This is a genomic window from Methylobacterium organophilum, assembly GCF_022179465.1.
Taxonomy (GTDB): domain Bacteria; phylum Pseudomonadota; class Alphaproteobacteria; order Rhizobiales; family Beijerinckiaceae; genus Methylobacterium; species Methylobacterium organophilum.
In genome coordinates this window covers 281,345-392,263 of the sequence record NZ_BPQV01000001.1, presented here as the reverse complement: position 1 = coordinate 392,263, position 110,919 = coordinate 281,345, and the positions used below count along the sequence as shown (strand labels likewise).

103 protein-coding genes, 1 tRNA gene and 1 riboswitch (2 of these 105 only partly in view) are annotated in these 110,919 nt (G+C 70.1%); of the genes, 64 read left to right on the top strand and 40 right to left on the bottom strand.

Features of this window, described 5'->3' with window-relative positions; translation table 11 throughout:
- Positions 1-602, top strand: the 3' end of a protein-coding gene (locus tag MFF21_RS01760) for a M16 family metallopeptidase (protein WP_238309460.1). The gene continues 682 nt to the left of window position 1, outside the view; only the last 602 of its 1,284 coding nucleotides appear in the window; its start codon lies off the left edge, out of view; the stop codon is at positions 600-602.
- Positions 603-624: 22 nt separating this feature from the next.
- Here MFF21_RS01760 and MFF21_RS01755 read toward each other — a convergent pair whose 3' ends face one another.
- On the bottom strand, positions 625-1,623 hold the full coding sequence (locus MFF21_RS01755; protein WP_238309459.1) for a LacI family DNA-binding transcriptional regulator: 999 nt from the start codon (positions 1,621-1,623) through the stop codon (positions 625-627).
- Positions 1,624-1,788: 165 nt separating this feature from the next.
- Between MFF21_RS01755 and ptsP the strand changes: the two genes are divergently transcribed.
- From ptsP to MFF21_RS01730, 5 genes are all read left to right on the top strand, one after another.
- Positions 1,789-4,344 (top strand): phosphoenolpyruvate--protein phosphotransferase, encoded by a 2,556-nt coding sequence (gene ptsP, locus MFF21_RS01750; RefSeq protein ID WP_238309458.1) that lies wholly within the window; start codon positions 1,789-1,791, stop codon positions 4,342-4,344.
- A complete protein-coding gene (gene pfkB, locus MFF21_RS01745; RefSeq protein WP_238309457.1) occupies positions 4,341-5,291 on the top strand; it encodes a 1-phosphofructokinase in 951 nt (316 codons plus the stop codon). The genes ptsP and pfkB overlap by 4 nt, the downstream gene beginning before the upstream one ends.
- Before the next feature lie 89 nt (positions 5,292-5,380).
- Complete coding sequence (locus MFF21_RS01740) at positions 5,381-7,099, top strand: fructose-specific PTS transporter subunit EIIC (protein ID WP_238309456.1); 1,719 nt, start codon at positions 5,381-5,383, stop codon at positions 7,097-7,099.
- A gap of 149 nt (positions 7,100-7,248) precedes the next feature.
- A complete protein-coding gene (locus MFF21_RS01735) occupies positions 7,249-8,751 on the top strand; it encodes a carbohydrate porin (RefSeq protein WP_238309455.1) in 1,503 nt (500 codons plus the stop codon).
- Between the two features lie 294 nt (positions 8,752-9,045).
- On the top strand, positions 9,046-11,274 hold the full coding sequence (locus MFF21_RS01730; RefSeq protein ID WP_238309454.1) for a TonB-dependent siderophore receptor: 2,229 nt from the start codon (positions 9,046-9,048) through the stop codon (positions 11,272-11,274).
- A gap of 40 nt (positions 11,275-11,314) precedes the next feature.
- Here the strand turns inward: MFF21_RS01730 and MFF21_RS01725 are convergent, their stop codons facing one another.
- Positions 11,315-12,058, bottom strand: a complete 744-nt coding sequence (locus MFF21_RS01725; protein ID WP_238309453.1) for a TerC family protein — start codon at positions 12,056-12,058, stop codon at positions 11,315-11,317.
- A 20-nt stretch (positions 12,059-12,078) separates the two neighbouring features.
- The gene (locus MFF21_RS01720; RefSeq protein ID WP_238309452.1) at positions 12,079-13,002 is read right to left on the bottom strand and encodes a lipid kinase; all 924 of its coding nucleotides are present in this window, start codon (positions 13,000-13,002) and stop codon (positions 12,079-12,081) included.
- A gap of 323 nt (positions 13,003-13,325) precedes the next feature.
- On the opposite strand from MFF21_RS01720, the gene MFF21_RS01715 reads away from it, so the two are divergent.
- From MFF21_RS01715 to MFF21_RS01670, 10 genes are all read left to right on the top strand, one after another.
- On the top strand, positions 13,326-14,141 hold the full coding sequence (locus tag MFF21_RS01715) for a hypothetical protein (RefSeq protein ID WP_238309451.1): 816 nt from the start codon (positions 13,326-13,328) through the stop codon (positions 14,139-14,141).
- Between the two features lie 20 nt (positions 14,142-14,161).
- Entirely contained in the window at positions 14,162-15,577 is a 1,416-nt protein-coding gene (locus MFF21_RS01710) for a hypothetical protein (RefSeq protein ID WP_238309450.1), read from the top strand.
- 118 nt (positions 15,578-15,695) lie between these two features.
- Positions 15,696-16,322 (top strand): ribonuclease D, encoded by a 627-nt coding sequence (locus MFF21_RS01705; RefSeq protein WP_238309449.1) that lies wholly within the window; start codon positions 15,696-15,698, stop codon positions 16,320-16,322.
- Between the two features lie 221 nt (positions 16,323-16,543).
- Positions 16,544-17,263 carry a lipopolysaccharide-assembly, LptC-related protein gene (locus tag MFF21_RS01700; protein WP_238309644.1) on the top strand — a complete coding sequence of 240 codons (720 nt, stop codon included), beginning with the start codon at positions 16,544-16,546 and terminating at the stop codon, positions 17,261-17,263.
- Positions 17,260-18,072, top strand: coding sequence for an LptA/OstA family protein (locus MFF21_RS01695; RefSeq protein WP_238309448.1), 813 nt, complete (start codon positions 17,260-17,262; stop codon positions 18,070-18,072). The genes MFF21_RS01700 and MFF21_RS01695 overlap by 4 nt, the downstream gene beginning before the upstream one ends.
- A gap of 71 nt (positions 18,073-18,143) precedes the next feature.
- Positions 18,144-18,974, top strand: a complete 831-nt coding sequence (gene lptB / locus MFF21_RS01690) for an LPS export ABC transporter ATP-binding protein (RefSeq protein WP_238309447.1) — start codon at positions 18,144-18,146, stop codon at positions 18,972-18,974.
- Between the two features lie 339 nt (positions 18,975-19,313).
- Positions 19,314-20,855: an RNA polymerase factor sigma-54 gene (gene rpoN, locus MFF21_RS01685; RefSeq protein WP_238309446.1), complete on the top strand. Its 1,542-nt coding sequence runs from the start codon at positions 19,314-19,316 to the stop codon at positions 20,853-20,855.
- A gap of 109 nt (positions 20,856-20,964) precedes the next feature.
- Positions 20,965-21,564 carry a ribosome hibernation-promoting factor, HPF/YfiA family gene (hpf, locus tag MFF21_RS01680; RefSeq protein WP_238309445.1) on the top strand — a complete coding sequence of 200 codons (600 nt, stop codon included), beginning with the start codon at positions 20,965-20,967 and terminating at the stop codon, positions 21,562-21,564.
- A 166-nt stretch (positions 21,565-21,730) separates the two neighbouring features.
- On the top strand, positions 21,731-22,198 hold the full coding sequence (gene ptsN, locus MFF21_RS01675; protein ID WP_238309444.1) for a PTS IIA-like nitrogen regulatory protein PtsN: 468 nt from the start codon (positions 21,731-21,733) through the stop codon (positions 22,196-22,198).
- 17 nt (positions 22,199-22,215) lie between these two features.
- The gene (locus MFF21_RS01670) at positions 22,216-22,539 is read left to right on the top strand and encodes a hypothetical protein (protein WP_238309443.1); all 324 of its coding nucleotides are present in this window, start codon (positions 22,216-22,218) and stop codon (positions 22,537-22,539) included.
- 52 nt (positions 22,540-22,591) lie between these two features.
- Here the strand turns inward: MFF21_RS01670 and MFF21_RS01665 are convergent, their stop codons facing one another.
- Positions 22,592-23,362 (bottom strand): Crp/Fnr family transcriptional regulator, encoded by a 771-nt coding sequence (locus MFF21_RS01665; RefSeq protein WP_238309442.1) that lies wholly within the window; start codon positions 23,360-23,362, stop codon positions 22,592-22,594.
- Between the two features lie 669 nt (positions 23,363-24,031).
- Between MFF21_RS01665 and MFF21_RS01660 the strand changes: the two genes are divergently transcribed.
- Together MFF21_RS01660 and MFF21_RS24085 are read left to right on the top strand one after the other, a co-directional pair.
- A complete protein-coding gene (locus MFF21_RS01660) occupies positions 24,032-24,730 on the top strand; it encodes a Crp/Fnr family transcriptional regulator (RefSeq protein WP_238309643.1) in 699 nt (232 codons plus the stop codon).
- Entirely contained in the window at positions 24,658-24,921 is a 264-nt protein-coding gene (locus MFF21_RS24085; RefSeq protein WP_373324897.1) for a DUF6894 family protein, read from the top strand. The genes MFF21_RS01660 and MFF21_RS24085 overlap by 73 nt, the downstream gene beginning before the upstream one ends.
- A gap of 21 nt (positions 24,922-24,942) precedes the next feature.
- Here MFF21_RS24085 and MFF21_RS01655 read toward each other — a convergent pair whose 3' ends face one another.
- Both MFF21_RS01655 and MFF21_RS01650 read right to left on the bottom strand, forming a co-directional pair.
- Complete coding sequence (locus MFF21_RS01655) at positions 24,943-25,548, bottom strand: Crp/Fnr family transcriptional regulator (RefSeq protein ID WP_373324896.1); 606 nt, start codon at positions 25,546-25,548, stop codon at positions 24,943-24,945.
- Positions 25,549-25,994: 446 nt separating this feature from the next.
- Positions 25,995-28,949, bottom strand: coding sequence for a Hint domain-containing protein (locus tag MFF21_RS01650; RefSeq protein WP_238309440.1), 2,955 nt, complete (start codon positions 28,947-28,949; stop codon positions 25,995-25,997).
- 592 nt (positions 28,950-29,541) lie between these two features.
- Here MFF21_RS01650 and MFF21_RS01645 point away from each other — a divergent pair.
- On the top strand, positions 29,542-31,680 hold the full coding sequence (locus MFF21_RS01645) for a TonB-dependent receptor (protein ID WP_373324880.1): 2,139 nt from the start codon (positions 29,542-29,544) through the stop codon (positions 31,678-31,680).
- Positions 31,681-31,699: 19 nt separating this feature from the next.
- Here the strand turns inward: MFF21_RS01645 and MFF21_RS01640 are convergent, their stop codons facing one another.
- Positions 31,700-32,911 carry a penicillin-binding protein activator gene (locus tag MFF21_RS01640; protein ID WP_238309439.1) on the bottom strand — a complete coding sequence of 404 codons (1,212 nt, stop codon included), beginning with the start codon at positions 32,909-32,911 and terminating at the stop codon, positions 31,700-31,702.
- A 125-nt stretch (positions 32,912-33,036) separates the two neighbouring features.
- Between MFF21_RS01640 and rsmI the strand changes: the two genes are divergently transcribed.
- Together rsmI and MFF21_RS01630 are read left to right on the top strand one after the other, a co-directional pair.
- Positions 33,037-33,960: a 16S rRNA (cytidine(1402)-2'-O)-methyltransferase gene (gene rsmI / locus MFF21_RS01635; RefSeq protein ID WP_238309438.1), complete on the top strand. Its 924-nt coding sequence runs from the start codon at positions 33,037-33,039 to the stop codon at positions 33,958-33,960.
- Positions 33,947-34,333, top strand: a complete 387-nt coding sequence (locus MFF21_RS01630; protein WP_238309437.1) for a YraN family protein — start codon at positions 33,947-33,949, stop codon at positions 34,331-34,333. Before rsmI ends, MFF21_RS01630 begins: the two co-directional genes overlap by 14 nt.
- Before the next feature lie 39 nt (positions 34,334-34,372).
- On the opposite strand, the gene MFF21_RS01625 is transcribed toward MFF21_RS01630, so the two are convergent.
- Positions 34,373-34,597, bottom strand: a complete 225-nt coding sequence (locus tag MFF21_RS01625; protein WP_238309436.1) for a hypothetical protein — start codon at positions 34,595-34,597, stop codon at positions 34,373-34,375.
- Between the two features lie 471 nt (positions 34,598-35,068).
- Here MFF21_RS01625 and MFF21_RS01620 point away from each other — a divergent pair, with 471 nt between their 5' ends.
- Entirely contained in the window at positions 35,069-36,124 is a 1,056-nt protein-coding gene (locus tag MFF21_RS01620) for a glycosyltransferase family 61 protein (RefSeq protein WP_238309435.1), read from the top strand.
- A 222-nt stretch (positions 36,125-36,346) separates the two neighbouring features.
- On the top strand, positions 36,347-37,291 hold the full coding sequence (rocF, locus tag MFF21_RS01615; RefSeq protein ID WP_238309434.1) for an arginase: 945 nt from the start codon (positions 36,347-36,349) through the stop codon (positions 37,289-37,291).
- Between the two features lie 29 nt (positions 37,292-37,320).
- Here the strand turns inward: rocF and MFF21_RS01610 are convergent, their stop codons facing one another.
- From MFF21_RS01610 to MFF21_RS01595, 4 genes are all read right to left on the bottom strand, one after another.
- Positions 37,321-39,480 carry a TonB-dependent receptor gene (locus tag MFF21_RS01610; protein ID WP_238309433.1) on the bottom strand — a complete coding sequence of 720 codons (2,160 nt, stop codon included), beginning with the start codon at positions 39,478-39,480 and terminating at the stop codon, positions 37,321-37,323.
- A gap of 394 nt (positions 39,481-39,874) precedes the next feature.
- A complete protein-coding gene (locus tag MFF21_RS01605; protein WP_238309432.1) occupies positions 39,875-40,939 on the bottom strand; it encodes a L,D-transpeptidase family protein in 1,065 nt (354 codons plus the stop codon).
- A gap of 195 nt (positions 40,940-41,134) precedes the next feature.
- Positions 41,135-42,118, bottom strand: coding sequence for an extensin-like domain-containing protein (locus MFF21_RS01600; protein WP_238309431.1), 984 nt, complete (start codon positions 42,116-42,118; stop codon positions 41,135-41,137).
- A 201-nt stretch (positions 42,119-42,319) separates the two neighbouring features.
- On the bottom strand, positions 42,320-42,469 hold the full coding sequence (locus MFF21_RS01595) for a hypothetical protein (protein ID WP_238309430.1): 150 nt from the start codon (positions 42,467-42,469) through the stop codon (positions 42,320-42,322).
- A gap of 291 nt (positions 42,470-42,760) precedes the next feature.
- On the opposite strand from MFF21_RS01595, the gene mnmG reads away from it, so the two are divergent.
- The 4 genes from mnmG (at position 42,761) to MFF21_RS01575 (ending at position 47,089) form a co-directional block, all read left to right on the top strand.
- The gene (gene mnmG / locus MFF21_RS01590; protein ID WP_238309429.1) at positions 42,761-44,635 is read left to right on the top strand and encodes a tRNA uridine-5-carboxymethylaminomethyl(34) synthesis enzyme MnmG; all 1,875 of its coding nucleotides are present in this window, start codon (positions 42,761-42,763) and stop codon (positions 44,633-44,635) included.
- Between the two features lie 28 nt (positions 44,636-44,663).
- Complete coding sequence (gene rsmG, locus MFF21_RS01585) at positions 44,664-45,299, top strand: 16S rRNA (guanine(527)-N(7))-methyltransferase RsmG (protein ID WP_238309428.1); 636 nt, start codon at positions 44,664-44,666, stop codon at positions 45,297-45,299.
- Positions 45,296-46,126: a ParA family protein gene (locus tag MFF21_RS01580; protein ID WP_238309427.1), complete on the top strand. Its 831-nt coding sequence runs from the start codon at positions 45,296-45,298 to the stop codon at positions 46,124-46,126. Before rsmG ends, MFF21_RS01580 begins: the two co-directional genes overlap by 4 nt.
- A 72-nt stretch (positions 46,127-46,198) precedes the next feature.
- Positions 46,199-47,089, top strand: a complete 891-nt coding sequence (locus MFF21_RS01575; protein WP_238309426.1) for a ParB/RepB/Spo0J family partition protein — start codon at positions 46,199-46,201, stop codon at positions 47,087-47,089.
- A 29-nt stretch (positions 47,090-47,118) separates the two neighbouring features.
- Here MFF21_RS01575 and holA read toward each other — a convergent pair whose 3' ends face one another.
- The 3 genes from holA to leuS form a co-directional block, all read right to left on the bottom strand.
- A complete protein-coding gene (gene holA / locus MFF21_RS01570; RefSeq protein ID WP_238309425.1) occupies positions 47,119-48,147 on the bottom strand; it encodes a DNA polymerase III subunit delta in 1,029 nt (342 codons plus the stop codon).
- Between the two features lie 10 nt (positions 48,148-48,157).
- The gene (gene lptE, locus MFF21_RS01565; RefSeq protein ID WP_238309639.1) at positions 48,158-48,706 is read right to left on the bottom strand and encodes an LPS assembly lipoprotein LptE; all 549 of its coding nucleotides are present in this window, start codon (positions 48,704-48,706) and stop codon (positions 48,158-48,160) included.
- A gap of 133 nt (positions 48,707-48,839) precedes the next feature.
- Positions 48,840-51,437: a leucine--tRNA ligase gene (leuS, locus tag MFF21_RS01560; protein ID WP_238309424.1), complete on the bottom strand. Its 2,598-nt coding sequence runs from the start codon at positions 51,435-51,437 to the stop codon at positions 48,840-48,842.
- 288 nt (positions 51,438-51,725) lie between these two features.
- On the opposite strand from leuS, the gene MFF21_RS01555 reads away from it, so the two are divergent.
- Complete coding sequence (locus MFF21_RS01555) at positions 51,726-52,442, top strand: YggS family pyridoxal phosphate-dependent enzyme (RefSeq protein ID WP_238309423.1); 717 nt, start codon at positions 51,726-51,728, stop codon at positions 52,440-52,442.
- A gap of 12 nt (positions 52,443-52,454) precedes the next feature.
- Here MFF21_RS01555 and MFF21_RS01550 read toward each other — a convergent pair whose 3' ends face one another.
- A complete protein-coding gene (locus tag MFF21_RS01550; RefSeq protein ID WP_238309422.1) occupies positions 52,455-52,991 on the bottom strand; it encodes a L,D-transpeptidase family protein in 537 nt (178 codons plus the stop codon).
- Between the two features lie 253 nt (positions 52,992-53,244).
- Between MFF21_RS01550 and MFF21_RS01545 the strand changes: the two genes are divergently transcribed.
- The 5 genes from MFF21_RS01545 (at position 53,245) to MFF21_RS01525 (ending at position 57,268) form a co-directional block, all read left to right on the top strand.
- Positions 53,245-53,931, top strand: coding sequence for a response regulator transcription factor (locus MFF21_RS01545; RefSeq protein ID WP_238309421.1), 687 nt, complete (start codon positions 53,245-53,247; stop codon positions 53,929-53,931).
- 90 nt (positions 53,932-54,021) lie between these two features.
- Positions 54,022-54,477 (top strand): Crp/Fnr family transcriptional regulator, encoded by a 456-nt coding sequence (locus MFF21_RS01540; RefSeq protein ID WP_238309420.1) that lies wholly within the window; start codon positions 54,022-54,024, stop codon positions 54,475-54,477.
- Positions 54,478-54,604: 127 nt separating this feature from the next.
- Positions 54,605-55,447 carry a 2,3,4,5-tetrahydropyridine-2,6-dicarboxylate N-succinyltransferase gene (gene dapD, locus MFF21_RS01535; RefSeq protein WP_238309419.1) on the top strand — a complete coding sequence of 281 codons (843 nt, stop codon included), beginning with the start codon at positions 54,605-54,607 and terminating at the stop codon, positions 55,445-55,447.
- A gap of 17 nt (positions 55,448-55,464) precedes the next feature.
- On the top strand, positions 55,465-56,346 hold the full coding sequence (locus MFF21_RS01530; RefSeq protein WP_238309418.1) for an alpha/beta fold hydrolase: 882 nt from the start codon (positions 55,465-55,467) through the stop codon (positions 56,344-56,346).
- 91 nt (positions 56,347-56,437) lie between these two features.
- Positions 56,438-57,268: an acid phosphatase gene (locus tag MFF21_RS01525; protein ID WP_238309417.1), complete on the top strand. Its 831-nt coding sequence runs from the start codon at positions 56,438-56,440 to the stop codon at positions 57,266-57,268.
- A gap of 102 nt (positions 57,269-57,370) precedes the next feature.
- Here the strand turns inward: MFF21_RS01525 and MFF21_RS01520 are convergent, their stop codons facing one another.
- Both MFF21_RS01520 and MFF21_RS01515 read right to left on the bottom strand, forming a co-directional pair.
- The gene (locus MFF21_RS01520) at positions 57,371-57,949 is read right to left on the bottom strand and encodes a type 1 glutamine amidotransferase domain-containing protein (RefSeq protein ID WP_238309416.1); all 579 of its coding nucleotides are present in this window, start codon (positions 57,947-57,949) and stop codon (positions 57,371-57,373) included.
- A 109-nt stretch (positions 57,950-58,058) separates the two neighbouring features.
- Positions 58,059-59,465 carry a leucyl aminopeptidase family protein gene (locus MFF21_RS01515; protein WP_238309415.1) on the bottom strand — a complete coding sequence of 469 codons (1,407 nt, stop codon included), beginning with the start codon at positions 59,463-59,465 and terminating at the stop codon, positions 58,059-58,061.
- 222 nt (positions 59,466-59,687) lie between these two features.
- Between MFF21_RS01515 and MFF21_RS01510 the strand changes: the two genes are divergently transcribed.
- Positions 59,688-60,533 (top strand): tetratricopeptide repeat protein, encoded by an 846-nt coding sequence (locus tag MFF21_RS01510; RefSeq protein ID WP_238309638.1) that lies wholly within the window; start codon positions 59,688-59,690, stop codon positions 60,531-60,533.
- Between the two features lie 165 nt (positions 60,534-60,698).
- Here MFF21_RS01510 and MFF21_RS01505 read toward each other — a convergent pair whose 3' ends face one another.
- From MFF21_RS01505 to MFF21_RS01460, 10 genes are all read right to left on the bottom strand, one after another.
- Positions 60,699-61,670: a type II secretion system F family protein gene (locus MFF21_RS01505; RefSeq protein ID WP_238309414.1), complete on the bottom strand. Its 972-nt coding sequence runs from the start codon at positions 61,668-61,670 to the stop codon at positions 60,699-60,701.
- A gap of 88 nt (positions 61,671-61,758) precedes the next feature.
- Positions 61,759-62,727 carry a type II secretion system F family protein gene (locus MFF21_RS01500; RefSeq protein ID WP_238309413.1) on the bottom strand — a complete coding sequence of 323 codons (969 nt, stop codon included), beginning with the start codon at positions 62,725-62,727 and terminating at the stop codon, positions 61,759-61,761.
- On the bottom strand, positions 62,724-64,172 hold the full coding sequence (locus tag MFF21_RS01495) for a TadA family conjugal transfer-associated ATPase (protein WP_238309412.1): 1,449 nt from the start codon (positions 64,170-64,172) through the stop codon (positions 62,724-62,726). The genes MFF21_RS01500 and MFF21_RS01495 overlap by 4 nt, the downstream gene beginning before the upstream one ends.
- Before the next feature lie 38 nt (positions 64,173-64,210).
- Positions 64,211-65,452, bottom strand: a complete 1,242-nt coding sequence (locus MFF21_RS01490) for a CpaE/TadZ family protein (RefSeq protein ID WP_238309411.1) — start codon at positions 65,450-65,452, stop codon at positions 64,211-64,213.
- 115 nt (positions 65,453-65,567) lie between these two features.
- Positions 65,568-66,302: a CpaD family pilus assembly protein gene (locus tag MFF21_RS01485; RefSeq protein WP_238309410.1), complete on the bottom strand. Its 735-nt coding sequence runs from the start codon at positions 66,300-66,302 to the stop codon at positions 65,568-65,570.
- Positions 66,303-66,365: 63 nt separating this feature from the next.
- The gene (locus MFF21_RS01480; protein WP_238309409.1) at positions 66,366-67,877 is read right to left on the bottom strand and encodes a type II and III secretion system protein family protein; all 1,512 of its coding nucleotides are present in this window, start codon (positions 67,875-67,877) and stop codon (positions 66,366-66,368) included.
- An 11-nt stretch (positions 67,878-67,888) separates the two neighbouring features.
- The gene (gene cpaB / locus MFF21_RS01475; RefSeq protein ID WP_238309408.1) at positions 67,889-68,674 is read right to left on the bottom strand and encodes a Flp pilus assembly protein CpaB; all 786 of its coding nucleotides are present in this window, start codon (positions 68,672-68,674) and stop codon (positions 67,889-67,891) included.
- A gap of 353 nt (positions 68,675-69,027) precedes the next feature.
- On the bottom strand, positions 69,028-69,534 hold the full coding sequence (locus MFF21_RS01470; protein ID WP_238309407.1) for an A24 family peptidase: 507 nt from the start codon (positions 69,532-69,534) through the stop codon (positions 69,028-69,030).
- Between the two features lie 233 nt (positions 69,535-69,767).
- Positions 69,768-69,941, bottom strand: coding sequence for a Flp family type IVb pilin (locus MFF21_RS01465; protein WP_238309406.1), 174 nt, complete (start codon positions 69,939-69,941; stop codon positions 69,768-69,770).
- 535 nt (positions 69,942-70,476) lie between these two features.
- Positions 70,477-70,647: a Flp family type IVb pilin gene (locus tag MFF21_RS01460; RefSeq protein WP_238309405.1), complete on the bottom strand. Its 171-nt coding sequence runs from the start codon at positions 70,645-70,647 to the stop codon at positions 70,477-70,479.
- 530 nt (positions 70,648-71,177) lie between these two features.
- On the opposite strand from MFF21_RS01460, the gene MFF21_RS01455 reads away from it, so the two are divergent.
- From MFF21_RS01455 to MFF21_RS01440, 4 genes are all read left to right on the top strand, one after another.
- Positions 71,178-71,669, top strand: coding sequence for a pilus assembly protein N-terminal domain-containing protein (locus MFF21_RS01455; protein WP_238309404.1), 492 nt, complete (start codon positions 71,178-71,180; stop codon positions 71,667-71,669).
- A gap of 288 nt (positions 71,670-71,957) precedes the next feature.
- A complete protein-coding gene (locus tag MFF21_RS01450) occupies positions 71,958-72,590 on the top strand; it encodes a TadE/TadG family type IV pilus assembly protein (protein ID WP_238309403.1) in 633 nt (210 codons plus the stop codon).
- Complete coding sequence (locus tag MFF21_RS01445; protein WP_238309402.1) at positions 72,587-73,201, top strand: TadE/TadG family type IV pilus assembly protein; 615 nt, start codon at positions 72,587-72,589, stop codon at positions 73,199-73,201. The genes MFF21_RS01450 and MFF21_RS01445 overlap by 4 nt, the downstream gene beginning before the upstream one ends.
- Positions 73,202-73,244: 43 nt before the next feature.
- Positions 73,245-74,543, top strand: a complete 1,299-nt coding sequence (locus MFF21_RS01440; RefSeq protein WP_238309401.1) for a TadE/TadG family type IV pilus assembly protein — start codon at positions 73,245-73,247, stop codon at positions 74,541-74,543.
- 7 nt (positions 74,544-74,550) lie between these two features.
- Here the strand turns inward: MFF21_RS01440 and MFF21_RS01435 are convergent, their stop codons facing one another.
- Both MFF21_RS01435 and MFF21_RS01430 read right to left on the bottom strand, forming a co-directional pair.
- Positions 74,551-76,053 carry a phosphomannomutase/phosphoglucomutase gene (locus MFF21_RS01435; RefSeq protein ID WP_238309400.1) on the bottom strand — a complete coding sequence of 501 codons (1,503 nt, stop codon included), beginning with the start codon at positions 76,051-76,053 and terminating at the stop codon, positions 74,551-74,553.
- Between the two features lie 153 nt (positions 76,054-76,206).
- On the bottom strand, positions 76,207-76,464 hold the full coding sequence (locus MFF21_RS01430; protein ID WP_238309399.1) for a hypothetical protein: 258 nt from the start codon (positions 76,462-76,464) through the stop codon (positions 76,207-76,209).
- Positions 76,465-76,883: 419 nt separating this feature from the next.
- Between MFF21_RS01430 and MFF21_RS01425 the strand changes: the two genes are divergently transcribed.
- The 3 genes from MFF21_RS01425 (at position 76,884) to MFF21_RS01415 (ending at position 79,113) form a co-directional block, all read left to right on the top strand.
- The gene (locus tag MFF21_RS01425; RefSeq protein ID WP_238309398.1) at positions 76,884-77,570 is read left to right on the top strand and encodes a 50S ribosomal protein L25/general stress protein Ctc; all 687 of its coding nucleotides are present in this window, start codon (positions 76,884-76,886) and stop codon (positions 77,568-77,570) included.
- A gap of 114 nt (positions 77,571-77,684) precedes the next feature.
- Positions 77,685-78,290: an aminoacyl-tRNA hydrolase gene (gene pth / locus MFF21_RS01420; RefSeq protein ID WP_238309397.1), complete on the top strand. Its 606-nt coding sequence runs from the start codon at positions 77,685-77,687 to the stop codon at positions 78,288-78,290.
- Positions 78,291-78,351: 61 nt separating this feature from the next.
- Positions 78,352-79,113 carry an SURF1 family protein gene (locus MFF21_RS01415; protein ID WP_238309396.1) on the top strand — a complete coding sequence of 254 codons (762 nt, stop codon included), beginning with the start codon at positions 78,352-78,354 and terminating at the stop codon, positions 79,111-79,113.
- Positions 79,114-79,152: 39 nt separating this feature from the next.
- Here the strand turns inward: MFF21_RS01415 and hemA are convergent, their stop codons facing one another.
- Entirely contained in the window at positions 79,153-80,484 is a 1,332-nt protein-coding gene (gene hemA / locus MFF21_RS01410) for a 5-aminolevulinate synthase (RefSeq protein WP_283206500.1), read from the bottom strand.
- Between the two features lie 298 nt (positions 80,485-80,782).
- Between hemA and MFF21_RS01405 the strand changes: the two genes are divergently transcribed.
- Positions 80,783-80,956: a hypothetical protein gene (locus MFF21_RS01405; protein WP_238309395.1), complete on the top strand. Its 174-nt coding sequence runs from the start codon at positions 80,783-80,785 to the stop codon at positions 80,954-80,956.
- Between the two features lie 130 nt (positions 80,957-81,086).
- Positions 81,087-82,376, top strand: coding sequence for a UDP-N-acetylglucosamine 1-carboxyvinyltransferase (gene murA, locus MFF21_RS01400; RefSeq protein WP_238309394.1), 1,290 nt, complete (start codon positions 81,087-81,089; stop codon positions 82,374-82,376).
- A 57-nt stretch (positions 82,377-82,433) separates the two neighbouring features.
- On the opposite strand, the gene MFF21_RS01395 is transcribed toward murA, so the two are convergent.
- Positions 82,434-82,724: a hypothetical protein gene (locus tag MFF21_RS01395; protein WP_238309393.1), complete on the bottom strand. Its 291-nt coding sequence runs from the start codon at positions 82,722-82,724 to the stop codon at positions 82,434-82,436.
- Between the two features lie 244 nt (positions 82,725-82,968).
- Between MFF21_RS01395 and MFF21_RS01390 the strand changes: the two genes are divergently transcribed.
- The 4 genes from MFF21_RS01390 (at position 82,969) to MFF21_RS01375 (ending at position 85,884) form a co-directional block, all read left to right on the top strand.
- The gene (locus tag MFF21_RS01390) at positions 82,969-83,448 is read left to right on the top strand and encodes a DUF2948 family protein (RefSeq protein ID WP_238309636.1); all 480 of its coding nucleotides are present in this window, start codon (positions 82,969-82,971) and stop codon (positions 83,446-83,448) included.
- A gap of 34 nt (positions 83,449-83,482) precedes the next feature.
- The gene (gene hisD, locus MFF21_RS01385) at positions 83,483-84,778 is read left to right on the top strand and encodes a histidinol dehydrogenase (protein ID WP_238309392.1); all 1,296 of its coding nucleotides are present in this window, start codon (positions 83,483-83,485) and stop codon (positions 84,776-84,778) included.
- Between the two features lie 65 nt (positions 84,779-84,843).
- The gene (locus tag MFF21_RS01380) at positions 84,844-85,350 is read left to right on the top strand and encodes a UPF0262 family protein (protein ID WP_238309391.1); all 507 of its coding nucleotides are present in this window, start codon (positions 84,844-84,846) and stop codon (positions 85,348-85,350) included.
- Between the two features lie 60 nt (positions 85,351-85,410).
- Positions 85,411-85,884 (top strand): arsenate-mycothiol transferase ArsC, encoded by a 474-nt coding sequence (locus MFF21_RS01375; RefSeq protein WP_238309390.1) that lies wholly within the window; start codon positions 85,411-85,413, stop codon positions 85,882-85,884.
- On the opposite strand, the gene MFF21_RS01370 is transcribed toward MFF21_RS01375, so the two are convergent.
- A complete protein-coding gene (locus MFF21_RS01370) occupies positions 85,874-86,731 on the bottom strand; it encodes a C40 family peptidase (protein ID WP_238309389.1) in 858 nt (285 codons plus the stop codon). The two genes, MFF21_RS01375 and MFF21_RS01370, sit on opposite strands and share 11 nt — an antisense overlap.
- Positions 86,732-86,918: 187 nt before the next feature.
- Between MFF21_RS01370 and MFF21_RS01365 the strand changes: the two genes are divergently transcribed.
- Positions 86,919-87,257 (top strand): hypothetical protein, encoded by a 339-nt coding sequence (locus MFF21_RS01365; protein ID WP_373324879.1) that lies wholly within the window; start codon positions 86,919-86,921, stop codon positions 87,255-87,257.
- A 6-nt stretch (positions 87,258-87,263) separates the two neighbouring features.
- Here MFF21_RS01365 and MFF21_RS01360 read toward each other — a convergent pair whose 3' ends face one another.
- Together MFF21_RS01360 and MFF21_RS01355 are read right to left on the bottom strand one after the other, a co-directional pair.
- Positions 87,264-87,950 carry an SDR family oxidoreductase gene (locus MFF21_RS01360; RefSeq protein WP_238309387.1) on the bottom strand — a complete coding sequence of 229 codons (687 nt, stop codon included), beginning with the start codon at positions 87,948-87,950 and terminating at the stop codon, positions 87,264-87,266.
- Positions 87,951-88,102: 152 nt separating this feature from the next.
- Positions 88,103-88,819 (bottom strand): MgtC/SapB family protein, encoded by a 717-nt coding sequence (locus MFF21_RS01355; protein ID WP_238309386.1) that lies wholly within the window; start codon positions 88,817-88,819, stop codon positions 88,103-88,105.
- A gap of 235 nt (positions 88,820-89,054) precedes the next feature.
- Between MFF21_RS01355 and MFF21_RS01350 the strand changes: the two genes are divergently transcribed.
- The 8 genes from MFF21_RS01350 (at position 89,055) to MFF21_RS01315 (ending at position 96,857) form a co-directional block, all read left to right on the top strand.
- Entirely contained in the window at positions 89,055-90,053 is a 999-nt protein-coding gene (locus MFF21_RS01350; RefSeq protein ID WP_373324895.1) for an AAA family ATPase, read from the top strand.
- A gap of 14 nt (positions 90,054-90,067) precedes the next feature.
- The gene (locus MFF21_RS01345; protein WP_238309385.1) at positions 90,068-90,994 is read left to right on the top strand and encodes a DUF58 domain-containing protein; all 927 of its coding nucleotides are present in this window, start codon (positions 90,068-90,070) and stop codon (positions 90,992-90,994) included.
- 39 nt (positions 90,995-91,033) lie between these two features.
- Complete coding sequence (locus MFF21_RS01340; protein ID WP_238309384.1) at positions 91,034-91,489, top strand: DUF4381 domain-containing protein; 456 nt, start codon at positions 91,034-91,036, stop codon at positions 91,487-91,489.
- A gap of 4 nt (positions 91,490-91,493) precedes the next feature.
- Positions 91,494-92,516, top strand: a complete 1,023-nt coding sequence (locus MFF21_RS01335; protein ID WP_373324878.1) for a VWA domain-containing protein — start codon at positions 91,494-91,496, stop codon at positions 92,514-92,516.
- Positions 92,517-92,523: 7 nt separating this feature from the next.
- Positions 92,524-93,450, top strand: a complete 927-nt coding sequence (locus MFF21_RS01330; protein WP_238309383.1) for a vWA domain-containing protein — start codon at positions 92,524-92,526, stop codon at positions 93,448-93,450.
- A gap of 10 nt (positions 93,451-93,460) precedes the next feature.
- A complete protein-coding gene (locus MFF21_RS01325) occupies positions 93,461-94,390 on the top strand; it encodes a tetratricopeptide repeat protein (protein ID WP_238309633.1) in 930 nt (309 codons plus the stop codon).
- The gene (locus tag MFF21_RS01320) at positions 94,384-95,658 is read left to right on the top strand and encodes a hypothetical protein (protein ID WP_238309382.1); all 1,275 of its coding nucleotides are present in this window, start codon (positions 94,384-94,386) and stop codon (positions 95,656-95,658) included. The genes MFF21_RS01325 and MFF21_RS01320 overlap by 7 nt, the downstream gene beginning before the upstream one ends.
- 110 nt (positions 95,659-95,768) lie before the next feature.
- Entirely contained in the window at positions 95,769-96,857 is a 1,089-nt protein-coding gene (locus tag MFF21_RS01315; protein ID WP_238309381.1) for a catalase family protein, read from the top strand.
- Here MFF21_RS01315 and MFF21_RS01310 read toward each other — a convergent pair.
- The gene (locus MFF21_RS01310; RefSeq protein ID WP_238309380.1) at positions 96,854-98,026 is read right to left on the bottom strand and encodes an aminotransferase class I/II-fold pyridoxal phosphate-dependent enzyme; all 1,173 of its coding nucleotides are present in this window, start codon (positions 98,024-98,026) and stop codon (positions 96,854-96,856) included. The two genes, MFF21_RS01315 and MFF21_RS01310, sit on opposite strands and share 4 nt — an antisense overlap.
- A gap of 185 nt (positions 98,027-98,211) precedes the next feature.
- Positions 98,212-98,310, top strand: a riboswitch (glycine riboswitch).
- A gap of 148 nt (positions 98,311-98,458) precedes the next feature.
- Here MFF21_RS01310 and gcvT point away from each other — a divergent pair.
- From gcvT to MFF21_RS01285, 5 genes are all read left to right on the top strand, one after another.
- Positions 98,459-99,634, top strand: a complete 1,176-nt coding sequence (gcvT, locus tag MFF21_RS01305; RefSeq protein ID WP_283206499.1) for a glycine cleavage system aminomethyltransferase GcvT — start codon at positions 98,459-98,461, stop codon at positions 99,632-99,634.
- A gap of 27 nt (positions 99,635-99,661) precedes the next feature.
- Entirely contained in the window at positions 99,662-100,024 is a 363-nt protein-coding gene (gene gcvH / locus MFF21_RS01300; protein WP_238309379.1) for a glycine cleavage system protein GcvH, read from the top strand.
- 64 nt (positions 100,025-100,088) lie between these two features.
- Positions 100,089-102,935 (top strand): aminomethyl-transferring glycine dehydrogenase, encoded by a 2,847-nt coding sequence (gene gcvP, locus MFF21_RS01295; protein ID WP_238309378.1) that lies wholly within the window; start codon positions 100,089-100,091, stop codon positions 102,933-102,935.
- Between the two features lie 56 nt (positions 102,936-102,991).
- A complete protein-coding gene (locus tag MFF21_RS01290) occupies positions 102,992-104,245 on the top strand; it encodes an adenosylmethionine--8-amino-7-oxononanoate transaminase (protein ID WP_238309377.1) in 1,254 nt (417 codons plus the stop codon).
- 132 nt (positions 104,246-104,377) lie between these two features.
- Positions 104,378-104,770, top strand: a complete 393-nt coding sequence (locus MFF21_RS01285; protein ID WP_238309376.1) for a response regulator — start codon at positions 104,378-104,380, stop codon at positions 104,768-104,770.
- Positions 104,771-104,779: 9 nt separating this feature from the next.
- Here MFF21_RS01285 and MFF21_RS01280 read toward each other — a convergent pair whose 3' ends face one another.
- Entirely contained in the window at positions 104,780-106,915 is a 2,136-nt protein-coding gene (locus MFF21_RS01280) for a glycosyltransferase family 2 protein (RefSeq protein WP_238309375.1), read from the bottom strand.
- Positions 106,916-107,106: 191 nt separating this feature from the next.
- On the opposite strand from MFF21_RS01280, the gene MFF21_RS01275 reads away from it, so the two are divergent.
- Entirely contained in the window at positions 107,107-107,778 is a 672-nt protein-coding gene (locus MFF21_RS01275; RefSeq protein ID WP_373324876.1) for a MarR family winged helix-turn-helix transcriptional regulator, read from the top strand.
- Between the two features lie 204 nt (positions 107,779-107,982).
- On the opposite strand, the gene MFF21_RS01270 is transcribed toward MFF21_RS01275, so the two are convergent.
- A tRNA-His gene (locus MFF21_RS01270) sits at positions 107,983-108,059 on the bottom strand.
- Positions 108,060-108,258: 199 nt separating this feature from the next.
- Between MFF21_RS01270 and MFF21_RS01265 the strand changes: the two genes are divergently transcribed.
- Positions 108,259-108,978: a cytochrome c biogenesis CcdA family protein gene (locus tag MFF21_RS01265; RefSeq protein WP_238309374.1), complete on the top strand. Its 720-nt coding sequence runs from the start codon at positions 108,259-108,261 to the stop codon at positions 108,976-108,978.
- Positions 108,979-108,986: 8 nt separating this feature from the next.
- Here the strand turns inward: MFF21_RS01265 and MFF21_RS01260 are convergent, their stop codons facing one another.
- Positions 108,987-109,622 carry a DUF4194 domain-containing protein gene (locus MFF21_RS01260; protein WP_238309373.1) on the bottom strand — a complete coding sequence of 212 codons (636 nt, stop codon included), beginning with the start codon at positions 109,620-109,622 and terminating at the stop codon, positions 108,987-108,989.
- A 123-nt stretch (positions 109,623-109,745) separates the two neighbouring features.
- On the opposite strand from MFF21_RS01260, the gene MFF21_RS01255 reads away from it, so the two are divergent.
- Entirely contained in the window at positions 109,746-110,036 is a 291-nt protein-coding gene (locus tag MFF21_RS01255; protein ID WP_238309372.1) for a hypothetical protein, read from the top strand.
- Here MFF21_RS01255 and MFF21_RS01250 read toward each other — a convergent pair.
- Positions 109,985-110,919, bottom strand: partial view of a Wadjet anti-phage system protein JetA family protein gene (locus tag MFF21_RS01250; protein WP_238309371.1) — the 3' portion only. The gene runs 481 nt beyond the window's last position; 935 of the gene's 1,416 nt are visible here — the last part of the coding sequence; the start codon falls outside the window, past its right edge — the gene reads right to left on this strand; the stop codon is at positions 109,985-109,987. The genes MFF21_RS01255 and MFF21_RS01250 overlap by 52 nt on opposite strands.

Genomic DNA, 110,919 nt, shown 5'->3' with positions numbered 1-110,919 from the left:
CGCTGGACCCGGTGCCGCCGACCCATATCCACGAGCGCGGCCGGCGCATCGTGGTCGATCTCGACGTGCCGCAATCGGTGATCCGCTTCGGTCTCTCCGGCGTGGCCTGGCGCGATCCCGACTTCATCCCGGCCTACGTGCTCAACCACATCCTGGGCGGCGGCGCCTTCACCTCGCGCCTGTTCCAGGAGGTGCGCGAGAAGCGCGGCCTCGCCTATTCGGTCGGCACCTCGCTCACCAGCCACCGGGCCGTGGCGATGACCTGGGGCTACACCGCCACCAAGAACGAGCGCGTGGTCGAGGCCCTCGACGTGATCGGTGACGAGATCCATCGCCTCATCACGGAAGGTCCCTCCGACGACGAGCTGCAGAAGGCCAAGGACTACCTGACCGGCTCCTACGCCCTCGGCTTCGACACCTCGACCAAGATCGCCAACCAGCTCGTGCAGATCGCCTTCGAGGGCCTCGGCATGGACTACATCGCCCGGCGCAACGACATGGTCGCCAACGTGACCCAGGCCGATATCCGCCGGGCCGGGGCGCGCACCCTCGGCGACGGCAAGATGCTCGTGGTCGCCGCCGGCCGCCCGACCGGGCTCTGAGACGCGTCGCGGCGGGGAGGGCTCAGCCCTCCCTGCGGCGGGAGGAGCCCCGGATCACCGGGCGCCCGCTCAGCACGACCTTGCGCACCGACTGGGTCGGGGATTTCAGCCGGTCGAACAGCAGGGCCATCGCTTGGCTGCCGATCTCGGCGACCGGCTGCTCAATCACGGTGAGCCCGGGCTCGATCAGATCGGTCCAGGGCTCGTTGTCGAAGCCCGCGAGCGCCACGTCGCCGGGCACGGCGAGGCCGAGCCCCCGCACCGCCCGCAAGGCGCCCATCAGGATCAGGCCGTTCGAGAGGAGCAGCGCGTCGGGGCGCGACGCCCCCGCCGCTTCGGGCGCGAGCCAGTCGCGGATCGCCGCTTCCGCCGCGACCGCATTGGGGGCCACGATGCGTGATGCGGGCCGCAGGCCGTGCCGGGCCATGGCCGCCTCGTAGCCCATCCGCCGCTCCTGGGCGGTCGAGCTCGTGGCACCGAACAGGCCGGCGATCTGCCGGTAGCCCTCCTCGGCGAGGTGGTCGACGAGGGCGGCGCTCGCCGCGGCATTGTCGAGCACCACGCTGTCATGGGCCCCCGGCGGCCCGGCGCGGTCGATGAACACGACCGGGACGTCGAGCCCCTGCTTCATCGAATCGGCGGTCGCCCGGGTGGGGGCGAAGATCACCCCGCTGACCCGCTCCTCCTCCATCAGCCGCAGATACATCCGCTCCCGCTCGGGATCCTCGTCGGTGTTGCAGAGGATCACCCGCATCCCGGCGGCATAGGCCGCGTCCTCCACGGCCCGGCTGACCGCGGTGAAGAACGGGTTGCGGATATCGGCGACGATCAGGCCGACGGTCCGGGTCGATTGCGAGCGCAGGCGGCGGGCCGAGAGATTCGGCCGGTAGCCGGTCGCCCGCACCGCCTCCTCGACCTGCTGGCGCAGGCTCTCGCTCACCGGGCCGTTGCCGAGGGCGCGGGAGACCGTCGCCGTGGAGACGCCCGCCGCACGGGCCACGTCGCGGATACCGACGGTCATGCTCTGGGAAACGTTTTCACTTGCATGACAGGTGTTCTGCCACCGCATCGCGCCTTAAAGCAAGCTGTCCGAGTGTTCTCTTTTGCACTATTTCGCCGGCAGCGATTGACATAGGCAATGAAAACGTTTTCAGTCGCCACAATAAGATCCAGGGAGGAGCACGCCATGCTCGCACCGACCCCTTCGCACCTGTCTCCCCGGCTGCTCGTCAGGCTCGGCGCGGCCCCCGCTGGCAAGGAGGCCGCGATCCGCGAGGCGGCGCAGCTTCTCGTGGCCGCGGGCTGTATCGACCCCGCCTACGAGGCGAGCATGCTGCGACGCGAGGCGGTGGCGAACACCTATCTCGGCCACGGCGTCGTCATCCCCCATGGCATGGTCGACGACCGGCATCAGGTCCGCGAGAGCGGTCTCGCCGTGCTCCAGATTCCCGGCGGCATCGAATGGCATGACGGCCAGACGGCCCATCTCGTCGTGGCCATCGCCGCTCAGTCCGACACGCACATCACCGTGCTGCGCCGCCTCACCCGCCTGATTCAGGACGAGGCGCGCCTCTCGGCCCTGCGCAGCACGACCCACAAGGAGGATATCGCCGCGGCCCTCACCGAGGATGCCGCGGCGCCCGGCGCCTCCGGACCCGCTGCGGATTTGCGGCAGCGGTTCGAGTGGGTGGTGGATTACCCGACCGGCCTGCATGCGCGCCCGGCCTCGCAATGGGTCGAGGCGGCGCGCGCCTGCGGCGCCCGCATCCAGGTCCGCCACGGCTCCGAGGCGGCCGACGCGAAGAACCTGATCGCCCTGCTTCAGCTCGGCCTGCGCTGCGGCGACGAGGTGACGATCTCCGCCGAGGGCGACGACGAGGCCGGAGCGCTCGCCCGGATCTGCTCCGTGGTGACGGGTCTCTCCGCCGGGGAGAAGGCGGCCGCCCGGGCCGCGGCCGAGGCGGCGGAGAAGGCCGCCGGCCCCGTGGCCGGCTGGAACCCCGCCGAACGGCCGCAGGTGATCGCGGGCCTCGGCGCCAGCCCCGGCCTCAGCATCGGCCCGATCCACGTGCTCGCCACCGCCGAGCTGGTGGTGCCGGACGAGCCCGAGCCGCTGACCCGCGGCGGTGACCGCCTGCACGCGGCCCTCGAGACCACGGCCGGCCAGCTCCGGGCGCTGGCCGACGACACCGAGCGCCGCCTCGGCAAGGCCGATGCCGGCATCTTCAAGGCGCAAGGGGAGCTCATCGCCGATACCGACCTGATCACCCTGGCCTGCCAGCTCATGGTCGAGGGCCACGGCGTCGCCTATGCCTGGAACCAGGCGGTGGAGCGGATGGCCGGGCAGCTCTCCGCCCTGGGCAACCCGGTGCTCGCCGCCCGCGCGGCGGATCTGCGCGATGTCGGCCGCCGGGTGCTCGCCCAGATCGACCCCTCGCTCAAGAGCGGCCACGACCTGCCCGACGTGCCCTGCATCCTGGTCGCCCCGGACCTCGCCCCCTCCGACACCGCCGGGCTCGACCCGGCCCGGGTGATCGGCCTCGCCACCGCCCAGGGCGGCCCGACCTCGCACACCGCGATCCTGGCGCGCACCCTCGGCATCCCGGCCCTCGTCGCCGGCGGCCCGGGCCTGCTTGCGCTGCCGAACCATGCCACCGCGATCCTCGACGGCACCACCGGCCGGCTCTACCTCGATCCGAGCGAGGCCGACCTCGCCTCCGCCCGCGCCTGGAGCGCGAAGCAGCGCGAGCAGGCCGAAGCCGAGGCCCGCGAGCGGGCCCTGCCCGCCATCACCGGCGACGGCCACCGCGTCGCCATCGGCGCCAACGTCAACAATCCCGAGCAGGTGCCGCTCGCCCTCGACCGGGGGGCGGAGGGCGTCGGGCTGATGCGCACCGAGTTCCTGTTCCTGGAGCGGGGCGACACTCCCTCCGAGGACGACCAGTACGAGACCTATTCGGCCATGCTGAAGGCCCTCGGCGGCCGCCCCCTGATCGTGCGCACCCTCGATATCGGCGGCGACAAGCAGGTCGCCCACCTGCATCTGCCCCGGGAGGAGAACCCCTTCCTCGGCGTGCGCGGCGCCCGCCTGCTCCTGCGCCGCCCCGACCTGATGGAGCCGCAGCTGCGCGCCCTCTACCGCGCCGCCCGGGACCACGTCCCCGCCGGTGCACCCGGGGGCAAGGACGCGCCCCTCTCCCTCATGATGCCGATGATCACCTCGGTGCCCGAGGTGGTGCGCCTGCGCGCCGTCTGCGAGGGCATCCGCCGGGAGATCGGAGCGCCGGAGGTGCCGCTCGGCATCATGATCGAGGTGCCGGCCGCCGCGATCCAGGCCGATGCGCTCGCCCGCCACTGCGACTTCTTCTCGATCGGCACCAACGACCTCACGCAATACGCCCTCGCCATCGACCGCCAGAACACCGAGCTCGCCGCGGAGGCCGACAGCCTGCATCCGGCGGTGCTGCGGCTCATCCGCATGACCTGCGAGGGCGCCGCCCGGCACGGCCGCTTCGTCGGCGTCTGCGGCGGCATCGCCGGCGACCCGTTCGGCGCCTGCCTGCTCGCGGGGCTCGGCGTCGACGAGCTCTCGATGACGCCCCGGGACCTGCCCGGCGTGAAGGCGCGGCTGCGCGCTTCCGCAATGGCCGAGCTCAGGGCGCTGGCCGCCCGCGCCTGCGCGCAGGAGGACGCCGCCGCCGTCCGCGCCCTCGACACCGCCAGCCAGGGAGCCGGAGCATGAGTGCCGTCGTCACCGTCACTCTCAACCCGGCGATCGACCAGACCGTCACCCTCGACGCCCTGAAGCCCGGCGGCGTGCACCGCGCCCGCGCGGTCTGGGCCGATGCCGGCGGCAAGGGCGTGAACGTCGCCTGCTGCCTGGCCGATTGGGGCCTGCCCGTCGTCGCCACCGGCGTGCTCGGCCAGGGCAACGCCGCCCCCTTCGAGCAGCTTCTCGCCGCCAAGGGCATCGACGACCGCTTCGTCTGGATCCCGGGGGAGACCCGGACCAACCTGAAGATCCTCGATGCCGCCACCGGCGAAACCACGGACGTGAACCTGCCCGGGCTCGATGTCGGGGCGAGCACCTTCGAGACGGTGCGCGCCGTGCTCGGCGACCTCGCCGGGGACGGTTGCCTCGTCGTGCTCGCCGGCAGCCTGCCGCGGGCGCTCCCGCCGGACGTCTATGCCCGGCTCGGGCGCGAGCTGAAGGCGCGGGGCGCCCGCGTCGTCCTCGACGCCTCGGGGCCGCCTTTGGCCGCGGCGCTTGCCGCCGGGCCGGAGGCCCTGCCCTACGCGATCAAGCCGAACCGGCACGAGCTCGAGGAATGGGCCGGCCGGTCCCTGACCGACCCGTCTCAGCTCCTGGAGGCGGCCCAGAGGCTTCAGGGAAGCGGCATCCCCCTGGTGGTGGTCTCCCTCGGGGCGGAGGGGGCGCTGTTCGTCGCCGCCGAGGGTGCGCTTCGGGCGCTGCCGCCGCCGACCCGGGTGTCGAGCACCGTCGGGGCGGGCGACGCCCTGGTCGCCGGCCTGGTCGCCGGCCTGCATGACGGCCTCGCCTTGCCCGACCTCGCCCGGCGCGCCCTGGCCTTCGCCGCGGGCAAGCTCAGCCGCACCGGTGCGAACCTGCCGGGGCGCGACGCGGTGGAAGCGCTCGCGCGGGACATCCGGGTGGAGTGGCAGGGCTAGGCCCCGCGGTGAACCCTCTCCCTCTGCCGGGGAGGGTTCACCGCCCGCTCAACCAAAACGACGCGCGCATTCAGGATCGGGAGGAGACCATGGCACAATTGCTGGCGGTCGTGGGGGGAGGCGATCTCTCCACCCATGCCGTGCTCGCCGTCGAGGCCCTGCGCAAGGCGGCCAGCCGGCGCAACCAGCCGATCGCCCTGGAGTTGCGGGGCGCCGGCACAAGCGGCAATCCCCTGTCCGACTCCGCGATCCGCTCGGCGGAGGCGGTGCTCCTCGTCGGTTCCGGCGACCTCGGCGAGAGCCGCTTCGGGGCCCTTCGTCGGGCCAAGGTCGCCATCGAGGACGTGCTCACCGACGTGAACGCGGTGATCGACCGGGTGACGGGCGGGGCCGGCGAGGCCCCGGCCCAGGCCGCGGCCGCCGCGAAAAAAATCGTCGCGGTCACCTCCTGTCCCACTGGCATCGCCCACACCTTCATGGCCGCCGAGGGCATCCAGGCCGCGGCCAAGGCGCTCGGCCATGACGTGCGGGTCGAGACGCAGGGCTCGGTGGGAGCCCGCGATCCCCTCACCGCCCCGGAGATCGCGGCGGCCGACATCGTCATCATCGCCGCCGACAAGGGCGTCGACCGGGCCCGTTTCGCCGGCAAGCGCGTCTATGCCACCAACACCAAGGCCGCGATCCGCGACGGCAAGGGCCTGATCGCCACGGCCCTTGCCGAGGGTCAGCTCCAACCGGCGGGCGGGGCCGAGGCGGCCGCCGAGGGCGTCGCCCGGCCGGCGGCGGCGGAGAAGCAGGCCGGCGCCTACAAGCACCTGATGACCGGGGTGTCCTTCATGCTGCCCTTCGTGGTGGCGGGCGGCCTGCTCATCGCGCTGGCCTTCGCCTTCGGCGGCATCGACGCGATGAAGCCGGAGCATGCCGGGACCCTGGGCTATGCCCTTGGCCAGATCGGCGCCAAGGCCGCCTTCGCCCTGATCGTCCCGGCGCTGGCCGGCTACATCGCCTATTCCATCGCCGACCGGCCCGGCATCGCGCCGGGGATGATCGGCGGCATGCTCGCCGCCAACCTGCAGGCGGGCTTCCTCGGCGGCATCGCCGCCGGCTTCATCGCCGGCTACACGACCGCCTTCCTCAACCGGCACATCCGCCTGCACAAGAACCTGGAGGGGCTGAAGCCGGTCCTGATCCTGCCCCTGCTCGCCACCACGATCACCGGCCTGCTGATGGTCTACGTGGTCGGCGTGCCGGTGGCGGCCGTGCTCGCCGCCCTCACCGGCTGGCTCAAGGGGATGCAGGGGGCGAGCGCCCTGGTGCTCGGCCTGATCCTCGGCGGGATGATGGCCGTCGACATGGGGGGCCCGATCAACAAGGCGGCCTATGCCTCGGCGGCCGCCCTCCTCTCCTCCGGCGTCGACGCGCCCATGGCGGCGGTGATGCTCGGCGGCATGACGCCGCCCCTCGGCATCGCACTGGCCACCCGCCTGTTCCCGGGCCGCTTCACGGCGCCCGAACGCGAGGCCGGCGGCGCCGCGGCGGTGCTCGGCGCTGCCTTCATCACGGAGGGCGCGATCCCCTTCGCCGCCGCCGATCCCCTGCGGGTGATCCCCTCCATGGTCGCCGGCTCCGGCATTGCCGGTGCCCTCGCCCTGAGCCTCGGCGTCGAGCTGAAGGTGCCCCATGGCGGCCTGTTCGTGCTGCCGATCCCGAATGCGGTCACCAACGTCACCGGCGCGCTAATCGCCCTGGTCGTCGGCACCCTGGTCACGGCGCTCCTCGTCGGCCTCCTCAAGAAGAAGGCAGCCTGAGGACTCCGCGAGACGGGTTCCGACCAGTCTTCCGGACTATCATCGGCCCGGAATACGGTCGAAATGCAATCAAAGGTAGAAATATTCTCGAACTGACGCGTGGCAGACCGGCGCGAGACCGGCCCATGCGGGACGAAGGGGGACGATCCATGAAGGGGCATTGGTTGGTCGTGGCCGCGCTCGGCCTCGGCGCGGCGGGGCCGGGATCCGTGGCCGAGGCGCAGGAGACGCCGGCGGCGGCCGGGACGGGCATCGGCGTTCCCGCCACGGTGCAACGGCCGGCGCTCCGCCGGGCCGGCGTCCGGGGGACGCGCCGCCCGCGGGATGGCCAGGGTTTCGCAGGGGCCAGCACGGCGGCGGGCGCTGCCGACGCCCTCGGCCAGACCGCGACGCCGCCGGCCGTGCCGCCGGGCACCCTCGACCTCGGCAACGGGCTCTCCTTCCTCCTGAACTATACCGGCCAGGGGGCGATCAACCCGATCGGCGGCCTCCGCCAGGGCTCGGCCTGGGCGGGCCAGGTCTTCTTCGGCATCGACGGCGACCTGAACCGGCTCGCCGGGATCGAGGGCGGCTCGTTCCACATCGCGGTCACGAACCGCCACGGCCGCAGCCTCGCGGACGATTCCATCGGCAACAACACCTCGGTGCAGGAGATCTATGGCGGCGGCCAGACCACCCGGCTGACGCTGTTCTCCTACCAGCAGAAGCTGTTCGACAACCGCCTCGACATCGAGTTCGGCCGGCTGGTGGCCAATATCGCCTTCCTGAACTCGCCGATCTACTGCAATTTCCAGACGAATTCCGCCTGCGGCAACCCGACCTTCGTCTTCAAGACCTCGAACTTCACCTTCTGGCCGGTCTCGAGCTGGGGGGCGCATGCCAAGGCTTGGCTCACCGACAAGGTGTTCTTCCATGTCGGCGCCTATGAGGTGAACCCGCTCCACCAGCAGCCGGGGGATAACGGCCTCGATTTCTCGACCAAGGGGGCGACCGGCGCCATCGTGCCCTTCGAGCTCGGCTACTCGACGACCTTCGCCAACGACGCGCTGCCGCGCAATTACGGCATCGGCGGCTGGGTCGATGCCTCGGATTATGCGGATCCCGTCCGCGACATCACCGGCAACCGCGCCGTGCTGACCGGCCTGCCGCTCGCCACGCGCTTCGGCCGCTCCGGGATCTACGCCCGCTTCGACCAGATGGTCTGGCGGCCCGATCCCAACGGCGTGCAGGGCCTGACCCTGTTCGGCGTCGCCATGGCCGGCACCTCCGGCCGGCTGAACGAGGATTACTTCCTGGAGATCGGCGCCCTGCAGACCGGCACCTTCACCGGCCGGCCCTACGACACGGTCGGCTTCGTCATCAACACGCAGAAATTCAGCCCGCTGGCGCTCTCCAACATCGAGGCGGCCCAGGCCGCGATCGGCCTTACCCGCTCGATCCCGACCCAGCAGATCATGATGGAAGTCAACTACGGCATCCAGGTCACGCCCGCGATCCGGCTGACGCCGAACCTGCAATACATCATCAACCCCGACCAGACCCGCTTCCCGTTCTATCCGAAGAACATCCCCGACACGCTGGTGGTCGGCGCAAAGCTCTCGGTGGATCTGTTCACCCTCGCGGGGCTCGCCAAGGGGCCGGGCAGCCTGTGAGGGGCCGGGCGGCGCGCGCCAGAAGAATGGAGGGAGGGGGCATGGGCCTCCCCTCCCTCCTTTAGCGTCGGCCGCCTGTTGCCGGAACACAACGACGATCATCTTCGCACGGGCGCGCTTGACTGGTCCGACTCTAAAGAGGGGCGTAACATCCTGAGCGGGCAAGGCTAAATCCGCCGCAATGTCAGTTTGTAATTAGTCTAAGTATTTGAATTATATCGTCATTTTTCTTGCGGAGGGGGCGCTGCCCGGACATCGTCCGGCCAGCCCCTTAATCTGAAGCAAGAGTTCCGCATGCCGTCGCGCATCCGTCCCGCCGCCCCTCGTCCCCTCGCGACGCTCCTCCTCCTCGGCACGGCCCTGACCAGCCCCGCCCTCGCCCAGCAGGCGACGACGCTGGAGACGATCTCCGTGGAGGGCAGCCGGACGCAGGGGACGGCGCAGGGCTCCGGCAACGTGGCGGCCCCGGTCGACGGTTCCGCGACGAGTGGCGGCGGCGGCGGCCCAAGCGGGATCGTCGGCTACACCGCCCGCATCAGCCCGACCGCGACCAAGACCAACACGCCGCTGATCGAAGTGCCGCAATCGGTCTCCGTCGTGACTCGCGAGCAGTTGAACGACCGGAACGTACAGACGCTCAGCGAGGCGCTCGCCTACACGCCCGGCGCGGCCGTCAACATCGCCGGCTACGACCCGCGCTTCGATTCGATCTCGATCCGCGGCTTCGACGTCACCTACAACGGCATCTTCCGTGACGGCCTGCGCCAGGTGGGGGCGAACCTGACTTTGCCGCGGATCGAGCCCTACGGCCTCGAATCCGTGACCATCCTGCGTGGGCCTGCGGCTGGTCTCTACGGCCTGGGTTCACCGGGCGGCATCCTCGACGTGACGACGAAGCGGCCGGTCTTTACCCAATTCGGCGAGATGATCCTGCAGGCGGGCAACTACGACCGCTATCAGGGCAATTTCGATTTCGGCGGCCCGGTCCAAGGTAGCGACGGCACGCTCGCCTACCGTCTCACCGGCGTCGCCCGCCAGTCGGACACGTTCCTGCCCGGTGCCAAGGACGACCGCGTGAACATCGCGCCGGCCTTCACCTGGAAGCCCTCGGCCGACACGACCTTCACCTTCCTCAGCGAGTACCAGACCTCGACGGTGCCGGGCACGGCCTTCTTTTACAACGATCCCGGCTTCCGGGTGAGCCGGTTCTACAGTGGCGATGCAGCCTTCAACGACGTGAAGCAGGAGCAGTACCGGATCGGCTATGCCTTCGAGCACAAATTCACGCCGGACCTGATCTTCCGGCAGAACTTCCGGCACTACGGCACGTTCGTCGATTTCAAGTATACCTCGATCGATTCGATCAACGATGCACGCACGATCGGAACCCGCTCCGTTGGCCGGCTGCGGGAGGCGCTGCGGCAGACGACCCTCGACAATCAGATCGAGGGCCATTTCGACACGGGCCCGATCCAGCATGTCGCTGTCGCAGGGCTCGACTACACCCACTACAGCTTCGGTACGCGGTCCGGATTCGGTCCCGCTCCGGATCTTGATCTCGTCAATCTGAACTACGGGCGGCAGTTCATCGCCTCGCCCCTGCTCGGCGATACCTCCCGGCAGGTACAGGACCAAATTGGTGTCTACCTGCAGGACCAGATGAAGTTCGATCGCTTCATCTTGACGCTGACAGGCCGCCACGATTGGGTCAACCAGGACAGCCTCGATGCCACGGGCGCGCGCACGGGCAGCCAGAACGACAGCGCCTTCACCGGGCGCGTCGGCCTCGGCTACGTACTGGCGCCCGGGCTGGTGCCTTATGCGAGCTATGCGACGACCTTCACGCCGCAGCCCGGCGTCAACATCGTTACGAACCAACCCTTTAAGCCTGCGACCGGCGACCAGATCGAGGCCGGCGTGAAGTACCAGATCCCGGGCACGAACATCACGGCCGCGGTCGCCGGCTTCGACATCCGGCAATCCAGCCTGTTGCGTACGGATCCGACCAACGTCGTCAATACCGTGGCGACCGGCGAGGTCAGTTCCCGCGGCTTCGAGATGGAGATGATCGCGAATTTCGCGCCCGGCACCAACCTGACGCTGTCCTACACGCATCTCAACTTTCAATTCGTCAATCAGACGGCCTACGACCCCAATCGCGGCGGCTATTACTCGGTCGACGGAAACCAGCTTTCCGGCATTCCGGGCGACACCTTCACGGCCTTCGCTACCTACCTGTTCCCGCCCTCCTCGCCCCTCGCCGGCCTGACCATCGGTGGCGGCACGCGGTTCACGACGAACAGCTTCGCGGACGACTTCAACACGGTCCGCAATCCGACCGTGACCCTGTTCGACGCCCTCGTCTCCTATGACTTCGCGGCCATCGACCCGAGCTACAAGGGCTGGCGCGCGCAGATCAACGGCTACAACATCCTCGACCGAAACTACACGAACTGTCAGACGGGCTATTGCTACCGCGGCGCTCCCGCGACGGTGATCGGCAGCCTGATTTTCCGCTGGTAAGCACCGCCGGGCGCCTCCTTTCGGAAGCGCCCCGCCCCACTCAGGCGTCCCCCGCCGCGCCCTTCTTCCTGCGGCGGCGGGCCAGCATGTTGAGGGCTTCCACGCCCGCCGAGAAGGCCATGGCGGTGTAGACGTAGCCCTTGGGCACGTGGGCGCCGAAGCCCTCGGCGATCAGCGTCATGCCGATCATGATGAGGAAGCCCAGCGCCAGCATCACCACCGTGGGGTTGGCCGCGATGAAGCGCGAGAGCGGATCGGCGGCGACGAGCATCACGGTCACGGCGGCCACCACGGCGATCACCATGATCGGCACGTGCTCGGTCATGCCCACCGCCGTGATGATCGAGTCGATCGAGAAGACGAGGTCCAGAACCAGGATCTGGCCGATCGCCGCCGCGAAGCCGAGCGGGGCGCCCTTCTCCCCGCTCTCGCCCCCGTCCGGGTCGACGCTGTGATGGATCTCCTTGGTCGCCTTCCAGAGCAGGAACAGGCCGCCGGCGATCAGGATCGCGTCGCGCCAGGAGAAGCTCTTGCCGAGGATCGCGAAGACCGGCTCGGTCAGATGGACGATCCAGGCCACCGTGCCGAGCAGGGCGAGGCGCAGGATCAGGGCGAGGCCGATGCCGGTGCGCCGCGCCGTGGCCTGCTGGGCCTGCGGCAGCTTGTTGGTCAGGATCGAGATGAAGATCAGGTTGTCGATGCCGAGCACCACCTCCATCACCATCAGGGTGGCGAGCGCCGCCCAGGCGGCGGGGTCGGCGGCGAGCTGAAGGAGGCTGTCCACGGGCAGGCTCGTCTCTCGGGTCAGAAGGGAAGCGGGAAGCGGCTTTCGGGCGGGCGCGTGCCGTGCTCGGGCGCGAAGATGCGCACCGCCCTCGGCACCACCTTGAAATGGGCCGGCGTCTGCGTGGTCAGCTCTCCGTCGGTGTTCACCGGCCGCGGCTTGCGGGTGGTGAGCCGGATCTCCGTGGTGCGGAAGGCGCGCACATCCGCCGCCTCGCCCTGTGTGCCCCGCCGCAGGGCCGGAAGCAGGGCGAGCAGCCGCCACCAATGGGCGACCTCCAGGCTGTAGAAATCCAGCTTGCCGTCGTCGACGGTCGCGCTCTCCGAGACCGTCATGCCGCCGCCGTAATGGCGCCCGTTGCCGACCGAGGCCTGGATGGTCACCACCTTCTCGGTCTGGCCGTCATGCTCGATCGTCACCGTGAAGGGGCGGGCGCGGCGGAGCAGGCGGAAGGCGGCGATGGCGTAACCGACCGTGCCCCATTTCTTCTTGGCATCCGCCGTCAGCTCGCCGGCGAGATCCGCCGAGAAGCCGATGCTCGCCACGTTGAAGTAGTAATGCCCGTTGACCCAGCCGAGATCGACGGGCTTCGGATCGTTCGTGACGATCGTCCGCGCGGCCGCGACCGGGTCGAGGGGGATCTGGAGCGAGCGGGCGAGATCGTTGGCGGTGCCGAGGGGCAGGATGCCGAGGGGCAGGCCGCTCGCGACGAGGGCCGGCGCGGCATGGTTCATGGTGCCGTCGCCGCCGCCGAGGACGACGAGGTCGCAGGCGCGGGCATGGCGCTCGATCAGCGCCACGCAATCGTCGGGCTCGGGCTCGATCGGGGTGATGCCGCCCGCGCGGAGCGCGGCGCGGATCTCGTCCAAGGGCGCGGCGCCGTTGCGCGCCTTCGGGTTGACGATCAGGAGGGCGCGCCGCTCGGGCAGCGAAGAGGCGGTCAAAGGGCCGCTCGCATCAGGGGTCGCGCCGCGTCTGCGCTGGCTCCAACGGGGATCCGACATCACGGCCGACGCCTCGACCGCCAGAGGGGCCCGGACCCGGGGCACGCTCAAGGTGGGCTCTTCGGGGCCGAGGGCAAGGGCAAACGGCGCGGTTTTGCCATGATTCACATGGGGCACGGGGGCCTACACCCTCAGCTTGCCGAGGCTCGCGCTCCCGTGGCATGCCCGGGCCACGCCGCGCGGGTTCCCGGGCGGGGTGGAACCGTGCGGGCGCCCGGGGGCGTTTGTCTCGCGTTCCCTTATCGCTGCGATCGGATGACGTCATGCGCCGCCTAGCCGGGTATTCCCATCTCGTCCTCCTCGCCGTCCTCGGCGGCGCCCTGCCGGCCGTGGCGCAGCAGGCCGGAGGCTGGGTCGACCCCCCGGCCAAGCCGGCGCCCGGGAAGGCGACGCCCGCGGAGGCGCCGAAGGCCGCGGCGGAGAAGACCGAGGGGACGCGCAGCCCCGCGGTGCGCACCGAGAGGCCCGCCGCCCACACCACTCCCGCCCGGCGCGCGGCCGAGGCGGCCCCCCCCGAGGGGCACCGGGGCCGGCTGCGCTTCTCCCGGCGCGACCGGGGCGAGGCGCATCGGCGCATGGCGCCCCCGCTGGTCGTCCCCGTCCCCGTGCCCGCGGAGGCGCCGGCCTCCGATCCGCGCTTCGCGGATTGGGCGGTCACCACGCAGCAGGTCGCGACGGATTACCTGCGCACCGTTTCCTCCGGCAACGACACCTTCGTCGGCGCCGCCCCGCGCTTCTACGCGCCGCAGGTCCGCTTCCACGGCCGCACCATGACCCTCGCGGCGATCATGGCCGAGAAGCGCCGCTTCGGCCGGCGCTGGCCCGAGCGGCGCTACGAGCCGCAGGAGCGCGCCATGCGCACCGCCTGCCACGCAGCCTCCGCCACCTGCATCGTGCGCGTGCCGGTCGAATTCACCGCATCGAACCCTGCCCGGGGCGCCCGCTCCAGCGGCGTGGCCGAGCTCACGCTCACCGTCAGCTTCGCCGAGGGCCGGCCGCTGATCGTCGGCGAGTCGAGCCGCGTGCTGCGCCGCTACGGCCCGACCCTGAGCGGACTCGCCCCGGGACGCGGCGCCTGAGAACGGATCCGGACGCGGCGATGACGAGTGCTGGCGCCTCCACAGTCTTCCTGCCCACGGCGGACGAGGAGGCGCGCCTGCGCGGCCTGATCCTGGCCGAGCTCGATCGCCAGCGCGCTCATCCCCTCGCCCGCCAGACCCTGGCCCTGATGGTCGAGGCCGCGACGGAGCCGACCGAGGAGGCGCCGGGCTACCGGGTCGTCGACCGGCACGGCGCGCCGCGGATGCGCCCCGTGCCGGCGGCGGACCCGTTTCAGGAAAAGAAGAGCCGGAAGAAGGCCGGGCCGGCGCCTGCGGTGCCGGCCGAGCCCGTCCCCTTCACCCTCGAGGATCTCGTTGCGGAGCTGCGGGCGCGCCATCCGGCGCTGTTCGCACCGATCCCGGAGCCCGCGCCCGAGCCGGTCGAGCCGCCCCGGGACCCTCTCGCCGAGGTGAAGGCCGCGAGCGCCCGGTTCGTCGAGACCCAATCCGCCCTGGCGCGCTCCTTCGCGAACCGCTCTGCGGAACGGGGCCGGGCGATGGCCAGCGCGGCGAGCGGGGCCTTCGAGGGTTGGCGCGCGCGGCGTGACCGCCGCCTCGCCCCCTCCCCGCCGTATCCCGTTCCCGCCCCCGCCGAAGAGGCCCCGCCGGTCGCCTCCGCCGCGGCGGCGCAGGGGCTCGAAGGCCCGCCTCCGTTTTCGCCTCCGCCGCAGGGCGATCGGCCCGGCCTCGGAGCGGCCGGCCTGACGCGCCTGCGCCGCCTGGGCGCCGATGCCGGCGACCGGCTGCGCGAGGGGCGCCACCGGCTGCTCGATCGCGCGCAGGGATTCGGCTGGCGCGACCAGGGCGACGGCGCGCGCCGGAGCCGCACGCTGCTCGCGGGGTTCGCCGGCCTCACGGCCCTGGCGGTGGTCGCGGCGGTGCTGGTCTCGGGGGGCGACGAAGAGGAGGCGACGGCACCGAAGCCGCAGGCCTCGACGGAGGCGCCGCGGCCGGCCAAGGCGCCTGCTCCGCCTCCTTCCCAGGCCCCTGCCCAGGCCCCTTCCCAGGCCAAGCCCCCTTCCCAGGCCAAGGCTCCCCCGGCGGATACCGAGGAGCAGCCGCCCGAGGGCGAGGAGCTGCCCGCCCCGTCCCGCAACCCCAACGAGCTGCGCGGCCCGGCGGAGGTGATCGACACCGCGACCCTGCGGGTGGCGGGCAAGGTCGTCCACCTGTTCGGCGTCGAGTGGGTCCGCGGCGGCCAGGCCGAGGAGCTGACCAAATATCTGGCGGGCCGCGAGGTCACCTGCCTGCCCGCCCCGGGCAGCAGCGCCCATACCTGTACGGTGGAGAGCCGCGACCTTTCCGAGGTGGTGCTGTTCAATGGCGGCGGCCGTGCCTCCTCGGAGGCCACGCCGGAGCTGATCGCGGCGGAGGACCACGCCCGCAGCGAGCGCCTCGGCGTCTGGAAACGCTAGGGGACGAGGGCGCGGGGCGCTGTCCGCGCGTCGGCCTTGCCGTCGGACGCCTTTCCCTCCGGGCTTCCGGATGCTAGGCGCCGAATCGTCTCCCCGGAACGATCGCAGACCCGACACGATGTCCGCAGCGCCGACCATCCGCTTCCACCGCGGCGATCTCCCCGCGAGCTTCGAGCCCGGAAGCGCGATCGCGGTCGATACCGAGACGCTCGGGCTCAATCCCCTGCGCGACCGTCTGTGCGTGGTGCAGATCTCCAAGGGCGACAACAGCGCCGACGTGGTGCAGATCGTGCCCGGCGGCCCCGTGCCGGAGGTGCTCAAGGGCGTGCTGGCCGATCCGGGCGTGCAGAAGATCTTCCATTTCGCCCGCTTCGACCTCGCGGTGCTGTTCCACGCCCTCGGGGTGATGCCGGGGCCGGTCTACTGCACCAAGATCGCCTCGAAGCTCGCCCGCACCTATACCGACCGGCACGGCCTGAAGGACGTGGTGCGCGAGATGGTCGGCGTCGATCTCTCCAAGCAGCAGCAATCCTCGGATTGGGGCGCGGACACCCTGAGCCAGGCCCAGCTCGACTACGCGGCTTCCGACGTGCTGCATCTCCACGCCGCCCGCGACCGGCTCGACACCATGCTCGCCCGGGAGGGCCGCACCGAGCTCGCCCGGTCCTGTTTCGACTTCCTGCCGACCCGGGCCAAGCTCGACCTCGCCGGCTGGTCGGAGAGCGACATCTTCGCGCATGCCTGAGGCGGTGTGCTTGACCGCGCAGAAATCCGGTTTTCGGGGATCGCCTCCAAGATGACGGTGCATTGCGCGTGTGGACGCGCACATGCGGGCCGTTGATCAATTCTTTGCCGCAAGGTCATAACTTCGCCACCGCACGCACGCATCCGCCTCGAGGCGCGGTGCCGCCCCCGACCTGTCGGGACACGGCAACGGTGACGCGCGCAGGCACCATCGGGGTCCGAATGCAGGCGGCCGATCCTCTCGACATGGATAGCGACCTCATCGCGCTCGCCGCGAACGAGAACGCACGCCGCCGTCGCGCCCATAGGCAGGCGCGCCGCCACAGCATGCGCGTGCGCGCCCTGCGCTTCGTGATCCCGGTCGCCGCCGGAATCGCCGTGCTCGGGCTCGGCGCCGTGGTGGCCTATCGCGCCCTGGCCCCTTCGCTGCCCAACGTCACCCTCGGGCCGGTCAGCGTCACCGGCACCAAGGTGACCATGGAGAATCCGCGCCTGTCGGGCTTCCGCAAGGGCGACCGCGGCTACGAGGTCACCGCCACCGCCGCTCTGCAGGATGTGCGCAAGCCCGCCCTCATCGAGCTGCAGACCATGAAGGGCCATCTCGCCACCGACGACAAGGGCGGCCTGGCCTATCTCGAGGCGAAGAACGGCCTGTTCGATTCGGCCCGCGAATCGCTCACCCTCGACCACGACATCCGGCTCTGGACGGACAAGGGCGAGGAGATCCGGCTGAATTCCGCCGCCGTCGACTTCAAGGCCGGCACGGTGAAATCGTCCGAGCCCGTGGCCGTCACGGTGCCGAGCGGGCGCATCGACGCCGACACCCTCGACGTGGTCGACAACGGCAAGGTGATCTCCTTCGTCGGCAACGTGCACGCGGTCTTCCACGGCACCGACAAGGCCGACCGCAAACCCGCCGCCATGGCGGAGGCCCAGCCGTGACGCGCCTGCCCCTCCGTCTGCTCCTTGCCGGGCTCGCGCTGTCGCTCGCTGCCGCGCCTGCGGCGGTGCAGGCCCAGTCGGATGCCAAGAAGTCCGGGCTCGGCGCCTTCGGCGCCGGCGGCAAGGAGCCGATCAAGATCGACGCCGACCGGCTCGACGTGTTCGACCGGGAGAGCAAGGCGATCTTCGCCGGCAACGTCGTCGCCGTGCAGGGCGACAGCACCATCCGCTGCTCGGCCATGACCGTGTTCTACAAGCGCGGCAAAGAGGGCGGCAAGGACGCGTCGAAGGACGCTGCCAAGGATAAGGATGCGGCCGCCGGGGAGAGCGCCTCCTCCGGCGAAAGCGCCGCCGCCATGGCCGAGAACGGCATCCGCAAGGTCGAATGCGCCGGGCCGGTCACCGTGGTGCAGAAGGACCAGGTCGCCACCGGCGACAACGCCGTGTTCGACCAGACCGCCAGGCGCATCGTGCTCACCGGCAACGTCGTGCTGAGCCAGTGCCAGAACGTCACCCGCGGCTCGCGCCTCGTTTACGACATGAATACCGGCCGCGCGAACATGGACCCGGTGGCCGGCGGGCGCGTCTCGGCGATGTTCGTGCCCGGGCAGAAGGACGATGCCAAGGGCGGCGCCAAGGGCTGCCCGCCCCCGCCGGGCACGGCCAAGGCCGCCCCGAAGCCGGCGGAGGGGGCCAAGTCCGCCGAAGTGGCAAAGTCCGCCGAAGCGCCCAAATCCGCCGAGGGCGCGAAGCCCACCGAGGCCGCGGGCCGGAACCCCGGCGGCAAGACGCGGGCGCAGGCGAATTGACTGAGGCGATCGCGACAGGCTGGGCCGCTCCGTCCTGGCGGACGGGGTCGGCCCCGGCGGCCGGTGCCGCCATGGCGGTGGCCGCGCGCTCCCGCGCGCCCTCCTTCCTGCGCCGCCTCCTCGGCCGCAAGGCGGCCGCCCGAAGCGCGGAAGCCGCCGCCGAGGCCTTCGAGGGCGGCCCCGGCATCCTGGCCGTGCGCGGCCTGCGCAAGAGCTACGGGGCGCGCACCGTGGTGCACGAGGCGGGCCTGACGGTGCGCACCGGCGAGGCCGTGGGCCTGCTCGGCCCGAACGGGGCGGGCAAGACCACGATCTTCTACATGATCACCGGCCTCGTCACCGCCGACCGCGGCACGATCAGCCTGGACGGCATGGAGATCACCCGGCTGCCGATGTACCAGCGCGCGCGCCTCGGCATCGGCTACCTGCCGCAGGAGGCCTCGATCTTCCGGGGCCTGTCCGTCGAGGACAATATCCGCGCGGTGCTCGAGGTGGCCGAGCCCGACCGCAAGCTGCGGGAGCGCAAGCTCGATTCCCTGCTGGAGGAGTTCGACATCGCGCGCCTGCGCAAGTCGCCCTCGATCGCCCTGTCCGGCGGCGAGCGCCGGCGCTGCGAGATCGCCCGGGCGCTCGCCTCCTCGCCGACCTTCATCCTGCTCGACGAGCCCTTCGCCGGCATCGACCCCATCGCGGTGGGCGACATCCAGGATCTCGTGAAGCATCTGAAGCGCCGCAACATCGGCGTGCTCATCACCGACCACAACGTGCGCGAGACGCTGGGCCTGATCGACCGCGCCTATATCGCCCATTCCGGCCGCATCCTCACCGAGGGCACCCCCGACGAGATCGTCGCCAACGAGGATGCCCGCCGGCTCTATCTCGGCGAGGATTTCCGGCTCTGAGCATGCGTCGCGCCGGGGTCTCGAATGGGGCTGCGCGTGCCGAGCCGTAAGGCCGCGGTAACCTCCCCTGAGCCACGCAGGCGGCCGCTGCGCGCGTCGCAGAAGCGCGCAAGGTTTTCTTAGAGCGCGAATCGGACAGTCCCGCTCCGCAAGGGTCACCTGTGTCGGCACGGTCGCGATGCACGGGATTCGGGGCGGCAGCCCCAAAGGCGCTTTGACCTGTGCCGCGGTTGGGGCTAAGTCTTAAACAGGTCAAAAAAGCAAGAAACGTGCCGCTAACGGGGCCCGAGCTGCGGCCGGGTCCGCTCTCACCTTGTCGATCGGGAATCGGGCTTCGCGATGAGTCTGCTGCAACGGCTGGAAATGCGCCAGGGCCAGGCCCTGGTGATGACGCCGCAGCTCCTGCAGGCCATCAAGCTCCTGCAGCTCTCCCAGCTCGATCTCGTCGCCTACGTCGATGCCGAGCTGGAGCGCAATCCCCTGCTCGAGCGGATCGAGGGAGAGGGCGGCGAACGCGAGGCGCCCGAGGCCGCCGGCGAGGCCGATCGCGGCTTCGACGGCGACGGGGATGGGGGCGAGGCCGAGTCCTGGCTCGCCAACGACATGGCCCCCGACCGCACGGAGATCGAGAGCCGCCTCGATACCCGCCTCGACAACGTCTTCGCCGACGAGAACCCGATGCCGCGGGAGAGCGGGGCCGGCGACATGCTGTCCCTGACGCCCGCGCCCTACGGCAATACCGGCGGCAGCTTCGACGGCGAGCTTCCCGATTTCGAGGCGACGCTGACGGCGGAGACGTCGTTGCGCGATCACCTCGCCGCACAGCTCGACATCGCCACCGCTCATCCCGGCGACCGGCTGATCGGCAGCTTCCTGATCGATTCCGTCGACGAGGCCGGCTACCTGCGCGAGACGGTCGAGGGCGTGGCCGAGCGCCTCGGGGCGAAGCTCGACGACGTCGCCCGGGTGCTGAAACTCGTCCAGACTTTCGACCCGCCGGGGGTCGCCGCCCGCGACCTCGCCGAATGCCTCGCCATCCAGCTGCGGGAGCAGAACCGCTTCGATCCCGCCATGGAGGCCCTCGTCTCGCGCCTCGATCTCGTCGCCAAGCGCGATCTCGCCGCCCTGCGTCGGCTCTGCGGGGTGGACGACGAGGATCTGGTGGAGATGCTCGCCGAGATTCGCCGGCTCGATCCCAAGCCCGGCCGGGCCTTCGGAACCCATCCCGTCGAAGTGCTGGTGCCGGACGTGTTCGTGCGCGCCGCCCCGGACGGGTCCTGGCTGGTGGAGCTGAACGCGGAGGCGCTGCCCCGGGTGCTGGTCAACCAGAGCTACTATGCCCGTGTCTCCAAGGGTGCGGTGGCCGAGGGCGACAAGGCCTTCCTGTCCGAGTGCCTGCAGACGGCGAACTGGCTCACCCGCTCCCTCGAGCAGCGGGCGCGCACCATCCTGAAGGTGGCGACCGAGATCGTGCGCCAGCAGGACGGCTTCTTCCTGCACGGCGTCACCCATCTGCGCCCGCTCAACCTGAAGACCGTGGCCGAGGCGATCGGCATGCACGAGTCCACGGTTTCCCGTGTGACCTCCAACAAGTCGATCGGCACCAGCCGCGGCACCCTGGAGATGAAATACTTCTTCACCGCGGCCATTCCCGGCGCGGCCGGCGGGGCGGCCCATTCCTCGGAGGCCGTGCGCCACCGCATCAAGCAGCTCGTCGATGCGGAGGCCTCCGACGTGCTCTCCGACGATGCGCTGGTGCAGCGCCTGCGCGACGAGGGCATCGACATCGCCCGGCGCACCGTCGCCAAGTACCGCGAATCCCTGCGCATCCCCTCCTCGATCGAGCGGCGGCGGGAGAGGGTCGCTCAGTCCGCCCGCTAACACTTTGGCCCTGTTGGCTTCGAACCGGCATTTCGGATGCCGGCATCGCGTTGACTTGGATCGGCCCCCTTCCTAGTTCTGGGCGTCCCGGAAAAGATCGGAGACGTCGATGGCTGGTTTGCGGGTCACGGGGCATGGCCTGGATCTCGGCGAAGCATTGCGAGGGCGGGTGCAGGACCGGATGTCCGCAACCCTCGGCAAATATCTCGACAGCCACATGAGCGGCTCCTGCACGGGGCATGTGACCCTGCGCAGGGACGGCACCGCCTACCGCACGGATTGCGTGGTACACCTCGCCTCCGGCCTGACGCTGGAGGCCTCGGCGGCCGCGCACGACCCCCATGCGAGCTTCGAGCAGACCGCCGACCGCCTGGAGAAGCGCCTGAGGCGCTACAAGCACCGCCTCAAGGACCACAACGCGCAGAGCCACAACGGGGCCGACGTAGAAGCGGCCTACGCCGTCTTCGCCCCGATCGACGAGGAGGGGGAGGACGAGTCCGGCGCCGACGGCGAGGCCGAGCATCCGCCGGTCGTGGCCGAGTCGACCCGGACCCTGCGCCGGCAATCGGTCAGCGAGGCGGTCACCGCCCTCGACCTGACCGGTGCTCCGGTCGTCGTCTTCGTCCACGCTGGCACCGGCCGCGTGAACGTCGTATATCGGCGCAGCGACGGCGCGATCGGTTGGGTCGACCCTCCCGAGCGGGCCTGAGCCCGGCCCGGAGGCGGGCTCGGCCTCGGCTGGCAGGACTCTTGCGGGCTCGATGGCCTGTCGGAGAGCGGTCGGAGACGCGCTTTTGACGGATAGGCCGGGGCGACCACCCGGTTGTAGTGTACGGCATCCGCCTGGGGTGCCGACGAGGGGCGAAGCGTCCTCCATGCCGATCTTGGAATTCCTTCAGCCGGATGCCGTGATCCCGAACCTGCGGGCGCGGACCAAGAAGCAGGTGCTTCAGGATCTGAGCGCCCAGGCCGCCCAGCGGCTGCCCGAGCTCGACGAGCGCGAGGTGTTCGAGACGCTGCTCCAGCGCGAGCGGCTGGGCTCGACGGGGATCGGCGACGGCGTCGCGATCCCGCACGGCAAGCTCGCCAAGCTCAACCGGATGTTCGGGATGGTGGCGCGCCTCGACCGGCCCGTGGATTTCGAGGCCCTCGACGCCCAGCCGGTGGATGTCGCCTTCCTCCTGCTCGCGCCCGAGAGCGCGGGGGCCGACCATCTCAAGGCCCTGGCCCAGGTGGCCCGGGTGCTGCGCGAGCCGGGCATGCTGCAACGGATCCGCAATGCGCGGGACGAGAGCGCCCTGTTCGCGCTCCTGACCCACAACGCCGCGTCCCAGGCGGCGTGAGGGACGCTCCCTTGCGCGTGCGCGCCCTGCTTCCGGTCATCGCTCTGCTCGCAGCCGGCCCGGTCCTCTCTCCGGCCCGGGCCCAGGACGCCGTCTGCGCCCGGGACGTGCTGGTGGCGAACTCGATGCAGCGCCAGGCGATCGAGCAGCTGGAGACGGCGGGCGAGGATGAGGCCTCCCGCTGCCGGGTCTGGCGCCGGCACATCGACACGATGCGGCGGATCGCCGGCGTCTATGGCCGTTGCCTGTCGGGCCCCGAGCGGCGCGACCGCCTCGGTCAGGTCCAGGGCTCGGAGCAGGAATTCGCCGGCCTGATCCGGATGCGCTGCAAGGGGCTCTGAAGGAAGCGCCCTCCTCCGGCCGCCTGCGCGGGCCTGAGCATCGGAGGGCCGATCAGACGTTCGGGAGCGGGGGGCGCCTGTGGCCGTTCAGGGCCTCCAGGCCGGCCCGGTCGAGGATGCGCAGGCGGCCGCCCTTCAACTCCATCGTGCCTGAGCGGCGCAGCTCCTGCAGCGTGCGGTTGACGTGGACGCTGCTCGTGCCGATGCACTCGGCGAGATCCATCTGCGTCAGCGGCAGCGGGCAATCGCTCGGGCCGGAAAGACCCACGGCGTGCAGCCGGTCGAGGATCTCGCACAGCACCCGCGTCAGCCGCTCCGTGGCCCGGCAGATGCCGAGGGCGGCCAGCCAGTTGCGGCTTCGCGCTTCCGCTTCGAGCTTGGCCAGCCGGAAGGCCTGCGTGACGGCGGGATGGGTTGCGATCAGCCCCTCGAGCTTGGTCCGCGGCACGCGGGCCACCTGGCAGGGCGACAGGGCCGCGATGCCGTGATCCCACTGCGTCAGGTGGCCCAGATCGGTGTCGCAGAGGTCGCCCGGCAGCAGCAGGGCCAGGATCTGGCGCGCGCCGGCGGCATTCTCGACATAGCGGCAGGCGATCCCCTCCAGCACGAGGAAGGCGCTATCCGTCGCCTCGCCCTCGTGGACGAGATCCATATGGGCCGGCACGTAGGTCTCCCGCCGCGCGAGCTGGGACAGGGCCGTCCGGTCGTCGGGGGAAAGGGGGACGAAGCCGGCGAGCCGGGCGACGAGGACTTCTCCCGCGCTGTCGGGCGAGGGGGCTGTTCCGTTGCGGGGGCGGGCGAGGGGAGCCTGGAGGCCGGTCAATGCTCGGTCCCCAGCCGTTCCGCAGGGCGCATGGTCCGCGAGGCGGCCGCCGGGTTTCCGTGGGACGACGTGGGTGCATGACTCACGACAGAGGCCTCCCTCGATGCCGTCTCCGCCCGGTTGTCCCGCTCTCCCGGCTCGACGGCCCGGCGCGATGAGATCCGATCGTTGCCCAAGCATCGAAAAGATCCAACCCGATCCTGCGATCGAGCGTGATCAGAAAAACAACCGGCCGGGTCCGATTTCTCCAGAAAAATCTCGGACGCGCCGAGGAGCCCGTGGCGATGAGGCCCGGATCCCGCAGGAAATATCCTTAACCCAGGGTTTTATCATCTTAAATATAGGTTGTATCTTGGGTCTGAAACCGTACTTTGTTTTCTCGCCCCCTCGGTATGAGATCGTACGCTGGTCGTTTTTCGCCTGATCGTCCTTAAGTAAGGGGAGCGGTCCCGACGTCGCACAGGCGCCGCGTCCGAAATTCGCGATGCTTGGCAAGAGGTTTGCCTCGATAGGCGAGAGGCCGGCCCGGGCTGGATGGCTCGGGCGGGCGAGCCGGGGCGTCGCCGCTGCTGCACAACCTGTGCGGGAAATTCTCGAAGAGGGAGTGGAGCCGTGTCCCAGCTTCACCACGACATTGTCCGCAACCGGCTGCTCGCGGCCTTGACGCCGATGGAGTTCGAGCGCCTCGCGCCGAGTCTCGAACGAGTGTCCATGAGCATGCGGCAGCCGCTCGTCATGGCCCGCGAGCCGATCACCCATGGCTATTTTCCGGAGGACGGGCTCGTCTCGCTGATCTGCGACACGGTGGAAGGCCGCGTCGAGATCGGCCTCGTGGGCTATGAAGGCTTCGTCGGCACGCCGCTCGTGCTGGGCACCGGGCGCACGCCGCACAACGCGATGGTGCAGGCGGAGGGGTCGATGCTCCGCATCGAGGCCTCCGACCTGCAGGCGGCCCTCGAGGCCAGCCCGGCACTGCGGGGCGTCCTGGGGCGTTATGTCCAGAGCCTGATCGTACAGGTCGGAGAGACCGTTTACGCCAACGCGGACTGCACCATCGAGATCCGCCTCGCCCGTTGGATCCTCATGACGCAGGATCGCCTGCGCAGGAACGAGCTGCCCCTCACGCACGATTTCATGGCGCTCATGCTCGGCGTGCGCCGTCCCGGCGTCACGACCGCGATGCATGTTCTGGAAGGGCGCCGGATGATTCAGGCCAGGCGCGGGCGCGTCATCGTGCTCGACCGCGATCAACTGAAGGACCTCGCCCGCGACACCTACGGGACGGCCGAGGCGGAATACGAGCGGTTGCTCGGGGAGGCGGAACCCTGCCGCGCTACTTCCTCAACACACGTCGCCGCGGCGTCCTGATCCGCGACGAGGAAGGCGACGAGCTCCCCGATCTCGACGCGGCGCGCGGACTTGCCCTCGCGATCCTGCGCGAGATGCTGCGCCTGCCCCATGTCTACGGGGCGCCGCGCAAATGGCGGCACGACGTGTTCGTGATCACCGACGAGGCCGGCACGGCCCTCGCGGAGGTTCCCTGCGACACGCTGCTGTGATCCGAGCGGCCGCCGGTCCCCTCAGCCCCGCAGGGACCCGATCAAGCGCTCGTACTCGCTCTCCGCCGGCCCGTAGGCCTCGCCGGCGGCCTTGATCAGCCGGGCCCGGTTGAGCACGATGATGCGCCCGCGCTTGGCCTGGATCAGGCCCGCGCCCTCCAGCATCTGCAGGGCCACCGTGACGGTCGGCCGGCGCACGCCCAGCATCATCGACAAGAGTTCGTGGGTGATCGAGAGGACCTCGCCGTCCTGGCGGTCGTGATACATCACGAGCCAGCGTGCCAGGCGCTCCTCGACCGGCGCGCTGGCATTGGCCAGGGCCGTCTGGGCGATCTGGACCAGGAAGGTCTGCGCGTAGCGCAGCAGCAGCGCGCGCAGGGTTGGGCTGGCCTCGATCGCCCGTTTGAGGAGGTCGGTCCGGATCCGCTGACCGCCGCCCCCGACCTGCATGAAGATCTGGTGCGGGATGCGGTCGCTGCCCAGCGCGAGGGCCGCGCTGCCGAAGCCGTCCCGCCCGAACAGACCGATCTCGATCCGGCTGCCCTCCCGCGAGGCCGCGATCACGGAGCACAGGCCGGTTTCGGGAAAATGCGCGTGGAGGATCGGCTGGTCCGGCTCGACGAGCACAGTCCCCAAGGGCGCGTTGAACGGCTCAAGATGTGGTTCGAGAAGCGCGAGGTCGTCCTTTGAGAGAAGGGCGAGCAGGCGGTTCTGGCAGGACGAAGAAGCAGGCAAGACACAGATCGGCAGCTGGGCAAACGTTTGCGCGTGCCGAATAAACGATTGGTCGACAAAGGCGATTAGATTGTGATCGATCTCGGAGAACGGTCCGAAAGCAGACAGTATTTGCTCTGTCTGGATCAACATAGGATAGTGTCGACAACCGGACAATAAGCCATACAACCTTTGTTTTGTACGGTGCGTGACGAAGCGGTTGTGACGAGCTGCTTCGCGGAGTGCTTCTCCAAGGGGCTTGCGTCACGCGCGGCGCGGATGGGAATGGACGCCGCCGTCCCCTCGCAGCCGTTGTCAGGGAGGGACGGACGGGCCGAGACTCGGGGGACGAGGCCGGGCTATGCGCCGCGCCAGCTCTCCGGGGCGACCCACCCGCAATGCCCGGTGAGCTCCGCCGCGAAGACCGCGCCGAGGCGTGCCCGCTCGGCCTCGACCAGGGGGCCGTCCACGGCGACCGGCCGGCAGCGGCCGTTCCAGCCCGGGGGCACGAAGTCCGGGTTGTGCAGGGCGTGGTCGCTGCCTTCCGTGAAGAAGAGACGGTTGCCCCCGTCGAGATAGCTCTCCGCCGGCAGCCCTTCCGCGAGCAGGATGTCGTGGGCGTCGAGCTCCACGTGCCAGTAGGTGACGCGGGGCGCAGCCAGGCGGGCGATGCTGGTGCCGTTGATCAGGCACATGATCGGCACCAGCACGCCGCCCTCATTGTCCGCATCCGCCCCGACGAGGACCGGATGGCCGGGCGAGAGGAACAGCGCCCGCGCCGGCAGGGGCCGGCCCTCCGCATCCCGGCCGAAGGCGCCCTTACGGATGCGGATCGGCTGCTGGTCGTGGTGCAGGGGCTCGCCCGCGCCGTCGAGATCCCGGTGGCCGATCCAGATGATCGGCCGCAGGCCCCCCGAGGCGGTCACCGCCTGGTCGCCGACCCGCAGCGCTTCCACCGGCACCGCGCCGCGCCGGGTCTGGATCCGGGTGCCGGTGGTGAAGCAGACCGTGATCAGGGTGCCGCCATTGCCGTCGCTGCGCGTGGTGAAGGCGGTCGAGGCCGCGCCCGAGAAGCGGTAGCTCTGGGTGATCGCATTGCCGCCGCTCGTGCCCGCCACCGTCAGCAGGCTGCTGCTGGCGTTGAAGCTGACGCGCGCATCCGTGAGCCCGGCGAGGTCGAGCTCGGAGCCGGTGCCGAAATTGGCGATGGTGTTGGCGAAGGTGACGGCGTTCGGCTGCGCGGCCGCCGTCAGCGTCAACCGGGCGGTCGCCTCGCCTGTCAGCGTGGGGAAGGCGATCGCGCCGGTGCCGGCCGCGCCGGCCGCCGCGAGGGTGAGGTTGCCGGACTGGATCGTGGTGCCGCCGCTGTAGCTGTTGGCGCCGCTGAGCGTCAGCGCCCCGCTTCCCGCCTGCACCAGGCTGCCCTGCCCCGAGATCGTGTCCGCCATGGCGAGGTCGCCGCGATGGGCGAAGGTCAGCGTCCCGGCATTCGCGACCGTCCCGGCGAGGCTGCCCCCCGCACCCACCGTGAGCCCCGCATGGGCGTCGATGGCGATGCCGGCGCCGTAGGCCTGCATGTCCTGGATCGTCCAGGAGCCGCCCTGGACCGCGAGCTTCTCGACATTCACCACGTTGGCGAGGGTGCCGGTGGTCGCGCCCGAATTGGCGCCCAGGGAGCCGGACCCGCTCGCGGCCGTGGCTGGGCGGTCGTCGAGGCGCAGGTTGAGCGTGTCGGTGCCCGCACCCCCGTCGATCCGTCCGCTGACGGAGGAGCCCGTATAGAGGTTCAGGGTGTCGTCGCCGCCTTCCAGGTTGATCGCGCGGCCCGTATTGCCGGTGATCGTGCCGTAGTTGCTGAGGGTGTCGCTGCCCTCGCCGGTCTGGATCGCCGAACCGTCGCCCCGGATGAAGCGTGCCGAGCCCGCATCCGCGGTGGTGTAGCCGGTGCCGTCCAGGGTGCCGACGGTGCCCGGATCCGCGCTTCCGTCCTGGCGCAGGACCGTGCCGGTCGGGATCGTGCCGTTGCCGGTGATCGTGCCGGCATTGACGATCGTGTCGTTGTCGATGGCCGCGTTGCCGGTCTTGTTCTCCAGGCGGATCGCGTAGCCGTTCTCGCCGGAGATCTGGCCGCTCGCGCCGTTGACGATCGAGGTCGCCGCTACGCCGCTGCGGCTGCCGTCGGTGTTCGAGTCGTTGTTGACGACGATGCCGTAGGCCGCGCCGCGGATCGTGCCGTCGTTGGTGATGACGCCGCCGCCGATCGAGATGCCTTCGCTGTTGTTGAGGCGGCCGTTGCTGTCGTAGCCGCCCGCGCCCGTGCCCTCGATCACGCTGCCGGCATTGTTGGTGATGGTGGCGCCCCCATCGACGTCGACGCCGTCTCCGTCCCCGTCCACGGTCCGGTAGCCCGCTCGGTCATAGGCCGGCGCGTAGGCGCCGCGGATCAGGCCCGAATTCGTCACCGTGACCGTGTTGGCCGCCGCACCCGTGGTGTCCGAGCCGACGCCCGAGCCGTTGCGCCCGATGATCTGGCCCCCGGCGACGTTGTTGACGACGAGGCCGGTGACGTTGGTCTGGCCCACATCGACGCCGTGCTGGGAGCCGGTGATGGTGCCGTAATTGTCGATCCGGTCGCTGGTCGCCCCGTTCTGGTTGATGCGCACGCCGCGGGAGACGTCGTAGGTCTGCGCCGTCGAGGTGTTGCCCGTCTGGTTGAAGCTGTTGTTCGTCGACGAGTCGTTGACCGGGCCGTTGCCGTTGATGGTGCCGTAATTGACGAGCGTCTGGTGCGAGCCGAGGCGGATCGCGTCGCCGCTGTCGCTGCGGATCAGGGCGGCGGTGTTGTCGGCCGCGCCGTTGGTGATGACGCCGCCGCTCGTGAAATCCGTGGCCGGGGCGTTCGCGGCGCCGGTGACGGCGTTGAAGTTCAGGGCGAAGCCCGTGCCCGGATTGGAGCCGCCGACCGTGGGCGTTCCCATCGAGCTCGCGGAGATGATCTGGCCACCATTGGCGACGTCGAACCGGCCGGTGGCGGATTGCGCCTGCACGGCATCGCCGTTGAGGGACTGGACGCGGCCGTTCGTGCCGACGACCAGCCGGCCCGACACGATGTTGGCCCGGATGGCGCGCGCGCCGGAAGCGGTGTCGTTGAGCGTGCCCTCGATGTCGATCGTGGTGGTGCCGGACGAGACATTGGCCTGGATGCCGATGCCCGAGGTCTGGGTGCGGGTCTCGCCGGCATTCAGGGTGTAGGTGTCGGGCGTCGTGATCGAGTAGGTGCTCGATTGCGAGCCGGAGGGGATCGTCTGCGCCATAGATCTCGGGATCCTTCGAAGCGGCCTGCCGCCGCGCCGCGGGCGCGCCGGAGCTGCGGCGGTACCGGACGCGGCGCCGGGTCCCGGCTCGCGGGGATCGGGGGCAGCCGCTCGAAGCGCGCAGGCCGTCCCGCGTTAACCATCTCGTGTAACGGGGATGCGAAGGGCTTTTTCGCCTGCCCTGTGGCGCGTCGGCCACGGTGTCGAGCCCGGCCCATCGGGTGGGACGACGGTGATCGGCGGCGCTCCCCTTCCTTTGCCGGACGCTCCCCGGGCAAACGGCCTGTCGCCCGGCCGCCTTCTCCGCTGGGGCCGGGCGATCCCACGAGAACCGCGACACGCGTCGGAGGCACGGCGAGCAGCCCGGGTGTCACGGGTCGCCGATGTCTTGCATGAACCGTAAGTTGCGCATCCTCAAGTATAGCAATATCCGATAGAAAATTCCGATAAATCCGACAAATACATAAGAATTTGAAGAATTATAATTTGCAACTGCAATAATGTTTCGATATTTGTCGGTTTTTTATTGAGATAAGATCTTCGAATTGGCTAAGGCGGACCCGGTTCCGACACGAGCGGAGGCTCCGTATCCATGTTGTCCGTCTCCGGTTTGAGGGTTTTCGCCGGCACGTCGCTGGTCGTCATGGCCGGTGCCGCGGCCGCTCAGGATGCGCCGGTGCAACTCGACGAGATCGCGGTGGCGGGCAAGGCCGGGCCGCGCGGCGTCATGCCGGCCTATGCCGGCGGCCAGGTCGCGGAGGGTGGGCGTCTCGGCCTGCTCGGCAACACCGAGACGAAAACGTCTCCCTTCAGCGTCACGAGCTACACGGACAGGTTCATCCGCGACCGGCAGGCGCGCACCGCCTCCGAGGCCCTGATCCTCGACCCCTCCGTGCGCGCCACGCAGACGACGGGGGCGCCGTTCGACTCGTTCTACATCCGCGGTTTCCCCATCAACGAGGGGACCAGCGGCGAGATCGCCTTCGACGGCCTCTACGGCATCGCGCCGAGTTTCCGCATCTTCACGGACTATGCCGAGCGTATCGAGGTGCTGAAGGGGCCCTCCGCCGCGCTCTCGGGGGTCTCGCCCAATGGCGGCGTCGGCGGCGTCATCAACATCGTCCCCAAGCGCGCGGGCGAGGACCTGACCCGTCTCACCCTCGATTACGGCTCGGTCGCGCGCGGCGGCGGCCAGCTGGACATCGCGCGGCGCTACGGCCCGAATCGGGAATGGGGCGTCCGCTTCGTCGGCAGCCCGCGGGGCGGCGCCGCCCCGTTCGACCGGCAATCCGAGACCACGGCCGTCGGGGCGCTCGCCCTCGACTACCAGGGCGAGCGGTTCCGGGCCTGGCTCTACATGCTCGCCCAGACCGATCGCTTCACCGCGCCGCTGCGCCCGTTCCTCCTCAAGGCCGGTGTGCCCGTCCCGAAGGCCCCCGACGGCCGCCTGAACCTGACGCAGCCGTGGGAATACGCGCATGTCGACGATCGCGGCGGTCTGCTGCGCACCGAATACGATCTCACCGATCAGGTCACGCTCTTCGCCGATGCCGGCGGCTCCCAGACCGGTGTCGAGCGCTACTTCGCCTCGGCCCCGACCATCCTCAACGCGCGCGGGGACACGACCACGACCCCGCAATATTACGGCATGAGCATCGACCGCTCCACGTATGACGGCGGCCTGCGCGCCCGGTTCGACACCGGCTTCGTCCGCCACGCCGTCGCGGTGCAGGCCTCGGTCTATAACGAGGACATCGCCCGGCGCCTGTCGGCCGGACGGGGCAGCTACCTGTCGAATCTCTACGCGCCGGTCCTCGTCCCCCTCATCGCCCCGACGGTGGTCGAATCGCGCCCGCGCCTGTCCGACAGCACGTTGAGCGCGATCGCGGTCGCCGACACCCTGTCGGTCTTCGACGAGCGCATCCTCCTGACCCTGGGCCTGCGCCAGCAGCGCATTGAGGCCCATAACTACGTCTCGAATGTCGGCACGCTGGCCTCGTCCTACGACAAGGGCGCGACGAGCCCCCTCGTCGGCCTGGTGGTGCGCCCCTGGGACCACGTCTCGTTCTACGGCAACTACATCGAGGGCCTGAGCCGCGGCGACGTGGCCCCCCTCGCGGCGACCAATTCCGGGGAGGTGCTCGCCCCCTATGTCGCGCATCAGGTCGAGGCGGGCGTGAAGCTGGATTTCGGGACGCTGGGGGCGAGCTTCGGCGCCTTCCAGATCACCCGGCCGATCGGCGAGCTCAGCCCGGCGCGGCGCTTCGCCCAGACCGGCGAGCAGTGCGTCGGCGGCCTCGAGTTCACTCTCTACGGCGAGGTCACGCCCGGCCTGCGGGCCCTCGGCGGCGTCACGCTCCTCGACGGCGTCCTCACCCGGACGGCGGTGGCCGCCAATATCGGCCACACGCCGATCGGGGTGCCGGGCGTGCAGCTCAATCTCGGCGTCGAGTGGGATCTACCCTGGCTGCCCGGCCTCACCCTCAACGGGGCCGTCCTCCACACGGGGCGGCAGTTCGTCGACGCCGCGAACACCCAGGCGCTGCCGGACTGGACGCGCCTCGATCTCGGCCTGCGCTACGCGACCCTGATCGGGGGGTGCTGGGCGACCTTCCGCGCCGACGTGCTGAACGCGACCGGGGTGAATTACTGGACCGGCGTCGCCTCCTTCGGCACCTTCTTCCAGGGGGCGCCGCGCACCTATCTGCTGTCGATGTCGGTCGATCTGTGACGGTCGTGGCGGGGCGGCGTCAGATCCCCGAGGGCCCGAGCGCCTTCGGGGCGGGGCTCACCACCACCGCCGCGCCGTTGCGGATCTCGTAGACGGCGAGCGCCCGGTCGCTGGTGCCCTCCGGGCGGAAGCGGAAGGTGCCGTCGAGGCCGGCGAAGCCCGCCGGAATCGTCAGCGTGGTGTCGGCGAAGCGCTGCGAGCCGTATTGCCGGGTCAGGGCCGCGGCCAGGGAGACGGCGTCGTAGCCGAGGGAGGCGACCCGCGGCGGCACGCTGCCGAAGCGGGCCTGGTAGCGCTGGGCGAAGCTCGCGAAGCCGGCCCCGTCGGGGGCGGCGAACCAGCCGCCCTGGAAGGCCGGCAGGGCGGTGACCCGCGGGTCGTTCCACAGGGCGGTGCCGATCGGGCGGACCCGGGCGGGCGAGAAGCCGGCCTTGGTCAGGGCCGGCCCGACCGCGGACAGGCCCGTCGGCGTGTCCGGCAGGAACAGGGCGTCGGCCTGCGCCCCCGGCCCCGCGATCATCGGCCGGAGCCGGGCGATGGCCGGGCCGGGATCGGCGGCCGGGTAGCGCTCCAGGGCGACGAGGCGGGCGCCGCGCCGGGCCACCGCCTCCCGGAACTGTGCCTCGACCGCGTTGCCGTAGGTCGAATCGGGGATGAGGGCCGCGAAGGAGCGGCGCCCGCCCGCCGTCGCCTCGTCGACGACGCGGTCGACCTCGGACTGGGGCAGGAAGCTGATCAGGTAGACGCCCTTGGCGGCGACGCTCGAATCCGTGGAGAAGGCCACGATCGGCTTGCCCGCCCCCCGCGCCGCGCCGGCCGCCGCCTGGACATTGGCCGCGAAGAGCGGCCCGAGCAGGATCTCGGCCCCCTCCCCCAGGGCGGCCTGCGCCGCCTCGCGGGCGCCCTCCGGCGCGCCGCGGTCGTCCTTCACCAGGATCTGCAGGTCGGGCTTCTGGAAATCCTCGTAGGCGAGCTCGGCCGCATTGCGCAGGGCCGTGCCGATGGCGGAGCCCGGGCCGGTGAGGGGCGCGATCAGCGCGACCTTGACCGAGCCCGTGCCGATCCGGCCCGCAGCGACCGCCGCGGGGGCGGCCTCCGCCGCCGGAGGCGCCACGGCCTGCCGGCGTGGCGCCGGCGAGCCGTCGCTCATGCAGCCGCCGAGGCCCGCCGGGAGCAGGCCCGTCAGGAGCAGGGCGACGCTGCTCGCCGCCCGGAGCCGCCGCAACGCCATCGCCAAGCCCTCCCCCGAGCCTTCCCGAAGCGGGCCCAGGTTGGGTGTGCGCCTGCGAAAAGTAAATGTGAGGGGGGCCCGGATTGCGGTCCGCAAGGGTCGGTTGCCGTGGCATTGTCGTTGCGATGACACAGCGAATCGACAAGCCGCCCGCCAGCTTCACCGCCTTCGGGCTCGCCGCCGAGGCCCAGCCGCTGGCGCCGGGCCTCTATGTCGTGGCGACGCCGATCGGCAACCTGAAGGACGTGACCTTCCGGGCGCTCGCCACCCTCGCCGCGGCCGATGCCGTGCTCGCGGAGGACACGCGGGTCACCCGAACCCTACTGATGCATTACGGCATCACCACGCCGCTGGTGGCCTATCACGAGCATTCCAACGCCGCGATCCGCGAGCGGATGGTGCTGCGCCTGAAGGCGGGGGAGGCCCTGGCTCTGGTCTCGGATGCGGGCACGCCGCTGGTCTCGGATCCCGGTTTCAAGCTCGTCCAGGCGGCGATCGAGGCCGGTATCCCGGTCACGCCCATTCCCGGCCCCTCCGCGGTGATGACCGCCATCGTCGCCGCCGGCCTGCCCACCGACCGCTTCTTCTTCGAGGGCTTCCTGCCGCAGAAATCCGGCGCCCGGCGCAACCGCCTGGAGGCGCTCGGCGGCATTCCCGGCACCCTCGTCCTGTTCGAATCCCCCAATCGTCTGCCGGACATGCTGGCCGATGCCGCCGCGGTTCTCGGCGAGAACCGCCCCGCCGCCGTCGCCCGGGAGCTGACCAAACTCTACGAGACGATCCGGCGCGGCAGCCTCGGGCAGCTCGCCGCGACCTTCGCCGAGGAAGGGGCGCCTAAGGGCGAGGTCGTGGTGGTGATCGGCGCGGCGGTCGAGGAGGCGCGCTCCGCCGAGGCGGATCCCGATCTCGATGCGCGCCTGAAGGCGGCGCTCGCCCGCCACTCGATCAAGGATGCGGCGGCGCTGGTCGCCGACGAGACCGGCCAGCCCAAGCGGCAGGTCTATGCCCGCGCCCTGGCCCTGACGCGCGAGACCGATGACGCCGGCTGAGACGCGCCTGCGCGCCCGGCAGGCGGCCTATCGGCGCGGCCTGTCCAGCGAGGTCCTGGCCCTCGCGCTCCTCATGCTGAAGGGCTACCGGCCGCTGGCCCGGCGCTTCTCCGCGGCGGGCGGCGAGATCGATCTCGTCATGCGGCGGGGCCGGGTGATCGTCTTCGTGGAGGTGAAGGCCCGCGGCCGTCTGGCGGAGGCGCATGTCGCCATCGATGGGCGCAAGCAGGCCCGGTTCTCCCGCGCGGTGCGGGCCTGGCTGAGCCGGCACCCGCCTCCGCCACAGGCCACGCTGCGGGCGGATGCGGTCCTGCTGGCGCGGGGGCACTGGCCGCGCCACCTGCCGGACGCGTTCCCGCTCCAGGGCTTCTGAGGCGCTCCCCGCCGCGCCCTCGCGCGGGGCCGGAATGGCTCAGGAGGCGGGGGCGTCCCGCTCCAGGCGGCGCTTCAGGCGGGTGGCGCCGTAGATCGCGGCCAGTCGCTGGCGCGCCGCATGGACGGGCGGCGCATCGCGCTCGGCCCGGGCGGCGGCGATCACCAGCAGCGTCGCGGCGATCGAATGCTGCAGGCGCCCCTGTGCATGGGCCTGGTCGAGATGATCGGCGTCGCGCGCCGATCGCGGATCCGTCTTCGGCATGTTCGGCTTCAGCCCCTGTGCTCGGAGACGGGCCCGATCGCCACGCGACCGGGAGCGCCCCAAGTCCTGATGTGCCGCGCTTCTTTCCGCCGGAGCCGCATCCGCTTCGGCGACGAGCGCTCTGAATGCCGCCGTCCTTCCGGACGGGCGGCGTCGCCACGCTCGGGGAGACGATTGTCGGCATCAAGGCAGCTTGGCCGTAGGCCGGGCGCGGCGTGGTTCCGGCTGCCATCCCGTTCCGGAGCGCGCTCCGCTGAAGGGATGTCGGTTCGGCGAAAGGGAGCCCGTCGAAACCAGGGCCTGGAGCCGTGCCCGATTGCAACGCGATCGGGCACGGCTTTAGAACCGGAGCCGCGCCGGCCGGAGCGCGACCTCGGGGCTTCGCGGAGCCGGAGAGCGCCCTTCCTGCGGGTTCCCTGCTCTTGAAGACGTGTCGTGCAAGTGCCTCGATCCACTGACAGCAAAGTCGATTTGATTGCCCAGATCGAGTCTCCCGAATTCCCCGTCCAGTATCCGCATGTCGTCAACCGGCACTTGCTCGACCCATCGGCGCAGTCGGCCATGGAATATTCCTGGAGCAGGAAGCTCTTCGAAACGCACCCGATCCGGATCTTCAAGCTCCGCAACGTCTTCGTGGCAGGCGAGGGGATCGTCTTCGACCGGTCGGGCCGTCACGACCCGCAATTCATCACGCAGCAGGCGAACGACCACATCGCGCGTGCCCAGTCCGAGGTTCTGCAGGCGATCTCGGACAACCATTTCCAGGTCAAAACCGATCCCTGCGTGCTGTGCGTCAAGCCGGGATGGCAGAATTACGGGCACTGGCTGATGGAGATGCTGCCGGTCGCCAATATCGTCAACAGGGTCGTCGACTCGTCGCGGCTGAAGTTCCTCGTCTCGGGCGGATACCCCGAGGCGATGAAGAGGGTCGTCCGGCAGAGCCTCGACCTCTGCGCGGTGCCGGAGCCGAACATCGAGATCTACGGGCACGTTCCGACGTTCTTCGAGACCTTGTACTGCGTCCAGGGGCTGACGATGCACGGCATCTACATGTCGCCCCTCGTGTTCAACGCCATCGACAAGCTGTCCGAGCCGGCGCGGCCGACACCCTCCCGCAGGCTCTACATCAAGCGGGGAGAGGGCCTCAGCCGAAGCATCGTGAATGCGGGCGCCTTCGAGAAGCGGCTGCTTGCGCAGGGTTTTTCGGTGATCGAGCCGGAAAAGCTCGATTTCGCCGAGCAGATCGCGCAGTTCAAAGGAGCGGAGAGCATCGTCGGCATCGCCGGTGCGGGCATGACCAACATCGCCTTCTCCGGCTCGAACGCGAATGTCGTGATTCTCTATCCGCAATCGATGCCGGACACGTTCTTCTTCTTCATCGCCACGCACCGGCACCTCAACCTGACGGATGTCCGCTGTCAGGAGGTCGACAACTCCCTGACGCACAATTCCTGGGATCGGAAGATCACCCTCTCCGAGGGCGACATCGACGCCATCATCGCCCGGGCGCTCGACGGGAAGGCCTGACGCCTGCCCGCGAAAGCGGGTGTACCGGCCCTCACCCCGAGACCCACCGGGCCGCCGCCGCGTTGTGCACCGGGGCGGCTGCGAGATCGCCGCGTAACATGCCTCCGATAGGTAGGGCGTGCCGGGCGCCGGCACCCCCGCCGCGGCACGGATCGGCCGGGCCGGATGCCCGCCGAGCGGCGGGGGCATCGACGGGGCAATCGACGGGGAGAGAGCGTCGGCATGAGCGGGACGGAAGGACGCGTCGAGATCATCGGGGCCCCGATCGAGATCGGGACCAGCGAGCCGGGCGCCCTGATGGGGCCGGCGGCCCTGCGCACCGCCGGCCTGGTGCGCACCCTGACGGAGCTGGATTTCGCCGTCACCGATCGCGGGGACGTCGCCCCCGAAGGCCCGCCCGACCTACGCGGGCTCCCCGCCGTGCGGGCCTGGACGCGGGCGATCGCCGCGGCGGTCGGCGACGCGCTCGACCGGGGCGCTCTGCCGCTGGTGGCGGGCGGCGATCACAGCCTCTCGCTCGGCTCCCTCGACGGGGTGCTGCGCCATATCGGCGGGGCGCGGCCGGTCTTCGTGCTCTGGCTCGACGCGCATGCGGATTTCAACACGCCCGAGACCTCGCCCTCGGGCAACGCCCACGGCATGCCGCTCGCCGCGCTCTGCGGGGAGCTCGGCTTCGAGGAGATGTTCGCGGACGGCGAGCGGCCCATGCTCGACCCGTCCCACATCCATCTCTTCGGCCTGCGCTCGATCGATCCCGGTGAACGGGCGCTGGTGCGGGCCCGCCGCGTCGACGTGACCGACATGCGCATGATCGACGAGTTCGGAGTGGTCGCCCCGCTGCGCCGCATCCTCGACCGGGTCGCTGCGGCCGGAGGACACCTGCATGTCAGCTTCGACGTGGATTTCCTCGATCCCGCCATCGCACCGGGCGTCGGCACCACCGTGCCGGGCGGAGCGACCTTCCGCGAGGCGCATCTCATCATGGAGATGCTGCACGATTCCGGGCTGGTCGGCTCCCTCGACGTGGTCGAGCTCAACCCCTTCCTCGACGAGCGGGGACGCAGCGCCAAGGTGCTGGTGGAACTCGTGGCGAGCCTGTTCGGCCGCTGCATCATCGACCGGCCCGCCGGGGCGGCCTCGATCGAGGTCGCCCCGGAGGATCGCTGACGGGTCCCGCGGGTCCGGGACCCGGCTCTTCAGAAGCGGACGATCACCTGGGCCCGGATCGTGCGCGGGGCGCCGGGCGTGATCTGGTTGTTGTTCGTCGCGGTGTAGATGTAGTTGCGGTCGAAGATGTTTTCGATGTTGATCTGCGCCCGCGCCCAGTCGTTGATCTTATAGAACAGCCCCAGGTCGAAGCGCGAGTAGCTCGGCAGCCTGACTGCGTTGTCGGAGCTCGCGAAGGTGTGGCTCTGGTAGAGATAGCCGACGCCGATCGCGAATTCGCGCGTCACGTCGAACTTGTTCCACAGGGACACGGCGTTGAACGGCACGAGGCCGACCGTGTTGCCCGCGACGACGGTGGCCGAGGTGGCACTCTCGATCCGGGCATCGGTGAAGCTGTAGCCGCCGGCCACCTGCCACCAATCCGTGACGTAGCCGTTGGCGCCGATCTCGACGCCCTTGGCGTTCGTCCGGCCCGACAGCAGGAAGAAGCCCGCATTGTTCGGATCCGGCAGGCGCTGGTTGGTCCGGTCGAGGTCGTAGGCGGCGGCGGTGAGCTGGAAGTCCGGCGTGACGTCGTACTTCACGCCGACCTCCTTGTTCTCGAAGCCTTCCGGTCGGGCGAAGGCGAGGCCCGCGGAGAAGACACCGATCTGGTCGCCCGCGCTCGGCAGGTAGGAGACGCTGTAGCTGCCGTAGAAGGCGAGGTTCGGCAGGGGCTTCAGGACGATGCCGGCCCGGGGCGAGACGAGGTCGTCGATCCGCGCCGTCTGCTCGCCCGTGTTCTGGTTGCGCGAGGCGAAGTCGAAATGGTCGTAGCGCAGGCCGCCGAGGACCTGCAGCCAGTCGGTCACCTCGATCTGGTCCTGCGCGTAGACCGCGGCGAGGCCGAGATCGTAGCGCGCATTCGCGTCCGACGTGCCGTTGTTGCGGAAGGTCACCGGGACGCGGCTGACCGGGGAGAGCGGGTTCACGACGAGGCTGGTCGCGACGTTGTTGAAGTAGCCCGTCTGCCGGAAGGCGGTCCCCTCCTGGTAGCCGAGCTCGAAGCCGGCGAGCAGGGTGTGCTTCATGCCCGCGATCACCGTCTTGTAGACGAAGTCGTTCTGGCTGAAGTAGTTCGTCCGGTTGGTGTCGTTGCGGTAGGCCCCGAGCGGCACCGCGGTGCCGGCCGCGTTGACGGCGCCGCCCGGATAGACGTTCCGGTAGAACTTCTCGTAATCGGCGAAGCGCAGCTGGCTGTGCATCTCCACGCCCGAGTCGAACCGGTGATCGAGGGCGACGGTGGCGATGTGGGCGTCGACCTGCGCCCGGTTCACGTCCGGATTGCCGAAGAAGGTCGCCCGGTTGCGGCGGTAATCGTAGGCGCGGCCGAACCGGGAGGGGATGCCCCGATCCGTGAGCCGGTCGTCGTGGAAATACTCGTAGGAGACCTTCAGCGTGGTGGCCGGATCGATGAGGAAGGTCATCGTCGGGTTGACGCCGTAGCGGGTCAGGTCGCCGAACTGGCGGTAGGTGCCGGATTGCTCGGCCATGCCATTCAGGCGGAAGAAGGCGGTGTCGCTCACGCGGTCGCCCACGTCGACGGCGACGCGCTTGGCGTCGAACTGGCCGCCCCCGGCCACGATCTCGCGCACCCGCAGCCCGTCGGCTTCCTTGAGCACGCGGTTGATGACGCCGCCGCCGCCGCCGCGGCCGAAGATCAGGGAATCGGGTCCCTTCAGCACCTCGACGCGCTCGACGTTGTAGAGGTCGCGGTAATACTGGACGTCGTCGCGGATGCCGTTGACGAAGAAGTCGGCATTCGTGCTCTGCCCGCGGATGACCACCTGGTCGCGGTTGCCCTCGCCCTGCGAGGGCAGCACGCCCGGCACGTAGCGCAGCTGGTCGGTCAGGTTCTGGAAGTTCTGGTCGCGGATCTGCTGCTGCGGGATGATGGTGACCGCCTGGGGCGTGTCGATCAGCGGCGTGTCGGTCTTGGTGGCGCTGCGCGTCGCCTTGGTGAGATAGCCGACCGTGACGCCGCCGCGCGGGCCCGGAACGCCGGGGCCGCCGCCGACGACGCTCAGTTCGTCGAGGGTGGTGGTCGTCGCCCCGTCGAGGACGGGGGGCGGTGCCGCCTCGGCCCCGGCGGCGAGGAGAGGCGTCGCCAGCAGGGCGGCCGCCATGGCGCGAGGAGTGATCTGACCCATTGGAGAAAGCCCACCGTCTTCTTGTGTTGCGTCCGGCGGGTCGTGGGGCGCGACGGATCCGGCAGCCTGCACCGCCTTGACGGAAGACGGTCGCGCCGAAGGCGCGGTGCCGGCCGTGGATCCCGGATGTCGCGGCCGGCTGTTGCGGCTCGCTGAACGATGTCGCGACTATTCCGAGTGGATTGATCTTCTCAAGGATTGTTTCTTAGAGATTTCTAATCTTGTCTGGAATTGATCTAATACGGATTCCAGCCTTGGCCGTAAGCGGTTGAATGCGCACGAATAAGATTTGCGCAATCATAGGTTGTTTAATCCTGGCCGTCTCTCGATGGCGGGTGATCTGTTGCGGTAATGTCACGAACGGCGGGGCCGGGATGCGCCCCGCCCCGCGGCCTCAATCCCGGAAGCTGACCTTCGCGCCCCGTTCGACATGGGCGGCGAGGCTGCGCGCATCCCAGTTCGTCAGCCGGATGCAGCCATGCGATTCCGTCTTGCCGATCTTTTCCGGCTCCGGCGTACCGTGGATGCCGTAGGAGGGGATCGCGAGGTCGATCCAGACGAGGCCGACCGGGTTGTTCGGTCCCGGCTCGATCGAGAAGCGGTGCCGGGCTTTCACCCCGGCGAAACGGTAGCGCGGGTTGTAGGTGTACCAGGGGTCGAAGGCGACGCCCTTCACCTTGGTGTCGCCGCTCGGTGCGGGTTTCTCGGCGCTGCCGATCGAGGCCGGCACGTCGGAGACGAGGGCGCCGTCCTCCCCGAAGGCGCGCACGCGCCGCGCGCCCTTGTCGACCTCGATCCGGGTCACCTTCGGCGCCTGCGGCCGGGGCTCGATCTTGCCCTGGCCCATCGGCGTCACGCCCGCGACGAGGAGCACCGTCCCGGCCTTGTCGAGGGGCTTGCCCGGGTTCATCGCCGAGAGGAGGTCGCGCTGCATGTGGTAGCGCTCGGCGAGCATCTCGCGGGGATTGGTGTAGCGCAGGGGGCCGATCTCGGCCTGTTCCTCCAGCCGGCGCGGCACGGAGGCGAGGAACGGCCCCTTCACCTCCGCCTCGCCGAGGGTGATCTCGGCGGTGACGGGCTGCGCCCCCTGGGCGAGCCTGTCGAACAGCGCCTGGTCGAGGGTCTCACGCGCGGGAAGCCCCTGGGCGGCGGCATAGGCCCGCAAGGCCCCCCGGAGGTTGTCGCCATCGCGCCCGTCGATGGCACCCGGCGAGAAGCCGGCGCGGTCGAGCAGCACCTGCACCTTGATGAGGAGAGGATCGGGGCTGGGCTTTGCCGCCTCGGCCTTCCGGCCGGGCTTCTTCGGCCGTGACGTATCCTGCGCCTTGCCGGCCGGCGCCGCGACGAAGGTCGCGGTCTCGATGGCTTCGCGGGTCAACGGCGGGGCGGCCGGTTCCGCCCCGGCCGCGGCGGGCGCGAGCACCACGACCGCCCAAGCCGCGAACCGGATCCGCCCCATCGCCCGCCCCTTCCGCTCACGCGCTCCGGATCGACAAGCTGCGGCCACGCCTCCCCGTTCCGGAGGCGGCGGCGCTGCGTCACCGGAACGCGCCGGATTTCGCCTTTGCTCGTGTTTTCGGGGACGGCTTGGGGGCGAGGGACACCCGGCACGACCGGAGCGATCCTCCGTAAGCCGGTCGGCCCACCCGAAACCTCACTCGCAGAGCCGGTGGCCGGCATTGCGCTCGCGTTCGTCGAGATGGAGGTGGTTGGCGTGGGCGGCGTCCGAGCCCGGGCCGAGCACGGTGCGGAAGAAGGCGCAGGCCTTGCCGCGCACGCTCGTCACGAAGGCGGCCTCCGGCGTCCCCTCCGGCAGCCCGGTGACCTTGATCGGCGGATGCTTGGCGAAGCCGAAGCCCATCACGTCGACCGCGTTGGCGAAGGCGTGCTCGCTGAGCTTGGCGTCGATGTCGTGGTTCTGGCCGCGGCAGAGATAGGAGCCCCCGAGGGAGAGCGTCGTCGGGGGCTCGGAGAGCTGCGTCTCGGCGGCGACCGTGACCTCGCTCGCCCAGCGGGCCAGGGCCTCGGCCGCGCGGCAGGACAGAATCGCCGCCGGCTCCAGGGCGATCGCGTCCCCGAGGCGCGTCACCCGCAGGGGCTGGGGCACGCTGCATTGCCCCTCGGTGATCGCCGGCAGCGCCTCGTAGCGCACGCCGAGCCGGTCGAGCCGGCGCCGGCAGGCGGTGTCGTCCGGCGCGGCGACCTTCAGGGCGAGGGCGGCCTCCCCCGAGAGCTCGGGCGGCCGGGCCGGTGGTGCCGGCGCGTCCGTGGGGGGCGGTAGGGCTGGCGGTGCCGCGGGTTGCACCGGGGGCGTCAGCGCCGCTGGCCGCTCCGGCGGCAACGGTGGGGTCTCCGTCGGGCCGGTGGCCTTCGGCGTGGCGAGTTCGGCGGGCCGGGGGGGCGGCTGCGGTGGCCCCTGCCCTTCGGAGGACGGCGCCTTGTCCTGCGCCGGCGCCGCGAGGACCGAGCCCAGGAAGGCGAGGCCGGCGAGCCCGAGGCGTCCGCGCCCTCCCCGCGCCGAGACCGCGCTGCGGAGCCGGGCCGTCGCAGGCCGCGCGTGCGTGGTGAGATCGTCTCCGCCCGGATCCCCCCGAGACGGGCTCGACCCACGGGTAACCCGCACCGGAACGCGTAGCATCGCAAGACCCGCCTATCGACGGTTGCGATTAGTCGGAGACGGGGAGAGACCTGCAAGGGCGGCCAGGACACGCGCCCCGATTTCCGTGTGGCCGGATCCCGTCGCGGTTGCGCGCGCGAGGGCTCGCACGGTGCCGCAGATCGCGGCGAGTGGCGCGAAAACAGGCCGCCGCGCGGGAGGCGGGGTGCCGTGCCCCTTCGATCAGTACCGGGTCAGGAACAGGCCGGCCAGCAGGAAGCAGAAGCCCCCCAGCGCCAGCACGCCTTCCTTTCGCTGCGTGCGATCGTAGAAATGCGCCAGCGCGCCACCGCCGCACAGAGCCGCGCCCAAGCCGATTGCCATTGCGCCCATCGAACCTGTCTCCCCGTCGAGACATCGCCGTTGCCGGCCGAAGCATCCCGACGCCGTTGTCGCGATGCGAGGGCAGGTGACCGCGTGGTATCGCCGGATGACTTCGATTCGCCGTTGCGCCGGTGATTCGAGGGCTGCCGGACGACGCAGACCAATTCTGCTCCTTCGCGATTACCTAAGCAATCCCGGTGCCACGATTTCGGCGTAGTCGTTAATCCCTAGAGCCTTCGAAAGGCGGCAGTGGCGGCGAGGTCCGTTGACCCTCGGCGGTCCGCCTGGATATGCACCGGCATGCACGAAGAAATTTCCGGCTTCGACGTCGTGGTCGTCGGCGGCGGTCACGCGGGCGTCGAAGCCGCGGCGGCCTCCGCCCGCACGGGCGCGCGCACGGCCCTGGTGACGCACCGGGCGGCGACGGTCGGCGCGATGTCCTGCAACCCGGCGATCGGTGGCCTCGGCAAGGGGCATCTCGTCCGCGAGGTCGATGCCCTCGACGGCCTGATGGGGCGGGTGGCCGATGCGGCGGGCATCCAGTTCCGCCTGCTCAACCGGCGCAAGGGCCCGGCGGTGCGCGGGCCGCGCACCCAGGCCGACCGCAAGCTCTACGCCGCCGCCATGCAGGCGGCCGTGGCGGCGACGGAGGGGCTCACCCTGGTCGAGGGCGAGGTCGAGGATCTCGCGGTCTCGGAGGGGCGCGTGGCCGGTGTCGTCCTGAGCGACGGGCGCCGCCTGTCCGCCGGCGCGGCGGTGATCACCACGGGCACCTTCCTGCGCGGGCTCATCCATATCGGCCCCCGGCAAATACCGGCCGGCCGCGTCGGCGAGGGACCGGCCATCGGACTCGCCCTCACCCTCGACCGGCTCGGTTTCCGCCTTGGCCGCCTCAAGACCGGCACGCCCGCGCGCCTCGACGGCCGCACCATCGACTGGGCGAGCCTCGAGATGCAGCACGCGGATGCGGAGCCCGTGCCCTTCTCGACCCTGACCGAGCGGATCACCACGCCGCAGATCGCCTGCGGCATCACCCGCACCACCCGAGCGGTCCACGACCTCATCCGCGAGAACCTGCATCTCTCGCCGATGTATTCCGGCGGCATCGCCAGCCGCGGCCCGCGCTATTGTCCCTCCATCGAGGACAAGGTGGTCCGCTTCGGCGACCGGGAGGGCCACCAGATCTTCCTGGAGCCGGAAGGGCTCGACGATCCCACCGTCTACCCGAACGGCATCTCCACGGCCCTGCCGGAGGAGGTCCAGGCGGCGATCATCGCGGCGATCCCCGGGCTCGAAAAGACGCGGATCCTGCGGCCGGGCTACGCGATCGAGTACGACTACATCGATCCGCGCGAGCTCGATGCGAGCCTGCAGACGAAGCGCCTCCCCGGCCTGTTCCTGGCCGGGCAGATCAACGGCACCACCGGCTACGAGGAGGCGGCGGCCCAGGGCGTGGTCGCCGGGCTCAACGCGGCCCGCCTCGCGGGCGGCGCGGCCCCGGCCCTGTTCGACCGGGCGGAATCCTATCTCGGCGTGATGATCGACGACCTCGTCACCCACGGGGTGAGCGAGCCTTACCGCATGTTCACCTCGCGCTCGGAATATCGGTTGTCCCTCCGCGTCGACAATGCCGACGAGCGGCTGACCGCCAAGGGGGCGGCCCTGGGCTGCGTCGGCGCCGGGCGGCTCGCGCATTTCGAGGCGTCTCAGGCGAAGCTCGAAGCGGCGCGCCGGCAGCTCGACGCTCTGAGCCTGACGCCGACCCAGGCGGCCGCGCAGGGCATCTCGCTCAATCGCGACGGCATCCGCCGCACGGCGTTCCAGCTGCTGTCCTACCCGGAGATCACCTGGGAACGGCTCGCCGGGGTCTGGCCGGAGCTCGGCGGCGTCGCGCCCGCGGTGGCGGAGCGTCTGCGCACGGATGCGACCTATTCGGTCTATCTCGACCGGCAGAGCGCCGATATCGCCGCCTTCCGGCGCGACGAGGGCGTGACCCTGCCGGCCGGGCTCGATTACGGGCGCATTGCCGGGCTCTCCAACGAGATGCGGGGCAAGCTCGAGACGGTGAAGCCGGCCACCCTCGGGCAGGCGGCCCGGATCGAAGGCATGACGCCGGCGGCGCTGACCCTGCTCGCCGCCCATGCCCGGCAGGGCCGCGCCTCGCGCGCCGCCTGAACCACGTCGGACGAGGAGCAGGCTGGGCATGGCCGATGCGGAACGTGATCGGGTTCTCGCCGAATCCGGGGTTTCACGTGAAACAGGCGAGGCGTTGAACCTCTACGTTGAACAGCTGCGCCGCTGGCAATCCGTGAAGAATCTCGTCGGCCCCGGGACGCTCTCGGAGGTCTGGTCGCGCCATGTGGCGGACGCCTTGCAGTTGCTCGCCCTGGTGCCGGAGGCGCGACGTTGGGTCGATCTCGGCTCCGGCGCCGGCATCCCAGGGCTGATCCTGGCCATTGCGGGGCGGGAGCGGCCCGGTTTTCACGTGAAACTGGTGGAGAGCAATGCGCGCAAATGCGCCTTCCTCACCGAGACGGCCCGGCTGACCACGGCGCCGGTGCAGGTCCTGAACAAGCGCATCGAGGCCGTGATGCCGGATCTCGAGGTCACCGACATCGTCTGCGCCCGGGCCCTGGCGCCGTTGCAACAGTTGCTCGCTTGGTCGGAACCCTTGTTGAAAAAAGGTGCGATCGGCGTGTTTCCGAAGGGACGTGATGCAGCGGCGGAATTGACCGAAGCGCAGCGAGGATGGAGATTCGACCACGACCTGATCGCGAGCCGTACCGATTCTGACGCGCGCATCGTCTTGGTCACGAATCTTTCCCGCGTGGACGCATGACCCATACCCCCACCGACAAGCCCCTGCGCGTGATCGCGCTGGCCAATCAGAAGGGCGGCGTCGGCAAGACGACGACGGCGATCAATCTCGGCACGGCCCTGGCCGCCATCGGCGAGAGCGTGCTGGTGATCGATCTCGACCCGCAGGGCAACGCCTCCACCGGGCTCGGTATCGACCGGCGGCGGCGCAAGGTCTCGACCTATCATGTCATGGCCGGGGAGGCGCAGCTGCGCGATGCGGTGGTGGCCACGGCGGTGCCCCGGCTCTCCGTCGCGCCCTCGACCATGGACCTGCTCGGCCTGGAGCTGGAGCTCGCCAACGCCCCCGACCGGGCCCATCGGCTTCGAAGCATCCTCGGAAATCTCTCAGCCGCCTCGGAGCCTCCGGGGTTCGGCTACGTGCTGATCGACTGTCCGCCCTCGCTTAACCTGTTGACGATCAACGCCCTGGCCGCAGCCGACGCCGTCCTCGTCCCCCTCCAATGCGAATTCTTCGCCCTCGAAGGCCTCAGCCAACTTCTGCGTACGGTTGAGCAGGTTCGCTCGGCTCTGAATGCGAAGTTGCAGATCCAGGGCGTGGTGCTGACCATGTACGACCCGCGCAACAATCTTTCGGCCCAGGTCGTGGCCGATGTGCGCGGCTTCATGGGTGACAAGGTCTACGAGACGATGATCCCGCGCAATGTGCGCGTGTCCGAGGCGCCCTCCCACGGCAAGCCTGTGCTGCTCTACGATCTGAAATGTGCGGGGGCACAGGCCTATCTGCGGCTCGCATCCGAGGTGATCCAGCGGGAAGGTCGTGTGCCGCCGCCGGCTGCCGCTGCCTGACGAACAAGGTTTCCGACGGGTGCCGGCGAACGGTCCGGCCTCGATGGTGTGATGGAGTAAGGTCTTTTGGCGATGGCGGATGAATCGGCGCGGCCGCGCCTGGGACGCGGACTTGCCGCGCTGATCGGGGATTTCAACGACGAGGAGACCGGTGGCGAGGCGCGCGGAGCGGAGGCCCAGAAGAAGGTCGCCGTCGAGTTCCTGCGGCCGAACCCACGCAATCCTCGGCGGCATTTCGCCGAAACAGAGCTCGACGAGTTGGCCGCTTCGATCCGGACGCGCGGCGTCATCCAGCCGATCGTGGCGCGCGCCTTGAGCGGCGTCCCGGGCACCTTCGAGATCGTCGCTGGCGAGCGTCGCTGGCGTGCGGCGCAGCGCGCCGGGTTAACGGATGTGCCGGTGGTCGTGGTCGATATCGACGACCGGGCCTCGCTCGAATTCGCGATTCTCGAGAACGTCCAGCGCAGCGACCTGAACGCGATCGAGGAGGCCGCCGGCTACGAGCGGCTGATGCAGGAATTCAGCTATACGCAGAAGGAATTGGCCGAGATCCTGGGCAAGAGCCGCAGCCATCTCGCCAACACCCTGCGGCTTCTCCAGCTCCCTCTGGCGATCCAGGACCGCGTCACCGCCGGCGAGATCACCGCGGGCCATGCCCGCGCGCTGCTGGCCCTGAGCGATCCCGAGGCCGTCGCCCGGCGCATCGTGGCGGAAGGCCTCTCGGTCCGCGAGGTGGAAGCCCTGGCCGCCGAGGAGGCGACTCCTTCGGACTTGCCGCGTCCTGGCCGGCCCCGGCGAGATCCGGTCGCTCATGCGGATCTGCGCACGCTGGAGCAGTCACTGACCAGGGCCTTGGGATTCGGTGTGGCCGTTAAGGCCAAGGCCAGTGGCGAAGGCGAGATCCGGATCCGTTACGGCAATGCCGAGGAGCTGGAGGCGCTTCGCCAGCGCTTGGGTGTCTGACGGGCCGCACTCCCGACGCTGGAGCCGGATCAGCCCCGCTTCGCGGCTCGTCCTGCAATCGAGAGCAGGACAGCGGCACCCTGGGCATGGGCGAGATCCGGCTCGGCCCTGCGGCAGGCCAGAATTGCGTCCTGAAGCAGGGTAACGGCCCGGCGCAAATCCTCGGTGGACCAGCGGGCGAATTGTGTTTCCACGAGCGCTTTGCGGCGGAAATGCAGTCCGCGCCAGGAGGCGGTGAGCTCGGAAGGGCCGGCACCCGGATTGTCGAGCCGGCCTGAGAGAAGCCCCAGAGCGTGACGCAGGGCGTTGCCGAGCAGCACGGAGGGATCCAGCCCTTCGTGGCGGAAGCGCCGATACTCGGCTTCCACCGTGGCGAGACGCCCGGCAAACGCGGCATCGATCAGGGTGTTGAGAACGCTCGCGCCGACATCGCTCACCACCGCCTCGACATCGTCCAGGCTGACGCTCGATTGGCCATGCGCGTAGAGGGCCAGCTTGCCGATCTCCGAGAGGCTGGCTCGGCGGTCGCCGCCGAGGCTCGTGGCCAACACGTCCCGGGCATCCCGGGCGATGGAGAGGCCCTCGGCTTCGAGGGTCCGGTCGATCAACTCGGCGAGCGAGCGTGCGTCGTCCGCATAGCAAGGCAGGGCCAGGGCCTTGGATGAGCGCTCGCACAGGGTGCGAAGCGGGGCGGACTTGCTCAAGTCCCCCGCTTCCGCCACCACGCGCGCGCCGGACACCTCCGAGGCAAGCAGCGCTTCGACCGCGGGGGCGTAGTTGCGGCTTCCGCTCCGCACCCACACCGTGCGCGCCTCGCCGAACAGGCCGAGCGTGCCCGCTTCGTCCACCAGGCGTCCGGGATCCGACGCGAGGGCATCGCCTTCGATCCGGATCAACGCGAAGGGATCGTCCGTGTCGGGCACGAAGCGTTTGACGAGGGCGCTCGCCCGCTCACTGACGAGGCCCGTATCGGGCCCATAGACCAGCAGCACCAGCACCTGGGCGGCAGGTCCATGGCGAATCAGGGCGTCGACGTCGCCGGCCTTGACCGCGGTCATCGCCGGGCCGTCACGAGCCGGCGGGCTTCACCGCGAGGACGGAGGCGATGCGGGTCTTGATCTGCTCGGCCAGAACCTTGGCAAGGCGGATCTCCGCGTCGCGGGCCGCGCGCAGGGAGGCAAAACGCTGGATCGAGCGGTCGTAGGTCGCGGTCGAGGTGGCAACGCCCTCGCTATAGACCTTGGTACCGTCCAGGCTCTCCAGAGAGAACTTGATCGTACCGATGATGGTACCGGCTTCGGCCCGCGCCGTCGTGGAGGACACGATCGGCGTGGTGACGGATTCGCTGCCCTGCATCTTGAGGCGATAGCGCTTCGGCGTCGCCGCCTGGCCCGAGCCGTCGAGATCGAACATCAGCTCGCTGCGGAGGTAATGACCGAGGCGCTCCTGGTCCTGCGCCATCACCACGTCGTCGACCTGCACGGAGGCGAGGGCGACCTGCATGGACTCGCCCGAGGCGGTGGGACCGTAGAGCGGGCGGAAGCAGGCGGAGAGGTTGAGCGTCAGGGCTGCCGCAAGGGCGATCCGTATCCCCGTCTTCTTCATCGCGAAACGCATCATCGTCCGGTGCCGCCCGCCCGTTTCCGCCCAAGCTTGTACGGCAGACGCCGTTCCGGGTCACCCTGCCACGCCATGCTTTACGAATCCTCTGCGGCTTGGGCGTGGCAGGTGCCGGAATCGGGGCACTGCCTCATACGACGATGTTCACGATCCGCTGAGGCACCACGATGACCTTCTTCGGCGCGCGCCCCTCCAGGGCTCGCTGCACCGCCTCGAGCGCCAGCGTCGCGGCCTCGACGGCCTTGGCATCGGCCTCGCGGGGGATGGTGACGTCCGCCCGCTTCTTACCGTTGACCTGGACGGGGAGGGTGATCTCGTCCTCGACGAGGAGCGCGCGGTCCGCTTCCGGCCAGGGAGCCTCCGCCACGAGGCCCGCGCGGCCGAGCGCCTGCCAGCTCTCCTCGGCGAGATGCGGCATCATTGGTGCGATGAGCTGCACGAGGATGCCGGCCGCTTCCGCGGCGGCTGCCTGCCCTGCTCCACCCCGCAATCCCTCGTCGAGGGCATTTGCCAGGGTATAGATATGGGCGACGCAGCGGTTGAAGCGCAGCCGCTCCACATCCTCGCCGACGGCGGCCAGCGCCTTGTGCGCGGCCTTGCGGAGCGCCGCATCGGTCGGCCCGCCGGCACCCTGCGCCGCAGCCGCATTCTGAACGAGACGCCAGACGCGCTGCACGAAACGCGCGGCGCCCTGCACGCCCTCCTCCGTCCAGATCACGTCCCGCTCCGGCGGCGAGTCGGACAGCATGAACCAGCGGGCCGTGTCCGCGCCGTAGCTCGCGATGATGTCGTCGGGATCGACCACGTTCTTCTTCGACTTCGACATCTTCTCGATGGCGCCGATCGCAATCGGCCCACCGGTTTTCACGTGAAAAGCCCGGCGTTCGCCGCCTTCGCTGTCGAAGCGGATTTCCGCCGGCGGCACCCAGGCGCCCCCTTCGTCCTTGTAAGTCTCGTGAACCACCATGCCCTGCGTGAACAGGCCGGCGAAGGGCTCGGAGACGCCGGCCCAGCCGGTCTCGCGCATCGCCCGCGTGAAGAAGCGGGCATAGAGCAGGTGCAGGATCGCGTGCTCGATACCGCCGATATACTGGTCGACGGGGAGCCAGTGGTCGACGGTCCCGCGGTCGGTCGGCGCGTCGGTCAGCCAAGGGGCGGTGAAGCGGGCGAAGTACCAGGACGAGTCCACGAAGGTGTCCATGGTGTCGGTCTCGCGCCGCGCTGCCGCGCCGCAACGCGGGCAGGGCACGTTGCGCCAGGCATGGTCGCGCTCCAGCGGATTGCCGGGCACATCGAAGGAGACTTCCTCCGGCAGTTGCACCGGCAAGTCCGCGACGGGCACGGGCACCGGGCCGCAGGTCTCGCAATGGATGATCGGGATCGGGCAGCCCCAATAGCGCTGGCGCGAGACGCCCCAGTCGCGCAAGCGGAACTGCACCTTGCGCTGCGCCACCTGAGCGCCGCCGAGCACCTCCGCTTCGAGCCGGTTCGCGACCGTGCGGAAAGCCTCCTCCGTGCTCATGCCGTCGAGGAAGCGCGAATTGATCATCCGCCCCTCCCCGTCATAGGCGGTGTCGGTGATCACGAAGCTCGCCGCGTCCTGGCCCTCGGGGCAGACGACCGGCGTGTTGCCGAGCCCGTACTTGTTGGCGAAGTCGAGGTCGCGCTGGTCATGCGCCGGGCAGCCGAAGACGGCGCCCGTGCCGTAATCCATCAGCACGAAGTTCGCGACGTAGACGGGCAGCTCCCAGGCCGGGTCGAGCGGGTGGCGGACCCGCAGGCCGGTATCGTGCCCGAGCTTCTCCGCTGTGTCGATCGCCTCCTGCGCCGTGCCGATCCGGCGGCATTCCTCGATGAAGGCCTGCAGCTCGGCCGAACGCTCCGCCAGGGCGGTGGCGAGGGGATGGTCGGCGGCGATCGCCAGGAACTTCGCGCCGAACAGGGTGTCGGGCCGGGTCGTGTAGACCTTGATCGTGTCGATCTCCCCCTGGGGCTTCGTGAGACCGAAGCGGACCTCCAGGCCCTCGGAGCGGCCGATCCAGTTCTTCTGCATCAGCCGGACCTTCTCCGGCCAGCGCTCCAACCCGTCGAGGGCGTCGGAGAGGTCCTGCGCGAAGTCGGTGATCTTGAAGAACCACTGCGTCAGCTCGCGCTGCTCGACCAGGGCACCCGAGCGCCAGCCACGCCCGTCGATCACCTGCTCGTTGGCGAGCACGGTGTGGTCGACGGGGTCCCAGTTCACCTTGGCGGTGCGGCGGGTGACGAGTCCCTTCTCCAGGAAGTCGAGGAACATGCGCTGCTGGTGCTTGTAGTAGGCGGGATCGCAGGTCGCGATCTCGCGGCTCCAGTCGAGCGACAGGCCCATGCTCTGCAACTGGCCGCGCATGGTGGCGATGTTGTCGTAGGTCCAGGCGCGCGGGTTGACCTTGCGCTCCATGGCCGCGTTCTCGGCGGGCAGGCCGAAGGCGTCCCAACCCATCGGATGGAGCACGTTGAAGCCCTTGGCGCGCTTGTAGCGGGCCACCACGTCGCCCATGGCGTAGTTGCGGACATGGCCCATGTGGATGCGCCCCGACGGATAGGGGAACATCTCCAGCACGTAGTATTTCGGGCGCGGATCCTCGTTCTTCGTCGCGAAGATCCCGGCCTTGGTCCAGGCCTCCTGCCAGCGCGGCTCGGCATCCTTGGCGTTGTAGCGCTCGGGTGCGGTCGGGTTCGGGTTCGTCATGGCTCGGGTCGCGGCGCGGGAAACGGGCAGGCGCAGGCTTGAGGCGGGCGCGGTCGGGCCGGCACTAGCATATCCGTGGCGCGCAGCGTCAACGGCGTATGCGGATCAGGTGTGCTGACGTATTGCCCCGCCCGTTTCCACCGAACCTCACTCGGGCCGCCTATTGAACGTCCTGCGGGATTTTCCGTTTGCGGGGGAGGGGGCAACGCGACCATATCGCGGGGAGCCGGGACAGGAGGGCGCCGCACGGCTCTAAAGCCTATCGCGGCAGCACTTGCAGGAGAGATCATGACGGACGCACCCGCCCCGCTCGACCAAAAGCCGCCGGTCGGCGAGGCCGATGTCGCGGCCGGTCTCGCGGACGTGCGCGAGGGCCTGCGCCGCGCCGCCGAGGACAGCGAGCGCGATCCGGCAGAGATCCGCCTCATCGCCATCTCGAAGACCGTGCCGGCGGAAGCGATCCTGCCGGCGCTGGAGGCGGGGCAGCGGATCTTCGGCGAGAACTACGTGCAGGAATCGAAGGCCAAGTGGCCGGGGCTCAGGGAGCGCTTTCCCGATGTCGAGCTCCACCTCGTCGGGCCGCTCCAGTCGAACAAGGCCCGCGAGGCGGTGGAGCTGTTCGACGTGATCCATTCCCTGGACCGGCTCTCCTTGGCCGGGGCTCTCGCCAAGGAGATCGAGCGTGTCGGGCGCCGGCCGAAACTCCTCATTCAGGTCAATACGGGGGAGGAGCCGCAGAAGGGCGGCGTCAGCCCCGGACAGCTCGCCACCCTGCTCGCCGAATGCCGCGACACGCATGGGCTCGTCATCAGCGGATTGATGTGCATCCCCCCGGCCGAGGATCCGCCTTCCCCCCATTTCGCGCTGCTCGCCCGGCTCGCGAAGGAGCACGATCTGCCTTTCCTCTCCATGGGCATGAGTGCCGACTATCCGGCCGCGATCCAGATGGGCGCGACCCATATCCGGGTCGGTACGGCGATCTTCGGCGCCCGGGCGAAGCGCTGAGAGAGACCCGGCTCAGCCGATGGCGAGCCGGGTCTTCGGCCCGAGCCGGCGCAGGAGCCGCACGAGATCGGCGGGGCGCAGGGCCACACAGCCCTCGGTCGGGGGAAAACCGGGCCGGGCCATGTGCAGGAAGATCGCCGAGCCGCGACCCGGGCGGATCGGGCCGCGGTTATAGTCGAGGTCGATCACCACGTTGTAGAGGCCGTCTGGCCGCCACATCCGCTCCGCGCTGATCCCCGGCGCGGGCAGGCGGATCGGGCGGTTGTAGCGGCGGTCGCGCGGCGCATCGCACCAGCCGTCCTCGGGCCGCGTCGCCTTCAGGGGCAGCCGCGTCGCAGGGCGCAGGACGAACCGGTCCGGCCGGTAGGCGCCCCCCCGCAGGCGGAAGGTGCCGTGGGGCGAACCGCCATCGCCTTCCCGCTTGTCGTGGACGATGCCGCCGCGGCCCAGGGCACAGGGAAGCACCAGCTGGCCGACCAGCAGCTTGCCCCGCCGCCGGTCCCCCGCCAGTGGCTTCGCGCGCAGGATCGTGATCGTGGTGCGCTTCATGGAAGGGACTTCTCCTCGGGGGCCCTATTGACCTGCGGTTTCGATCACGCACACGGAAATTGCTGCATAAGGGGTCAGCGCACGTTCCAAGTGTGGCAAAACGGATTAATTCTGCGGCTCAGGTCCAGCCTCCCCTGCTGGGCTTTGGGAAGGAGTCGGGCTTGACGTCGCATCCTCTCCGCTGCGGTGGTCCGTTCGGGCCAACGGCCCGGCCCACAAACGCTCGGTGCACCAAGGGAAAGTCTCCCCCTCGATGACGACAGCTTACCGCCTCCTCGTATGCGACGACGACGATGCGCTGCGCGAGACCCTGATCGAGCAGCTCGAGGGTTACGAGGATTTCAGCATCGTCAGCGAGGCGACAGCCGGTGCCGCGATCGAGCGTGTCTCAAACGAGCGCGTCGACCTCGCCGTGATGGATGTCGGGCTGCCCGACCTCGACGGGCGCGAGGCGGTGCGCGTCATGCGCCGCAACGGTTATCGCGGCCCCATCATCATGCTGACCGCCCAGGACTCGGAGGAGGACACGGTCGAGGGCCTGGAATCGGGCGCCAACGACTACGTTACGAAGCCCTTCAAGTTCGCCGTGCTGCTCGCCCGCATTCGTGTGCAGCTGCGCCAGCACGAGGCGAGCGAGGATGCGGTCTTCCAGATCGGCCCCTACACCTTCCGGCCCGGGGCGAAGCTTCTCGTCGGCGATCGCGGCTCCAAGCTGAAGCTGACCGAGAAGGAGACGGCGATCCTGCGCTTCCTCTACCGTGCGGGCCGCGAGGTGGTGCCCCGGGATACCCTGCTCGCCGAGGTCTGGGGCTACAACGCGCAGGTCACCACCCACACCCTCGAGACGCATATCTACCGCCTGCGCCAGAAGATCGAGCCGAACCCCGCCGCGGCCGAGATCCTCGTGACCGAAGCTGGGGGCTACAAGCTGCTGCCGTGAGGGGCGGCGTTTCGCAGGCGCGCGGCTTCCGCTAAGGTCCCCGCCGGATCCTGGCGGGTTGGCGGGACGAGGCGTGAGGCGAGGGGCGGATTGGGGCTCGACGACGACATCGCGATCCTCGCCGCCGCGCCCGTGTTCGAATTCCTCGACCGCGACGCCCTGCGCCTGCTCACCTTCGCCGGGGAGCGGCGCCAGCTGGCAGCGGACGAGGTGCTGTTCGCCCGCGGCGAGCGCTCGGACGGCGGCTATGTCGTGCTCTCCGGCCTGATTGCGCTGATGCCGCGCGCGGACGGGGCCGAGCCGGTCCTGGCCGGTCCCTCGACCCTGATCGGGCGGCACGCGCTCTTCCTGGCGGGCGAGCGTCCGGCCGAGGCGCGGGCGCGGGAGGGCTCCGAAGTGATGCGGATCACGCCGCAACTTATGGCCCGGGTGCTGCGCGAATTCCCCGAAGCCGCGACACGGATCCATGGCTGGCTCAGCCAGGATCTGGCGGCGCTGAGCGGGGCGCTGGCCGATCTGCGCGGGCGATTCCTCACGCCGGTCTGAGACGGCCCCTTCGGGGCGAAGAATTCCCTGGGACGTGAAGAAGAGCGGCGGGCGAAGGCCCGGTGACAGGGCGGGCGTGCTTTTGTAAGCACCGGTCTCGTTTCCACGCCGTCGAAAGCCGCGACCGATGTCCCACGCCGATCTCGAAAAGACCATCGAAACCGCCTGGGAGGAGCGCGCCGGCATCTCGACCTCGACCACCGGCGCCTTGCGCGAGGCGGTGGAGGAGGCGCTGAACCTGCTCGATTCCGGGCGCGCCCGCGTCGCCGAGAAGGTAGGCGACAGCTGGCAGGTCAACCAGTGGCTGAAGAAGGCGGTCCTGCTCTCCTTCCGTCTCAACGACATGGTCGCGATCGAGGGCGGCCCGGGCGGCGCTCCCTGGTGGGACAAGGTCTCGTCCAAGTTCGCCGGCTGGGGCGAGGCGGAATTCCGGGCCGCCGGCTTCCGCGCGGTGCCCGGCTGCTTCGTGCGCCGCGGCTCCTTCATCGCCCCCGGCGCCGTGCTGATGCCGAGCTTCATCAATCTCGGCGCCCATGTGGGCGAGGGCACCATGGTCGACACCTGGGTGACGATCGGCTCCTGCGCCCAGGTCGGCAAGAACTGCCACATCTCGGGCGGCGCCGGCATCGCGGGCGTGCTGGAGCCCCTTCAGGCCAATCCGGTCATCATCGAGGACAATTGCTTCATCGGCGCCCGCGCCGAGGTGGCCGAGGGCGTGATCGTCGGCGAGGGCTCGGTGCTCTCGATGGGCGTCTATATCGGCGCCTCGACCCGCATCATCGACCGCACCACCGGCGAGACCTTCTACGGCCGGGTGCCGCCCTATTCCGTGGTCGTCTCCGGCACGACGCCCGGCAAGCCGCTGCCGGACGGCACCCCCGGCCCGGGCCTCTACTGCGCGGTCATCGTCAAGCGGGTCGATGCGGGCACGCGGGCCAAGACCGGCATCAACGAACTCCTGCGGACCTGATCAGGAGCCTCACGGCGATGGCGGAGACCCGCATCCTCGATCTCGCCATCGCCGGAACGCCCGTGCCGACGCCCTGCGCGGTTCTCGGCACGGGCCCGGAGGCGCTGCTCCTGCCGGCCCTCTCCTCCATCTCGGCGCGCGAGGAGATGCTGCCGCTCGCGCAAGAGCTCGGCGGGGCCTATCGCTGCCGCGTGCCGGACTGGCCCGGCTTCGGCGCGCAGGCGCGTCCGCGCCTGCCCCTGAATCCCGGCACCCTCCACGCCTTCCTGGACGCCCTGCTCACCGCCGCGCCCGGCCCCTATGCGCTGGGCCTCGCGGCCGGCCATGCCGCGGGCTATCTCGTCGCCGCCGCGGCGCGGCATCCCGGCGCCTTCGAGAGGCTGGTCCTGGTCGCCCCGACCTGGCGCGGTCCCCTGCCGACGGTGATGGGGCAGGAGCGGGCGCCGCTCTTCGCCCGTATCCGCCGGGCCGTCGAGGCGCCGGTGCTCGGCGAAGCGCTCTACCGGATCAACATCAGCCCGCCGGTGATCGGGCGCATGATGCGCGCCCATGTCTATGCCGAGGCCGACCACGTCACGCCGGAGGTGATCCGCGCCAAGCACCGGATCACGCGGCAGCGCAACGGGCGCTTCGGCACGGCGGCCTTCGTGACCGGCGGCCTCGACCCGGTGGAGAGCCGCGAGGCCTTTCATGCCCTGTTCCGGCGCCCCCTGCCCCCTCTGAGCGTGCTCCGCCCCGTCGGCGCCCCGCGCCGCTCGGCCGCGGAGATGGACGCGTTGAGCGCCGCACTCGGCCATCCCGCGACGACCATTCCCGGCGCCCTCAGCCCGCATGAGGAATATCCGCGGGAGGTAGCGGCCGCCGTGAGGGCGACAGTGTCCGCGAACGCTTTCGCGTGAGCCTTCCCGTGACGGGACTGAGAAGGTCACGTCGCACGTCGATGCTATGCCGGTGCCCCATCCGTCGCCGCGAAGTCAGGACCCGAGATTGATGCCCCGTCTGTCGACGTTCCTCGCCGCCCTGCTCACGGCGATCCCGATGGTGGCCTCCGCCGCCCCCGAGACGGCGGCCCCCTCCGTCGGGGCCGATCGCCTCAAGGCGGGCAAGCCGGCCCCCTATCTCGACGACACAAAGACCCCCGATATCCTGGCGATCCTGCCGCCGCCGCCGGCCGGCCATTCGGCGGCCGAGGCGGCCGACCGGGCCGCCTTCAACGCCACGCGGGCCTATAATGGGACGGAGCGCTGGGCCCTCGCCACGGCCGACGTGGCGGACGGGGCCTCGGCCATCCTCAGCGACTTCTCCTGCGTGCTCGGGCAGCGTATCGACCAGGCCCGCTTTCCCGACCTGATGAACCTGCTCGAGCGGGTCCGTGTCGACATCGCCCGTTCCACGCGGTCGACGAAGCGGCATTATCGCCGCCTGCGCCCGTTCATCGGCAACGACTCGCCGATCTGCGTGGTGCGCTCGCCGGAGCTGGCCGACAGCTTCAGCTATCCGTCGGGCCATTCGACCCAAGGATGGGCCTATGCCCTGATCATGGCGCAGCTCGTCCCGGAAAAGGCGACCCAGTTCATGGTGCGCGGCCGCGTCTACGGCGAGAGCCGGGTCGTCTGCGGCGTGCACTGGATGAGCGACGTGGAAGCGGCCCGCATGGCCGCCTCGGCCCTGGTGGCCGCCCTGCAGGGCAATGCCGATTTCCGACGCGACCTCGAACGGGCCCGGGCCGACCTGACCAAGGCCCTGGCCTCGGCCGGAGAGAAGCCGGATCCCGCGATCTGCAGCCGCGAGGATGCCGCCGCCCGCACGCCCCTGCTCTGATCGGCGCCCGGGAAGAGCATCGTCCTCCGGCGGTCCTTCGCCTGCAAAAAAGACCGCCGCGCCGGCGGCGTGGCGGTCCCTTCCCGATCCTGGAACGAAGCCTCAGGCCGCGAGGTGGCGCGGCTCGTGACGGCCTTCCTTCACCTCCTCGACGATCTTGGCGCAGAAGGCGTCGAGGTCGCCGGGGTTGCGGCTGGTGATGATGCCGCCATCGGTCACCACTTCCTTGTCCTGCCACTCGCCGCCCGCATTGGCGACATCCGTGCGGATCGAGGCGAAGGAGGTGAGCTTGCGGCCCTTCACGGCGCCGGCCTCGATCAGGAGCCAGGGCGCATGGCAGATCGCGGCGACGGGCTTGCCGGAGGAAAGGAAGGTACGGATCACCTCCATCGCCTTGGGCTCCAGCCGCAGCTTGTCCGGGTTGATCTGCCCGCCCGGCAGGACCAGGGCGTCGTAATCGGCCGGCTCGACGCTCTCGACGTCGCGGTCGACCTTCACGCTGCGGCCCCAATCGATCTTGTCCCATCCCTTGATCGCGTCCTGCGACTGGCGGGATTTCGGTGCCGCGACGTGAACGGTCGCGCCGGCCGCGCTGAGCTTCGTCTGGGGGACGGTGAGCTCGCTCTCCTCGAAGCCATCGGTGGCGACGATGAGGATCTTGGCCTGTTGGATGTCAGGCATGGGCTGTTCTCCCGGCTGGTGACGGATTGCCTGGGCAACCGGGGCCTTCGGGGATCGTTCCAGCGACAAAGGGGCGTTCTCCCGCCGCGGGACGATTCCCGAAGGAGGCTCAGCCGCCATAGCGCGTCACCAGCAGGTGATGGACGAGGCGGGCCGTCTGCACCTCGCCGCCCTCGGGCCGGCCGGGCTTGGTGGACGGGTTCCAGCCATACAGGTCGAAATGCGCATGCGCCTGCGACTTCGGGGCGAAGCGGCGCAGGAACAGCGCGGCGGTGATCGCCCCGGCGAAGGGGCCGCCGGAGACGTTGTTGAGATCGGCGACCTTCGACTCGAGCAGGCTCGCATAGGGCGGGTGCAGGGGAAGCCGCCAGACCGGATCGAGCGCGGCGCGTGCGGCCGCCTCGATCTCCGTGGCGAGCGCGTCGTCGGGGGTGAAGAAGGCCGGGAGATCGGGGCCGAGGGCGACGCGGGCGGCCCCCGTCAGCGTCGCGAAATCGATCAGCAGATCCGGTGCCTCGGCATCGGCGAGGGCGAGGGCATCGGCCAGGATCAGGCGGCCCTCCGCATCGGTGTTGCCGATCTCGACGCTGAGGCCCGCGCGGGAGCGGATGACGTCGCCGGGGCGGAAGGCGTTGCCGGCGATCGCGTTTTCCACCGTCGGGATCAGCACCCGGAGGCGAACCTTGAGTCCGGCACCCATGACCATCTCGGCCGTAGACAGGGCCACGGCCGCCCCGCCCATATCCTTCTTCATCAGCAGCATGCTGGCCGAGGGCTTGATATCGAGGCCGCCCGTGTCGAACACGACGCCCTTGCCGACGAGGGTGACCTTCGGCGCATCCTCAGCCCCCCAGCTCAGGTCGATGAGCCGCGGCGCGCGGGGGGAGGCGGCTCCGACGGCGTGGACGAGCGGAAACCCGGCCGCGAGGGCCTCTCCCTCCGTCACCGAGAGGGTGGCCCCGAAGCGCGCGGCAAGCGTGCGGGCCGCGGCCTCGATCTCCGCCGGGCCGAGATCGTTCGAGGGCGTGTTGATGAGGTCGCGACCGGCCGCCACGGCGCGGGCCACGCGCAGCACGGCTTCGCCGTCGATGCCCTCCGGCGCGACGAGGCGTGGCGGCGCGGCCCCCGTGTCCCGGTACCGCGCGAAACGGTAGCTCCCCATCAGCCAGGCCAGGGCCGCCACCGCGGGCGCGCCGTCGCTCTCCGGCTCCAGGCGATAGTCGCCGGGCGGGAGGAGGCCCGGCAGGCGGCCGACCTGCAGGGGATCGCCGGAGGCGGATTCGAGATCGCCCAGGCCGAACAGCACCCGCTCGAGACGACCCTCCTGATCCGGCAGCAGGCAGAGCTTGCCGGCCTTGGGCGTGAAGTCGAGCGCCTTCGCGAAGGCCTGTTGTGAAGCGGGCAGGCTGGCGGCGAACTCCGCCCAGCGCGCCAGACCGAGGCAATGGATCGGGACCGAAGGGCTGCCGGCCGGCAGGAGATCCAGGGAGGAGGGTTCGGTCCGTTCGATCGACATGCGCGAAGCCGTTTGGAGGTCAGGGAGGTTTTCCCGTGAAACGTCTCCGGCTTACCGGCTCCGGCCGGGTTCGGCCAGGGTGCCGCGCTCCTCCAGAGCCGGCGGCAGGGGCCCCCGTGCGCGCCCCGCCGGAGATGCTTAACGCGACGTTAGGGTTAACGACCTATCACCTCTAGGCCGCTCGCGCGCTGGCGCCGCGGCTTGGTTGCGGAGAAGATCATGATGCGGCGGTTCGGCCTTTCCCCTGAGCTTTCGGGCGGGGTTGTCGGTTCGCGCCCCCTCGCCGTCGCGGCTCTGACGGTTCTTCTTCTGGCCGGCTGCCAGTCGCGTTCCCCCGAGACCACCGGCTCGATCGGGGGCGTCTCGATGTTCCAGAGCAAGCCGGAGGTCGGGGCCCGGGTGTCCAAGGCGGATGTCGATGCCCTCGCCGCCCGCTACAATTCCGACCCGTCCGATGTCGGCGCCGCGATGCGCTACGCGCGGGCCCTGCGCGCCACCGAGCAGGCGCCCCAGGCGGTCGCCGTGCTGCAACAGACGGCGTTGCGCAATCCGAAGAACCAAGCCGTGCTCGCCGCCTACGGCAAGAGCCTGGCCGAGGTCGGGCGCTTCCAGGAGGCGCTGGAGGTCCTTCAGAACGCGCATACGCCCGCGCAGCCCGATTGGCGCGTGCTCTCGGCGCAGGGCACGGTGGCCGATCAGATGGGCGATTCCGCCCGCGCCCAGGGGCTCTACGAGGCGGCCCTCAAGATCGCGCCGAACGAGCCTTCCGTCCTCTCGAATCTCGGCCTCTCCTACGCGCTCTCGCGCAAGCTCGACCTGGCCGAGACCACGCTGCGCCTCGCCGCCACGCAGCCGCGGGCCGATTCCCGCGTGCGCCAGAACCTCGCCCTCGTCCTCGGGCTGAAGGGTCGCCTGGACGAGGCCGAATCCGTGCTGCGCCAGGATCTGCCGCCGGCGGAGGTGGCCGCGAACATGACGGCGCTGCGCACCATGGCGGCCCGCGCCGGCGCGGGAAGGCCGACCCGCGCGGCTGGCCGCAAGCCGGCGCAGGTCGCCGCCGCTCAGTAAGGATCGAAGCACGCGGCCCCGGATCCCGGCCACCGGCTGGGACTGGGCCGAACCCCTGGGGCTCGCCGCCTCCGCTCATCGAGGCGGCTGGAGGCAGGGGGCCAGCGGGGGGCTCTTCCGCGCGCCTGCTCGGTTTCCACGTGAAACCGGACGGAGCCGCCGATCCTACTTGAAGCCGAAGGCCTGGATGATCGCCGGCGTCAGGATCACCACGAACAGCACGGGCAGGAAGAACAGGATCATCGGCACGGTCAGCTTCGGCGGCAGCGCGGCGGCCTTCTTCTCGGCCTCGGTCATGCGCGTGTCGCGGCTTTCCTGCGCCAGCACGCGCAGGGCCTGGCCGAGGGGCGTGCCGTAGCGCTCCGCCTGAATCAGGGCGGTGGTGAGGGCCTTGACCGATTCCAGCCCCGTGCGGTTGGCCAGGTTCTCGTAGGCGTTGCGGCGGTCGGGCAGGAAGGAGAGCTCGGCCGTCGTCAGGGCGAACTCCTCCGCCAGCACCACCGACTGGGTCGCGATCTCCGTGCTGACCCGGCGGAAGGCGTTCTCCATCGACATGCCGGATTCGACGCAGATCAGGCTCAGGTCCAGGGCGTCCGGCCAGGCCCTCTTGATCTCCGCCTGCCGCTTGCCGATCTGGTTCGAGAGATAGATCTCCGGCAGCTTGATGCCGATGAAGGTCGCGAGCAGCACCAGGCCGACGCGCACGAGGAAGGGCTGGTCGATCGCCTGGAGCACGAAGAGGTAGAACAGCGCGAACAGCGCCATCCCTGCGGGCATCACCAGCCGGAAGAAGAGGAAGGCCGTCTCCGCGCTGGTGGAGCGGTAGCCCGCCATCATCAGCTTGGCCTTGGCCGTTTCCGTGCCGAGCCATTTGCTGAGATTGAACTGCTCCACGATCCTTTTCATGTAGGCCTTCGGCTCGACGCGCAGCGAGCCCTTGCCGTTGTTGAGGCGCTCGCGCTCGCGCAGGCGGATCTGCTCGCGCTCATCGCTCACGAGCTTCATCCGCTTGCCGAGCGGGTCGGGCTCCAGCAGCGGCTGCAGCAGCGTGAAGGCGGTCGCGGCCACGGCGATGCCGGTCAGGACCATGCCGACGAAGCGGGGATCGGAGATCTTCTCTGCGATGAGCTCAAGCATGGCGTGCTCCGCCCGCGGGAAACCGGAGCGCCAGACCCGTCCGGTGCGGGCAGGGCGCGGAGAGGGAGGTCATGACGGGGACCGGCCGTCAGATGTCGAAGTTGATCATCTTCTTCATCACCAGGATGCCGACGAGCATCCAGATCCCCGAGAGCACGAGCGCGATCTTGCCGACATTCGTGGTCCAGAGCAGCGAGACGTAATCCGGGCTCGACAGATAGGTGATCAGGGCGACGCCCACCGGCAGGCAGCCGATGATCGCCGCCGAGGCCTTGGCCTCCATGCTCATCGCCTGCACCTTCGCCCGCATCTTGCGGCGCTCGCGCAGCACCCGCGACAGGTTGCCCAGCGCCTCGGAGAGGTTGCCGCCGGATTTCTGCTGGATGGCGATCACCACGGCGAAGAAGTTCACTTCGGTGACGGGCACGCGGTCATGCATGCGCAGGATCGCGTCGCTCATCGACAGGCCGAGCCCCTGGGCCTCCATCGCCATGCGGAACTCGCTGCGCAGGGGCTCGCGCGCCTCCCGCGAGATGATCCGCAGGCAATCGCCGAGGGGGATGCCCGAGCGCAGGCCGCGCACCACCACGTCGATGGCGTTCGGCAATTCCTCGACGAAGGTCTTGATGCGCCGCTTCTGCAGGAAGGCTAGGATCCAGAGCGGTAGGCCGAAGCCGCCCGCGATGAGCGCGCCGGCCGCGGTCACGGGGCTGCCGGTCATCATGAAGCCGAGGCCCGCTGTGAGCAGGGCGAGGGCGACGGAGACGAGGAGGTATTTCTGCCGCGTCCAGTCGAGCCCGGCCCGGGCGATCTTGAGATCGAGGGTGACCTTGGTCTTGTCCTTCTTGGCCTCCAGCTCCTTGAGGCTCTTGGCGACCTGCTCCCGGCGGTTGACGGCCGTGATGCGCTCGACCCCGGAGGCGCGGGAGCCCTCGATCGCCTTCCGGCGCTTCTCCGCGCGGTTCTCGCCGGAGAGCCAGGGCATCAGGACGACATAGGCCAGCGCCCCTGCGGCGACGGCGGCAAGGCCGGCCGCGAGCGGCGCGGAGCCGCTCACGGCTCGTCTCCGGTATTGCCCACGGCGGCGGCGTCCAGCGCCTCGGCCAGGGCCCGCTCCTCGCCGTAATAGCGCGCCCGCTCCCAGAAGCGCGGGCGGCCGATGCCGGTGGAGCGGTGGCGCCCGATCAGCTTGCCGTTCGCGTCCTCCCCGATGATGTCGTAGACCATGAGGTCCTGGGTGATGATGACGTCGCCCTCCATGCCCATCACCTCCGTGATGTGGGTGATGCGGCGGGAGCCGTCGCGCAGGCGCATCGCCTGGATGATGACGTCGACCGAGCCCACGATCATCTCGCGCAGGGTCCGCGAGGGCAGCGTGAAGCCGCCCATGGTGATCATGGATTCGATACGCGACAGGCATTCGCGGGGGCTGTTGGCGTGCAGCGTGCCCATGGAGCCGTCGTGGCCCGTATTCATGGCCTGGAGCAGGTCGAAGGCCTCGGGCCCGCGCACCTCGCCGACGATGATCCGCTCGGGCCGCATGCGCAGGCAGTTCTTCACGAGGTCGCGCATGGTGACCTGCCCCTGCCCCTCCATGTTCGGGGGGCGGGTTTCGAGGCGCACCACGTGCGGCTGCTGCAATTGCAGCTCGGCCGCGTCCTCGCAGGTGATCACGCGCTCGTCGTGCTCGATATAGGCGGTCAGGCAGTTGAGCAGGGTGGTCTTGCCCGAGCCGGTGCCGCCGGAGATGACCACGTTGCAGCGGGTCTTGCCGATGATCTGAAGGATCTTGGCGCCCTCCTTCGAGATCGCGCCGAACTTCACGAGCTGATCGAGGGTCAGCTTGTCCTTCTTGAACTTTCGGATCGTCAGGGCGGGCCCGTCGATGGCCAGGGGCGGGGCGATGACGTTGACGCGGGAGCCGTCCGGCAGGCGCGCGTCGCAGATCGGCGAGGCTTCGTCGACCCGGCGCCCGACCTGGCTGACGATGCGCTGGCAGATGTTCATCAGCTGCTGGTTGTCGCGGAAGCGGACATTCGTCAGCTGGATCTTGCCGCCGACTTCGATGAAGGTCCGGTCGGCCCCGTTCACCATCACGTCGGCGATGTCGTCGCGGGCGAGCAGCGGCTCCAGGGGGCCGTAGCCGAGGACGTCGTTGCAGATGTCGTCGAGCAGCTCCTCCTGCTCGGCGATCGAGAGGACGATGTTCTTGAGGCCGATGATCTCCGAGACGATGTCGCGGATTTCCTCGCGGGCCGTCTCGCCGTCGAGGCGGGCGAGCTGGGTGAGGTCGATGGCCTCGATCAGCGCGCCGAAGACCATGCTCTTCGTGCGGAAATAGTCCTCGGATTTCTGCATCGGCGGCGGCGGCGCGGCCGCCGGGCGCGCGACCGGATCGGGCGCGGCGCGGCGCGGCTCCTCCGCCGGCGGCGGAGCCGTCCGCGCGGCGGGCACGGCCGGACGGGTCGGGGTCGGGGCTGCGCTGGATCTACGACCGAACATGCCGCTGCGCTTTCAGAGCCGGGGAGGGGCGAGGCATCTCAGGACGCCTTCCGGCGCGCGAGCTTGGCGAGCAGCGGCTCGAGCAGGTTGACGCGGCTGCGCCGGACCTCGGTACGGCCGATGAGGGCGGCGGCGAGCTCCGCGAAGATCTCGACCGGCTTCGCATTGCCCTGCACCTCCGCGATCATCTGGCCGTTATTGGCCGCCGTGCCGAACAGGGCCGGCTCGAAGGCGATCGTCGCCGAGACCGTGTGGTCGAGCGCCTTGGCGAACTCGCCCACCGCGATCTCCGGGCGCTTGGGTATGCCGACCCGGTTGAGCACGACCCGGGTGGGGCGGTCGTTCGGGCGGTTCTGCTGCAGGAGGCCGAGCAGATTCTTGGTGTTGCGCAGGCCGGCGAGGTCGGGCTCCGAGACGAGGACGATCTCGTCGGCGCCGATCAGCATCCGCCGCGTCCAGGCGGTCCATTGATGCGGCACGTCGAACACCACGACGGGAATCGTCGCCCGCAGGAGCTCCACCACGTTGTCGAGGGCGGGCTCGGCGAGGTCGATGGTGCGGTCGAGGGTGGCCGGCGCCGAGAGCAGGCTGAGATTGTCGCTGCACTTCGAGAGCAGGCGGTCGATCAGGTTCGCGTCGAGGCGCTCGGGGGCGAACACCGCCTCGGCGATGCCCTGGGGCGGATCCTGGTTGAAGTTGAGGCTCGCCGTGCCGAAGGCGATGTCGAGATCGACGATGACCGTGGCCGTCCCGTCCCGCGCCACGGTCCAGGCGAGGTTCTGGGCGATGGTGGAGGCGCCCACGCCGCCCTTGGCGCCGCAGACGGCGATGGTGCGTCCGACGGGCTTGGCGCCCGGCGCGGTGAACAGGTCGGAGATCGCGGCGATCAGGCTCACGGGCTCGACCGGGGCCATCAGGTACTCGCTCACCCCCCGCTGAATGAACTGCCGGTAGAGCAGCACGTCGTTGACGTGGCCGATCACGATGACCTTGGTGCCCTCGTCGCAGACCTCGGCCAGGGCATCGAGGCATTCGAGCGGGCGCGACTTCATCCCGATCATCTCGATGACGATCACGTTGGGCGTCGGTGCGTGTCGGTAGGCTTCCACCGCCGCGGCGCCGCCGCCCATGTGCACCTTCACATGGGCCTTGTGCATCCGGCGGTCCGTGGCGACCTCCTCGATCAGGGCCGCGGTCTCGGGCGACTCGCAATAGGCCTGGATCGTGATCCGCGGGACCGGGGCGATGACGCGATCGAAGGCCTCGTTCGGGTCCGACATGACGTGCTTCCGGTTGGTGCGCCCCCCGGCGGAGCGCCGGTATCGGGCAGGGCGTTGGCAAGGGCTTTCCGGAGGCCGGGGGCGTCTCGCCGCCCCCGGCCTCCGGCCGGATCGGCTACTGGCTGACCTGAGATTTGACGCTCGCCGCGCCATCCTGGCGCCATTGCGTTGATGGATCCTTGCCTTCGCGCAGCTCGTTGATGACCTTGCTGCGGCGCACGGTGTCGATCCGGCCCTCGCTGCGGCTCTGGACGAGGTCCGTGGGGTCGGCGATCTGGGCGGCGATGTTGGAGCGCGTCGCGCAGCCGAGATTCCAGTAGGGATCGTTGCGCAGGGAGAAGGCCGGATCCGAAGTGCCGAGATCCTGCGGCCAGAGCCCGCACTGGCCCGCCACCTTGGCTTCCATGCGCTGGAAGCTCAGGCGCACGGGGGAGGCAAGGGCCGGATTGGCCACGGTGTAGCCGGAGACGACGAAGGCGCGGGCCGGGATGCCGTTCTGCGCGCCGACCGCGCGGATCGCCGCCGCGGTCCGGTCGATCGACGGCACCAGCCCGGGGGCGACGCCCTGGGGTAGGTCCACCGCCAGCGTGCCGCGGCCGAAGCGCCGGAATTCCAGTAGGAAGGCATCGAGATCCGCCGCCTGGCGCGGAGAGAGGTGGCCCGGGCCGATCGGGAACACATCGAGAGTCCGGGTGCCGTCGGCCAGGACGAAGGGGTGACGCGTGCGCACGTCGTTCGGATAGAGCGCGCCCGTCGTGTCGACCCGGTCGCTCTTGCAGGCCGCGAGGGGGCCGGCGAGGAGGGCGAGGCCGAGAAGGGCGAGGGGCATCCTGCTGCGAGGGAGGGCCATCGTTCAAGTTCCTGATGCGGCGCGCCGCGCCGGCCTTGAGCCTCGGGAAGGATTCGGTCCGGATCAGTCGGCGATGAAGCCGACGCGGCCGCGGTAGGACGCGCCGATCGGGCTGCCGCCGGCGACCCCGTAGATCTTGTTGATGCGGCCGAGCAGGACCGCCTGCGGGTCCGTCGCCTGCACGAAGCCGTCGTCGGGGCGGGAGACCTGCGAGGGCTGCATCGGCTTGGCGATGAAGGGCGTCACCATGATCATCAGCTCCGTCTCCTGGCGCTGGTAGTCGCGGGAGCGGAACAGGGCGCCGAGAATCGGCAGGTTGATGAGGCCGGGAAGCCCGCTGATCGTCTGCTTGCCGACCTGCTGGATCAGGCCCGCGGTCATCATCGTGCCGCCGGACGGCAGCTCGACGGTGGTCTCGGACTTGCGCACCTTGGTGCCGGGCACGGCCACGGCCTGATCGCCGACCGCGTAGTTGAAGCTGTTCTGCTGATCGATCTCGGTGACGTCGGTCCCGACCCGGACCGAGATGCGGTTCTCGGACAGGACGACCGGCGTGAAGGTCAGCGACACGCCGTAGGTCTTGAAGGTGATACCGGGGCTGCAGACGATGCCGACGGCGCAGGAGGCGCTGGAGGGCACCGGGTACTCGCCGCCCGCCGTGAACTTGGCCGCCTCGCCGGAGATCGCGGTGAGGGTCGGCTCGGCGAGGATGCGCGAGACGCCGGCCTGCTCGAAGGCCTTGAGCGTCGCCTGAAGCGAGAACCCGCCGCTCTTCACCGAGGCCTGCAGGAAGTTATCCGCCGGCGTGTTGCCGCCGGTGATCGGGAAGGGGTTGGACTGCGAGAGGATCGAGTGGTTGCTCGCGACCGGGTTCAGCGCCGACCAGCTGCCGCTGGTGTTGATGCCGAACTGCTTGATGACGCTGCGGGCCACCTCGACCACGGTGACGCGCAGCATCACCTGGTCGCGCTCCCGCACGGTCAGGTTGTTGATGACGGTGCCGCGCGCGCTGCCGCCGGGGGCGGCATTCCCGCCGATGCCGGTGCCGGTGCCGACGAAGGCCTGGGCCAGGTCGAAGGCGCGGGCGGCATCGGCCGCCGAGGCCACGGAGCCGGACAGGATGATCGAGTTGCCCGCGGAACGGATGTCGAAGCGGCCCTCGGGGAAGTTCTGATTGAGGATCTGGTAGAGCAGATCGAATTTCAGCTCGCTGCCGATGGTGACGTCGAGGGTGGCGATCTGGCGGCCCTCGGCATCCATCACGAAGATGGACGTGGCGCCGTTGTCGACGCCGATGACGAAGACCTTGCGGGTCGAGCGCACCACGGCGTTCGCCACCGCCGGGTTCGCCACGAAGACTTCCTTGGCGTCCCGGGGGAGATCGAGGATCAGGGAGCGCCCGCGGGTCAGCTCGATCTTGCGGGCGACGTTCGCATCGCCGGCCCCGATCGTCACCACCGTGCTGTTGGCGACGGTGGTCGGCATCTCGGCACGGGCGGCGCCCGGGGGGAGGGTGCTCAGCGCGAAGCCGGCGAGGAATGCGGAGACGGCTGCCCGGCGATGGGTCTTCAACATCGGTCCTCTCCTCACCGGCGGGTGGGCTGCTGCTTGGCCACGCCGAAGCGGACGATGGTCATCGTCCCGTCGGCGCCCGCATCGGCCATCGCCTCGGCCACCTTCCCGGCGTCCTGAATGCTGCGCAGGGACAGGGAGAGCTGGCCGACCTTCTGGGCGAGGGTGATGATCTCCGCCTGGGTCGGGGTCAGCGCGAGGGTGGCGGTCTCGCCGGTGACGACGTTCACGCCGTTCTTCTCCTGGACGACCTGCCCCACGGCGAGCACCCGCACGTCGGTCAGCACCGTCTCGGAGATCTGCTCGCCGCCATTGGCGTCGTCGCGATAGGTCTTGATCACGTCGACATGGTCGTTGGGCAGCACGAACCCGCCCGCGGTGCTCGAGCCGCGGGTGTCCGTGGTGACCGCGACCGCGCGCAGGCCGGCGGGCAGGATCGCCGACATGAAGCCGCTGCCGGCCTTCACGAGCTTCTCGGCGCGGATCGGCTCGTTGGCCAGGAAGCCCGTCCGGATGATCGAACCGGCCGTGTCCTTGATCGCGTCAGGCGCGAATTTCCGGGTGATGTAGCCGGGGGCCACGGCCTGTTCGGGCCAGGGCATCCAGCGCAGATCCTCGGGCTTCAGGGTCTGGCCCACGGGAAGATCGGCGGCGGCGACGAGGATCTCGGCGTGCTCCACCGGCGGCGGCGCGACGGCGACCGGCGCCGGGGGCGGCGGCGGATCCCCACTCATCATGAAGGCCGCGCCACCGCCTGCCACGACAGCAACGGCAAGGAGGGCAAGACGGGCTGGTTTCATCGGCGTCGCGCTGATCCGTCGACGGCGCAGGCCGCCGTCTGGCCTGAGCTTTGGGGCGGATTCGTCAAATTAAGGTTAACCGTTCGTCACGGTGCCGATCGGGGGCTGTCTCGAATGCGGAAGGTCGACAAGACGCGCTCAAGACAAGCCCGCTGGGCAACTGGAGATGGCCGGGGCAACGGCTGGTGCTGTCCCGCCGGCATCGGTCGCGCCCAAGACAAAAGCGCCGGAAGGCCGGCGCTCTGCTTCGATGGGTTCTGGAAAGACTGGATGAGAGCCCCGCCGGGCTCCACCATCCTTGTTCCGACGCGCTCCCTTTCGCCGAACTGGCCTCTGCTTCGGTGAGAAGCGCCCTAGCCGAGGGGCAGGTGCTGCCAGGCCTGCGTCATCGGCAGCACGGCGAGGGCGGCCGCGGCCAGGGCGATGCCGTAGGGGATGCCGGTTTTCGCATCGTGCAGGTGCAGCGCGAAGGGAAGCCGCGCCGTGAAACCCGGGAGCGGATAGGTGCGCATGTAGAGGATCAGCAGCGTGAGCGCCCCGCCGAAGACGGAGGCCACGAGAAGATAGTCGGCCATGTGGTCGAGCCCGATCCAGAGCGCCGTGGCCGCCGCCAGCTTCGCGTCGCCGCCGCCGATATAGCCGAGGGCGAACAGGGTGAAGGTCAGGAGCAGGGTCAGCGCGCCGGCCGCGACGTGGTTGCCGATCTCCGCCCAGCCGAGGCCCGCTCCGACGACGTAGAGGACGAAGCTGAGCATCACGAGCAGGTTGACCCGGTTTGGGATCAGCATCGTCAGGAGATCGCTCGCCGCGGCATAGGCCATCAGGAACGGGAAGACGATGCAGAGGGCGAAAGTCACCATGCCGGCCTCGATCGCGCGGGGGAGGGAAGAGCAGACCCGGGCAGCATGGCGCGACCGGGTTGAGAATTCGCCAATCCCGTTCGGAGCATCCTTCGGACCGCGGGGCGATGTCCGGGTTCCCCAAAACGGACAAGACGAGGCTGCGGCGATGGCGGCCTCGTCTTCCCATTCGGTCTGCGGTTACGCCGCAGCCTCACCGGATGCAGGCGGCGTCGAAGCGCCGCCGTTCCCGATCAGTTGGTCTTGGTGAGGGTGCTGCCGATGTTGTTGAAGGCGGTGTTGAGGTTCGAGCGCAGGGTGCCGAACAGGGCGATGAGGGCGACGGCCATCATGGCGGCGATCAGGCCGTACTCGATGGCGGTGGCACCGGACTCGTCGGAGGCGAAGCGCTTGACGATATTCTTCACGGGTGTTCTCCTTTGACTCGATAAACTTGCGAAGTAACCGTCGAAGTCTTTGGAACGCCTCGATCGGTGGCAGGGCTAGGGATAGATCACACGCGTTGATGTTGGGTTAAATTGATCCCGGAGTTCCAGTCCTGCCAAGGCAACCCGCGTCACGGTTAAGCGGACCTTGATTTGATCTCAGCAGGATTGCATGGCTGAGCTTGATTCCCGCAAGCGTAGCCATTCCGCGGGCCGAACCGGGCCTATCTTGCCAGAGCACGCTTCCAGGGCCGGGGACGTGTGAACACGGGGGCTTCGAGGGATCATGGTGCTGTCCGGCCTCGCGCCGGCGGCGTGATCCTGGCTGGGCGCATCGGGCCGCAGAATCGGTGCCGGGACACATGAGCGGTTATGCAGAAGGGCCGGCCTGACATCGTCAGGCCGGCCCTTCTGCGTTTCTCTCGATCGTCTCGGGGCGTTCTCGCCGCAGCGAAGGCCGGTTCGGTGCGGCCGCCTCATCAGGATCCGATCGGATCCCCCTGGGGCGCTGCCGAGATCACTTCTTGGTCAGGGTGCTGCCGATGTTGTTGAAAGCGACGTTGAGGTTTCCGCGCAGGGTCGTGAACAGGGCGATGAGGGCGACGGCCATCATGGCGGCGATCAGGCCATATTCGATGGCGGTGGCGCCGGATTCATTGGAGAGGAAGCGCTTGACGATGTTCTTCATGATAAAGCCCCATCTCAACCAGTCTTTTGCAAATTGATACAACGAGACGCTGTATGCGTTTCGCGCCAATGCAGAGAGACGAATGGAAAGATCCCATTGATTTTATGTTAAGCCGATAGAATACAATGCAGTTTTTGCGGAAAATTGTCGCAATGATCAGGCAAAAGTTTTGGCTCCTGAAAGAGATTGCAACCTGTGCTTGATTGTCTTTCGTGTCCTGTATTCAGGGTGGCGCGCTGTGCGTATCCCCGCCGGTTGCGGCGCTGGGCTGCGCGACGTCGCCGAAGGGGCGCGGTGGACGATCGGGCCATGGGAGGCCGGGACCGCCTGCCTGCGATGGTCTTGCGTAGGGGCGGAACGGTGCCGGCCCGAGGGGAGTCGGGCGGAGACGGGATGGGGATTAGCGGTTCTTTCACCACTCCCGCGGCATTCTCGCCGGGCTCGATGAACGATGCCGTTGACGCGCGATCCGCTGATGCGACGGGCCGGCTGCCTCCGCCGCCTCGGGGCCCGCGTGCCAGTGAGGGATCATGCTGCGCTTTCCGTCGTCCCGTCAGCGTTTCGGCTTCGCCGTGGCCGCCGCCCTTCTCGCGAGCCCGCAAGGCGCCTTGGCAAACGAGGGCAGCGAGCGCCCGGACATCACGGTGCTCGTGGACAATGCCAAGGTGATGCGGCTCCCGGAACGCACCCTCACGGTGATCATCGGCAACCCGATGATCGCGGACGTGTCGCTCCAGCGGAACGGGGTCGTCATCCTCACGGGCAAGAGCTTCGGCCGCACCAACCTGATCGCGCTCGACGGGACCGGCGCGATGCTCGCGGAGACGAGCATCTCGGTCCAGTCGCCGCCCCAGGCCTCCGTGGTCACCGTCCAGCGCGGGCTCGAGCGGGAATCCTATGCCTGCACGCCGAACTGTCAGCCCTCAGTGCAGCTCGGGGATTCGAACAAGTACTTCTCCGAGGTGAGCGGTCAGGCCGACCAGCGGCGTGCCCTCGCGACGGCCGGCGCGGCCGGTCATTGAGATGCGCCCCTCCGACAGGGTGCCTCGTCGAAGCCGCGGGAGGGATATGGTCTGGGGTTGATTGAATTAGTCGAATACAACTGGATCGGGAAATTCTGTCGAGATCGGGAGGCGCGCTGTCGCTGAGGGCGCGTTAACCGTGCCGGTCGCTGCGAAGCGTCGGAATTCGAGTCGCGCATCTTCGCAACATTTCGGAAAACTGTTTTCCGGTACCCTGCCGCTTCAACGTGGTGTTGGCCGCAGGGGCGCTTGTCGTGCCTCGGCCTTCCGTCCTGTCGAGAGCGGCCGATGGCTCCAGCGCATGACGATCCGGTCGTTCGAGAGCCTCCGCGGGAGGGCTGTCACCGGGTTCTGCGCCGCTTCGGGCGGGATGCGGGCGGTGCGACGGCCATCGAGATGGCCATCGTGCTCGTTCCCTTCCTCGCGATCCTGCTGTCGACCATCGAGACGGCGATCGTCTTCTGGGCGCAGATGTCCCTGCAGCAGGCCGTCGCCGATACGACCCGCGAGATCTACACGGGCAACTTCCAGACCGCGAACGCCAATCTCAGCAAGGCGTCCGACCTGCTCGATGCCTTCCGGAAGAAGCTGTGTCAGGAGAACGGGCAGCCGCGGAAGCTGATCTTCAACTGCGCGAACGTGAAGTTGAACATCTCCACCGTGGACGCCTTCTCGAACGTGGCGCCCCTCAGCCCCGTCACGAGCGGCAGCGGCATCCGCGACTGGAACCCGAATTTCGGCATCGGCTATGCCTGCGGCCGGGGCAACGCCATCGTGCTGGTCCAGGCGGCGGTCGATTTCCCCGTCTTCTCCACGCTGCTCAACCCGGGCACCGTCACGCTGCCGGGAGGCCGGCGCGTCCTCCAGGCCGCCAGCGTGTTCCGGGTCGAGCCCTACGACTCGACGAAGGTCTGCTCATGACCCGGCTCTTGGCAGCAGCCCGTGCCGCCTCCGCGCGGCTGCACAGCTTCCGGCACGACAGCCGCGGGCTCGCCGCCCTCGAATTCGCGATCGTCCTGCCGGTGATGCTGCTCGTCTATGTCGGCACCGCCGAACTTGCGAGCGCGGTCGACATGAGCCGCAAGGTCAGCCTCGTCACCCGCTCCGTCGCCGACATCACCGGCCGTGCCGCGCCCGACAACATGGCGCCGATCTTCGACGCCGCCCGGGTGATCCTGCAACCCTACGATTCGAACCGGGCGAAGATCGTCATCAGCGCGATGGGGGTCACGAAGGTGAACAACCAGATCACCGGCAAGGTCTGCTCCAGCGCGGCGACGAGCAACGCGTCGGCCCGGGCACGGGGGACGGTCGCCGGCACCAGCGACCTGCCGCCCGTGCCGGCGAGCTTCCAGTTCGACAAGAGCCGCTATCTCCAGGCCGAGGTCACGATGCCCTACGCTCCGCTCATGGGCTCGACCATCGTCGCGGCGATCTTCGGGCCGGGCGGCCTCACCATCAAGGAACAGATTCCGTGGGCCGAGCGCACGGATACCGAGATCGTGCTGCCCGGTGGGCAGAAATGCGCCTGATGCGTCCGGACGCTTCGCACCTTTCTATCGAGCCCGCCCTGCCATGACCCTCCTCTCGAAGGCCCTCTCGCGCATTCGCGGCCTGCCCCGCGACCGGTCGGGCCAGATGGCCGTGCTGTTCGGGATCGCCACGATCCCGCTGCTTTGCGTGGCCGGCGTTGCCATCGATTACGGGCGCCGCTCGTCGGCCAAGGTGCGTCTCGATGCGGCCCTGGACGCGGCGTTGCTCTCGGTCGTCAGCCAGCCGAGCAATACGATCGACGCGACCGCCCTTGCCGCGATGCAGACGCAGTTCCGGAGCGAGGCCGCCAAGATCCCGGGCGTGACGGTGCAGTCCTTCACGCCGAGCGTTGTGACGACCGCGTCGAAGGTCAGCCTGTCGGCCTCCTATGAGAGCACGATCGACACCACGCTCACCAAGCTGATGAATTTTTCCAGCATGAAGATTCAGGGAACCGCAGCGGCCACCCGCGGTGTCTCGCAATATATCGATTTCTATCTGCTGCTCGACAACTCGCCCTCGATGGGGCTTGCGGCGACCGATGCCGACATCGCGAAGATGCAGGCGATCACCCACGACAAATGCGCCTTCGCCTGCCACAAGCATACCTTCGACAGCAAAGGCAACATCACCGGCGACGATGCCGGAGACTATTACCATCTTGCCGCGCGCTACGGCATCAAGCTGCGGATCCAGGTGCTGCGCGACGCGGTGATGGGGCTCGTCGACCGGGCCAAGACGGCGATGAAGCTGTCCCAGCAGTACCGGATGGAGGTCTGGACCTTCAGCGACGTGCTGACGAAGGTGTCGAACCTGACAAGCAATCTCGATTCGACGAAGAGCGACGCCACCAAGATCGATCTCGCCTATTCTCTCTACGGCGAGCCGGACAACCAGACCTCCTATGAGCGCGCCCTCCCCGGCATCACGAAGACGATTCCGAAGAGCGGGACCGGCATCACGCCGGATTCGCCGATCCGGTTCCTGTTCTTCGTGACCGACGGCGTCCAGGATACGCCGATCGACGGGAGCGTCAGCGAGCCGAGCGCGGGCTACAAGATCAATGCGAACCGGTTCATCAGCCCGCTCAATCCGGCCCTGTGCAAGACCTTGAAGGACAACAACGTCCGCATCGGCATCATCTACACGATGTATCTGCCGCTCACCTCGAACAACTTTTACAACTGGTTCGTGAGCCCCTATGCGGACAAGATCCCCACCCGGCTCCAATCCTGCGCCTCGGACGGCCTGTTCTTCCCCGTCTCGACGGACGGAGACATCAGCGCGGCGATGAACAAGCTGTTCGACACCGCGGTGAACTCCGTCCGTCTGACGAATTGAGGCCGTTTCAGATCGTCTGGTTGTAGGCGCCGACTTCCGGGTTCTCCCGCAGGATGGCGTCGACGGCCTGGAACATCTCCCGCAGGCGGGCCTCCGAGACCGGGCTCTCCACCACCACGACGAGTTCGGGCTTGTTGGAGGAGGCCCGCACCAGGCCCCAGGTGCCGTCCTCGGTCGACACGCGCACGCCGTTGACGGTGACGAGATCCGTGATCGTCGCGCCGCCCACCGGCTCGCCCGCCGCCTGCATCGCCTGGAAGCGGGCGATCACCTTGTCGACGACCCCGTACTTCACCTCGTCCGGGCAATGGGGCGACATGGTCGGCGAGCCCCAGGTCTTGGGCAGGGCCCGGTAGAGATCGGCCATCGAGGCGCCGGGGTTGCGGTCGAGCATCTCGATCACCGCGATCGCGGTGATCAGCCCGTCATCGTAGCCGCGCCCGATCGGCGCGTTGAAGAAGAAGTGGCCGGACTTCTCGAAGCCGGCCAGCGCCGAGAGCTCGTTGACCCGGCGCTTGATGTAGGAATGGCCCGTCTTCCAGTAATCGGTCGTCACGCCCTGCGCCTGCAGCGCGGGATCGGTGTGGTAGAGGCCGGTCGATTTCACGTCGACGACGAAGGTCGCATTCGGGTGCAGCTTGGACAGGTCGCGGGCGAGCATCACGCCGATCTTGTCGGCGAAGATCTCCTCGCCCTCGTTGTCCACCACGCCGCAGCGGTCGCCGTCCCCGTCGAACCCGAGGCCGACATCGGCGCCGGTCTCCTTCACCTTGGCCGCGATGGCATGGAGCATCTCCATGTCCTCGGGGTTCGGATTGTAGCGGGGGAAGGTGTAGTCCGGCTCCGCATCGAGGGGGATCACCTCGACGCCGAGCCGCTCCAGGAGCTTGGGGGCGAAGGCGCCGGCGGTGCCGTTGCCGCAGGCGGCCACCACCTTGAGCTTGCGCGTGATCGGCTTGGCCCGCTCCAGGAGGTCGGCGAGATAGGTCTCCGCGAAGTTCGGCACGAATTCGTAGGCGCCGCCCTCGCGATACTGGAAGGCGCCGCTCGTCACGATCTCCTTGAGCCGGCTCATCTCCTCCGGGCCGAAGGTCATCGGACGGTTGGCGCCCATCTTCACGCCGGTCCAGCCGTTGTCGTTGTGCGAGGCGGTCACCATCGCCACGCAGGGGCAGTCGAGGGCGAATTGCCCGAAATAGGCCATGGGCGAGAGGGCCAGCCCGATATCCTTCACCCGCAGGCCCGCCGCCTGCATGCCGGCGATCAGCGCCAGCTTGATGGAGGAGGAATAGGCCCGGAAATCGTGGCCGGTCACGATCTCGGGGCGCACGCCGAGCTCGTGCACGAGGGTGCCGATGCCGAGCCCCAGGGCCTGCACGCCCATCAGGTTGATTTCCTGCGGGAACAGCCAGCGGGCGTCGTATTCCCGGAAGCCCGTGGGCTTCACCAGGGGAAGCTGCTCGAACGCGAAGGTGTTCGGCGTCAGCGATGCCTGCGGTTGAGGAAACATGCGGCCCTTCCCGATCGATCGTCGTGTGCGTCGTCGGGAGTAGCCGGTTGGCCGCATGGGGGGAAGCGGCCACCGGGGCCTGTCGGGGCCAAAAAGTGTTAACCAGACAGGCCGGGCCGCCGCAACGGCCCGACCTTTTCTGCGCGGCCGCGATCAGTGCGGCTTGGCGGTGCCCGTGCTGCTGGAGCCGCTGCCGGACGAGCCGGAGGTGGTGGAACCGGTCGAGCCCGTGGTGTCGCCCGCACCGTCCTTCTTGCCGAAGCCGGCCGCGTTGGGCGAGCCCTGCATCCGGCCCTGATCCTGCTGCATCTCGTGGCCGGGCGCCTTCGAGGAGGCGCCCCGGTCTTCCGCGGCCATGGCGGCCGTCGCGAAGCCGAAAGCGGTCAGGAGCGCAATCGCCGAGACTTTCATGGGTTTCCTCCAGGTTATGTTGAACAGCCGGAAAACGTTGCCGCCGTTCGGGTCGTTCCGGAAAAAGGCGATGCCGGATCCTCCGCGGTCGAAGGGCGGGCTCTCCTCTGCGCAGATCTGGGCGAGGACCGGATCCGGCGGCGGGGAGCTTAGATAAGGCTCCGCTTCGCGCCGCGACGATTTCCGTCGACGCGGCGATGTCTTCGCGTCACCGACCGAAGATTGCCGTCGTGCGCCGCGCGATGGGGCGGCGGAAGGCGCACGGTCCGCATTGCGCAGGCCCTCGGATGCGTGTATGGGCGGGAGGCGCCCTTGAGACACCCTTGGAGGCACGGGCGCATCGGGGATCGGTAGCTGGGCCGTCCGTTTCGGGCGGCCTTTGTCGTTCCTCCGAACCGCAATCGAAAAAGGATCACGCCATGAGCGCAATCAAGCCGCTTGAGGCCGTGGCACGCGACCGGGTCGGCAAGGGGGCCGCCCGGGCCGTTCGTCGCCAGGGCCAGATTCCCGCCGTCATCTACGGCGGCGGCCAGGCCCCGCAGGCCATCGCCATCGACCTCATCCGCACCCGCACCCTGATCTATGCCGGTGGCTTCAAGACCACCGTGTTCGAGATCGCCGCCGGCGGCAAGAAGATCCGCGCCATCCCGCGCGACTTCCAGCTCGACCCGGTGACCGGCGTGCCGCTGCATGTCGACTTCCTGCGCGTCGTCTCCGGCCAGACCGTGACGGTCGAGGTGCCCGTGCACTTCCTCCACGAGGAGGCTGCGCCCGGCATCAAGAAGAACGGCGGCACGCTGAACATCGCCAAGCACACCCTCGAGCTCGACGTCGCCCCGGACCAGATCCCGGATGCCATCGAGATCGACCTGACCGGCCGCCAGATCGGCGACGTCATCCACGCCTCCGACGTGAAGTTCCCGGCCGGCACCTATACCGGCGCCGCCGAGGACGTGGTCGCCAACATCGTGCCGCCGACGGTGCTCGGCGCCGAGGTCGAGGCCGAGGAAGCCGCCATCGCCGAGGCCCAGTCCGCCGAGGCCGCCGAGGAGAAGGCGGAGACCGAGGGCGAGGCTGCCGACGAAGCGAAGTCCGACGAGGCCTGAGCTTTGGGGCTTCGGCCCGATCGCTTGCCCTGACGATGCCCCGGCACCCTGCCGGGGCATTTTTTTCGTTTCGGAAGGCCCGTTCCCTCCCGTCTCCTGCGAAGGCGAGGTTCCATGCGGCTCATCGTCGGCCTGGGCAATCCCGGCCCGCGCTACGCGCACAACCGCCACAATATCGGCTTCCTGGCCCTCGACGAGATCGCGCGGGTGCACCGGGCGGCCCCGTTCCGGAAGCGCTTCCAGGGCGAGGCGAGCGAGGCGGTGCTCGGCAGCGAGCGCGTCATCCTGCTGAAGCCCCTCACCTACATGAACGAGTCCGGCCGCTCGGTCGCGGAGGCGCAGCGCTTCTACAAGATCGCCCTCTCCGACGTGATGGTGCTGCACGACGAGCTCGATCTCGCCCCGGCCAAGCTCCGGGTGAAGACCGGCGGCGGCAATGCCGGCCATAACGGCCTGCGCTCGATCACGGCGCAATGCGGCAACGATTATCGCCGGGTCCGCCTCGGCATCGGGCATCCCGGGGACAAGGCCCTGGTCCACGCCTACGTGCTCAACGACTTCGCCAAGGCCGAGGAGCCCTGGGTCGAGGATCTCTGCCGGGCGGTGGCCGACCATGCGCCCCTGCTCGCCGCCGGCGAGGATGCGAGCTTCCAGAACAAGGTCCATCTCGCCATGGCGGGGCGGGGCTGGGACGAGCAGAAGCCGATCGGCCGCAATTGACGCCGCGGGCGGGCAACGGGATATCCCTGCCGCCCCGTCCCGGCCGAGGAGTTCACCACCGTTGAGCCAGCAAGCGGCTTATCCTGCGCCCGCGCCCTGGCGCCGCCTGATCGCGCCCGGCCTCGCCACCCTCGTCTGCCTCGCGATCCTGCTGGGACTCGGGTTCTGGCAGCTCGCCCGCAAGGGCGAGAAGGAGGCGTTGATCGCCCGCATCGTCGAGCGCACCCGGGCCGCGCCGGTGCCGCCTCCCCCCTTCGAGGCCTGGGATGCGAAGGCCGACGAATTCCGGCACGTCGCCGCCGAGGGCGTGCTCCTGAACGACCGCGAGACGCTGGTCCACGGGCTCGCTCCCGGCGACACGCCCGGTCGCGCCCTCCAGGGCTATTACGTGATCACCCCGCTCCAGCGGGCGGACGGCTCGGTCATCCTGGTCAATCGCGGCATCGTGCCGACCGAATTGAAGAACCCGGAGGACCGCAAGGCCGGCCAGATCGCGGGCGAGACCCGGGTCTCCGGCATGCTGCGGGCGAGCGAGCCCCGCGGCCTGTTCGTGCCGGCGCCGGATCCGGCCCGGGGCGAATGGTTCAACCGCGACATCGCCGGCATCGCGGCGGCGCGGGGGCTCGATCGGGTGGCGCCCTACATGATCGAGGCGGATGCGACCGCCAATCCCGGCAGCTGGCCGCGGGGCGGCCAGCTGCGGGTCGACCTGCCCAACAACCACCTGCAATACGCCTTCACCTGGTTCGGCATCGCCGCCTGCCTGGTGGGCGTCTTCTCGGTCTTCTCCGCCCGCCGCCTCAAGGAGGCCCAGGCGGATTGAGGGACGGGCCGCTCCGGCGAACCGGAAGCGGCCTCGGCCTCACTCCGCCGCGGCGGCGAAGATCGTGCCGGCGCGGGGCAGGTCCAGGGTGTTCCAGGTCTCGACCAGGGCGTCCGTCAGGGTCGCGATGCGGGCGTCGTCGTGGAACGGCGTCGGCGTGATGCGCAGGCGCTCGGTGCCCCGGGGCACGGTCGGGTAGTTGATCGGCTGGATGTAGATGCCGTGGCGCTCCAGCAGGTGGTCGGCGGCCGCCTTGCACAGCTCCGCGTCGCCCACCATCACCGGCACGATATGCGTCTCGGTCGGCAGCACCGGCAGGCCGGCGGCGTCGAGGGCGGCCTTGGTCTTGGCCGCCTGGCGCTGATGCGCCGCGCGCTCCGCTTGGGAATGCTTGAGGTAGCGCACCGAGGCGCGGGCCGCCGCGGCGATGGCCGGGGGCAGGGCGGTGGTGAAGATGAAGCCGGCCGCATGGCTGCGCACCGCGTCGCAGAGCGCCGCCGAGCCGGTGATGTAGCCGCCGACGCAGCCATAGCCCTTGGCCAGCGTGCCCTCGATCACGTCGACCCGGTGCATCACGCCGTCGCGCTCGGCGATGCCGGCGCCGCGGTCGCCGTAGAGGCCGACCGCATGCACCTCGTCGATATAGGTCATGGCGCCGTAGCGGTCGGCGAGGTCGCAGATCGCCGCGATCGGCGCCACGTCGCCGTCCATCGAGTAGACGGATTCGAACACGATCAGCTTCGGCCGGTCGCCGGCCTCGACCAGCAGCTGCTCCAGATGGCCGAGATCGTTGTGGCGGAAGACGCGCTTCTCGCAGCCCGACTGGCGCACGCCCTCGATCATCGAGTTGTGGTTGAAGGCGTCCGACAGGATCAGGCAGTTCGGGATCAGCTTGGCGATCGTGGCGATGCCGGTCTGGTTCGAGACATAGCCCGAGGTGAAGACGAGGCCCGCCTCCTTGCCGTGCAGGTCGGCGAGCTCGCGCTCGAGATCCACCAGCGGCGAGGTGTTGCCGGCGATGTTGCGGGTGCCGCCCGCGCCGACGCCGCAGCGGGCGGCGGTCTCGGTCATGGCGCCGACCACCTCCGGATGCTGGCCCATGCCGAGATAGTCGTTGGAGCACCACACGGTGATCTCGCGGGTGCCGCCATCCGACTTGCGCCAGCGGGCCTGCGGGAACTGGCCGGCGATGCGCTCGATATCGGCGAAGACGCGGTAGCGCCGCTCGCTGTGCAGGCGGTTCATGGCCGTGGCGAAAAAGCGCTCGTAGTCGAGCTTGGGCGCCGGGTTGGCGCAATCTTTGCGTGTTCCGCCGGCAGCCGAGAGTGTCTCGATCCTGTCGGTCTTTGCGGGCATCCGATCCACGGGCATCCGTCCTCGACGCATGTGCTGGCCGCCGGCTCCGAGTGAACCGTCGGGTTCAAGTCTGCGGTCCCGCTCTCGCTTGTTCGAGAGCATCCGGCTTCGAGCCGCTCTCTCCCGCGACTCCCTTCCGTGCGGTCACCGAAACGGCCTCACACCATTCCAACGACGGAGCGACAGGATACAGACCGATCTGGAATTGGTTCAAGGTGAGTTCGAGACATTCCTGCTTTGCACCCGTTGTGACGGACGGGCAAAGCCGGTATCCGCGCCTGGGACGATGGGTCGCGCGATCACGGATGCGCGGATGAGCGACGAGAACCGGGACAAACGTCCGGACGCCCGCGGCGACCGGCTCAAGGCGGCCCTGCGCGACAACCTGAGGCGCCGCAAGGACCAGGCCCGCGGCCGATCCGAGGAGCCGGGGGAGGCCGTCGCCGAAGCGCACCGCCCGGGGAAGCCGACACCCGGCGCATGCTGAGTCGCGCCGTCCCCTTTCCGCCAAATCCGGCCTATACGTGGCCGTTCGCCTCGGCGCTCCCGCGCCGGGAGGATTGCAGGAACGCGCCGGCCTGAAGCCGAGAGGCCGAGCCGGCGCCCGAAGGATCGACATGGACCGCATCCACATCACCGGCGGGGCGAAGCTCAACGGGGTCATTCCGATCTCGGGCGCCAAGAACGCCGCGCTGCCCCTCATGATCGCGAGCCTGCTGACCGGCGAGACGCTGGAGCTCGTCAACGTGCCCCGGCTCGCCGACATCACGGCGCTGACCCGCATCCTCGGCAATCACGGCGTCGATCAGATGGTGGTGGGCAAGCGGCCCGGGCAGACCACCGAGACCGGCCAGACCATCCGGCTGACCGCCTCGAACGTCATCGACACCACCGCGCCCTACGAGCTCGTTTCGACCATGCGGGCGAGCTTCTGGGTGGTGGCGCCGCTGCTCGCCCGCTTCGGCGAGGCCAAGGTCTCCCTGCCCGGCGGCTGCGCCATCGGCACGCGGCCGGTGGACCTGCTGATCATGGCGCTGGAGAAGCTCGGCGCGCAGATCGAGATCGACGGCGGCTACGTGGTCGCGAAGACCAAGAACGGCCTGCGCGGCGGCGAGATCAGCTTCCCGAAGGTCACGGTCGGCGGCACCCACGTGGCCCTCATGGCCGCCGCGCTCGCCTACGGCACCACGGTGATCGAGAATGCCGCCCGCGAGCCGGAGGTGGTCGATCTGGCCGAGTGCCTCATCAAGATGGGCGCGCGTATCAAGGGCGCCGGCACGCCGCGCATCGAGATCGAGGGCGTGGCGCGCCTGCACGGGGCCCGCCACGAGGTCCTGCCCGACCGGATCGAGACCGGCACCTACGCCATGGCCGTGGCGATGACGGGCGGCGACGTGGTGCTGGAGAACACCCGCGCCGACCTCCTGCACGCGGCCCTCGACGTGCTCGCGACCACGGGGGCCGAGATCACCCCGGTGCCGGACGGGATCCGGGTGCGCCGCAACGGCGCCGGCATCGCCGCGGTCGACGTGACCACCGATCCGTTCCCGGGCTTCCCGACCGACCTGCAGGCGCAGTTCATGGCGCTGATGACCCTCGCCAAGGGCTCCTCGCGCATCCGCGAGACCATCTTCGAGAACCGCTTCATGCATGTGCAGGAACTCGCCCGCCTCGGTGCGCGGATCCGGCTCGACGGCGACGCGGCCATCGTCGAGGGCGTGGAGCGGCTGAAGGGTGCCCCGGTGATGGCCACCGACCTGCGCGCCTCGGTCTCCCTGGTGATCGCCGGGCTGGCGGCGGAGGGCGAGACCCAGATCAACCGGGTCTATCACCTCGACCGCGGCTTCGAGGCGCTGGAGGCCAAGCTCGGCCGCTGCGGCGCCCGGATCGAGCGCGTGCGGGTCTGACCCGACACGCGAAGCCCCGCCCGATCGGATCGCGATCGGGCAGGGCTCCCGGACGTCTCAGTAGGCGGTGGCGCCGCGCTTCACCCCGAAGCCCGGGATGTCGCAGGCGCAGGACGAGTTCGGCGGCAGGGGCGGGGCCGGGCAGTTGCCGCGGGCGGTCACGCAGACGCTGCCGCCGCCGCGCCAGCGCCGGCGGGGCGGCGGGGGACGATCGTCATCGTCCTCGTCGCGATAGTAGCGCGGCGGCGGCGGCCGGTCGTAACCGTAATCCCGATAATACTGCGCGCTCGCGGGCACCGCCGTCGCGAGGGTGACCGCGGCCGTTGCCGCCAGCACGAAGCGCTTCACCGCCCAAACTCCCTAATTGGTGGCTGATCCGGCTCCCCGGATATCGACCGGGAGATGAACGCGGACTGAGAGGCCAAGGTTCGCCGGAAAAGTCAGGTTCGCGCCCCGCGTCGGTCCGGCCCGGTCGCGCGGCGCGCCCCTGCCCCGCTCATCGGCGGTTGCCGTGGGCACATGCGCTCGCTACCTGATGCGCCGACGCCCCGTGGCGTCGCCCGTCAGCCGCCTCCCCGAGCCGCGACCCGCCATGGAGCTCCTGAAGCTCGCAGCCCTCGACGCCGAGGACCTCGCCGTCATCTCCGCCCATCTCCAGGACGCCGTCCTGCAGCGGGGGGACATGACCTGGCTTCCCGCGCAGCGCCGCTTCGTGCTGGTCGCCCGCCGCTTCGACTGGGCCGCGCCCGAGGGCACGCCCCCGCGCCGCCGGCTCACCGGCCTGCATTTCGAGCGCGTGCTCGGCGTGAAGGCCAGGGGCTTGGCGCCGGACAACCCCTCCGCGGAGCCCCTCGAACTGCTCGCGATCACCTTCGAGCCGGGGGATCCGCCCTCCGGCTGCGCCACCCTGGTCTTCGCCGGGGGCGCGGCGATCCGGCTCGATCTCGAATGCATCGAGGTGCGCATGCGCGATCTCGGCCCGGTCTGGGAGGCGGAGGGCCGCCCGGACCACGAAGCCGAGGCCGCCGGCCGCATCGCCCTCCAGGATGGCCTTCAGGGCAACGCCCGATGAGCCGTCTCCCCCTCTCCTGCCCCGGTCCACGTCCATGATCCGCCTCGATTCCCGCGATTCCGGTTTCGCGGAAGGCTTCCGCCGCCTGCTCAGCGTCAAGCGCGAGATCGCCGAGGACGTGGACGAGACCGTGCGCGGCATCATCGCCGGCGTGGTCTCCGGGGGCGACGCGGCCCTCGTCGACTACACCCGCCGCTTCGACCGCCTGGGCGAGGATTTCTCCCCCGCCCGCCTGCGGGTGACCCCGGACGAGGTCGAGGCGGCGGTGGCTGCCTGCCCGGCCGAGGCGCGGGCCGCCCTGGCCCTCGCCGCCGAGCGGATCGAGACCTATCACCGCGCCCAGGTGCCCGGCGATCACCTCGCCACCGACGATCTCGGCGTGACCGCCGGCTGGCGCTGGACCGCCCTCGAATCCGTCGGCCTCTACGTGCCCGGCGGCACGGCGAGCTACCCCTCCTCGGTGCTGATGAATGCCGTGCCGGCGCGCGTCGCCGGCGTGCCGCGCATCGTCATGGTGGTGCCGACGCCGGAGGGGCAGCTCAACCCGCTGGTGCTCGCCGCCGCCAAGCTCGCCGGCATCGACGAGATCTACCGGGTCGGCGGCGCCCAGGCCGTGGCGGCCCTGGCCTACGGCACGGAGACGATCGCGCCGGTCGCCAAGATCGTGGGGCCGGGCAACGCCTATGTCGCGGCCGCCAAGCGGCGCGTCTTCGGCCAGGTCGGCATCGACATGATCGCCGGCCCCTCCGAGGTGCTGATCCTGGCCGACGGGGCGGCCAACCCCGACTGGATCGCCGCCGACCTCCTCGCCCAGGCCGAGCACGACACCGCGGCCCAGGCCATCCTCATCACCGATTCGGATGCGCTGGCGCGCAGCGCCGAGGAGGCGGTGGAACGGGCCCTGACCACCCTGCCCCGCGCCGAGATCGCCCGGGCGAGCTGGCGGGATTACGGCGCCATCATCCGCGTCGAGAGCTTCGAGCAGGCGATCCCCCTCGTCGACCAGCTCGCCCCGGAGCATCTGGAGATCGAGACCGAGGAGGCCGAGGCCCTGGCGGCCCGGATCCGCAATGCCGGCGCGATCTTCCTCGGCGCCCACACGCCGGAGGCGATCGGCGATTATGTCGGCGGCCCGAATCACGTGCTGCCCACTGCCCGCTCGGCCCGCTTCTCCTCCGGACTCGGCGTGCTCGACTTTATGAAGCGCACCTCGATCCTGCGTTGCGACCCGGCCGCCCTGCGGGCGTTGGGGCCGGCCGCGATCGCCCTCGGGCGCTCGGAAGGTCTGGACGGGCACGCGCGCTCGGTCGCGATCCGGCTCAATCTCTGACAAGACGCTCCGACATGAGGGGCGGGGGTTCGCCCCCCGTGCAGATACGGTAGAAGGCCAGCACGATGACGGCCGAAGCGGACAAGGAAGCGGGGGCGAGCGAGCGGTCCAGGAACCGCCTCGTGGCGGTGAGCCTCGACGAGGGCTCCATCGCCCGGGGCAACCGCGACCAGGAGCACGAGCGCGCCATCGCGATCTTCGACATCCTCGAAGAGAACGTCTTCGTGGTGCCGGGCCAGGAAGGGCCCTATGCGCTCAATCTCGGCCTCGTCGAGAACAAGCTCTCCTTCGCCATCACCCGGGAGAGCGGCGAGCCGGTGATGACCCACCTGCTCTCGCTCACCCCGTTCCGGCGGGTGATCCGCGACTACGAAATGATCTGCGAGAGCTATTTCAACGCCATCCGAACCGCCTCCCCGACGCAGATCGAGGCGATCGACATGGGTCGCCGCGGCCTGCACAACGAGGCGTCCGAGCTCCTGCGGCAGCGGCTCGAAGGCAAGGTCGATCTCGACCACGACACCGCCCGGCGCCTGTTCACCTTGGTCTTCGCCTTGCACTGGAAGGGATGAGGCACGCCATGACGCGGCCTCTCGCTCGGCCCGCTTTTCCCTGAGGCCGCAGGACCAGGAATGGCGGAGGCGCTCACACCGGACGGCCCGGCCCGAAAGCGGCGGGTTCAGTCCGTTCTGTTCATGTGCAACTTCAACGCCGTGCGCTCGCTCGCGGCGGAGGCGATCGCGCGCCATTATTTCGGCAAGTCGATCTACGTGCAGTCTGCGGGCGTGCGCTCGGGCGAGCCGCGCGATCCCTTCATGGTTGCGGCCCTCGACGAGATCGGCATCGATGCCTCCCGCCACAAGCCGCGCACGGTCGAGGACCTGGAGGAGTGGGAGGGCCTGAACTTCGACCTGATCATCACCCTGGCGCCGGAGGCTCATCACCGGGCCCTCGAACTGACCCGGACGCTCGCCGCCGATGTCGAGTACTGGCCGACGCCCGATCCGACGGTGCTGCAGGAGGGCTCCCGCGAGCAGCGCCTCGACGGCTACCGCGACGTGCGCGACGGGCTGATCTTCCGCATCAAGAGCCGGCTCAAGGGCTGATCCGGCGCATCCCGGTCACGGGGCCGTAGCTCTTCACCCGGATGCGCTCCATGGCGAGGGCCAGGGGCTCGACCGTCACGGCCATGTGGTGGCCGTTGGCGTGGATCAGGCGGGTCGCGTCGAGCATCAGGCCGACATGGCCCTTCCAGAACACGAGGTCGCCCCGGCGCAGGGCGTCCGGCTCCAGGGGCAGGGCGGTGCCGAGGCCGCGCTCCTGCTGGTCGGCGTCGCGGGGGCAGGGCAGGCCGGCCATCAGCAGCGACAATTGCACGAGGCCCGAGCAGTCGAGGCCGAGGCTGGTGCGCCCGCCCCAGAGATAGGGCGTGCCTTCGAGGCGCTCGGCCGTGGCCGCGAAGTCGGCTTCGAAGCCGTCGAGGCCGCCTGCATGGCCGGCGAAGACGTAGCCGCCCCCCGAAAGCGTGAGATAGTCGCCCGCTGTATCGACCGCCGTCAGGCAGGCGCCGAGGCTCAGATGCGCCAGCGGGGGCCGCTTCAGGTCGGGCTCCGGATAGATGAAGGTCCGCAGGGCCTTGATCCGGTGGGTCGGCTCCGGATCCGCGGGCCCGAGGGCCGCCTCCGCGAGATAGCCGACATAGCCGTCGCGCTCCTGCTGCACATAGGCGAAGCCGTCGCGGGTCTCGTAGACCGTGACGGGGTCCCCCATCACCGCTTCGGTGTCGACCGCCGCATCGGCCCGCGGCGCCCGCCGCAGGGGCGTGGAGGGCAGGACGACCCGGCGCGGCTGCCCTTCGACATAGCGCGCGGCCTCGACCACGCCGCGCAGCCGCGCATCGGCGAGGTCGGGACGGGCGGGCGTCAGGCGGGGATCGCGCGTGTCGTTCGACATCTTCCGGGCTTAAGGCTTCACCGAAATCCGGACAACCGGGTGGCCCCTCGTGGGTTGCCGGAGGAGAGCGGCGGGTCTTCCCGGAGCGCGGCAGCCGTGCAAGCCGCGCATCGGGCTTGCGCGTGATGCGCTGCACAATCGGGTTGGTCCGTCCTATGCTTGGCACATGATGACCGCGAGGCGTGCCGTGAAGAATCCGCCCAAGAGCTTCCAGGATCTGCCGCCGATCCGCGTGCGGCGCGAGCCCCCCACCGTGGAGGAGGCCGTTGCCGCGGCCCAGGATCTCGCGGACGACACCGAGCAGCAGGTCGAGATCGCGGCGGGCCTGATCGGTCTGCCCGTCGACGAAGTGCGCCCGCACGTCCTCGAGGCGGCCAAGGCCAAGGCGAAGCCGGAACGGGCGCCCGAGCGGATCATGACGCCGGGCAATCCCAGCCGGGGGCCGCGCACGGTCATCGTGGAGCGCCGGGCGCGGCCGACCGTGGTGGTGGAGCGGCGCGGGCGTCCGATCGAGCCGCGCCGCTGACCGCACTCACCAGGGCAGCGTCTCACCCCGATAGTCGAGATAAAGGCAGCCCTTCTCCCCGAGCCGGCGCTCGATGATGTCCGCCATCCCGGTCACGCTGGTTTCCACGTCGATATCCGCCCCCGGGCCGCCCATGTCGGTGCGCACCCAGCCCGGATGCAGCAGCAGCACGCCGAAGCCGTCCTCGCGGTGCCGGACCTCGAAGCTGCGGGCATAGGTGTTGAGCGCCGCCTTGCTCGCCCGGTAATTCTCCCAATCCCCGCTCTCGTTCAGGGCGACGCTGCCGAGGATCGAGCTCATGAAGGCGAGGGTGCCGTTCGGGGCCACGGAGCCTGCGAACACCTCGGCGAAGCGCAGGGGGCTGACCGCGTTGGTCTGGTAGACCTGGGAGGTGACCGCCCGGGGCACGGTGTGGATCGGATCGTGGGCCTGGGTCGCCACGCCGGCCACCACGAAGATCAGGTCGAAGCGCTGGCCGGCCAGACGCTCGTGCAGGGCGGCCACGGAAGCGTCGTCGTCGATGTCGGCGGTCTCCACCGACAGGGCGGGTGCCGCGATCCGTCCCAACTCGGGCGAGGGCTTGCGCTGGGTCGCGGTGACCCGCCAGCCGCGTTTGAGGAAGGTCTCGACGAGGCCGAGACCGAGGCCGCGCGAGGCCCCGACGATGAGCGCGCTCTTCTGCGAGGATGCCATGTCATCTCTCCTGCGGCCGCGGGATCAAGGACCCGGCCGCAGCGGGCGAAGTCGGGCCCGCCGCAGCGGCCGGAAAGAGGCTCCCCTGCGCACAGGTGCGCGGGCGCACATGGTCCAGGGATGAAATTTCGGAGCGACGCCGGTCCGATCGCTCAGTCGCCCGCGCGCACCGACCAGGTCGCGTGGCGGATGCCGGGAGCGGCCGCGAGGGCCGTGGTGACGGCATCGAGCTCCTCGCCCTCGACCGCCCGCGCCGTCAGCGTCGCGACCACCTCGACGACCTCCTCGCCGCGTTCCTCCACCTCGACGCTGCCCACGGGGTAGTTCGCGGCCTCCAGCCGCTCCACGAGCAGGTCGCGGGCCGGGCCGGCGGCCTCCGCGTCCGTGGTGACCTGGACCTCGTAGGTCGCCTCCGTCTGGCTCTCGTCGATCGGGATGCGATCGATCAGGTTGACGAGGGGGCGCAGCAGCGTGTTGCCGGCGAGCACCGCCGCGGTGACGAAGATCGCCTCCAGGGGCAGGTCCGCCCCCGCGAACGAGCCGACCGCGGCCGAGCACCAGAGGGTGGCGGCGGTGTTGAGGCCGCGCACATTGGTGCCCTCCTTCATGATCACGCCGGCGCCGAGAAAGCCGATGCCGGAGATCACGTAGGCAACCGTGCGCACGGCGCCGTCCCCGCCGGTCAACCGCATGCCGAGATCGACGAAGGCCGAGGCGCCGACCGCCACCAGCACGGCTGTGCGCAGGCCCGCGGTGCGCTGCCGGAACTGGCGCTCCGCCCCGATCAGCGTGCCGAGGCCGAAGGCGACGACGAGGCTGATCGCGGAATTGACGGCTTCGGGCGTCGGGATCGGGAAGGGGCCGGGCATCCAGGGCTCATAATCGAGCGTTCGTGACGTTTCCGTGATGGTGTTGCGATCGTTCGGGGACGGTGCGGGCGGCGGGGGTGCCGAGGCAAATTGCCCGGGTTTCGCCGACGGGATTGACGCCCGGGCGGGGCAGCAGGCACACCGGCTAACCTATGGATCGCCTAAGAATCCATACCGAGGAGACGTTCATGAAGCGGGACTTCGTCCCCCATCGGGAGACGCGCGCGTGAGCGGCGTGGGCCTGGCGCCGCGCGCCGTCGCGCCCTCCCCCGCCGCCGAGGATCCGCGGGCGCGCGTCCTCGCCCTGCGCGAGGGGCTGGAGCACGGCCTGATCGGGGCGCACAAGCTCGTCGAGCGCCTGCTGATCGGCCTCCTGAGCGGCGGCCACCTGCTGATCGAGGGCGCGCCGGGTCTCGCCAAGACCCGCGCGGTCAAGCGCCTGTCGGACGGGCTCGACGGCTCCTTCGCCCGCGTCCAGTGCACGCCGGACCTGATGCCGGCCGACCTCACCGGCACCACGGTGTGGCGCCAGGATGCCGGCACCTTCGAGTTCCTGCCCGGCCCCCTGTTCCACTCCCTGATCCTGGTGGACGAGGTGAACCGCGCCCCGCCCAAGGTGCAGTCGGCCCTGCTCGAATCCATGGCCGAGGGCCAGATCACGGTGGCGGGCCACACCCACGCCCTGCCCGATCCCTTCATGGTGGTGGCGACCCAGAACCCGATCGAGCATGCGGGCACCTTCCCCCTGCCCGAGGCCCAGCTCGACCGCTTCCTACTCCACGTCGTGGTCGAGATGCCGGACGAGGCGAGCGAGCGGCGCATCCTCGACCTCGTCGAGGGCGAGCTGAACCACCATGCCGAGGCGATGCCGGTGAAGCTCTCCCTGGCGGAGATCCGGGCGGCCCGCGAGGCGGCGCTCGCCACCTATGTCTCGCCGGCCCTCAAGGACTATCTCGTGCGGCTCGTCGCCGGCACCCGCACCGACGCGGTCGCGCCGGAACTGCGCGCGGCGATCGAGCATCCCGCCTCCCCCCGCGGCACCCTCGCCCTGATGGTGGCCGGCAAGGCCCGGGCTTATCTGGCGGGCCGCGACCACGTCATCCCGGAGGACGTGGCGGAGCTCGCCGCCGACGCCCTCGCCCACCGCATCGGCCTCACCTGGCGGGCGGCGGCGGAGGGGCGCACCACCCGCGGCATCATCCAGGGGCTCGTCGAGCGGACCCGGGCGCTCTGAGGCGGGACGCGTCCATGTCCGCCGCCCCCGCCCCCGCCGACGATCCCCTCCTCGCCCCCGGGGTCCATCTGTCCGGCGAGGTGCTGATGGGCCTGCGCCATCTCGCCCGGCGCGGCGTGTCCCCGGCGACCCGCACCCTGGCCGGCCTGCCCGGCGGCATCGTCACGCGCAAGCGCGGCCGCGGCTCCGAGCCCGACGACGTGCGGCTCTGGTCGGAGGGCGACGACCGGCGCCACATCGACCGCAACGCCACGGCGCGCACGGGCATCCTGCATGTCCGCACCCATCACGACGAGCGCGACCGGGCGGTGGTGCTCCTCGCCGATTTCCGGCCCTCCATGCTGTTCGGGACGCGGCGGGCCCTGCGCTCCGTCGCGGCGGCGGAGGCCCTCGCCCTGCTCGGCTGGCGCATCGTCGGCGATGGCGGCCGCATCGGCCTGATCGCGGCGGGCCTCGGGGAGCCCGCGGTGATCCGCCCGGCCGGGGGCGAGCGGGCGATGACGGCGGTCACCGGCGCCCTCGCCCAGGCCCATGCCCGGGCCCTGGCCGCGTCCGAGCGGGCCGACCCGCCGCTTTCGGAGAGTCTCACCCTGGCCGGCAGCCTGCTGCCCTCCGGCGGCCATCTCGTCGTCGCCAGTGCCTTCGATGCCCCTGGTCCCGATTTCGACCCGCTGCTCACGGCTCTGGCTGAGCGGCTCTCGATCAGCGCCCTCGTGGTCAGCGACGCCTTCGAGCGGGACCGCCCGGCCGGCTTCTACCCCTTCGCCACGCCGGACGGGGCGCGCGGCACCCTCCAGGCCCGCGGCCGCGCGGCGGCGAACGGGCTGGAGGAGCGCCTGCTCGATCTGCATCGCCGGGGCGTCGAAGGCCTGCGCATCGATGCGGAGGCCGGTCCGGAGAGCTACGCCCCGCTGATGGAGCGGCTCGATGCCGTGCTCTGAGATGTCGTCCTCCGAGGCGCCTTCGCCGGGCGGGCAGCCGTGACGCCCGCGCCCGATCTCTCCGCCCTGCGCGGCCTGCACCTGCCCACCGGCGGCACCGGCATACAGGGGGCGGTCGTGGCCGCCATCGCCGCCGGCTTCGCCCTCGCCCTGCTCGTCGGGCTGGTGCGGGCCCTGCAGGCGCGCCGCAGCGCTTCCCTGCGCCGGGCGGCCCTGCGGGAGCTCGCCCGAACCGCCGCCCTGGAGCCCGAAGCCCGGCGCGTGGCCCAGGCCCGGCTGCTGCGCCGGGTCGTGCGCTCGCTGAAAGGGGAGGCGGCCGCCGCGAGCCGCGGGGAGGCCTGGGCCTCCATCCTGGACCAGACCTTCGCCACCACCTTCTTCAGCCGGGGCGGCGGCCGCCTCCTCGTGGAGGGGCTCTATCGCCGGTCGGCCGCCGCGGATTCCTCCGCCCTCGATGCCGAGCTCGGCCGGCTCTTCGCCAAGATCCGGGCCTGACGCCATGTTCGCCCTGCCCGCCTGGCTCTCCGCCGCCCTCTCCGCCTTCGATCTCGCCGCGCCCCTCGCGCTGCTGCTCCTGCCCCTGCCCCTGATCGCCGCGCGGCTGATGCCGGCGGAGCGCGAGGGCGGCAGCGGCGCGCTCCTGGTGCCGCCGACCCTCGTCGGTGGGGCCGAGCGCGGCGCCGGCCTGGTCGCCCGCGGCCGCGGCCGGGCCTGGCTGCTTTGGATCCTGTGGATCGCCCTGGCCGTGGCGCTCGCCGGGCCGCGCCTGGTCCTGCCCGCGAGCGCCCTGCCCGCCTCCGGCCGGGAGATCATCCTCGCCCTCGACCTCTCGGGCAGCATGGAGCGCAAGGATTTCTCCCTCGACGGCGAAACCGTGAGCCGGCTGGAGGCGGTCAAGCGCGTGGGCGCTGGCTTCATCCGGGCGCGGGCGGGGGACCGGATCGGCCTCGTGCAATTCGCCAACGAGGCCTATGTCGCCGCCGCGCCGACCTTCGACACCGCCGCCGTCGCCCACGCTCTGGAGGAGGCGACGATCGGCCTGGTCGGCCGCTCCACCGGCATCGGCGACGGCCTCGGCCTCGCCCTGAAGCGGCTCAGCGCCGGCAAGCCCGGCGCGGAGGAGGGCGCTCCGGTCAAGGACAAGGTCGTGGTGCTGCTCTCGGACGGGGCCAACAATGCCGGCCAGACCCTGCCGCGGGACGTGGCGGCGCTGGCCAAGGAGGTCGGCGTGCGCATCTACACGATCGCCCTCGGCCCGCGGGACATGGACGACAACCCGGACGGCGAGCAGGACGTGGTCGACGCGCAGACCCTGCGTGAGATGGCCGAGGTCAGCGGCGGCAAGGCCTTCCGCGTGAAGACGACGGACGATCTCCAGGACGTGGCCGGCGCCATCGACACCCTGGAGGGCGGGCGCGCCGCCGCGCCGCCCGTGCCCCTGCGGCGCGACCTCTGGACCTGGCCCGCCGCCCTCGCCTTCCTCTGCGCCTGCGGGCTGCTCGCCACGCGGCGGGCACGGTGAGGCGGACATGACCCTCGACGCCTTCGCCCTCCTCCGCCCGCTCTGGCTCGTCGCCCTGCCCGTCGTGGCGGTGCTGGTCCTGCGCGCGGCCTGGCGCTCGGCCCCGCTGGGCGACTGGAGCAAGGCGGTCGATCCCGCCCTGATGGCGCTCCTCGCCCGGCGCGGGGCGGTGCTGGGCGGGCGCCGGCAGGCGAACCTCGCTGCCGGTCTCCTCGCCGCCGTGATCGCCATGGCCCTGACCGGCCCGGCGGTCGAGCGGCCGGAGGCGGCGGCCTTCCGCAACCTCGACGCCACCGTGGTCGTGCTCGACCTGTCCCGCTCCGTCACCGAGGGCGGCCGCTTCCGGGACGCCCGGCAGGCGGCGGAGTCGGTGGGGCAGGCGGCGGGCACCCGCTCCGTGGCGGTGGTGATCTATGCCGGCGACGCCTATCTCGCCGCCTCCCCGACGACCGACCGCGACAGCCTCGGCACCATGCTGTTCGCCCTCGACGCCGACACCATCCCCGACCGGGGCACGCATCCCGAGCGCGGCCTCGCCCTGGCCCGCCGGACGCTGGCCGAGGCCAACGTGGTCGCCGCGGACGTCGTGCTGATCAGCGACGGGGACGGCGTTGGCCAGGCCGCCGAGCGCGAGGCGCAGGCGATCCGGGCCAAGGGTTGGCACCTGCACACCCTGTTCGTGCCGGCTTCCCGCCCCCTGCCCCCGGGCGCCCCCCAGCCCGACGCGGCGGCGCTGGGCCGGCTCGCGAGCGCGGGCGGCGGCCGGGCCGCCGATGTCGACGCCCCCGGCCCCGTGCTCGACCGGGTCGGCGCCAGCACGGCCCAGCATCTCGCCGCCGGCGGCTACAGCGTGCTCGCCTTCGCCGATCTCGGCCGCTGGCTGCTGCTCGCCGCCCTGATCCCGGCTCTGATCCTCTTCCGCAGGAGCGCCTGAGATGGTCGCGATGCCGGATCGGCGCAGCTTCGCGGGCGCTGTCCCCTTCGGGGTCCCGCCTCTGGCCGGTCTCTCCCGGCGCTGGCGCCGCCATGCCCGGCTCGCCGGCCTCGTCCTGGCGGGCGCGGGCATCCTCGGCCTGAGCCTGGTCTCGGAGCCGCGCACCGGGCTCGGCCGCGCCCTGATGGGGCTCGGCCTGCCCGGGCTCGCCGCCGCGGTCATCACCGATCCGGCCTGGCGCGGCCCCGCCCTCTACGAGGCCGGCCGCTACGAGGCGGCAGCGGTCCTGTTCCGGGAGCAGGGCAAGCGTGGCCGCTACAATCTCGGCAACGCGCTGGCCCGTTCCGGGGATTTCCCGGGGGCGCTTGCGGCCTATGACGAGGCCCTGTCCTTCAACCCGCGCGACGGGGACGCGCAGGCCAACCGCTCCCTGATCGCCAAGCTGATGGAAGAGCCGATCGACCGCGGCAAGGGCGGCGGCCTCGCCAACGGCACCGCGCAATACGGCGCCCGCTACAACAACACCACGAACCAGGACCAGAACGACGACATCAACGCCGCCTCGAGCGGCGAGGGGCTCGCCGGCAACAAGGAGGCGAGCGCCAGCGCCTCCCTGCCCGGCAACAGCAAGGTCGCCCGCCGCGGCAAGGCCGAGCAGCAATCGATCGATTCCGGCAAGGGCGAGGCCCGCGGTTCGGCGAGCGACGCCGCCGGGCGCGGCCGCACCGGCGCCGGCTCAGCCATGGTCGCCGCCGCCCCCGAGCGGGAGGCGCGGCGCGTCACCAAGAGCTTCGAGGCGCACGAGATCCATCCCGACCGGCTCTGGCTGCAGACCCTGCCCGACGATCCCGGCCGCTTCCTGAAGCTGCGCATCAAGGCCGAGCAGACCCGCCGCATCGAGGCGGGCACCGCGATCCCCGGAGGCAGCAATCCATGGTGAGGCTCGCCCGGCTGCTCCTGGTCCTGGTCGCGCTGCTCGCCGCCGCGCCGGGCGCCCGCGCCCTCGACGAGGGCGACCTCGGCCTCACGGTGACGCCGGAGGTGGGCGGCAACGCCACGCCCTATGCCCGGGAGATGGTGCTGCTGCATCTGCGCGGCGTCTACCGCACCCAGATCCTGCTGGAGGAGGTGATCCAGCCGACGCTGACCAACTTCTCCTGGACTCAGCTCGGCCGGGACAGCTGGTCGCGCACGCGGATGCCGGACGGGCAGATGGCGCTGCAATTCGAGCGCACCGTCGCCATCTTCGCCCACCATGCCGGCGACTTCACCCTCGAGCCTTTCGTCCACAAGCTGACGATCAACGACAACGGCGAGCGCAAGGTGGTGGAGGTGCGCTCCGCCCCGACCGCCCTGCCCGTGGCAACCTGGACGCAGCCGACCGGCGGCCCGGAGGTCCCCGAGCCCTGGTGGCTCGCCGCCCGCGACGTCAGCATCACCGACAGCTGGGACCCGGATCCGGAGACCCTGAAGGTCGGCGCCACCGCCCGCCGCATCGTCACCCTGGAGGCCCAGGGCGTGCTGGCCGAGGGCCTGCCGCCCCGCCCGGTCATGCGCACCCGCGGCATCGTCACCTTCTCCGGCCCGGTGAAGCGCGAGACCATCGTCACCCCGCAGGGGCCGGTGGCCCGGGCGACCTATCAATGGGACATCCGCCCCGGCGTGCCGGAGGCGATCCCGCTGGACGCCATCCAGATCCCCTGGTTCGACACCGTGTCCCGGGTGATGCGGGAGGCGGAGATCCCCGCCCGCCAGATCGGCGGCGGCCTGGTCGACCGCGAGGAGAACCTGACGCCGGTCGCCTCCGCCTCCTGGGGCGTGGTGCTGGCCGCGGGGCTCGTCGCTTTCGGGCTCGGGCTGCTTCTCGTCGGTATCGTGCCCGGACGCGGGCGGCTGCGCCTCGACGGCGCCCTGCGGCGGCGCCTGAGCCGGGCCGCCGCTTCGGGGGACGCGACCGGCTTCCGCGCCACCCTGGCCCAGGCCCAGCAGGCCGAGCCGGCGCTGGCCGCCTGCTGGCAGGCCGATTCCGCCCTCGCCGCGCCGCTCGCCGCCCTCGACGCCCATGTCTACGGCACCGGCCGCGCACCGGCGCCCGACCTGCCGGCCCTCGCCCGCCGCCTCGCCCGCCCGTGCCGGACCCCTGCCGACCCGCTGGCCCCCGCACCGAAGCTCGCGCCCCTCGACGGCTACCGGCCGGCCTCCGGCTGAGGCGGGTTCGGGCGAGGGGATGCGCCCCCGACCGAGGGGAACATGGATTGTGCGCAATCGTTGGGGTGTCCAGGCCGGTCTTTGCCGGTCGCAGCCCAGCGGAGGCCAGCTTGCGCGCGAAACCGATCCCGTTCGATCCCGCCATCGAGGAGCCGAAGCCCGACGAGGCGGAGACCCATGCGCGGATGCGGGAGACCTTCGCCAAGATCCAGGGCATCACCTTCAAGGATTACGGCCACGCCGTGCGCGGGGTCCACGCCAAGAGCCATGGCCTGCTGATCGGCCGCCTCGACGTGCTGGGCGGCCTGCCGCCGGAACTGGCCCAGGGCGCCTTCGCCACCCCCGGCGCCCATGACGTGGTGCTGCGCTTCTCCACCAATCCCGGCGACATCCTCGACGACAGCGTGTCGACGCCCCGGGGCCTCGCCATCAAGATCATGGGCGTGTCCGGCCCGCGCCTGCCGGATGCCGAGGGCACCACGCAGGATTTCGTGATGGCGAATGCGCCCGCCTTCACGGCCCCGGACGCGGCCTCCTTCCTCAGGAACCTGAAGCTGCTGGCGGCCACCACCGACACGCCGCAGATCTTCAAGAAGGCCTTCTCCGCCCTGATGCGCGGGATCGAGACCGTGCTGGAGAGCGTCGGCACCCAGAGCCCGACGGTGATCGCGCTGGGCGGCCATCCCGAGACGCATATCCTCGGCGAGACCTTCTACAGTCAGGCGCCCCTGCGCTGGGGCGACTATGTCGCCAAGGTCGCGGTCGCCCCCGTCTCCCCGAACCTGACCGCCCTGACCGACGCGCCCCTCGACGTGAACGGCAAGCCCAACGGGCTGCGCGATGCCGTCACCGCCTTCTTCGCCGGGAACGAGGGCGTCTGGGAGCTGCGGGCGCAGCTGCGTACCGCCGCGACGATGCCGGTCGAGGACGCTTCGAAGCCCTGGTCGGAGACGGAGAGCCCCTACCTTGCCGTCGCCCGGATCACCGTGCCGCGCCAGGAAGCCTGGAGCGAAGCCCGCTCCAAGGCGATGGATGACGGCCTCGCCTTCAACCCCTGGCACGGGCTCACCGCCCACAAGCCCCTCGGCTCGATCATGCGCGCACGCCGCTCAATCTATCCCGCCTCGTCCGGCTTCCGGGCCGAGCATAATGGCTGCCCGATCCACCAACCGCGGGCGGCTTCAGAAATAGCCGGCTAATCGAAGCTTGATCGGGCGGTTTGGTGTGGGTTGGGGGTCTCTGTCCTGAGCTCGGCCAGCGCCTGGGCTAGGGCATCGACCTGGCCCTCGTCATGGGCGGCGGAGAAGGCCACCCGCAGGCGGGCCGTGTCCTTCGGCACGGTCGGCGGCCGGATCGCCACGACGAGGAAGCCGCGCGCCTCCAGGGCGCGGGACAAGGTGAGCGCCTCCTCCGCTGCGCCGACCATGACCGGCACGATTGGGCTCTGCGCCGGCGGGAGCCCGAGCCTGTCCGTGAAGCGGCGGGCCAGCGCGAGCGGCCGAGCGGTGCGCTCCGGCTCGGCCTCGACGATCTCCAGGGCCGCTAGCGCGGCGGCGGCGGAGGCCGGGGGTAGGCCGGTGGTGTAGACGAAGCTGCGGGCGCGGCTCGTCAGCAGGTCGATCACCGCTCGCGAGGCGCAGAGATAGCCGCCATAGGAGCCGAGCGTCTTCGACAGGGTGCCCATCTCCAGGGGTGCCCGCGCCCCGGGCTCGACCACGCCGAGGCCGTGGGCGTCGTCCACCAGGGTCCAGGCATCGTGCTCGGCCGCGATCGCCAGGATCGTCTCGATCGGCGCCCGGTCCCCGTCCATGCTGAAGATCCGCTCCGTCAGGATCAGGGCCCGCTTCGCCTTGCCTCGGCGGCGGCCGAGCAGTTCGGCGAGATGCGAAGGGTCGTTGTGGCGGAAGCGCAGCATCTCCGCGCCCGACAGCTTCACCCCCGAGAACAGGCAGGAATGGCCGAGCGCGTCGACAAGGACGAGGTCGCCCGGGCCGACGAGGCCTGAGACGATACCGAGATTGGCGAGATAGCCGCTGCCGAAGACAAGGGCCGCCTCCTTGCCCTTATGGGTGGCCAGCCGCTCCTCCAGGGCAACGAGGGGCGGGTGGTTGCCGGTGACGAGCCGCGCGGCCCCGGCCCCGGCGCCATAGCGCTCCAGCGCCGTGCGGCCCGCAGCGATCACGCGGGGATCCTGCGAGAGGCCGAGATAGTCGTTGCAGGAGAAAGAGATCAGCGCGCGTCCATCCCGCGTCGCGCGGCTCCTCGCGCCGCGCGCGGTCGGCACGAGCCGGCGGCGCAGGGAAGAGGCGTCGAGCGCGGCGAGCGATTCGCACGCGAAGGCGTCGAGGCTGGCAGCGGGATCTGACATGCCGTCTCACAGCGGCGCCCGACGGGGATGTCAAGCGGACCGAATGCTCCGTCGCCAGGTGAGGGCCGGGGGCGCACAGGCCGTTTTCGCAACAGGCTGCGCATGTCGTCACTGCTTCGGCTGCTGCGGTGGTCGACGCCGCCTTGCCTCCCGCGCTGCAGCATGCCACCCTGAAATGGTCCGATACAGACGATACGGGAGAGCCCAGGCCGGCCATGCCGACCATGGCGCCGACGGAGCAACCACCCCCGGAAACTCTCAGGCACAATCACCGTATCGTTGGACAATCTGGAGAGAGGCGCCGTTTGGCGTCCACCGAAGGAGAAACCTCGGGCTCGCAAGGGCGTGGGGGAAGCTCTCAGGTAACCGCGACAGATGGGGGCGACTCGCCTGCCGGCCGGCAGGCGAGAGCCGATCGTCGTGGGAGCCTTGATGACCCAGATTGCCCCTGAGCGGACCCTTCCCGATTCGACCCCTGCGCAGGCCGCTTCGCCCGAGAAGCGCACACCGCTCCATGCCTTCCATCTGCGGCACGGCGCCAAGATGGTGCCTTTTGCCGGCTATGCGATGCCGCTTCAGTATCCTGCGGGGCTGCTGAAGGAGCATCTCCACACCCGTGCGGCAGCGGGCCTGTTCGACGTGTCGCATATGGGCCAGATCGAGCTGCGCAGCCGAGATCTGGCCGACGCGGCTCGCGCCCTGGAAGCCCTGATCCCGATCGACATCCTCGGTCTCGCGCCGGGGCGGCAGCGCTACGGCTACCTCACGAACGAGGCGGGCGGCATCCTCGACGACCTCATGGTGGCGCGGCTGCCGGACCGGCTGGTGGTGGTGGTCAACGCCGCCTGCAAGATCGCCGACGAGGCGCATCTGCGAGCGCATCTGCCGGCCGAGGTGGCGCTCACCGTCGAGGATCGGGCGCTGATCGCCCTGCAGGGTCCCCAGGCCGGGGCGGTGCTCGCCGGCTTCGCGGAGGTGGAGGCCATGCGCTTCCAGGACGTGCGGGCGGTCGAGATCCTCGGCGCGCCCTGTCTCGTTGCCCGCTCCGGCTATACCGGCGAGGACGGCTTCGAGATCGCAATTCCTACGGACCGGGCGGAGGACTTCGCCGAGGCCCTGCTCGCCGATCCTCGGGTGCTGCCGATCGGCCTCGGCGCCCGGGATTCCCTGCGCCTGGAGGCGGGGCTTCCGCTCTACGGCGCCGATCTCGACACCACCACGAGCCCGGTCGAGGCGGGGCTTGCCTGGGCGATTTCCCCCGCCCGCCGCGCGGGCGGGGCGCGGGCGGGCGGCTTTCCCGGTGTGGAGCGCATCCTTGCCGAGATGGCGGCCGGCCCTCCGCGGTGCCGCGTCGGCCTGAAGCCGGAGGGCCGCGCGCCCGTGCGGGCCGGGGCCATGCTCTTCACGGAGGAGGGCGCGGACAAGCCCGTCGGGCTGGTCACCTCCGGCGGCTTCGGCCCGACCGTGTCGGGGCCCGTCGCCATGGGCTTCGTGCCGGCGTCACTCGCCGCCCCCGGCACACGCCTGTTCGCGGAGGTCCGCGGCCAGCGCCTCGCCCTCTCCGTCTCTCCCCTCCCCTTCGTTCCCGCCGGCTTTAAGCGCGGCTGATCCCCCTCATCTGTCAGGAGTTTTCCCATGCTGCGCTTCACCGACGAGCACGAATGGCTGCGCCTCGAGGGCGACGTCGCCACGGTCGGCATCACCCCGCATGCCGCCGAGCAGCTCGGCGACCTCGTCTTCGTGGAACTGCCGAAAGTCGGCGCCAAACTCACCAAGGGGGAGGCCGCGGCGGTGGTCGAATCCGTCAAGGCAGCCTCGGACGTCTATGCGCCCCTCTCCGGCGAGGTCACCGAGATCAACGAGGCGGCGGTGGCCGATCCGGCCTCGGTCGGTGCCGACCCGCAGGGCGCGGGCTGGCTCTACAAGCTGAAGCTCGACGACGTGGCGGCCATGGATGGCCTGATGGACGAGGCCACCTACGCGGCCTTCGCCGGATAGTGCCGCCCCGACCCTCCCCGCGGAGGCGGAGGGTCGCACAGCCCTTCTGCCCGAGAGGCATCCCATGAAATACGACAAGCACGATCCCTTCGATTTCGCCGCACGCCGGCATATCGGGCCGAGGCTCAGCGAGATCGACCAGATGCTGGAGACGGTCGGCGCCCGGTCGCTGCACGCGCTGATCGACGAGACGCTGCCCCCCGATATCCGGCAGGCCGAGTACATCGATTTCGGCCCCTCCCTCACCGAGCGCCGGGCGCTGGAGAAGCTGCGGGCGACGGCGAACAAGAACCGACTGCTCGTCTCGCTGATCGGCCAGGGCTACCACGGCACCACGATGCCGCCGGCGATCCAGCGCAACATCTTCGAGAACCCGGCCTGGTATACGGCCTATTCGCCCTACCAGCCGGAGATCAGCCAGGGTCGCCTCGAGGCGCTGTTGAACTTCCAGACCATGGTCTGCGACCTGACGGGGCTCGATGTGGCAAACGCCTCGCTCCTCGACGAGGCGACCGCTGCGGCAGAGGCCATGGGCATGGCCAGGCGCGTGGCAAAGTCCGATAAGAACGCCTTCTTCGTCGATCGCGACTGCCTGCCCCAGACCATCGCCGTGCTGAAGACCCGGGCGGCGCCCCTCGGCTGGGAGGTCGTGGTCGGCGACCCCTTCACCGATCTCGACGCGGGCGCCGTGTTCGGCGCGCTGTTCCAGTATCCGGGGGTGAACGGGGCGATCCACGATTTCACGGGGCCCATCGCCGCGCTGCATGCGGCGGGTGCGCTAGGCGTGGTCGCGGCCGATCCGCTGGCGCTGACGCTCCTGAAGCCTCCGGGCGAGATGGGCGCGGACATCGCCATCGGCTCGATGCAGCGTTACGGCGTGCCCATGGGCTTCGGCGGCCCGCACGCCGCCTATATGGCAACCCGGGATGCCCACAAGCGGGCGTTGCCCGGCCGCATCGTCGGCGTCTCGGTCGATGCCCGCGGCAACCGTTCCTATCGGCTCGCCCTGCAGACCCGCGAGCAGCATATCCGCCGGGAGAAGGCGACCTCGAACATCTGCACGAGCCAGGTGCTGCTCGCGGTCATCGCCTCGATGTTCGCGGTCTATCACGGGCCAGCGGGCCTCAAGGCCATCGCCCTGCGGGTCCACCGCGACGCAGTGCGCCTGGCGGCGGGCCTGGAGCGGCTGGGCTTCACGGTCGAACCGAAGGAATTCTTCGACACGATTACCGTCCAGGTCGGACCCTTCCAAGGCGTGATCCTGGGCAGCGCCGTCGAGAACGGGGTGAACTTGCGCAAGGTCGGTGATGACCGCATCGGCATCAGCGTCGACCAGCGCACCCGGCCCGACATCGTGCAGGCGGTTTGGCGCGCCTTCGGCGGCGCCGACCTGCCCTATGACGAGGCCTATCCCGAGACGCGCCTGCCGGAGGCTCTGGAGCGCACGTCCGAGTATCTGACGCATCCGATTTTCCACATGAACCGGGCCGAGAGCGAGATGACGCGCTACATGCGCCGCCTCGCGGACCGGGATCTGGCGCTGGACCGGGCGATGATCCCGCTCGGCTCCTGCACCATGAAGCTCAACGCCACGGCGGAGATGCTGCCGATCTCCTGGCCCGAATTCTCGGAGATCCACCCCTTCGTGCCGGCGGATCAGGCCGAGGGTTACCGGGAGCTGATCGACGATCTCAGCCAGAAGCTCTGTGCCGTCACCGGCTACGACGCGATCTCGATGCAGCCCAATTCCGGCGCGCAGGGCGAATATGCGGGTCTGCTGGCCATCCGCGCCTATCACCGGTCGCGCGGCGAGGGGCACCGCAATGTCTGCCTGATCCCGTCCTCGGCCCACGGCACCAATCCGGCCTCGGCCCAGATGTGTGGCATGAGCGTGGTGGTCGTCGGCGCGGACGCGCAGGGCAACATCGACGTCGAGGATTTTCGCAAGAAGGCCGAGCTGCATTCCGAAAAGCTCGCCGCCTGCATGATCACCTATCCCTCGACCCACGGCGTGTTCGAGGCGCGGGTGCGCGAGCTCTGCGAGATCGTCCACGCCCATGGTGGGCAGGTCTATCTCGACGGCGCCAACCTCAACGCGATGGTGGGCCTCGCCCGACCCGGCGATATCGGCGCCGATGTCAGCCATCTCAACCTTCACAAGACTTTCTGCATCCCGCATGGTGGCGGCGGGCCGGGCATGGGTCCGATCGGCGTCAAGGCGCACCTGATCCCGTTCCTGCCCTCCGATCCGCGGACGGGGGAGGAAGGGGCGGTCTCGGCGGCTCCCTTCGGCTCGGCCTCGATCCTGCCGATCTCCTGGAGCTACTGCCTGATGATGGGCGGCCGCGGCCTGACCCAGGCGACGCGGGTGGCGATCCTCAACGCCAACTACATCGCCAAGCGGCTGGAGGGCGCCTATCCCATCCTCTATGCCGGGCGGAACGGCCGGGTCGCGCATGAATGCATCGTCGATGTGCGCCCGTTTCAGAAAAGCGCCGGGGTCACCGTCGAGGACATCGCCAAGCGCCTGATCGATTGCGGCTTCCACCCGCCGACCATGAGCTGGCCGGTGTCGGGCACGCTGATGATCGAGCCGACCGAATCCGAGACCAAGGCAGAGATCGACCGCTTCTGCGACGCCATGCTGGCGATCCGCGAGGAGATCCGCGCCATCGAGGAGGGGCGGATCGACAAGGCCGACAACCCGCTCAAGAACGCGCCCCACACGGTGCAGGACCTGATCGGCGCCTGGGAGCGGCCCTATTCGCGGGAGGCGGCCTGCTTCCCCACGGGATCCTTCCGGATGGACAAGTACTGGCCGCCGGTGAATCGCGTCGACAACGCCTATGGCGACCGCAACCTCGTCTGCTCCTGCCCACCGCCGGAGGCTTATGGCGAAGCAGCGGAGTAGATGGAGGGGGGCTGCCAGCGTTTGACTCTCCTGCCACCACCCCCCATCCCGCGCGGATGACCGTGCTCGGCACCCATCCCCTCTGGCGCCCCTACACCCAGATGAAGATCGCGTCGCCGCCGCTGGAAGCGGTGGCGACGCGGGGCTCGCGCATCACCCTGGCCGATGGGCGCGAGCTGATCGACGGTATCGCCTCGTGGTGGACGGCTGTTCACGGCTACAATCACCCTCACATCGCCGCGGCGATGGCCGATCAGCTCGCGCGCATGCCGCATGTGATGTTCGGCGGGCTGACCCATGCGCCGGCCGAGCGGCTGGGGCGGCGACTCGCCGCCCTGCTGCCGGGCGATCTGAATCACGTCTTCTTCACGGATTCCGGCTCGGTCGCCGTCGAAGTCGCCCTGAAGATGGCGGTGCAGCTCTGGCTCAACCGGGGCGAGACCGGCCGGACGCGGGTGCTGGCCTTCCGCGGCGGCTACCATGGCGACACAATGGGTGCGATGTCGGCCTGCGATCCCGAGGAGGGGATGCATCGCCGCTTCGGCGCCTATATGCCGACCCAGCTCTTCTGTGATCTGCCGCGCGATGCGGAGGCGGCGGCAGCCCTCGATGCGGTGCTCGCCCGTCATCGACACGAACTTGCGGCAGTGATCGTCGAGCCCCTTGTGCAAGGTGCCGGCGGGATGCTGATGCATCCGCCGGAGGTGCTCGCTACGGTCGCGCGCCTTGCCCGCAGGCACGGCCTGCCGCTCATCGCCGACGAGATCTTCACCGGGTTCGCCCGCACCGGGGCGATGTTCGCCTGTGAGCAGGCCGGCGTGGTGCCTGATATCCTCTGCCTGTCCAAGGCGCTGACCGGTGGCACCCTGGCGCTCGCTGCCACCGTGGCGACCACGGAGATCTTCTCGGCCTTCTGGTCCGACGATCCTGCGGCTGCGCTGATGCACGGACCGACCTTCATGGCCAACCCGCTCGCCTGCGCGGCGGCCAATGCCAGCCTCGACCTGTTCGAAGCCGAGCCGCGTCTTGCCCAGTGTGCCGGGATCGCCGCGCGGCTGACGGAAGGGCTCGCGTCCCTGAAGGGGCGGCCAGGCGTGGCCGACATCCGGGTTCTTGGCGCCGTCGGCACCGTCGAATTCGCGGGAACGCCCGATCTCGCCGATCTCAAGCGGCGCTTCCTTGATCGCGGCGTCTGGGTGCGGCCCTTCGGGCGGATCGTCTATCTCACCCCTGCTTTGACGATCGCTCCCGCCGATCTCGACAGCCTGATCGACGCCGTGCAGGCGGTGGTGCGCGAAACGACAGGATGAATATTGGCCGGCGCGACCTTCGCGCTGCAACCCCGGCTCCCCTTCCCCGTTGGCTCAGGGTGAAACTGAAGCTAGCCTGAACGGCGCTCGGTGGCATCGCGTGGGTCTCGGATCGATCTGGAGGAGTGCATCGTGGGGAGCGACACGACGAATCTGGCGCCCGAACGGCCGGTCATTCTTCTCGTCGAGGACGAGGCGCTCACGATCATGGACCTCGGCGACGTCCTTGAGGATGGCGGTTACGACACGGTACAATGCGCTTCCGCCGAACGCGCCTTGAGCATCCTCCAGGCACGGCCGGATATCTGCGGCCTGGTGACCGATGTGGAGCTGTCTGGCCGGGTCAACGGGTTCGATCTCGCCAATTCCGTCTCGCAGGCCCGGCCGGAACTACCGATCCTGATCGTGTCCGGTCGCGCCGCCCCCGATCCCGAGCGTATGCCCCGGGGTGCGAAGTTCATCTCGCGCCCCTGCGCCGGCGAGGACATCCTGGCTCAGCTCAAGGGGCTGATGCCGACCTGCTAAGCTGCCGCGTCACTCGTTTGGAAGCGGGATGCGGAAGCGTTCGGAGTCCAGCTCGAAGGCGGGCAGCCGGGTGCCGAACCAGCGGGGATAGTAGGGGTCTCGCGCGAGACGCGTTCCCCAGCGTGCGCGGAAGCGAGCCTGCTCCCGCGGATCGACCGTGGGCACGCGGTTGCGGCTCTCGAAATGCGTGAGCACGGCCTGCGCGCAAAAGACGGTGCGCTGGCCCCGCGCCCCGATCTGCAGGCAGAGGTCGACATCGTTGTAGTTGACGGGAAAGCCCTCGTCGAAGCCGCTCACCGCCTCGAAATCCCGCCGCCGCACCATCATGCAGGCCCCGGTGACGGCGAGATAGTTGCGGTTGGCGATGTTGGAGAAGCCATAGCCCGGGTCGCTGCCGGGAAAACCGCGGCGGACATGATCCGGCAGGCCGTCTCCGAATACGACACCGACATGCTGGAGCGCGCCGCCCTCGTAGACGAGCTTGGCGCCGACGACACCGACCTCCGGGATCTGGAGGAGGCTCAGCATCGCTTCGATCCAGTCCGGCGTGATCACCTCGATGTCGTCGTTGAGAAAGACCAGCACCTCCCCCCGGGCTGCCGCGGCCCCGCGATTCATCTTGGCGGCGAAGTTGAAGACGGGATCGGGATAGGGAACGCTCCGCGCTTGCGTGGCCTTCATGGCGGCCCGGGCGGGGGCGGGAAGAGCCCCGTGCTCGACGACGACGATCTCAATGTGCGGGTAGGTGCTCCGTTCGCGCAGGGACGCGAGGCAGTTCGCTAGGAGATTGACCGAGGCGCCGCGCACGAGGCTGTCACGGCCGGCGCTGGGGATAACGATGGACACGAGGGGCGCGGCTCCGAGGCGGCCGGTGCGCGCGCGCCGCTCCGCCAACGCCCGCCGCGCGGCGTCGGAACCGAGGGTGGACGAGGCGGCGTCCGCTGCCCGGTGGCAGAGAACCTGCGCCAAGTGGCGCACGCGGTTGGTCCGCTCGGTCACGCGGAGCGCGAGGTCGTAGTCGAGGGCGCCCTCGAAACCCTCCCGGTAGCCGCCGACCTCGCGCAGGAGGGCGGTGCGGTAGAGGAGGAACTGTCCGAGATAGGGCACGGCCTCGAAGGTCTCGGGCGACCAATCGGGTTTGAAGAAGGGCGCGTCACGCCCGCCCGCTGCCGTCATCCTGTCCTCGTCCGTGTAGACGAGGTCGGCCTCCGGATCGGCCTCGATCAGCCGGGCCAGGGCGAAGAGCGCCTGGGGCGGAAGCCTATCGCCGTCCTCGACAAAGGCGGTGTAGGCGCCCGAGGCTTGGGCCAGGGCTCCATTTAACACCGCGACGCGGCCGGGCTCGAGCGTTCGAGGCCGCAACTTAATCCGCGGGTCGCCCACATCGAGATCCGGCATCGCCGAGGCGGGGCAGCAGAGCAGAAGCTCCCATTCGCCGTAGCCCTGTGCGACCAGATTTTCGGCCAGGGTGCGCGCGGCCCCGGCATCCTCGACCCAGGCGATCAGGCTGAAGCGGGTCTTGAGGCGGAAAGTGCGCGCGGCCGCCTCCATCGCCATGGGGGAGGGCGTCGCGGGCGCTTCCACCGCCGCGATCCAGGCGTCGTAGGAGGCCGCGGCCTGTTTCGGGCCGGCCCCGCGGGCCAGCCGGCGCAGGAGCTCCCGGGGCGGCACGGTCCGGATCAGGCCGAAGGCCCGGCGCAGGAGCCGCGCCGGCGAGCGCTCGCCCGGTGGCAGCTGTAGGAGGATCCGGCGGGCGAGGTGATAGGCGACCTGTGGCGGGGCGAGCGGTTCCACGTGGACGATGGTGAGGTGGAAGGCGCCGAGCCCGGCGGCTTCGATCCCGATCCTCCGCAATCCCCGCGGCAGGCGCAGCACGTCCTCGCTTCCCATTCCGGTCTGGCTCGGCCGGATATGCAGGGCGCTTTCCTCCGCCTCGAAGGCGAGGGTGAGCGCGAGAGGCGCCTCGCCGATTGCACGCAGGTCGGTCCGCAGCCGGACCCAACGGCCGGAGAGCCGGTGCGCCGGCGGATCGGTCTCGAGGACGAGGGAGGCAGTGTCTTCGGCCGTCTGCCAATGTCCCTCGGCCGAGCGGCTCAGGCCGCGCGCGGGGCGAATCCGTGCCGGCCGCGCGCCAAAGATCCCCATGCGCATGCCGCTCCGCGCCCTCTTTTCCGCCGACTGCCCGATCCGCCTGCGGTGCTTGGGGCGCGCACAGCCTCAAGGCAAGATGCATGGGTGCAGTGGGCTTCTGTCATCGAAGCTTCATGGCTAGGCTGGCACATGCGCCCCGTCGGGTCTTTTGCCCGCCGCGTAGCGAGGATCGAGGGGTGCACGTCATGTCCGCAACGGTGGAGGAGCCGATGGCGGCGTCCGCCAGCGATACGACCGCGTCGCTCCTCGGCAAGTCGACCCTGAAGGCCTCGTCCGACAAGGCGGCGGAGAAGGAGGGCAAGGCCGCCAAGCGGCTGCGTCCGCCCGCGGCCAAGAGTGTGGGCTGGGCCTTGGTCCAGGCTGCGCGGCTGCACCGCGCCCGTGTCGGCGACCGGCTCGCCGCGCTCGATCTCTTCGCGGGGCAGGAGCAGGTGGTGCAGGCCCTGGCCGCTGCCGGCAGCATGACCATGGGCGATCTCGCTGCAACCTTGCGCGTGCGCCCGCCGACCGCTTCCAAGACGATCTCGCGGCTCGCCGCCCTCGGTTTCGTGGAACGCCGGGCGGAAGCCGGTGACGGGCGTATCGTGCGCGTCCGTCTCACGGAGGCGGGCCTGGCCAAGGCCGCGGCGATCGAGCGGATCTGGGATGATGTCGAGGCGGAGTTGCTCGACGGCTTCGACAACAAGGAGAAGCGGCGCCTGCGCAAGCTCCTGCGCCGCTCCGCCAGCAACCTCGCCGAGGCCGCCGGTGTCACAGGCCACGAGGCAGATGCTGACATGGACCCGGACGGCGATCTCGACGGGGATGACGACGTCGATCCCTTGCTCGGCACAGACGTGATCGGCCGCCCGGCCTGAGCGGCGGTCCATTCATCACGAAACGATCCGAGCCTTCTCTAACGGCCGAGCACGCTGTTAGAGAGGGCTTTTGCCGTTATGCCGTCTGGGTTGAATGCCGCGGGATGGGCTTCGCACGAGCATGGTTCGGCCCGGCCTCGCCATGCCTGAAGCGCCATTAAGGCCTTGGGCCGGGAAGCGTCTGAGCGAGAATCTTGAAAGAGATGGTACCACCGCCCCGGCTCGAACGGGGGACCCCTAGATCCACAATCTAGTGCTCTAACCAACTGAGCTACGGCGGCACGCGGGGGCGGTGTATCGCGGGATCGCGGGTTTTTCAAGCGAGGATGATGCCTTCCGGCGAGATCGGGAAAGACGGCCTGAAAACATGTGACGACGCCGTGCCTTGCCGGACTTTGCGGCCTGCCGCAGGCTTCATGGACCACAGCGAAAAGGGGCACGCGCGGAAGACGCGAGGTCCCGCCGGGGAGCGTCCGAGCCATGATCGCGTCTTTCGGCTTGGCCTTCCTGGCCGGCATCCTGTCGGTGCTCTCGCCCTGCGTGCTGCCCTTGCTCCCCCTGGTGCTGGGGGCGGCTGCCTCCGAGCATCGGCTCGGGCCGGTGGCGCTGGCGGCGGGGCTTGCCCTGTCCTTCACCGTGATCGGCCTGTTCGTCGCCACGATCGGCTTTGCCATCGGCCTCGATACGGGCGTCTTCCGGAGCGCTGCCGCGATCCTGCTGATCGCGATCGGGCTGGTGCTCGTCAGTCCCGCGGTGCAGACGCGGCTTGCGAGTGCTGGGGGGCCGGTCTCGAACTGGGCGGAGATGCGTTTCGGCCATCTCCCGGGACGCGGGCTCGGCGGGCAATTCGGCGTCGGGCTGCTCCTCGGGGCGGTCTGGAGCCCCTGCGTCGGCCCGACGCTCGGCGCCGCTTCGTTGCTGGCCGCGCAGGGAAAGGATCTTGCCAGCGTCGCGACGACGATGCTGCTCTTCGGCCTCGGCGCGGCCCTGCCGCTCCTCGTGTTCGGCACCCTCGCCCGGGGCCTGCTCGTGCGCGCCCGCGACCGGATGATGCGGGCCGGGCGAGGGCTCAGGCTGGCGCTCGGACTGATCCTCGTCGTCACCGGCCTCGCCATCGTCAGCGGGCTCGACAAGAGGCTGGAGACGGCCCTGGTCGAGGCCTCTCCGGCTTGGTTGACGGCGCTTACGACCCGGTACTGAGGGGTGGCTCAGGCCTCCGGCTCGCCCTGTGCATTCGCCCAGGCGCGGACCTGCTCCATCCAGGCGTCGGGGGAAAGCACGCTGATCCCGGGCAGCACCATCAGCGGGGTGATGCGCTCGGTCCGGTCGCGCTCGCCCAGCCGCACGGCGCCCTTGCGGGCGAACAGGCGCAGGATGTCGTTGAGCCGGATCTCGTCCGGTGGGTCGCTGCGGGTGGCGGTGCGGATCGCCTCGGCGATGTCGTCGGTGGTGCATTCGACGACGCCCTCGGTGGTGACGCGGTGGTCGCGCAGGCCCTCCTCATAGGCAAGGCGCAAGGCGAGCAGCACCAGTGTCTCGTCCTTGCGCAGGCGCTCGGATTGGGCATCGTGGCGCACGCCCTCCTGGGGGACCCGCAGGAAGACCATCTGGTCGCGGTGGGACACCTCGAAGCCGTGCCCGAGGCAGGCGAAGTAGTCCTTGAAGAAGGGCGCATAGTGCCGGGCGATCTCGTAGGAGCGACCGATCCCCGTCGTCTGCGCGTAGACGCACTGGTTCTTCAGCAGCACCTGAAGCGCCCGCGTCAGCTCCTCCTCGCTCGGCGGTTTCGCGCCGGGCGGGGGCGGCTCCTCGCCGTCGACGATGGCGCGAAACGCTTCGAGCATGGTCCTCCCGTCTCCTCAGTTCCGCGGCCCGTGCCGCACCGACGCAGGGTTCTTGGCGGACCCGATGGCTCCGGCCGTCGTTTCCCGGGGATTGCAAGGGACGATTTCCTCAGGAGCCTGTCCATGACCCGGAACACCTTCCGTTGGCTGCTGGCGGGCGCGGGCGCAAGCCTCGCCGCCGGCCTGACGCTTTCTCCCGACGGAGCCTCCGCCCGCGGCGGCAGCTTCACACCGCCCGGCGGCCAACTGGCAGCCACTGCTCCGGGCGGCACGCAGGGCCTCGCCGGCCCGCGCAACGTGTCTGAGGCCTCTCGCGGCGGCCATGCCTATGGCCGCCGCGAGAGGCTGCTCCGCGTCGATCCCTATGGCCGCCGCCCGGCGCCTGACGGTTTCGGCGAGGCCCCCGGCTGGTAGCGCTCGATCGTGAAATCCGGACAATCGAGCCAGCCATTCGCGAGGCGGCCCGGCTGCCGCAGCACGCGGTAGCGCTCGCCGAGGGCGCCGCCGAACAGCACATCGATCTCCCGCAGGCGCTGGAACACGACGAAGTCGTCGACATCCGCGATGGGCAACGTCGAGCCGCGCAGCGTGTCCGTCTCCGACAGGCGCGCATCGAGAAAGGCGGTGATGCGCTCGGGGCTGATCTGGGTGCGTTGGCGGAAGGCGTCTTTGGCCTCGATGAAGGCCTCGATCGCAGGATCCAGGGTGATCTCGGGCAGCGCCTCGACGAAGATCTCGGATCGTTGCGCGCGGGGCTTGCGCAGATGCGGCTCGCCGATGGGGAAGCGCAGCATCGCCACCTGCGGCACCGGCATGTCGGAGAGCTCGGCGGCGGCGGCCACCGCCCGCAGGGCCGCGGCCGTGCGCTCGATCCGGTCGGAGTCCCGATGGTCCATGTAGCGGAGCGCCGCCGCGATCCGGCGCTCCAGCCGGGCCACGATCTCGGCCACCGCGTCGAGATGCCGGTCGAGCCCCTCGAAGATCGACAGGATCTCGGCGAGATCCGCCCGCACGGCCTTCTCCGCCGCCGGCAGGTTCGGTGCCCGGCCCTCCCGCAGGCCGGCCTCGGCGAGGGCACGGATGGTGAGGGGATCGCGCAAGGCCCGGCCGGCCTCGCGCACGATGCCGGAGCGGAAGCGGAACGGATTGAAGCGCGTGTGCAGCGTCCGGTAGTCGCTGACGAGGTGGCGCGCCACGAATTCCTCGAAATACAGCCGGAAGGCCGCGCGCTGGTCCTCCTCGCGCAGGATGCGCTCCTCGATCTTGCGCATGGAGCCGGCGAGGCTGCGCAGGTGGC

Excerpts from the sequence above, each read along its gene's own strand:
- MFF21_RS01755 (WP_238309459.1), bottom strand. The coding sequence starts at position 1,623 with ATGACCGTCGGTATCCGCGACGTGGCCCGTGCGGCGGGCGTCTCCACG.
- ptsP (WP_238309458.1), top strand. The coding sequence starts at position 1,789 with ATGCTCGCACCGACCCCTTCGCACCTGTCTCCCCGGCTGCTCGTCAGG.
- pfkB (WP_238309457.1), top strand. The coding sequence starts at position 4,341 with ATGAGTGCCGTCGTCACCGTCACTCTCAACCCGGCGATCGACCAGACC.
- MFF21_RS01740 (WP_238309456.1), top strand. The coding sequence starts at position 5,381 with ATGGCACAATTGCTGGCGGTCGTGGGGGGAGGCGATCTCTCCACCCAT.
- MFF21_RS01735 (WP_238309455.1), top strand. The coding sequence starts at position 7,249 with ATGAAGGGGCATTGGTTGGTCGTGGCCGCGCTCGGCCTCGGCGCGGCG.
- MFF21_RS01730 (WP_238309454.1), top strand. The coding sequence starts at position 9,046 with ATGCCGTCGCGCATCCGTCCCGCCGCCCCTCGTCCCCTCGCGACGCTC.
- MFF21_RS01715 (WP_238309451.1), top strand. The coding sequence starts at position 13,326 with ATGCGCCGCCTAGCCGGGTATTCCCATCTCGTCCTCCTCGCCGTCCTC.
- MFF21_RS01710 (WP_238309450.1), top strand. The coding sequence starts at position 14,162 with ATGACGAGTGCTGGCGCCTCCACAGTCTTCCTGCCCACGGCGGACGAG.
- MFF21_RS01705 (WP_238309449.1), top strand. The coding sequence starts at position 15,696 with ATGTCCGCAGCGCCGACCATCCGCTTCCACCGCGGCGATCTCCCCGCG.
- MFF21_RS01700 (WP_238309644.1), top strand. The coding sequence starts at position 16,544 with ATGCAGGCGGCCGATCCTCTCGACATGGATAGCGACCTCATCGCGCTC.
- lptB (WP_238309447.1), top strand. The coding sequence starts at position 18,144 with ATGGCGGTGGCCGCGCGCTCCCGCGCGCCCTCCTTCCTGCGCCGCCTC.
- rpoN (WP_238309446.1), top strand. The coding sequence starts at position 19,314 with ATGAGTCTGCTGCAACGGCTGGAAATGCGCCAGGGCCAGGCCCTGGTG.
- hpf (WP_238309445.1), top strand. The coding sequence starts at position 20,965 with ATGGCTGGTTTGCGGGTCACGGGGCATGGCCTGGATCTCGGCGAAGCA.
- ptsN (WP_238309444.1), top strand. The coding sequence starts at position 21,731 with ATGCCGATCTTGGAATTCCTTCAGCCGGATGCCGTGATCCCGAACCTG.
- MFF21_RS01660 (WP_238309643.1), top strand. The coding sequence starts at position 24,032 with ATGGAGTTCGAGCGCCTCGCGCCGAGTCTCGAACGAGTGTCCATGAGC.
- MFF21_RS01650 (WP_238309440.1), bottom strand. The coding sequence starts at position 28,949 with ATGGCGCAGACGATCCCCTCCGGCTCGCAATCGAGCACCTACTCGATC.
- MFF21_RS01645 (WP_373324880.1), top strand. The coding sequence starts at position 29,542 with ATGTTGTCCGTCTCCGGTTTGAGGGTTTTCGCCGGCACGTCGCTGGTC.
- MFF21_RS01640 (WP_238309439.1), bottom strand. The coding sequence starts at position 32,911 with ATGGCGTTGCGGCGGCTCCGGGCGGCGAGCAGCGTCGCCCTGCTCCTG.
- rsmI (WP_238309438.1), top strand. The coding sequence starts at position 33,037 with ATGACACAGCGAATCGACAAGCCGCCCGCCAGCTTCACCGCCTTCGGG.
- MFF21_RS01630 (WP_238309437.1), top strand. The coding sequence starts at position 33,947 with ATGACGCCGGCTGAGACGCGCCTGCGCGCCCGGCAGGCGGCCTATCGG.
- MFF21_RS01625 (WP_238309436.1), bottom strand. The coding sequence starts at position 34,597 with ATGCCGAAGACGGATCCGCGATCGGCGCGCGACGCCGATCATCTCGAC.
- rocF (WP_238309434.1), top strand. The coding sequence starts at position 36,347 with ATGAGCGGGACGGAAGGACGCGTCGAGATCATCGGGGCCCCGATCGAG.
- MFF21_RS01610 (WP_238309433.1), bottom strand. The coding sequence starts at position 39,480 with ATGGGTCAGATCACTCCTCGCGCCATGGCGGCCGCCCTGCTGGCGACG.
- MFF21_RS01605 (WP_238309432.1), bottom strand. The coding sequence starts at position 40,939 with ATGGGGCGGATCCGGTTCGCGGCTTGGGCGGTCGTGGTGCTCGCGCCC.
- MFF21_RS01600 (WP_238309431.1), bottom strand. The coding sequence starts at position 42,118 with ATGCTACGCGTTCCGGTGCGGGTTACCCGTGGGTCGAGCCCGTCTCGG.
- MFF21_RS01595 (WP_238309430.1), bottom strand. The coding sequence starts at position 42,469 with ATGGGCGCAATGGCAATCGGCTTGGGCGCGGCTCTGTGCGGCGGTGGC.
- mnmG (WP_238309429.1), top strand. The coding sequence starts at position 42,761 with ATGCACGAAGAAATTTCCGGCTTCGACGTCGTGGTCGTCGGCGGCGGT.
- rsmG (WP_238309428.1), top strand. The coding sequence starts at position 44,664 with ATGGCCGATGCGGAACGTGATCGGGTTCTCGCCGAATCCGGGGTTTCA.
- MFF21_RS01580 (WP_238309427.1), top strand. The coding sequence starts at position 45,296 with ATGACCCATACCCCCACCGACAAGCCCCTGCGCGTGATCGCGCTGGCC.
- MFF21_RS01575 (WP_238309426.1), top strand. The coding sequence starts at position 46,199 with ATGGCGGATGAATCGGCGCGGCCGCGCCTGGGACGCGGACTTGCCGCG.
- holA (WP_238309425.1), bottom strand. The coding sequence starts at position 48,147 with ATGACCGCGGTCAAGGCCGGCGACGTCGACGCCCTGATTCGCCATGGA.
- lptE (WP_238309639.1), bottom strand. The coding sequence starts at position 48,706 with ATGCGTTTCGCGATGAAGAAGACGGGGATACGGATCGCCCTTGCGGCA.
- leuS (WP_238309424.1), bottom strand. The coding sequence starts at position 51,437 with ATGACGAACCCGAACCCGACCGCACCCGAGCGCTACAACGCCAAGGAT.
- MFF21_RS01555 (WP_238309423.1), top strand. The coding sequence starts at position 51,726 with ATGACGGACGCACCCGCCCCGCTCGACCAAAAGCCGCCGGTCGGCGAG.
- MFF21_RS01550 (WP_238309422.1), bottom strand. The coding sequence starts at position 52,991 with ATGAAGCGCACCACGATCACGATCCTGCGCGCGAAGCCACTGGCGGGG.
- MFF21_RS01545 (WP_238309421.1), top strand. The coding sequence starts at position 53,245 with ATGACGACAGCTTACCGCCTCCTCGTATGCGACGACGACGATGCGCTG.
- dapD (WP_238309419.1), top strand. The coding sequence starts at position 54,605 with ATGTCCCACGCCGATCTCGAAAAGACCATCGAAACCGCCTGGGAGGAG.
- MFF21_RS01530 (WP_238309418.1), top strand. The coding sequence starts at position 55,465 with ATGGCGGAGACCCGCATCCTCGATCTCGCCATCGCCGGAACGCCCGTG.
- MFF21_RS01525 (WP_238309417.1), top strand. The coding sequence starts at position 56,438 with ATGCCCCGTCTGTCGACGTTCCTCGCCGCCCTGCTCACGGCGATCCCG.
- MFF21_RS01520 (WP_238309416.1), bottom strand. The coding sequence starts at position 57,949 with ATGCCTGACATCCAACAGGCCAAGATCCTCATCGTCGCCACCGATGGC.
- MFF21_RS01515 (WP_238309415.1), bottom strand. The coding sequence starts at position 59,465 with ATGTCGATCGAACGGACCGAACCCTCCTCCCTGGATCTCCTGCCGGCC.
- MFF21_RS01510 (WP_238309638.1), top strand. The coding sequence starts at position 59,688 with ATGCGGCGGTTCGGCCTTTCCCCTGAGCTTTCGGGCGGGGTTGTCGGT.
- MFF21_RS01505 (WP_238309414.1), bottom strand. The coding sequence starts at position 61,670 with ATGCTTGAGCTCATCGCAGAGAAGATCTCCGATCCCCGCTTCGTCGGC.
- MFF21_RS01495 (WP_238309412.1), bottom strand. The coding sequence starts at position 64,172 with ATGTTCGGTCGTAGATCCAGCGCAGCCCCGACCCCGACCCGTCCGGCC.
- MFF21_RS01490 (WP_238309411.1), bottom strand. The coding sequence starts at position 65,452 with ATGTCGGACCCGAACGAGGCCTTCGATCGCGTCATCGCCCCGGTCCCG.
- MFF21_RS01485 (WP_238309410.1), bottom strand. The coding sequence starts at position 66,302 with ATGGCCCTCCCTCGCAGCAGGATGCCCCTCGCCCTTCTCGGCCTCGCC.
- MFF21_RS01480 (WP_238309409.1), bottom strand. The coding sequence starts at position 67,877 with ATGTTGAAGACCCATCGCCGGGCAGCCGTCTCCGCATTCCTCGCCGGC.
- cpaB (WP_238309408.1), bottom strand. The coding sequence starts at position 68,674 with ATGAAACCAGCCCGTCTTGCCCTCCTTGCCGTTGCTGTCGTGGCAGGC.
- MFF21_RS01470 (WP_238309407.1), bottom strand. The coding sequence starts at position 69,534 with ATGGTGACTTTCGCCCTCTGCATCGTCTTCCCGTTCCTGATGGCCTAT.
- MFF21_RS01460 (WP_238309405.1), bottom strand. The coding sequence starts at position 70,647 with ATGAAGAACATCGTCAAGCGCTTCCTCTCCAATGAATCCGGCGCCACC.
- MFF21_RS01455 (WP_238309404.1), top strand. The coding sequence starts at position 71,178 with ATGCTGCGCTTTCCGTCGTCCCGTCAGCGTTTCGGCTTCGCCGTGGCC.
- MFF21_RS01450 (WP_238309403.1), top strand. The coding sequence starts at position 71,958 with ATGGCTCCAGCGCATGACGATCCGGTCGTTCGAGAGCCTCCGCGGGAG.
- MFF21_RS01445 (WP_238309402.1), top strand. The coding sequence starts at position 72,587 with ATGACCCGGCTCTTGGCAGCAGCCCGTGCCGCCTCCGCGCGGCTGCAC.
- MFF21_RS01440 (WP_238309401.1), top strand. The coding sequence starts at position 73,245 with ATGACCCTCCTCTCGAAGGCCCTCTCGCGCATTCGCGGCCTGCCCCGC.
- MFF21_RS01435 (WP_238309400.1), bottom strand. The coding sequence starts at position 76,053 with ATGTTTCCTCAACCGCAGGCATCGCTGACGCCGAACACCTTCGCGTTC.
- MFF21_RS01430 (WP_238309399.1), bottom strand. The coding sequence starts at position 76,464 with ATGAAAGTCTCGGCGATTGCGCTCCTGACCGCTTTCGGCTTCGCGACG.
- MFF21_RS01425 (WP_238309398.1), top strand. The coding sequence starts at position 76,884 with ATGAGCGCAATCAAGCCGCTTGAGGCCGTGGCACGCGACCGGGTCGGC.
- pth (WP_238309397.1), top strand. The coding sequence starts at position 77,685 with ATGCGGCTCATCGTCGGCCTGGGCAATCCCGGCCCGCGCTACGCGCAC.
- hemA (WP_283206500.1), bottom strand. The coding sequence starts at position 80,484 with ATGCCCGTGGATCGGATGCCCGCAAAGACCGACAGGATCGAGACACTC.
- MFF21_RS01405 (WP_238309395.1), top strand. The coding sequence starts at position 80,783 with ATGAGCGACGAGAACCGGGACAAACGTCCGGACGCCCGCGGCGACCGG.
- murA (WP_238309394.1), top strand. The coding sequence starts at position 81,087 with ATGGACCGCATCCACATCACCGGCGGGGCGAAGCTCAACGGGGTCATT.
- MFF21_RS01390 (WP_238309636.1), top strand. The coding sequence starts at position 82,969 with ATGGAGCTCCTGAAGCTCGCAGCCCTCGACGCCGAGGACCTCGCCGTC.
- hisD (WP_238309392.1), top strand. The coding sequence starts at position 83,483 with ATGATCCGCCTCGATTCCCGCGATTCCGGTTTCGCGGAAGGCTTCCGC.
- MFF21_RS01380 (WP_238309391.1), top strand. The coding sequence starts at position 84,844 with ATGACGGCCGAAGCGGACAAGGAAGCGGGGGCGAGCGAGCGGTCCAGG.
- MFF21_RS01375 (WP_238309390.1), top strand. The coding sequence starts at position 85,411 with ATGGCGGAGGCGCTCACACCGGACGGCCCGGCCCGAAAGCGGCGGGTT.
- MFF21_RS01370 (WP_238309389.1), bottom strand. The coding sequence starts at position 86,731 with ATGTCGAACGACACGCGCGATCCCCGCCTGACGCCCGCCCGTCCCGAC.
- MFF21_RS01360 (WP_238309387.1), bottom strand. The coding sequence starts at position 87,950 with ATGGCATCCTCGCAGAAGAGCGCGCTCATCGTCGGGGCCTCGCGCGGC.
- MFF21_RS01355 (WP_238309386.1), bottom strand. The coding sequence starts at position 88,819 with ATGCCCGGCCCCTTCCCGATCCCGACGCCCGAAGCCGTCAATTCCGCG.
- MFF21_RS01345 (WP_238309385.1), top strand. The coding sequence starts at position 90,068 with ATGTCCGCCGCCCCCGCCCCCGCCGACGATCCCCTCCTCGCCCCCGGG.
- MFF21_RS01335 (WP_373324878.1), top strand. The coding sequence starts at position 91,494 with ATGTTCGCCCTGCCCGCCTGGCTCTCCGCCGCCCTCTCCGCCTTCGAT.
- MFF21_RS01330 (WP_238309383.1), top strand. The coding sequence starts at position 92,524 with ATGACCCTCGACGCCTTCGCCCTCCTCCGCCCGCTCTGGCTCGTCGCC.
- MFF21_RS01325 (WP_238309633.1), top strand. The coding sequence starts at position 93,461 with ATGCCGGATCGGCGCAGCTTCGCGGGCGCTGTCCCCTTCGGGGTCCCG.
- MFF21_RS01320 (WP_238309382.1), top strand. The coding sequence starts at position 94,384 with ATGGTGAGGCTCGCCCGGCTGCTCCTGGTCCTGGTCGCGCTGCTCGCC.
- MFF21_RS01310 (WP_238309380.1), bottom strand. The coding sequence starts at position 98,026 with ATGTCAGATCCCGCTGCCAGCCTCGACGCCTTCGCGTGCGAATCGCTC.
- gcvT (WP_283206499.1), top strand. The coding sequence starts at position 98,459 with ATGACCCAGATTGCCCCTGAGCGGACCCTTCCCGATTCGACCCCTGCG.
- gcvH (WP_238309379.1), top strand. The coding sequence starts at position 99,662 with ATGCTGCGCTTCACCGACGAGCACGAATGGCTGCGCCTCGAGGGCGAC.
- gcvP (WP_238309378.1), top strand. The coding sequence starts at position 100,089 with ATGAAATACGACAAGCACGATCCCTTCGATTTCGCCGCACGCCGGCAT.
- MFF21_RS01290 (WP_238309377.1), top strand. The coding sequence starts at position 102,992 with ATGACCGTGCTCGGCACCCATCCCCTCTGGCGCCCCTACACCCAGATG.
- MFF21_RS01280 (WP_238309375.1), bottom strand. The coding sequence starts at position 106,915 with ATGGGGATCTTTGGCGCGCGGCCGGCACGGATTCGCCCCGCGCGCGGC.
- MFF21_RS01275 (WP_373324876.1), top strand. The coding sequence starts at position 107,107 with ATGTCCGCAACGGTGGAGGAGCCGATGGCGGCGTCCGCCAGCGATACG.
- MFF21_RS01265 (WP_238309374.1), top strand. The coding sequence starts at position 108,259 with ATGATCGCGTCTTTCGGCTTGGCCTTCCTGGCCGGCATCCTGTCGGTG.
- MFF21_RS01260 (WP_238309373.1), bottom strand. The coding sequence starts at position 109,622 with ATGCTCGAAGCGTTTCGCGCCATCGTCGACGGCGAGGAGCCGCCCCCG.
- MFF21_RS01255 (WP_238309372.1), top strand. The coding sequence starts at position 109,746 with ATGACCCGGAACACCTTCCGTTGGCTGCTGGCGGGCGCGGGCGCAAGC.